General features: G+C 37.9%; 109 protein-coding genes, 1 tRNA gene and 3 pseudogenes (1 of these 113 running past the window's edge). 98 read left to right on the top strand and 15 right to left on the bottom strand.

Features of this window, described 5'->3' with window-relative positions:
- From sdhB to GZH82_RS04265, 4 genes are all read left to right on the top strand, one after another.
- Positions 1-203, top strand: partial view of a succinate dehydrogenase iron-sulfur subunit gene (sdhB, locus tag GZH82_RS04250; RefSeq protein WP_162681457.1) — the 3' portion only. The gene continues 613 nt to the left of window position 1, outside the view; only the last 203 of its 816 coding nucleotides appear in the window; the start codon falls outside the window, past its left edge; the stop codon is at positions 201-203.
- Between the two features lie 251 nt (positions 204-454).
- Positions 455-1,252 (top strand): glutamate racemase, encoded by a 798-nt coding sequence (gene racE, locus GZH82_RS04255; protein ID WP_162681458.1) that lies wholly within the window; start codon positions 455-457, stop codon positions 1,250-1,252.
- A gap of 11 nt (positions 1,253-1,263) precedes the next feature.
- Entirely contained in the window at positions 1,264-1,848 is a 585-nt protein-coding gene (locus GZH82_RS04260; protein ID WP_162681459.1) for an XTP/dITP diphosphatase, read from the top strand.
- Entirely contained in the window at positions 1,845-2,354 is a 510-nt protein-coding gene (locus GZH82_RS04265; RefSeq protein WP_162681460.1) for a YfcE family phosphodiesterase, read from the top strand. The genes GZH82_RS04260 and GZH82_RS04265 overlap by 4 nt, the downstream gene beginning before the upstream one ends.
- A 192-nt stretch (positions 2,355-2,546) precedes the next feature.
- On the opposite strand, the gene GZH82_RS14585 is transcribed toward GZH82_RS04265, so the two are convergent.
- Entirely contained in the window at positions 2,547-2,612 is a 66-nt protein-coding gene (locus GZH82_RS14585; RefSeq protein ID WP_095658924.1) for an epsilon family phenol-soluble modulin, read from the bottom strand.
- A gap of 532 nt (positions 2,613-3,144) precedes the next feature.
- Between GZH82_RS14585 and GZH82_RS04275 the strand changes: the two genes are divergently transcribed.
- Entirely contained in the window at positions 3,145-3,285 is a 141-nt protein-coding gene (locus GZH82_RS04275) for a hypothetical protein (RefSeq protein WP_238989641.1), read from the top strand.
- Between the two features lie 303 nt (positions 3,286-3,588).
- On the opposite strand, the gene GZH82_RS04280 is transcribed toward GZH82_RS04275, so the two are convergent.
- The 5 genes and pseudogenes from GZH82_RS04280 to GZH82_RS04305 all read right to left on the bottom strand — a co-directional run bounded on the left by GZH82_RS04280 (position 3,589) and on the right by GZH82_RS04305 (position 6,092).
- Positions 3,589-3,662: transfer RNA gene (locus GZH82_RS04280), tRNA-Arg, on the bottom strand.
- A 189-nt stretch (positions 3,663-3,851) separates the two neighbouring features.
- On the bottom strand, positions 3,852-4,442 hold the full coding sequence (locus GZH82_RS04285) for a DUF4355 domain-containing protein (RefSeq protein ID WP_162681461.1): 591 nt from the start codon (positions 4,440-4,442) through the stop codon (positions 3,852-3,854).
- A 182-nt stretch (positions 4,443-4,624) separates the two neighbouring features.
- The gene (locus GZH82_RS04290; RefSeq protein ID WP_100002396.1) at positions 4,625-4,864 is read right to left on the bottom strand and encodes a hypothetical protein; all 240 of its coding nucleotides are present in this window, start codon (positions 4,862-4,864) and stop codon (positions 4,625-4,627) included.
- 17 nt (positions 4,865-4,881) lie between these two features.
- Positions 4,882-5,750: pseudogene (locus tag GZH82_RS14190) on the bottom strand (minor capsid protein); the annotation flags it as partial.
- Between the two features lie 105 nt (positions 5,751-5,855).
- Positions 5,856-6,092 (bottom strand): hypothetical protein, encoded by a 237-nt coding sequence (locus tag GZH82_RS04305; RefSeq protein ID WP_162681462.1) that lies wholly within the window; start codon positions 6,090-6,092, stop codon positions 5,856-5,858.
- A gap of 88 nt (positions 6,093-6,180) precedes the next feature.
- On the opposite strand from GZH82_RS04305, the gene GZH82_RS14590 reads away from it, so the two are divergent.
- Together GZH82_RS14590 and GZH82_RS14595 are read left to right on the top strand one after the other, a co-directional pair.
- Complete coding sequence (locus GZH82_RS14590) at positions 6,181-6,327, top strand: hypothetical protein (protein WP_457853107.1); 147 nt, start codon at positions 6,181-6,183, stop codon at positions 6,325-6,327.
- Positions 6,328-6,334: 7 nt separating this feature from the next.
- Positions 6,335-6,439: pseudogene (locus tag GZH82_RS14595) on the top strand (DUF1381 domain-containing protein); the annotation flags it as partial.
- A 235-nt stretch (positions 6,440-6,674) separates the two neighbouring features.
- Here GZH82_RS14595 and GZH82_RS04315 read toward each other — a convergent pair.
- The gene (locus GZH82_RS04315; RefSeq protein ID WP_162681463.1) at positions 6,675-6,986 is read right to left on the bottom strand and encodes a hypothetical protein; all 312 of its coding nucleotides are present in this window, start codon (positions 6,984-6,986) and stop codon (positions 6,675-6,677) included.
- A 98-nt stretch (positions 6,987-7,084) separates the two neighbouring features.
- Between GZH82_RS04315 and rinB the strand changes: the two genes are divergently transcribed.
- The 15 genes from rinB to GZH82_RS04390 all read left to right on the top strand — a co-directional run bounded on the left by rinB (position 7,085) and on the right by GZH82_RS04390 (position 15,732).
- A complete protein-coding gene (gene rinB / locus GZH82_RS04320; RefSeq protein ID WP_162681464.1) occupies positions 7,085-7,261 on the top strand; it encodes a transcriptional activator RinB in 177 nt (58 codons plus the stop codon).
- Positions 7,261-7,680 (top strand): transcriptional regulator, encoded by a 420-nt coding sequence (locus tag GZH82_RS04325; RefSeq protein WP_162681465.1) that lies wholly within the window; start codon positions 7,261-7,263, stop codon positions 7,678-7,680. Before rinB ends, GZH82_RS04325 begins: the two co-directional genes overlap by 1 nt.
- Before the next feature lie 326 nt (positions 7,681-8,006).
- Positions 8,007-8,192, top strand: coding sequence for a type II toxin-antitoxin system HicA family toxin (locus GZH82_RS04330; protein WP_162681466.1), 186 nt, complete (start codon positions 8,007-8,009; stop codon positions 8,190-8,192).
- A gap of 34 nt (positions 8,193-8,226) precedes the next feature.
- A complete protein-coding gene (locus tag GZH82_RS04335) occupies positions 8,227-8,622 on the top strand; it encodes a type II toxin-antitoxin system HicB family antitoxin (RefSeq protein ID WP_162681467.1) in 396 nt (131 codons plus the stop codon).
- 78 nt (positions 8,623-8,700) lie between these two features.
- A complete protein-coding gene (locus tag GZH82_RS04340) occupies positions 8,701-9,180 on the top strand; it encodes a terminase small subunit (RefSeq protein WP_162681468.1) in 480 nt (159 codons plus the stop codon).
- Complete coding sequence (locus GZH82_RS04345) at positions 9,173-9,616, top strand: hypothetical protein (RefSeq protein WP_162681469.1); 444 nt, start codon at positions 9,173-9,175, stop codon at positions 9,614-9,616. The genes GZH82_RS04340 and GZH82_RS04345 overlap by 8 nt, the downstream gene beginning before the upstream one ends.
- An 8-nt stretch (positions 9,617-9,624) precedes the next feature.
- Positions 9,625-11,022, top strand: a complete 1,398-nt coding sequence (locus GZH82_RS04350; protein WP_203232845.1) for a phage portal protein — start codon at positions 9,625-9,627, stop codon at positions 11,020-11,022.
- Entirely contained in the window at positions 11,006-12,358 is a 1,353-nt protein-coding gene (locus GZH82_RS04355) for a polymorphic toxin type 50 domain-containing protein (protein ID WP_162681470.1), read from the top strand. Before GZH82_RS04350 ends, GZH82_RS04355 begins: the two co-directional genes overlap by 17 nt.
- On the top strand, positions 12,358-12,552 hold the full coding sequence (locus GZH82_RS04360) for an LSM domain protein (RefSeq protein ID WP_162681471.1): 195 nt from the start codon (positions 12,358-12,360) through the stop codon (positions 12,550-12,552). The genes GZH82_RS04355 and GZH82_RS04360 overlap by 1 nt, the downstream gene beginning before the upstream one ends.
- A 177-nt stretch (positions 12,553-12,729) precedes the next feature.
- Positions 12,730-13,308 carry a DUF4355 domain-containing protein gene (locus GZH82_RS04365; RefSeq protein WP_162681472.1) on the top strand — a complete coding sequence of 193 codons (579 nt, stop codon included), beginning with the start codon at positions 12,730-12,732 and terminating at the stop codon, positions 13,306-13,308.
- 14 nt (positions 13,309-13,322) lie between these two features.
- The gene (locus GZH82_RS14200) at positions 13,323-13,979 is read left to right on the top strand and encodes a hypothetical protein (RefSeq protein ID WP_238989645.1); all 657 of its coding nucleotides are present in this window, start codon (positions 13,323-13,325) and stop codon (positions 13,977-13,979) included.
- A gap of 6 nt (positions 13,980-13,985) precedes the next feature.
- Complete coding sequence (locus GZH82_RS13880; protein ID WP_203232891.1) at positions 13,986-14,327, top strand: hypothetical protein; 342 nt, start codon at positions 13,986-13,988, stop codon at positions 14,325-14,327.
- Positions 14,328-14,516 (top strand): XRE family transcriptional regulator, encoded by a 189-nt coding sequence (locus tag GZH82_RS04380; RefSeq protein WP_162680745.1) that lies wholly within the window; start codon positions 14,328-14,330, stop codon positions 14,514-14,516.
- A 103-nt stretch (positions 14,517-14,619) separates the two neighbouring features.
- Entirely contained in the window at positions 14,620-14,736 is a 117-nt protein-coding gene (locus GZH82_RS04385) for a hypothetical protein (protein ID WP_162681473.1), read from the top strand.
- Positions 14,737-15,288: 552 nt separating this feature from the next.
- Positions 15,289-15,732 carry a VOC family protein gene (locus GZH82_RS04390; RefSeq protein WP_203232846.1) on the top strand — a complete coding sequence of 148 codons (444 nt, stop codon included), beginning with the start codon at positions 15,289-15,291 and terminating at the stop codon, positions 15,730-15,732.
- Positions 15,733-15,853: 121 nt separating this feature from the next.
- On the opposite strand, the gene GZH82_RS04395 is transcribed toward GZH82_RS04390, so the two are convergent.
- Complete coding sequence (locus GZH82_RS04395; RefSeq protein ID WP_162681475.1) at positions 15,854-17,158, bottom strand: TrkH family potassium uptake protein; 1,305 nt, start codon at positions 17,156-17,158, stop codon at positions 15,854-15,856.
- A gap of 402 nt (positions 17,159-17,560) precedes the next feature.
- A complete protein-coding gene (locus GZH82_RS14600; protein WP_142302254.1) occupies positions 17,561-17,632 on the bottom strand; it encodes an alpha-1/alpha-2 family phenol-soluble modulin in 72 nt (23 codons plus the stop codon).
- Positions 17,633-18,063: 431 nt separating this feature from the next.
- Here GZH82_RS14600 and GZH82_RS04405 point away from each other — a divergent pair, with 431 nt between their 5' ends.
- Together GZH82_RS04405 and GZH82_RS04410 are read left to right on the top strand one after the other, a co-directional pair.
- Positions 18,064-18,195 (top strand): beta-class phenol-soluble modulin, encoded by a 132-nt coding sequence (locus GZH82_RS04405; protein ID WP_014614190.1) that lies wholly within the window; start codon positions 18,064-18,066, stop codon positions 18,193-18,195.
- A 330-nt stretch (positions 18,196-18,525) separates the two neighbouring features.
- Complete coding sequence (locus GZH82_RS04410; protein ID WP_162681476.1) at positions 18,526-19,212, top strand: YjjG family noncanonical pyrimidine nucleotidase; 687 nt, start codon at positions 18,526-18,528, stop codon at positions 19,210-19,212.
- A 199-nt stretch (positions 19,213-19,411) separates the two neighbouring features.
- On the opposite strand, the gene GZH82_RS04415 is transcribed toward GZH82_RS04410, so the two are convergent.
- Complete coding sequence (locus GZH82_RS04415; RefSeq protein WP_162681477.1) at positions 19,412-19,861, bottom strand: N-acetyltransferase; 450 nt, start codon at positions 19,859-19,861, stop codon at positions 19,412-19,414.
- Between the two features lie 131 nt (positions 19,862-19,992).
- Between GZH82_RS04415 and bshC the strand changes: the two genes are divergently transcribed.
- From bshC to GZH82_RS04485, 14 genes are all read left to right on the top strand, one after another.
- Positions 19,993-21,606, top strand: a complete 1,614-nt coding sequence (gene bshC, locus GZH82_RS04420) for a bacillithiol biosynthesis cysteine-adding enzyme BshC (protein ID WP_162681478.1) — start codon at positions 19,993-19,995, stop codon at positions 21,604-21,606.
- Positions 21,607-21,752: 146 nt separating this feature from the next.
- The gene (gene mraZ / locus GZH82_RS04425) at positions 21,753-22,184 is read left to right on the top strand and encodes a division/cell wall cluster transcriptional repressor MraZ (RefSeq protein WP_014614186.1); all 432 of its coding nucleotides are present in this window, start codon (positions 21,753-21,755) and stop codon (positions 22,182-22,184) included.
- A gap of 17 nt (positions 22,185-22,201) precedes the next feature.
- Positions 22,202-23,137, top strand: a complete 936-nt coding sequence (gene rsmH / locus GZH82_RS04430) for a 16S rRNA (cytosine(1402)-N(4))-methyltransferase RsmH (protein WP_162681479.1) — start codon at positions 22,202-22,204, stop codon at positions 23,135-23,137.
- Positions 23,138-23,155: 18 nt separating this feature from the next.
- Entirely contained in the window at positions 23,156-23,542 is a 387-nt protein-coding gene (gene ftsL / locus GZH82_RS04435; protein WP_162681480.1) for a cell division protein FtsL, read from the top strand.
- On the top strand, positions 23,523-25,676 hold the full coding sequence (locus GZH82_RS04440) for a penicillin-binding protein (RefSeq protein WP_162681481.1): 2,154 nt from the start codon (positions 23,523-23,525) through the stop codon (positions 25,674-25,676). The genes ftsL and GZH82_RS04440 overlap by 20 nt, the downstream gene beginning before the upstream one ends.
- Positions 25,677-25,882: 206 nt before the next feature.
- Complete coding sequence (gene mraY, locus GZH82_RS04445; RefSeq protein WP_162681482.1) at positions 25,883-26,848, top strand: phospho-N-acetylmuramoyl-pentapeptide-transferase; 966 nt, start codon at positions 25,883-25,885, stop codon at positions 26,846-26,848.
- Entirely contained in the window at positions 26,849-28,198 is a 1,350-nt protein-coding gene (gene murD / locus GZH82_RS04450; protein WP_162681483.1) for a UDP-N-acetylmuramoyl-L-alanine--D-glutamate ligase, read from the top strand. It abuts the gene before it with no gap.
- 15 nt (positions 28,199-28,213) lie between these two features.
- The gene (locus GZH82_RS04455; protein WP_162681484.1) at positions 28,214-29,104 is read left to right on the top strand and encodes a cell division protein FtsQ/DivIB; all 891 of its coding nucleotides are present in this window, start codon (positions 28,214-28,216) and stop codon (positions 29,102-29,104) included.
- 215 nt (positions 29,105-29,319) lie between these two features.
- Entirely contained in the window at positions 29,320-30,720 is a 1,401-nt protein-coding gene (ftsA, locus tag GZH82_RS04460) for a cell division protein FtsA (protein WP_162681485.1), read from the top strand.
- 29 nt (positions 30,721-30,749) lie between these two features.
- Positions 30,750-31,922 (top strand): cell division protein FtsZ, encoded by a 1,173-nt coding sequence (gene ftsZ / locus GZH82_RS04465; RefSeq protein ID WP_162681486.1) that lies wholly within the window; start codon positions 30,750-30,752, stop codon positions 31,920-31,922.
- A 151-nt stretch (positions 31,923-32,073) separates the two neighbouring features.
- Complete coding sequence (gene pgeF / locus GZH82_RS04470; RefSeq protein ID WP_162681487.1) at positions 32,074-32,886, top strand: peptidoglycan editing factor PgeF; 813 nt, start codon at positions 32,074-32,076, stop codon at positions 32,884-32,886.
- Positions 32,887-33,561 carry a YggS family pyridoxal phosphate-dependent enzyme gene (locus GZH82_RS04475; RefSeq protein ID WP_162681488.1) on the top strand — a complete coding sequence of 225 codons (675 nt, stop codon included), beginning with the start codon at positions 32,887-32,889 and terminating at the stop codon, positions 33,559-33,561. It abuts the gene before it with no gap.
- Between the two features lie 5 nt (positions 33,562-33,566).
- On the top strand, positions 33,567-34,127 hold the full coding sequence (locus GZH82_RS04480) for a cell division protein SepF (RefSeq protein WP_162681489.1): 561 nt from the start codon (positions 33,567-33,569) through the stop codon (positions 34,125-34,127).
- Between the two features lie 11 nt (positions 34,128-34,138).
- Entirely contained in the window at positions 34,139-34,432 is a 294-nt protein-coding gene (locus GZH82_RS04485) for a YggT family protein (RefSeq protein WP_014614173.1), read from the top strand.
- A 229-nt stretch (positions 34,433-34,661) separates the two neighbouring features.
- Here the strand turns inward: GZH82_RS04485 and rbsD are convergent.
- Positions 34,662-35,065: pseudogene (gene rbsD / locus GZH82_RS04490) on the bottom strand (D-ribose pyranase).
- 17 nt (positions 35,066-35,082) lie between these two features.
- Complete coding sequence (gene rbsU / locus GZH82_RS04495) at positions 35,083-35,964, bottom strand: ribose/proton symporter RbsU (RefSeq protein WP_162681490.1); 882 nt, start codon at positions 35,962-35,964, stop codon at positions 35,083-35,085.
- Between the two features lie 357 nt (positions 35,965-36,321).
- Here rbsU and GZH82_RS04500 point away from each other — a divergent pair, with 357 nt between their 5' ends.
- The 22 genes from GZH82_RS04500 to GZH82_RS04605 all read left to right on the top strand — a co-directional run bounded on the left by GZH82_RS04500 (position 36,322) and on the right by GZH82_RS04605 (position 62,802).
- On the top strand, positions 36,322-37,134 hold the full coding sequence (locus GZH82_RS04500) for a MurR/RpiR family transcriptional regulator (protein ID WP_162681491.1): 813 nt from the start codon (positions 36,322-36,324) through the stop codon (positions 37,132-37,134).
- 114 nt (positions 37,135-37,248) lie between these two features.
- Positions 37,249-38,172: a dihydrodipicolinate synthase family protein gene (locus GZH82_RS04505; protein ID WP_162681492.1), complete on the top strand. Its 924-nt coding sequence runs from the start codon at positions 37,249-37,251 to the stop codon at positions 38,170-38,172.
- A gap of 24 nt (positions 38,173-38,196) precedes the next feature.
- On the top strand, positions 38,197-39,741 hold the full coding sequence (locus tag GZH82_RS04510) for a sodium:solute symporter family protein (protein WP_238989646.1): 1,545 nt from the start codon (positions 38,197-38,199) through the stop codon (positions 39,739-39,741).
- 19 nt (positions 39,742-39,760) lie between these two features.
- Positions 39,761-40,210 carry a NanQ anomerase/TabA/YiaL family protein gene (locus tag GZH82_RS04515; RefSeq protein WP_162681493.1) on the top strand — a complete coding sequence of 150 codons (450 nt, stop codon included), beginning with the start codon at positions 39,761-39,763 and terminating at the stop codon, positions 40,208-40,210.
- A 55-nt stretch (positions 40,211-40,265) separates the two neighbouring features.
- Positions 40,266-42,314: a sialidase family protein gene (locus GZH82_RS04520; RefSeq protein ID WP_238989647.1), complete on the top strand. Its 2,049-nt coding sequence runs from the start codon at positions 40,266-40,268 to the stop codon at positions 42,312-42,314.
- Positions 42,315-42,332: 18 nt separating this feature from the next.
- Complete coding sequence (locus tag GZH82_RS04525; protein ID WP_162681494.1) at positions 42,333-43,445, top strand: Gfo/Idh/MocA family protein; 1,113 nt, start codon at positions 42,333-42,335, stop codon at positions 43,443-43,445.
- Positions 43,446-43,729: 284 nt separating this feature from the next.
- Positions 43,730-44,500: a YlmH family RNA-binding protein gene (locus tag GZH82_RS04530; protein ID WP_162681495.1), complete on the top strand. Its 771-nt coding sequence runs from the start codon at positions 43,730-43,732 to the stop codon at positions 44,498-44,500.
- 23 nt (positions 44,501-44,523) lie between these two features.
- The gene (locus GZH82_RS04535) at positions 44,524-45,108 is read left to right on the top strand and encodes a DivIVA domain-containing protein (protein ID WP_162681496.1); all 585 of its coding nucleotides are present in this window, start codon (positions 44,524-44,526) and stop codon (positions 45,106-45,108) included.
- Between the two features lie 201 nt (positions 45,109-45,309).
- On the top strand, positions 45,310-48,057 hold the full coding sequence (gene ileS / locus GZH82_RS04540) for an isoleucine--tRNA ligase (protein WP_162681497.1): 2,748 nt from the start codon (positions 45,310-45,312) through the stop codon (positions 48,055-48,057).
- A 373-nt stretch (positions 48,058-48,430) separates the two neighbouring features.
- Positions 48,431-48,916, top strand: a complete 486-nt coding sequence (gene lspA, locus GZH82_RS04545) for a signal peptidase II (RefSeq protein WP_162681498.1) — start codon at positions 48,431-48,433, stop codon at positions 48,914-48,916.
- A complete protein-coding gene (locus tag GZH82_RS04550) occupies positions 48,916-49,833 on the top strand; it encodes an RluA family pseudouridine synthase (RefSeq protein ID WP_162681499.1) in 918 nt (305 codons plus the stop codon). Before lspA ends, GZH82_RS04550 begins: the two co-directional genes overlap by 1 nt.
- A gap of 292 nt (positions 49,834-50,125) precedes the next feature.
- Entirely contained in the window at positions 50,126-50,650 is a 525-nt protein-coding gene (gene pyrR / locus GZH82_RS04555; RefSeq protein WP_096540622.1) for a bifunctional pyr operon transcriptional regulator/uracil phosphoribosyltransferase PyrR, read from the top strand.
- Between the two features lie 171 nt (positions 50,651-50,821).
- Positions 50,822-52,114 (top strand): uracil-xanthine permease family protein, encoded by a 1,293-nt coding sequence (locus GZH82_RS04560; protein ID WP_162681500.1) that lies wholly within the window; start codon positions 50,822-50,824, stop codon positions 52,112-52,114.
- 21 nt (positions 52,115-52,135) lie between these two features.
- On the top strand, positions 52,136-53,014 hold the full coding sequence (locus GZH82_RS04565; protein WP_162681501.1) for an aspartate carbamoyltransferase catalytic subunit: 879 nt from the start codon (positions 52,136-52,138) through the stop codon (positions 53,012-53,014).
- A 15-nt stretch (positions 53,015-53,029) separates the two neighbouring features.
- Positions 53,030-54,304 carry a dihydroorotase gene (locus tag GZH82_RS04570; protein WP_162682999.1) on the top strand — a complete coding sequence of 425 codons (1,275 nt, stop codon included), beginning with the start codon at positions 53,030-53,032 and terminating at the stop codon, positions 54,302-54,304.
- Between the two features lie 2 nt (positions 54,305-54,306).
- Positions 54,307-55,407, top strand: a complete 1,101-nt coding sequence (locus GZH82_RS04575) for a carbamoyl phosphate synthase small subunit (protein WP_162681502.1) — start codon at positions 54,307-54,309, stop codon at positions 55,405-55,407.
- Positions 55,400-58,573: a carbamoyl-phosphate synthase large subunit gene (carB, locus tag GZH82_RS04580; protein ID WP_162681503.1), complete on the top strand. Its 3,174-nt coding sequence runs from the start codon at positions 55,400-55,402 to the stop codon at positions 58,571-58,573. The genes GZH82_RS04575 and carB overlap by 8 nt, the downstream gene beginning before the upstream one ends.
- A gap of 13 nt (positions 58,574-58,586) precedes the next feature.
- Positions 58,587-59,351 (top strand): dihydroorotate dehydrogenase electron transfer subunit, encoded by a 765-nt coding sequence (locus GZH82_RS04585; RefSeq protein WP_162681504.1) that lies wholly within the window; start codon positions 58,587-58,589, stop codon positions 59,349-59,351.
- On the top strand, positions 59,348-60,268 hold the full coding sequence (locus GZH82_RS04590; protein ID WP_162681505.1) for a dihydroorotate dehydrogenase: 921 nt from the start codon (positions 59,348-59,350) through the stop codon (positions 60,266-60,268). Before GZH82_RS04585 ends, GZH82_RS04590 begins: the two co-directional genes overlap by 4 nt.
- 1 nt (position 60,269) lies before the next feature.
- Positions 60,270-60,974 (top strand): orotidine-5'-phosphate decarboxylase, encoded by a 705-nt coding sequence (gene pyrF / locus GZH82_RS04595; protein ID WP_162681506.1) that lies wholly within the window; start codon positions 60,270-60,272, stop codon positions 60,972-60,974.
- On the top strand, positions 60,962-61,570 hold the full coding sequence (gene pyrE, locus GZH82_RS04600) for an orotate phosphoribosyltransferase (protein ID WP_162681507.1): 609 nt from the start codon (positions 60,962-60,964) through the stop codon (positions 61,568-61,570). The genes pyrF and pyrE overlap by 13 nt, the downstream gene beginning before the upstream one ends.
- Positions 61,571-62,388: 818 nt before the next feature.
- Entirely contained in the window at positions 62,389-62,802 is a 414-nt protein-coding gene (locus tag GZH82_RS04605; RefSeq protein ID WP_162681508.1) for a VOC family protein, read from the top strand.
- 101 nt (positions 62,803-62,903) lie between these two features.
- Here GZH82_RS04605 and GZH82_RS04610 read toward each other — a convergent pair whose 3' ends face one another.
- On the bottom strand, positions 62,904-64,607 hold the full coding sequence (locus GZH82_RS04610; RefSeq protein ID WP_162681509.1) for an Rqc2 family fibronectin-binding protein: 1,704 nt from the start codon (positions 64,605-64,607) through the stop codon (positions 62,904-62,906).
- A 159-nt stretch (positions 64,608-64,766) separates the two neighbouring features.
- Here GZH82_RS04610 and gmk point away from each other — a divergent pair, with 159 nt between their 5' ends.
- Positions 64,767-65,390: a guanylate kinase gene (gene gmk / locus GZH82_RS04615; protein WP_162681510.1), complete on the top strand. Its 624-nt coding sequence runs from the start codon at positions 64,767-64,769 to the stop codon at positions 65,388-65,390.
- The gene (rpoZ, locus tag GZH82_RS04620; RefSeq protein WP_162681511.1) at positions 65,390-65,599 is read left to right on the top strand and encodes a DNA-directed RNA polymerase subunit omega; all 210 of its coding nucleotides are present in this window, start codon (positions 65,390-65,392) and stop codon (positions 65,597-65,599) included. Before gmk ends, rpoZ begins: the two co-directional genes overlap by 1 nt.
- Positions 65,600-65,958: 359 nt before the next feature.
- Here rpoZ and GZH82_RS04625 read toward each other — a convergent pair whose 3' ends face one another.
- Entirely contained in the window at positions 65,959-66,819 is an 861-nt protein-coding gene (locus GZH82_RS04625; RefSeq protein ID WP_162681512.1) for a serine/threonine protein kinase, read from the bottom strand.
- 696 nt (positions 66,820-67,515) lie between these two features.
- Here GZH82_RS04625 and coaBC point away from each other — a divergent pair.
- The 12 genes from coaBC to GZH82_RS04685 all read left to right on the top strand — a co-directional run bounded on the left by coaBC (position 67,516) and on the right by GZH82_RS04685 (position 82,312).
- Positions 67,516-68,721 (top strand): bifunctional phosphopantothenoylcysteine decarboxylase/phosphopantothenate--cysteine ligase CoaBC, encoded by a 1,206-nt coding sequence (gene coaBC, locus GZH82_RS04630; RefSeq protein WP_238989691.1) that lies wholly within the window; start codon positions 67,516-67,518, stop codon positions 68,719-68,721.
- On the top strand, positions 68,718-71,126 hold the full coding sequence (gene priA / locus GZH82_RS04635) for a primosomal protein N' (protein ID WP_162681514.1): 2,409 nt from the start codon (positions 68,718-68,720) through the stop codon (positions 71,124-71,126). Before coaBC ends, priA begins: the two co-directional genes overlap by 4 nt.
- Before the next feature lie 260 nt (positions 71,127-71,386).
- Positions 71,387-71,872 carry a peptide deformylase gene (gene def, locus GZH82_RS04640; protein ID WP_162683000.1) on the top strand — a complete coding sequence of 162 codons (486 nt, stop codon included), beginning with the start codon at positions 71,387-71,389 and terminating at the stop codon, positions 71,870-71,872.
- Entirely contained in the window at positions 71,865-72,797 is a 933-nt protein-coding gene (fmt, locus tag GZH82_RS04645; protein ID WP_162681515.1) for a methionyl-tRNA formyltransferase, read from the top strand. The genes def and fmt overlap by 8 nt, the downstream gene beginning before the upstream one ends.
- Positions 72,798-74,099 (top strand): 16S rRNA (cytosine(967)-C(5))-methyltransferase RsmB, encoded by a 1,302-nt coding sequence (gene rsmB, locus GZH82_RS04650; protein ID WP_162681516.1) that lies wholly within the window; start codon positions 72,798-72,800, stop codon positions 74,097-74,099. It abuts the gene before it with no gap.
- Between the two features lie 5 nt (positions 74,100-74,104).
- Positions 74,105-75,199, top strand: a complete 1,095-nt coding sequence (gene rlmN / locus GZH82_RS04655; RefSeq protein WP_162681517.1) for a dual-specificity RNA methyltransferase RlmN — start codon at positions 74,105-74,107, stop codon at positions 75,197-75,199.
- A 6-nt stretch (positions 75,200-75,205) separates the two neighbouring features.
- Positions 75,206-75,949, top strand: a complete 744-nt coding sequence (locus GZH82_RS04660; RefSeq protein ID WP_162681518.1) for a Stp1/IreP family PP2C-type Ser/Thr phosphatase — start codon at positions 75,206-75,208, stop codon at positions 75,947-75,949.
- Positions 75,946-77,958 (top strand): Stk1 family PASTA domain-containing Ser/Thr kinase, encoded by a 2,013-nt coding sequence (gene pknB, locus GZH82_RS04665; protein ID WP_162681519.1) that lies wholly within the window; start codon positions 75,946-75,948, stop codon positions 77,956-77,958. Before GZH82_RS04660 ends, pknB begins: the two co-directional genes overlap by 4 nt.
- Positions 77,959-78,694: 736 nt before the next feature.
- Complete coding sequence (locus GZH82_RS04670) at positions 78,695-79,963, top strand: cytochrome P450 (RefSeq protein WP_162681520.1); 1,269 nt, start codon at positions 78,695-78,697, stop codon at positions 79,961-79,963.
- 182 nt (positions 79,964-80,145) lie between these two features.
- Positions 80,146-81,021 (top strand): ribosome small subunit-dependent GTPase A, encoded by an 876-nt coding sequence (rsgA, locus tag GZH82_RS04675; RefSeq protein ID WP_162681521.1) that lies wholly within the window; start codon positions 80,146-80,148, stop codon positions 81,019-81,021.
- Complete coding sequence (gene rpe, locus GZH82_RS04680) at positions 81,021-81,671, top strand: ribulose-phosphate 3-epimerase (protein ID WP_162681522.1); 651 nt, start codon at positions 81,021-81,023, stop codon at positions 81,669-81,671. The genes rsgA and rpe overlap by 1 nt, the downstream gene beginning before the upstream one ends.
- Positions 81,671-82,312 carry a thiamine diphosphokinase gene (locus tag GZH82_RS04685; RefSeq protein ID WP_162681523.1) on the top strand — a complete coding sequence of 214 codons (642 nt, stop codon included), beginning with the start codon at positions 81,671-81,673 and terminating at the stop codon, positions 82,310-82,312. The genes rpe and GZH82_RS04685 overlap by 1 nt, the downstream gene beginning before the upstream one ends.
- Positions 82,313-82,415: 103 nt before the next feature.
- On the opposite strand, the gene rpmB is transcribed toward GZH82_RS04685, so the two are convergent.
- Positions 82,416-82,604: a 50S ribosomal protein L28 gene (gene rpmB, locus GZH82_RS04690; RefSeq protein WP_014614133.1), complete on the bottom strand. Its 189-nt coding sequence runs from the start codon at positions 82,602-82,604 to the stop codon at positions 82,416-82,418.
- 333 nt (positions 82,605-82,937) lie between these two features.
- Here rpmB and GZH82_RS04695 point away from each other — a divergent pair, with 333 nt between their 5' ends.
- From GZH82_RS04695 to GZH82_RS04810, 24 genes are all read left to right on the top strand, one after another.
- Positions 82,938-83,312, top strand: a complete 375-nt coding sequence (locus tag GZH82_RS04695) for an Asp23/Gls24 family envelope stress response protein (RefSeq protein WP_014614132.1) — start codon at positions 82,938-82,940, stop codon at positions 83,310-83,312.
- Between the two features lie 12 nt (positions 83,313-83,324).
- Positions 83,325-84,992: a fatty acid kinase catalytic subunit FakA gene (gene fakA / locus GZH82_RS04700; protein ID WP_162681524.1), complete on the top strand. Its 1,668-nt coding sequence runs from the start codon at positions 83,325-83,327 to the stop codon at positions 84,990-84,992.
- Between the two features lie 1,058 nt (positions 84,993-86,050).
- Entirely contained in the window at positions 86,051-86,716 is a 666-nt protein-coding gene (gene sdaAB / locus GZH82_RS04705; RefSeq protein WP_162681525.1) for an L-serine ammonia-lyase, iron-sulfur-dependent subunit beta, read from the top strand.
- A gap of 18 nt (positions 86,717-86,734) precedes the next feature.
- Positions 86,735-87,604 (top strand): L-serine ammonia-lyase, iron-sulfur-dependent, subunit alpha, encoded by an 870-nt coding sequence (gene sdaAA, locus GZH82_RS04710; RefSeq protein WP_162683001.1) that lies wholly within the window; start codon positions 86,735-86,737, stop codon positions 87,602-87,604.
- A gap of 2 nt (positions 87,605-87,606) precedes the next feature.
- Positions 87,607-89,652 (top strand): ATP-dependent DNA helicase RecG, encoded by a 2,046-nt coding sequence (gene recG, locus GZH82_RS04715; RefSeq protein ID WP_162681526.1) that lies wholly within the window; start codon positions 87,607-87,609, stop codon positions 89,650-89,652.
- Positions 89,653-89,777: 125 nt separating this feature from the next.
- Positions 89,778-90,338, top strand: coding sequence for a transcription factor FapR (fapR, locus tag GZH82_RS04720; RefSeq protein WP_203232847.1), 561 nt, complete (start codon positions 89,778-89,780; stop codon positions 90,336-90,338).
- A gap of 1 nt (position 90,339) precedes the next feature.
- Positions 90,340-91,326, top strand: coding sequence for a phosphate acyltransferase PlsX (plsX, locus tag GZH82_RS04725; RefSeq protein ID WP_162681528.1), 987 nt, complete (start codon positions 90,340-90,342; stop codon positions 91,324-91,326).
- Positions 91,319-92,245, top strand: a complete 927-nt coding sequence (gene fabD / locus GZH82_RS04730) for an ACP S-malonyltransferase (RefSeq protein WP_162681529.1) — start codon at positions 91,319-91,321, stop codon at positions 92,243-92,245. Before plsX ends, fabD begins: the two co-directional genes overlap by 8 nt.
- Positions 92,238-92,975, top strand: coding sequence for a 3-oxoacyl-[acyl-carrier-protein] reductase (gene fabG / locus GZH82_RS04735; protein WP_162681530.1), 738 nt, complete (start codon positions 92,238-92,240; stop codon positions 92,973-92,975). Before fabD ends, fabG begins: the two co-directional genes overlap by 8 nt.
- A 228-nt stretch (positions 92,976-93,203) precedes the next feature.
- Positions 93,204-93,437, top strand: a complete 234-nt coding sequence (locus GZH82_RS04740; protein ID WP_019165520.1) for an acyl carrier protein — start codon at positions 93,204-93,206, stop codon at positions 93,435-93,437.
- A gap of 890 nt (positions 93,438-94,327) precedes the next feature.
- Positions 94,328-95,059 carry a ribonuclease III gene (gene rnc / locus GZH82_RS04745; protein WP_162681531.1) on the top strand — a complete coding sequence of 244 codons (732 nt, stop codon included), beginning with the start codon at positions 94,328-94,330 and terminating at the stop codon, positions 95,057-95,059.
- Between the two features lie 3 nt (positions 95,060-95,062).
- Positions 95,063-98,629 carry a chromosome segregation protein SMC gene (gene smc / locus GZH82_RS04750; protein WP_162681532.1) on the top strand — a complete coding sequence of 1,189 codons (3,567 nt, stop codon included), beginning with the start codon at positions 95,063-95,065 and terminating at the stop codon, positions 98,627-98,629.
- Positions 98,630-98,636: 7 nt separating this feature from the next.
- On the top strand, positions 98,637-99,836 hold the full coding sequence (ftsY, locus tag GZH82_RS04755; RefSeq protein WP_162681533.1) for a signal recognition particle-docking protein FtsY: 1,200 nt from the start codon (positions 98,637-98,639) through the stop codon (positions 99,834-99,836).
- A 3-nt stretch (positions 99,837-99,839) separates the two neighbouring features.
- Positions 99,840-100,175: a putative DNA-binding protein gene (locus GZH82_RS04760; RefSeq protein WP_019165649.1), complete on the top strand. Its 336-nt coding sequence runs from the start codon at positions 99,840-99,842 to the stop codon at positions 100,173-100,175.
- Positions 100,176-100,188: 13 nt separating this feature from the next.
- Positions 100,189-101,556, top strand: coding sequence for a signal recognition particle protein (ffh, locus tag GZH82_RS04765; protein WP_162681534.1), 1,368 nt, complete (start codon positions 100,189-100,191; stop codon positions 101,554-101,556).
- 296 nt (positions 101,557-101,852) lie between these two features.
- On the top strand, positions 101,853-102,956 hold the full coding sequence (locus GZH82_RS04770) for a hypothetical protein (protein WP_162681535.1): 1,104 nt from the start codon (positions 101,853-101,855) through the stop codon (positions 102,954-102,956).
- Positions 102,957-103,247: 291 nt separating this feature from the next.
- A complete protein-coding gene (locus tag GZH82_RS04775) occupies positions 103,248-103,892 on the top strand; it encodes a restriction endonuclease (protein WP_162681536.1) in 645 nt (214 codons plus the stop codon).
- A gap of 1,286 nt (positions 103,893-105,178) precedes the next feature.
- On the top strand, positions 105,179-107,971 hold the full coding sequence (locus GZH82_RS04780) for a type I restriction endonuclease subunit R (RefSeq protein ID WP_162681537.1): 2,793 nt from the start codon (positions 105,179-105,181) through the stop codon (positions 107,969-107,971).
- Positions 107,972-108,061: 90 nt separating this feature from the next.
- The gene (locus tag GZH82_RS04785) at positions 108,062-109,627 is read left to right on the top strand and encodes a type I restriction-modification system subunit M (RefSeq protein WP_162681538.1); all 1,566 of its coding nucleotides are present in this window, start codon (positions 108,062-108,064) and stop codon (positions 109,625-109,627) included.
- Positions 109,611-110,837 (top strand): restriction endonuclease subunit S, encoded by a 1,227-nt coding sequence (locus tag GZH82_RS04790; RefSeq protein WP_162681539.1) that lies wholly within the window; start codon positions 109,611-109,613, stop codon positions 110,835-110,837. The genes GZH82_RS04785 and GZH82_RS04790 overlap by 17 nt, the downstream gene beginning before the upstream one ends.
- A gap of 284 nt (positions 110,838-111,121) precedes the next feature.
- Complete coding sequence (locus tag GZH82_RS04795; RefSeq protein ID WP_162681540.1) at positions 111,122-112,054, top strand: diacylglycerol kinase; 933 nt, start codon at positions 111,122-111,124, stop codon at positions 112,052-112,054.
- 171 nt (positions 112,055-112,225) lie between these two features.
- The gene (gene rlmD, locus GZH82_RS04800) at positions 112,226-113,590 is read left to right on the top strand and encodes a 23S rRNA (uracil(1939)-C(5))-methyltransferase RlmD (RefSeq protein WP_162681541.1); all 1,365 of its coding nucleotides are present in this window, start codon (positions 112,226-112,228) and stop codon (positions 113,588-113,590) included.
- Between the two features lie 323 nt (positions 113,591-113,913).
- The gene (locus GZH82_RS04805; RefSeq protein ID WP_162681542.1) at positions 113,914-114,858 is read left to right on the top strand and encodes an MFS transporter; all 945 of its coding nucleotides are present in this window, start codon (positions 113,914-113,916) and stop codon (positions 114,856-114,858) included.
- 142 nt (positions 114,859-115,000) lie between these two features.
- Positions 115,001-115,333, top strand: a complete 333-nt coding sequence (locus GZH82_RS04810; protein WP_162681543.1) for a P-loop NTPase family protein — start codon at positions 115,001-115,003, stop codon at positions 115,331-115,333.
- Positions 115,334-115,343 lie beyond the last annotated feature (10 nt).

The following is a 115,343-nucleotide window of genomic DNA, read 5'->3' on the forward strand; positions in this document are numbered from 1 at the left end:
ATCCGACTGGTGCAATGACAAAAGACGAACGTTTAGATGCGTTAATGGATCAAGGCGGTTTACAAGCTTGTGGTAACTCACAAAACTGTGTACAAGCTTGTCCAAAAGGTATTCCGTTGACAACTTCTATTGCAGCAATGAACCGTGAAACATCATTCCATATGTTCAAATCATTCTTTGGTTCTGATTATGAAGTAGAATAAGTATATTAAAATGGCGCATGTTCTTTATAGAGCATGCGTTATTTTTATGAGAATATGTCTATTTCGTATGTAAGTGCGCATTGAATGGCACAACAATATGTAGATGTATATCATATCATCTGTGCAATGAATATCAATAAATATTTAAAATGGTATCTTTCGGTGTATTTTTACGAAATGCCAGATTGTTCAACTTCATATTAGATGTGATAAAATAAAAAGCAATAATGAACATGAATAGGATGAAAGAGATGGATAGACCAATTGGAGTTATGGATTCAGGAGTAGGGGGACTCACGGTAGCAAAAGAAATCATGAGACAACTCCCCAATGAAACCATTTATTATTTAGGGGATGTCGGTCGTTGCCCATACGGTCCTCGAGATCAAGAAGAAGTTAAAAAATTTACAATCGAAATGGCCAATTATTTAGTACAGTATGATATAAAAATGCTTGTCATCGCATGTAATACGGCAACAGCTGTCGCATTGGAGCCATTACAAGAACAGTTGAAAATTCCAGTAATCGGCGTCATTGAACCCGGTGCGAGAACAGCGATTATGACGACAAAAAATCAAAATGTCCTCGTACTTGGCACAGAAGGAACGATTAAATCAGAAGCTTATCGCACGCATATTAAAAAAATTAACCCGCATGTCGATGTTTACGGTGTGGCATGTCCAGGATTTGTGCCATTAGTAGAAGAAATGAAGTATAAAGATCCGACGATTACAAATATCGTCATTCATCAAACATTGAAAAGTTGGCGTCAAACAGAAGCGGATACGATTATTTTGGGATGTACACATTATCCGTTACTGTATCAACCAATATTTGATTATTTTGGAAAGACCAAAACCGTTATTTCATCAGGGTTAGAAACAGCGAGAGAAGTAAGTGCGCTCCTCACATTTAGTCATGAACATGCCCATTACACACCGCAACCGAAACATCGCTTTTTTGCGAACGGAGAAGTACGACATATGACTTATATTATTCAAGAGTGGCTCAAAATTGACGCTGAAGTTGAAAGAATTCAGTTAGGATAGGAGAGGTATATATGGCAGATATCGTCATTGCATCATCGAATCAGGGGAAAATTAATGATTTTAAAGTCATTTTTTCAGAAGACAATGTCATTGGAATCAACGAGATAATTGAAGATTTTGATGTTGAAGAAACAGGCACGACATTTGAAGAAAATGCCCGCTTGAAATCGGAAGCAGCCGCAAAGCTACTTAATGCAACGGTGATTGCTGATGATAGCGGCTTAGAAGTTGAAGCTTTAAATGGTGAACCGGGTGTCTATTCAGCACGTTATGCAGGATTACAAAAAAGTGATGCAGCGAATATTGAAAAAGTGCTTAAAGGATTAGAAAATGAAGAGAATCGTGCAGCCCGCTTTGTTTGTGTAATTAGTATGACGACAGCAGCTGGAGAAACAACAACGTTTAAAGGGACAGTTGAAGGAGAAATCACGTTAAGTCAGATTGGTGAAAATGGTTTTGGTTATGATCCTATTTTCTTAATTCCTGAACATCAAAAAACAATGGCCCAACTAACTGCCGAAGAAAAATCAGAAATCAGTCATCGTCGTAAAGCCATTGATTTATTAAAAGCATATATTGAGGGTGAGGGGAAATGAAGAAACTTATCGTACTGAGTGACAATCATTCAGAAACCGGCATTTTATATGATGTGTATCAACAACATGAAGACGCTGATGCATTTTTCCATTTAGGTGATTCAGAATTTAAATATAATGATACAGAGTTAAGTCTATTTCAACGTGTAAAAGGGAATATGGACTTTTATCCTGAATTTCCTGACAATAAAGTCGTATCAGTTGGCAATTATCGTATATTTTTCACACATGGGCATCTTTATGGGGTAAACAGTTCACGTCAACAACTTGCACAGGCCGCGATTGCGCATGAGGCGGTCATTGCATTGTATGGCCATACACATGTCGCAAAATATGAACAAATTCACGGCGTGCATGTCATCAATCCAGGGAGTATTTCACAATCACGGAGCGACATTGAAGAAACGTATGCTGAAATCGTATTAGATGGTATGGTCAGTTTTGTGAACTTCCGCAATCGTAACCATGAGATCATTGACACAGTGACATTTCAAACTGAAACATAAATCAATCAGTAGTACAGTGTTAGAACTCAAATCTTTCATTGTACTGCTTTTTAATTGGTGAAAACAAAAAGAAACCCTACTTACTATTCATTTGAAATGAAGAGTAGTAGGGTTATGTTAGAGGTGAGAATCGGAATGAAGATATGTATCTCCATTAGTATGATTCAGCCTCAAACTCAGTCAAACGGTGTCTTATTTGTTACCGAATAAACCTTTCAAGAATTCGATAACTTTTTTAATTAAGTCGATGATAAACATGTCGATTCACCTCCTAATGTTTGATTAATGTCATTATAAATCACGTAAGCGATTAATTTTCGAAAAGTCCTTAAGTTGTTTAAATTCATTCGCAACTGTTCAAATAATAAAAAGTTCAGACAGTTGTGCATGCCGAATTGTCTAGAAAATGAAAGGCTTCCGTTTATTTCGAGTATTGTTGACATGATGAAGACGTGGAAAAACAATAAGGATTCGAAAAAATTTTCGGAAAATGAATTTTTAAATAGCTTCAATGTTCCTTTTTGTGTATTTAACTTTAGAAGCCGCAATATCGAGAAAATAGAGAAGTATAGACTATAAAATATGAATAATAGAGACGTTGAATTATAGTTTGGAACCTTATATATTAAGTATTAAATAGTAAGGTGTGCAAGGTCAGTAGATCTAAAAACACCGTTATACCCACGTTGATAGTTACGTGATATAACGGTGTTTTATCAAACTTAAAAATATTTAGCGTCCTGGAGAGTGGGTACAGTTTGACCAATTTATTAAAGATACAAAAAATAAAATGTGGTGGATACGTTTTAATTATGTTGCTGATGGTGCAAACAAAAAAGATAAATTCTTTATGCCGATTGGAGAAATTACGGATAAAGATGCAAAGTTATTAAAAGAAAAAGCACTGTGGGGTACAATAAAAATTAAATAGAAAGGTTGGTTTTTATTACCATATATTCACATCTTTCTTAAATTAACCCTTTTGAATATTAATTTTATTCTTATGCCTCATCTGTTATTGTTGTAACAATTGGGGCGCTTTTTTTGTTGCTAAGTTCATACTATATTACATTAAGGGTAGTCATTGCGACTGCCCTGTTTTTTTATAATTTCGGGGACGTTTAGCATAAAATACGAGTTTCAACAAAAGCTAACGAAATACAACAAAATACCGTCATATCAACGTTTTGAGTTACGTGATACAACGGTAGAAAAACGAAATATAGCTGATTAGCGTCCTGGGAGGGATTCGAACCCCCGACCGATGGCTTAGAAGGCCATTGCTCTATCCAGCTGAGCTACCAGGACATTTTCAACACAAGGATAATTATAACGAATTGGACATTATAAATCAATATAAGCTTAAGAAAAAAATTAAACATTTAACACCTAAAACAAAATATTACAATAAATAGATATGCAGAGTCATCATTTTTTATTACCACAATTGTCTATCATGAAATTGTAAATTAAATTTCATCATCAAATCAACCTTTCTTAATTTAAAAATGTTTTCCACGCTTCATCAGTTTCAAGCTTCGGTGTCGTCACATGATTCCCAACAACATGGCTTTGTGTCGCTTTACTTTCTAACTGACGCTGTACTTCTTGATTCACCATCGAAACAAAGCTATCTACAGCTTCTTTTGTTGCTTCAGCTGTATCTTGAACGACCATATTCAATAAAGATTCAGGGGCTTGCATGCCTGCCTCACTAAACATCGCCATCGCTTCTTGACGCATCTTGTATGACTCAAGTTGTTGCTTATATGCATCACGTTCTTTTTCAGCCTTTTCAAGCTCGTATTGATGCTTTTGTTCGGCGTTCATCTTACGCAATTTATCAGCTTCTTTTTGCTTCTCAGCTAACTCATCTTGAATCTGTTGACGCATCTCTTTTGTACGACGTGCCATTTCTTCATTCACACGATCATTCACTAACTTAAGTTGCACTTCAGTCAACTGTTCCGTATCTTTCGTTTCCTCAGTCGAATCGCTATTTTCTACAGTATTATCTGTTTCCGTATTTTCTTCAGTACCCGCATCATTAAAAAATTGTAACTTCAACTTGAACCATTGTTCTTTCATATTTTCGCACCTCATTTAAATCTACTCTTGCAAGTTTAATGTCATTGCATGGTTTGGACTACACTTGCATCTTTTAACGCCATAAGCATGGTTTGGGCATAAAAAATAGCCACTGCAGCACAGTCGCTTAAAATTCAGTAAAAAAAGAACACCTTAACCATTTTTATCGGTTAGGTGCATGATTACCATCCAACGAGTTGTTCTATTGGGTAAGTATCTTGCTTGACATTGTCTTTAACTCTATGAAATGCATGTCCTAGATACATATCAAAATTACCCTCTTCATATTCAGACTTTTTTACATAAATCACTTTTTGCGTTTTGATATCCATTGTAATACGTCCTGGTTTTTCTCTATTTTCAGGTGAATAGTCATAAGTAACACTATTACTATCCTTATGGACTAACCTTAGAGTTAACATGTTCATACACCCTTTCTTTATGAATTATTATTTTCTAGTTCTTTAATCGCTTCATTGTAATTGTATTTTTTCTCAACAATATCGTGTGCTTTATCGTAATTATAATTATACTTATTCATCAGATAATGTTCAAGTGCCTCATGTCGTAGCATTAATATATCTATTTTTTTAATATGTTTACCTTCTCTTAATCTCATCCAACTATTCGCCATATAAAAATCTGGATAAAAATTACTATACCCTGATGCTAATTCATATTTATTTTCAAACATATGTTCATACACACGCTTTATTGTTGATTCCCTGAAACCTGTGTTTTTAGCCACTATTTTTATTTCTGAGTTCTTATTTCTATACAACACAGATTTATAATATCTCTCAGCGTGTGCAGTCCTTCTTTCCATATATGGATCATTTATATTATTTAATGCTCCGGACTCTCTTTTAAGACCGTCCTCATCCCTCAATCGATACTTCCCTTGTCTATCTTTGAAGAACTTGTCACGCCAGTTCCCTACATGTGGTACCGTCGTGCTTCGACAATGGGGATGCATCGGCGGGGCATTGACACCAGGCACCATGTCTTTCACTTTAAAAACTTTTTATCATAATGACGACTGATTTTAGACGTCTTTTCATCACGTTTCGCCACAAACTCATATTCCGCATCGTCGCCCATCGTTTCTAAATAGTGCATTTTCTGTGCTTCTGTTTGCACACGTGCAGCTTCGGTAATCAATAGCCTTTTTGTATTAGCGACTGTCTGCTGTTGCTTCTTACGTATCTCCGGCACAAACTCATACGGATGACGCCCACGTAACATCACATGGCTTGCCATCCGCTCAACATCTTTTCTGAGTTCATCTTGATTATTCCAAAGCCTTTCTAATACGTAACTTTCTCAAAGTGTGATTAACAAAGACCGATTCTCTATGGAAACATCATAAAATAAAAAAGTGCACCTTAACCTTTTTATCTGTTAGGTGCAATATTACCATCCTATAAATAGGGCTTCAGGAGATTCATTATTTTTAATGTTTGCCCTTATTTCATAAATCGCATGTCCGATATACAGACTTATGTCTTTATCGTATTCCGTTTTTTCAACACTAAGCACTTTTAAGTTATCAATCCCTATAGTAATTCTCCCTGACACTTTTTGGTTGTTAGGATAATAATCATAAGTCACGCTTTTTTCGTCTTTACTCACTAACTTCAAATCTAACATTGTTCTCTATCTCCTTTTTATTATAATTAAGTACGCTCTGTTTAAATTGTCAGAAAAATATAGAAGAAGTATTAGAGAGTATAAGAGTATGTCACCTGAGGAAAAAAGAAAAATTGAAGACGGGTTTATAGAATACGTGAAAGAAAGGAGTCCGATATTAAGGAATGTTGGTGACGAGGCGTTAAGACATAAATTTAAAATGATGTCGAATTTTATCGATATTAGCGAGGAGTAAATAGTTGATGACGCAATATCTAATCACTACATTCACAGACAGCACAGGACAAACGTTCACTGGAGTAACTAAGGCTAGATACAATCAAACGTTTACTTTTGTACTTGCAGAAATTGAACCTCTCATGACTAAAGTCACGAGATTCTTGGGAATAGAGCATACTTGTATGTATATTTCTTTACTAACAGAGGAAAGTAATTTATTAGAGTATCAACAGTTCGAAAGCTACATTGATGTCGATGATGAAATATTAGGTAATTTACAAGATATTATGTACAACATTGTTTCGGTAGACAACTGGAGAGAAAGCTTTGAGGAGGCTAAAAATAAAAAGCCATAAAGACTTTTTATTTTTCAGCAATAAGCACCTTGATTCCTAAATATAAATTTTTAATCACATAGAAAGCTGCAGCTATAACAAAAATAATACCCAATATAAACATCATATCTGAGTAATTATTGTTATTATATATACCGAAAATTATAGTGGATAATCCAAGAAAAACGATTGGCAGAAAATGATAAAGCAAAGCTCTTTTAGCGTTGTTCGATGTCTCCCCACTAGATAAAATCCAAATTGCAATTGGAAAGATAAATGGCGCAAAAAAGACACTGAAGTAACATAAAGAAGAAAGGATTTTATTTGACGACATATTCATTTCAACACCTCCTAGTTTATATTGCAAACGTATCATGTGAGGTTGAAAAATGCTAATGAAAAGTTAATATCTTACAAAATTGTAAGGTGAAAAAAGGAATGCTGAATAAAATGTTAAAAATATTGTTCTATATCGCAATGTACGAGTTAGGCAAATATATGACTGAACAAATATTAATTAAATGCATATCTAATAATGACGTCGAAGCACTCAAAGACTTTACACAAAATGATCACATCCATTTAAACAACTTTAAAGCAGAGGTGTCGGATTGATGTCTTTAAGAAAGTCAACTGTTAATTATTTAGAAAGTGAATTGCATAATTATCCCTATATCGACAAAGACATTAATAGAGTTAGAGAGGAAGTGCTACATCCCTGGTCTCCGGGAGATGAAAATATAGGTGGTGGACGTTCTGGAGAGAATTTATGCGTAACAGAAATAAAAGCGACACGCGTTGTAAATGATAGACGTTTAGCACAGTTGACTAGATTAAAAGTATCTATAGAGGTTGTATATAACATGACTACTGATGAAGGGTGCAAGTTAATGGATTTATATTATTTTGCGAAGCCTAGAAAACTTAATTTAACAGGGGTCGCTGATACTTTACACATTAGTAAAACCGTTGCGTATGACTTACGTAAAGGTATATTGTCGATGTTAGCTGATGAATTAGGGATTATTCATTGAGTGGAAAAATTCCGGAAAAATAGCATCACTTAACGTGTTATTATGTTAGTGTATAGAAATGTACGACATGATGATTTGTGTTTCTGTCTACGATGAACTTTTGTTGCTTATTCATTGTATTCCTCCTTTTGATAATATAATCGTGAAGGCGTCCTAGAGGCGTCTTTTTTGTGCGTTGTTATGAATTACACAGTGTGTGATTGATATGAGTATATAACTCAAATGAAATATCGAACTAGGGCATCTTAATTGCTGTGTCTTTTTGTCATTAAACCCTTAACACATACTATAACATATGTTATAACATATGTAGGAAATAAATCAAGATGAGCTTATCAAAAGAAGTTATTAAGAAAATTGAGCAAGGCGGATGGTATCTTGTAAGAGTGGTTGGTAGTCATCATCACTTTAAGCATCCAACGCGTAAAGGCAAAGTCACTGTTCCACATCCAAAGAAAGATTTACCTCGTGGAACAGAATGCTCAATCTTAAAGCAAGCAGGACTATTATAGTCTTCTTGCATCTTCTTTAATTGGAGGGATAAATATGAAGTATCATTTCTATGCAGTATTACAACGAGAAGATAACGACTATAACGTATACTTTCCGGATTTACCAGGCGCGATAACGTTTGGTAATGATATTGAAGATGCTGTATTTATGGCACAGGATGCATTAGAGGGTCATTTACTGGTAATGGAAGATGATGGTGATGAGATACCTAAACCATCTGAGTATAAGGAACTTGTCAATGATCTAGAGGCTAATGAGCAATTACAATTAGTGACTGTCGATACTAAACTTGTTAGGATTAAAGAAGAGAATAAGACAGTGAATAAGATGGTGACATTGCCACAGTATATGGTTGTGTTAGGTAAAGAAAAAGGCGTTAACTTTAGTCAGACCTTACAGAGAGCATTAAAAGAAGAATTGAATATTTAAGATTGAGACATCACATTGCGTGGTGTCTTTTTATTATGACTAAAAAAGCTAATAGCGTGAGAGTTGGTGATAGATGAAATGAAATTGACAGAAAAGCAACAGATGTTTGTAGATGAATACATTATAGATTTAAATGCGACACAAGCAGCTATACGTGCAGGTTATAGCGAGAAGTGCGCGAGGCAGGTTGGGAATGCAAATATGTCAAAAGTGTACATGCAACAAGCGATTCAAGCGAGGTTAGCTGAAAAGAAAGACAATCTCGTTATGAAACAGGATGAAATACTTGAGAGATTAACGAGACTTGGGAGGCGTGAGGAGCCAGATTATCAAGTTGTGATTGTTGAGACACCTGTATTCGACAACAATAATAGGGTGCTAGGCGTTGAAAAGAAACCTCAAATCGTTGAAGTACCAACACAAAATAAAGATGTAATTAAAGCACTGGAACTGTTAGGTAAGCGTTATATGATGTGGAATGGCAAACAATCAGAAACGCAAGAATCAAAACTCGAAACGTTGATTAAACAGAACAGGCAAGTGATTGACGATGAATAAACTGAGTCACCAATTTACTGATAAGCAATATGCCATTTATCGTGACGTGATGAAAAAGGACTGGTTTCTATGTATCTTATATGGCGCTAAACGTACAGGTAAAACGATTTTCAACAACTATATGTTTTTAGAAGAAGTGTTAAATGTACGTGAGCGTGCGACAAGGCTTGGTATAAGAAACCCGCAGTACATTTTAGCCGGTTATACATTGGCGCATTACTTTAAAAATGATAAGCTACGGATTTTATATGACGCTTGTCCTCGATTTGCCTCAGAGATTTATAACTATGCGTGGGACACTAAAAAAGATTTACCGATGAAAGAATACGATGACGTGATGGATGCGATGCGTTATGCGTTACTCACGTTTGTAGAAACATTCGAACAAAGAAGTGTTGAAGATGAAATTGATTTAATTCAACAATTAGGAATTTAGGTGATAGAATGCGGTTTAAACCTGACAGTAATTTAATATTTACGTGTAAAGACGTTGATGATTTGTTAGCCAAAAATGGTGAAAAATTGTTAACGTTTTTTAATTTACATCGAGATCAGCAACGTCCTCGATTACAAGAGCTGCTCGATTATTATTTGACGAATAATAAGGGAATCAATCAACGTCCGGGACGTGATGAACCATACGCGGATTATCGTATTGCACACGCGTTTGTGAAGAATGGTACGGACTTTATTCGCGGTTATATCGGTGGGAATGAAATTACATTCCGCGATGAGCAATATGCTGATGAGATTCAACACATTAATGACATTAACGATGCACATGTTGTTAACGTTGAGATTTTAGAAGACTGTATTATTTATGGACGCGCTTATGAGATTGTATATCGTAATACGGACAATCAAGACATCTTTAAGCGTTTAGATCCAAAAAATGTGTTTGTGATTTACAGTAATGACATTGAAGTTGAGCCGATTGCAGCTGTGCGTTATCGTTCAGAAAAGACAAACGGTAAAGATGTGACGTTGATTGATTTCTATACCGCTGATTATCGTGCTTATTTTTATGTAGATGATAACCGTTTAAGAGAACGTGCAGACATGCCACAAGAGCTGAATATGCATCATATGTTACAGATTCACGAATATAATGCGAATCGGTTCAGACAAGGTGTGTTTGAAAATGTACTCGATTTAATCGATGCATATGATTACGCAGAGTCTGATACAGCGAATTATATGACCGATTTGAACGATGCGATGCTAAAAATTGAGGGGCATTTAGACTTAGATATTGAAGAGGCTAGAAAAATGCGTAAGTCCCGTATTATTTTAGCTAAAACAAAACCTGATGCATCCGGCCGTATCGGTAATGCGAATGTCGATTATATTTATAAGCAGTATGACGTTGCTGGCGTTGAAGCATACAAGAAGCGTATTCAAAAAGACATCCACAAGTTTACGAATACGCCTGATTTATCCGATGAACATTTCGGTGGGGTGCAGTCGGGTGAGGCAATGAAATATAAGTTATTCGGACTTGAACAGTTACGCTCAACAATTGAAAGGCAGTTGACGAAAGGCTTTAAACGTCGGTTTGCGATTATTCAAAGTGTGCGGAATCACTTGAATGATCATGTCGATTTTACGAATATGCGTATTGAGTTTAAGCCTAACATCCCGCAATCCTTAGCAGAATATGCAGACATCTTTATTAAGCTTGGCGGTCGTGTCAGTCAAGAAACGTTATTGTCTTGGCTTCCGAATATTGAAAATCCTAAAGAAGAACTTGAAAAAGTGAAACAGGAAGAACAAGAAAGCTCAAGTGCAAATGACTATCAAGACGCGATGAAAGAAGACATGAACGATGTCGAGCTTGAATGATTATTGGTTAGAACGCGCGAAGCAGTTCATCCAGTCTGAAACATTAGAAGATGCTGCAAAGGTGGCTGAAATTGAGCGCATTGTGGCGATGATGTTTGCGGATATCTACAAAAACTTGTTGGCCTATTATGGGAAGCTCGCGACAGCTGAAGGGATTGACTGGCGAGAAGCGAAAAAGATAGTGGATGCGTTCGATATTGAAATGTTTCAAATGCAAGCGAAAGCCTATGTGGAGAATAAAGACTTTAGTGAAAAAGCGAATGAAGAGCTGAAGCGTTATAACACGACCATGTATGTGAATCGTGAGCAGTTGTTAAAACATGAGCTCGGTTTAATTGTAACGAAAGCCTATGCGGAACAAGAGAAAGTGGTGAATCATCACTTACAAGATAGCGTGACACGTACATTGAAACATCAAGCAGGTATTTTAGGTGCGGATGTGCATGTAAAGCAGTCAGATGTTGAAGCGATTGTGTATTCTAACTTTGGCAAGCTGAATTGGTCTGAGCGACTTTGGAATAATCAAGATGAACTCAGAAAAGATGTTGAGCGGATGGCAAGCCATGTGATGTTACGTGGGCGTCATCCGTATGAGTTTGTGCCGGAGATACGTAAGAAGCAGAAGCAGACAGTCGCTAATACAAAAAGGCTATTGATTACCGAAGCTGCACGTGTCCAAACGGAAGCACAGAAAATGCACTATTTAGAAACGATGGGCGACGATGCGGAATATGAGTTTGTGGCGAAACGTGATGAAAAGACGTCTAAAATCTGTCGTCATTATGATAAAAAAGTGTTTAAAGTGAAAGACATGGTGCCTGGTGTTAATGCCCCGCCGATGCATCCCCATTGTCGAAGCACGACGGTACCACATGTAGGAAACTGGCGTGATAAGTTCTTCAAGGATAGACAAGGGAAGTATCGATTGAGGGGTGACGAGGAAACGAAGCAACTTTTAGCTAAAAAAGAAATGACGGATGCTCTGGATAGTGGTAAAATAAAAGTTGAATTAAATGTTGATAAACAGAACCGACACCAATTAGGTCATCAATTGTATGAAGCCTATAAGAAAAAGAATTTACAAAAAGGGCTTCCAATACCAAGTTATACAATATTAGACAATGATGAACTCAATGCATTAATAATTCAAAAAGCTGGTAAGGGCTATTTACTAGTTGATAAAAAAGGGAAATGGCTAAATAAAGAAGTCATCGATTTTGATAAAACTGTCGGGAAAGTATACACTGATGGCCGGTTTATAGAAACGAAATGGGGGAAGGTGCACTACTCAAAAACGGGTAGCCATGTTGTCCCTAAAAAGGAGGAGAATAAGTAATGAAACTATGGACATATGTCGGGAAAAATGTACGAATAGAATTGACTGATGGTCAACTATTCATCGGTAAAGCTACTGATTATGACGATGAAATGGATAATGAAAGCGGAGAAGATTCTATAAATTTATATGATGGTATATGTTTATATGATTTTAATGAAAGCGAAATAAAATCGATTGAAATTATAGATTAGGCACCTAACTGATAATAATGGTTGCGGTGCTCTTTTTATACCTAATTTTAAGCTACTGTATTGCAGTGGCTATTTTTTATGCCCAAACCGTGCTTATGGCGTTAAAAGATGCAAGTGTAGTCCAAACCATGCAATGACATAAAACTTGCAAGAGTAGATTTAAATGAGGTGCGAAATATGAAAGAACAATGGTTAAAGTTAAGCTTACAATTTTTTAATGATGCGGGTACTGAAGAGGCGACAAGTGATGAGAATACCGAAACTGAAGCAGCTGAAGCGACACAAGAAGCTGAAGAACTGTCTGAAGCGCAACTTAAGTTAGTGAATGATCGTGTGAATGAAGAGATGCAACGACGTACGAAAGAGATGCGTCAACAGATTCAAGATGAGTTAGCTGAGAAGCAAAAAGAAGCTGATAAGTTGCGTAAGATGAACGCCGAACAAAAGCATCAATACGAGCTTGAAAAGGCTGAAAAAGAACGTGATGAGTATAAGCAACAACTCGAGTCATACAAGATGCGTCAAGAAGCGATGGCGATGTTCAGTGAGGCAGGCATGCAAGCCCCTGAATCTTTATTGAATATGGTCGTTCAAGATACAGCTGAAGCAACAAAAGAAGCTGTAGATAGCTTTGTTTCGATGGTGAATCAAGAAGTACAGCGTCAGTTAGAAAGTAAGGCGACACAAAGCCGTGTTGTTGGAAATCATGTTGAAGCGCCTAAAACAGATGAAGCTTGGAAAACATTTTTAAATTAAGAAAGGTTGATTTGATGATGAAATTTAATTTACAATTTTTTGCTGATACGGCTACGGGCGGGACTGCAACACCTGCAGCAGCAACACAAACGAAAGTGGCACTAGGTGAAACGAAATTAAAGGACAAACACACTGGCATTGTAAAAACTGTGACAGATGCGAAGTCGTATGTGACACCTGCATTGATTACTGATGATGCGATTTATATGGAGGGGCGTTCATTCACTGTGATGAAAGGTGATGTCGCTGAATTACGTGATTATGACCGTACACAAGCGAACCATATGGACAGCCCGAAAATTACTGAAACAACTTACTTCTTAGATCAAGAGAAGTATTGGGGTCGTTTTATTGATGCGCTTGATAAACGTGATACTGAAGGTAATATTGATGTGAACTATGTGGTTGCACGTCAATCGGCTGAAGTGGTCGCGCCTTACCTTGATAACTTACGCTTTAAGAACATTGCTCAAAATGCGAAAGAGCATATAACTGTGGGTGAGAATCGTGAGTACGATGCGGTTTTATCAGTGACTGAAAAGATGACGGACGATATTGCGCCTGCAAACCGAACATTATTCGTAACGCCTGCTTTCTACACTAAAATTAAACAGCTTGTCATTCAATTGCCACAAGGGGATAACAAGCAACAAACGAATTTGACGAAGTGATTAACGATGAGTCGAATTAATACCTATCCAATCAATAATCACCCAAAATCTACAGATAAAAAAGAGATAAACTCTTCACCGAGATTTTACAATTCGTATAATATCAAAAGTGATGGGAACATCCGTATTTCGGAAGTGGATACAATGTCGTTAGATTATATTACACGTCCTGAATGTGAACAGCATCAAAAGCATATGGACTCAAGGTTTGATAATGTAGAGCTGAGAATTGATAACGCCGTAAAAAATTTGAAAGAAGAAATAAACTTAGAAAAAGTCACATCAAAGCGTTTTTGGATTGGTATATCTGTAGTATTGTTGATATGTATAGTAAAGGCTGTGTTCTAAATGAGGAACGAAATCATAAAACTACTTGATTCTAATATTAGTGCATACAAAATTAGTAAAGACACAGGCGTGAATGAAGCGACTATTAAACAATTAAGATTAGGGAAGTCTAAATTAGATAGGTTAGGTTTGTTGAACGCCGAAAAACTATACAATTATCAAAAACAACTCGAAAAAGATAACGGATAAAAAACCCCCCTGCCTGCAATAGGTGGGGTCACGTGTCAATTTATAAAAAAGTGTTAACTATATTCCGTACGGGTAGTATAATAAATGTTGGAGGTTTTCAAATATGACAGGTCAAATGTATTTATCGTTATTAATATTAAGCCTACCATTATTATTGTTTATAGCAAGAAAGACACATTTATATTACTTAGATAAAAAGAATGTGAAAAGAAATGACTGAGTTTAAAGAAACAATCAAAAAACTATTAGGTAGCGATGTGTCAGGGAACTAGGAGGTATTTCTCTTGATACTGCAGAAAAACTATACAACTACCAAAAACAACTCGAAAAAGATAACGGATAAAAACCCCCCGCCTGCAATAGGTAGGGTCACGTGTCAAACGCGTGTCAATTTATTCTTGTTTTGTCTCGTTTATCCTAAAAGTTAAATTGTTGAAAATCCGATAATCACGCTATTTCAGTGCTAAACACAAGATGAGGTTTTCCCTCCCAGGACGCTAAATATTTTTAAGTTTGATAAAACACCGTTATATCACGTAACTATCAACGTGGGTATAACGGTGTTTTATTATTATACTTATGCATAATGTTGAGGGCATAATTTTTCATATGAATAGAAGTTAGTCCATGAATGATAGAAAAAAGCACAACATTTTTCTTCAATAATCGAATCTTATTTAATAAAAAACGAAGCTTATCATACACTTTGTTTCTTTTGTTTTACTAAAAGGTATATAGTAACGAAGTGAGTTACATGAGAGGGAGATGGACTATGACAAAATTATATCCATATATAGCGTTTGAAAATACAAAAGAAGCGTTAGAATATTATGAGGAAGTTTTCGGAGCGACTGAAATTAATCGTTTGCCAGTAACAAAAGAACAAGCGAGTCATTTTGGTCTTTCACAAGAGGATGCAACTGATGCGACGATGCATGCGGAATTCACTATTGCATCAACTCAAATGTTTGCGTCTGATTCATTTGGCAAAGCGGCGACAATTAACGGTGCGATTTCACTTATGTTAGACTATGATGTCAATGTTGCGGAAGATGCACAAGAAATTGAAGCGTTGTATGACCGCGTAAAAGATCATGACAGTATTACAGTAGAAATGCCTTTAGAAGAACAGTTCTGGGGCGGGAAAATGGGTGTATTTACTGATCGATACGGTATTCGTTGGATGATTCATGGTCAAGATACAACAGCACAGTGATTCAAAGTAGTCGCAAAGGACAGGGCTTTATATTTTGATGTTGTCCGACGTTCAATTTTGAATCATCATTAACTAAAAACACGTCATCACATTTAAAGGAGTGATGGCGTGTTTTTGATTTTTATAAATATAAATGACTTTTCGCGTAATGAAAAGTTTCTCTTGTACGATTGTGTAAGACACCTAATAATGTAAGAACACCTATTTTACCGGCAATCATCGTAATAATAATGAGTGCTTTTGCAAAGGTATCGTATTCTGCAGAAATGCCTGTTGATAAGCCCACTGTCCCAAACGCGGAAATGACTTCGAAAGCGATCGCCTCAAATTGTAAGTTCGGTTGCGCCACTGCAAACCAAAATATAATAAATATAATGAACATCATTGCTGTTAATGTAATCGCAACAGCTTTTTGTGTTTGTTTTTGATCAATCGAACGACGAAAGACTTGTGTATAGCGGTGACCTTTCAATGATGTGATTACGTATAGGAGTACAAGTGTAAATGTTGTGACTTTAATCCCGCCGGCTGCACTAATCGGGCCGGCACCAATAAACATTAAAATCATGGTCAACATGAGCGTGCCGGGTGCGAGATGAGAAAAGTCTATCGTGTTAAAACCGGCTGTACGTGTACTGACGGATTGGAAAAATGAGACTAATATTTGTTGCGGAAATGACATCCCTTTTAATGCGTGACGATGTTCTAATAATAAAAAGCCGAGTGTCCCTACAACGATTAAAATAATTGTGACAAACAATGTGACTTTCGTATGAACGTGAAGACGCTTTAAATGGCGCGTTGTCATAAGGTCGAATAACACGATATAGCCTATACCACCCACAATAATTAATATAGCGATCATCAAATTGACTACGGGATCACTTGCATATGAAACTAAATTGTCACTAAATAAAGAAAAGCCAGCATTATTCAGTGCTGAAATGGAAGTAAAGACACTAATGAACATGCCTTTAGACCACCCATACTCAGGCACGAATACCGTTGCGAGTATCATGGCACCTAGCGCTTCAAATACAATCGTAAAAATGAAAATAAATTTTGCGAAATCAACGACATTGATTGTCTCGTCGATGTTAAGTTCTAATTTGAAGAGTTGATTGTTTTGAAAAGTAATTTTCTTTTGCGAAATCATCAGTGCTAATAAAGACACGGCGACTATCCCCATACCGCCAATTTGAATGAGAAGCATGATGACAGTATGACCTAAAACATTAAACTGTTCTGTAATATCCACGGTTGTCAGGCCGGTCACTGTAAAAGCACTCGTCGCTACATACATGGCATCGATAAAAGAAATCGGCTTCTGACCGGTCCAAGGTAAGTAAAGAAGAAGACTACCAATGAAAGTAGTGCTTAAAAATAAAATAAGATAAAACAAGATAGGTTGTCTTTTACTATACATCTTTGACGCCTCAGTTCTTTTTGAAGTTATAATATCATGATATGTTCCAAAAACAAATCACTATTTTTCAAAAATATATCGAATCAGCTTTGAATTGTACTTCCACGCATAGTTTTTGCGTGTATTTTGTATTGAGAACGCATGCATTGATTTCAATGAAAGATGGCGTGAAGCATCAACTTGAATGAATGTGCATGTGATAGGTGTACAAATGGAACAGTAAGGGTATGCGCTTGAAAAAGAAAAAGTGTTTCTTGCAAGATGTTCAATGCGCAGAGTAGTATATGAGCGTCACGCATGTTGATTTGGATTAGCGTAGGGTGAAAAAGATTGAACGGTTCCTATTTCTCGCTAAACAAAAAAGGCTGGACAATTGAATGTCTCAGCCTTTACCATATTGGATTATTTTTTGAATGTATCGATTAACCCTTTAATCAATTTAACAATGCCTAAAATGATATCTGCCCACATCATAGTGATGACCTCCTCTTTGTTTATCTTGTAACTTCATTTTAAACGATAAAGCGCATTAAAAGGGGGATATGGCCTAACTTGCTCATTTGAATGCTTAAGTGTAAATAAAGAAGCTTTCTTTTTACAGTTAGGAAATAAATCGTTGCCAATATGTAAATAATACTCAAGAGACTACATAAAGTGATAAGTTAAATTTATAAGTTATCTTGATTTAACTTTATAGATGTTTTACAAAAGTAATTATTATATTTTAGAAAACAGTTGGGCATCTTAACTGTGAAAAATGTCGACTTTTTCAGACGGTTAGGAATGCTAACTAATGAGTTGAGAAAGATTGACGGCAATAATTATAAAATGCGTTATAGTTGAATCAACAAAGCAAACAGTTCAATGCTTTGTAATACAAATTATCTAGATGGAGGGGTTCTATTATGACAGAATTATTCGACGCAATTAAAAACACAATCGAGGCAGGTATTAACCATGATTGGGTGACATTAGGTACAAGCATTGCTGACATCGTAGCAAATGGTATTAATGTAATTAGTGGCTTCTTTGGTTAATTTATAGTTTCTAATTTTGACAATTGAACATCAACTTTCCTTAACAATAAATAATTTCAAATGTAGAGTGAGTCTTAGTCGAATACGGTTAAGATGATGAACTCTCTATTGATAGAGATGATATGTTTCGTGCGTGTAGGGTGAACGTGAGCATGGGAATGTATCATCTCTTTTTTACGCTTAATGGCATGTCGAAGTGTGCTACCAACCAGGCCACGCTATCATGATTTTAACGACTCACTGTGCCTCCTCCAGTGAAATCGTATGACAGTTGATGCATATTTTGATACGCTTAGGAAGATTCTTTTGACATTAGGGAGGCGTGAAAGTATGCGTTATAAAGTGATTTTATTCGATTTTGATGACACATTGGTAGATTTTCATGACGCTGAAGTGCAAGCATATGCTCATTTAATGCGTCATTATGAGGTGCCGTCACATATACATGATTATCATCGTTTTAAAGAGATTAATCAAAATCATTGGGAAGCATTTCAACGTGGAGAAATAACGAAAGCGGAAGTGTTGCGCCATCGTTTTATAGAAACATTTGCGACGTATGGCATGGCAGTGAATGGTCAAGAAGCGGATATCGTCTTTCGTGATGGGTTGGCACGCGCACCGATTAAATGGCTCGCAGGTATAATGCCAATGTTAGAAATGCTTCATTCGCAGTATGCTTTAGCGATTGTGACAAACGGTGTAACGGACACGCAAGAGCGACGTATCGCACAAACGGATCTTCATGCTGTGATGGATCACATTTTTATTTCTGATAAAGTAGGGGCACAAAAGCCGAATGTCGCATTTTTTGAAGCGGTCTTTGAAGTGTTTCATCAATATGATAAAAAAGACTTCTTAATTGTAGGAGATTCACTTACTTCTGATATTCAAGGTGGCATCAATGCTGGAATTGATACGTGTTGGTTTAATCATCGACAACTTGAAAATAAGTCGTACATTCAACCGACGTATACGATTGATCGTATTGAAGCGTTAAAAGAGATTTTAATGTAACTGAAGGCATCAACCATCATTGGTATGATTATGACGTAAGTGTAAGGTGATTGGATTTCCAAAAAATAGATCATCATTTTTCAGAAATCGAATCACCCTCAACTTTTTGGAGGTGATTCGTGATTGTTTTAAAGTTGAGGTGTCATGATGTCAGGTGTTTCAATCAAGTATAATAGTACACTGCTATCAACTTTAAAAGTTATTGTTGCGGTTCCCAAACGAGGATATCGTGACCATCATCGTTTTTTGCTTCTAAATCTTTAAAACCATTTTTAATAAAGAAGTCTTTAGATTCATTTCTCGCAATGGCTTTGATAGGGAGGTCGAATGATTTTGCATATGCCACTAATGCAGAACCGTAACCTTTACCTTGATATTTTTTAAGGACTTCGAGTTTCCAAACGACGAGATAATCGTCAAAGTTTGGGAAAAATGTTTCTTCTACTTCACCTTTACGATAAAGTGCCATACGTGCGCCAATTTTTTCCCCCACATAAATACCGTAAAATGGTGATTCAGAACTTGCGTCAATCATCTCACCGTGCAGTTCATTCACCATGTATAAATCTTTGTTGCCAAAATTTTGACGAAAGTCTTCAAAAAGTTTCTCTGTTTTGTAGTTAATGTCAAGGTGTTCAACTTTTGTCATGTGATTACCCCCTTGTCTTTATTAATTTAATTATAGCTTATTTATTTTAAATTTTGAAGCAAGCCGTTAGATTGTCATGTGAGAGTGTAACCTTTATACTGTTATGGAATACTGTTTAAGGAGAAATGAGCATGGATTGTTTAAATATTACAGTCAATGAGTCGGATCAATTTATTAATCGTTTAAAACAACAAGATGAAGATATATTGCAATTTTTTGATTATGATCCGATTGAAGAGGAAAGCTATGCACGCCGTATGCAACAACCTAATAATGGTAGAGAACATGAAATGGCGAAAGTTGTGCGCGCATATATGGCGGATTTAAACCTTTCTGAAGCCCAACAACGTGCACTAGATGCTTTAGAAAATGGAGCGAAAGTCGTCGTAGGAGGTCAACAAGCGGGTTTATTTACTGGACCGCTTTATACTTTCCATAAAATTATTTCAATCATTGTTAAGGCAAATGAGCTAGAATCTACATATGATACGCCTGTCGTTCCACTCTTTTGGATTGCTGGTGAGGACCACGACTTTGATGAAGTCAATCATACGTATGTCATGCAACAACGAACAGGGACATTGCAAAAAGTGAAATATCATACGATGACACCACCAGAATCCAATGTGTCACGTTACGCCCCTGATAAAGAGGCATTGAAACAAGCATTGACTGATTATTTTGCAGCGTTACCTGAAACATCGCATTCGAAAGCATTGTATCAACAAATTGCTCATTTTATCGAACAATCAGATAATTGGACATCATTATTCAAACAAATCGTGCATGAATGTTTTAGTCAATCAGGCTTATTATTGATTGATGCCCAATATGAAGCGTTACGTGAATTAGAAGTGCCGTTGTTCAAACAAATCATTCAACATCACGAGCAGATTGACAACGCTTTTCGATCACAGCAACAACGTACAGGCGCTGCTGGATTAACATCAATGATTCAAACAGATACGAATGTCCACTTGTTTATGCATGAAGATGGACAACGTCAGTTATTAAAGTATGAAGATGGCGTCTATCGTTTAAGTAAATCGGATGTCACGTTCAGTCAGGCAGAGTTATTAGAAAAAATTGAAGCGACACCGGCACTTTTTTCTAATAATGTGGTCACGCGTCCGCTAACTGAAGAATGGTTGTTGAACACTGTCGCATTTATCGGTGGACCGAGTGAAATTAAATACTGGGCAGAGTTGCAAACAGTCTTTCATGAAATGGATATTGAAATGCCGATTGTATTGCCGCGCTTACGTTTCACTTATGTGACTCCTAAAATCGAAAAGTTGTTAGCGTCATATCATCTTGATTTAGCAGATATAATTGCGAATGGGACGGAAGCTGCACGCCAACGTTTTGTACGCGCACAAGCTTCTGATGAGGTGCTTGCGGAAATGCAACAGATGCTCGACCAGCAACATGCCTTTTATGAGCGTTTACAAGCGCAGTTAAATGATACGGAAGACCAGCGCAAGTTACTGAAAAAGAATCATCAAATTCAAACCCATCAATATGAGTATTTACAAGCACGTTACCTTAAAAATATTGAGCGTGAAAATGAAATTAGTATGCGTCATTTCCATTTGTTGTCACAAACATTGCATCCAATGGGGGGATTACAAGAACGTATCTGGAACCCACTCCAGTTATTGAATGAATTTGGGATAGAGATGTACACATCCTCCACTTTCCCTCCACTTCGTTACACTTTTAATCAATATGTCATTAAAACGTGATAATATCAATGGTTTGAGAGCTCTTCTTAATGTGAGAAGGGTTCTTTTTTTGTGTCTATTTTGATAAATATTGGAGATTTTTACAGAATTAGTGGAGCATAGTGGTGAGATGTGGTAAATTAGAATAAAGGTGAGGTGATAATAGAATGTTCATGGGTGAATACGAAAATAAACTCGATGCTAAAGGCCGTATGATAGTTCCATCAAAATTTCGTTATGACTTAAATGAACGTTTTATTCTCACAAGAGGCCTTGATAAATGTTTATTTGGTTACACACTTGAAGAATGGCAAACAATTGAGGAGAAAATGAAATCCTTACCTTTAACTAAACGTGATGCACGTAAGTTTGTGCGCATGTTCTTCTCAGGTGCTATCGAAGTGGAAATCGATAAACAAGGGAGAATTAACATCCCAGCTAAATTAAGAGAGTATGCACATCTTGACAAAGAATGTACGGTGATTGGTGTATCAAATCGAATTGAGATTTGGGACCGCAACACTTGGAATGATTTTTATGATGAATCTGAAGAAAGCTTTGAAGAGATTGCAGAAGACTTAATTGATTTTGATTTTTAAAAAATGGAGGGTTCGCGGTGTTTCATCACATTAGCGTGTTATTAAAAGAAACTGTAGACCAACTGAATATTAAAGAAAATGGCGTCTATGTTGATTGCACGTTAGGTGGCGCGGGGCATTCGCAATATCTTCTGAATCAATTATCGGATGAAGGTCGATTGATTGCGATTGATCAAGATACGACGGCAATCAATCATGCTAAAGAAAAATTGCAACAAGATTTACATAAAGTCACGTTTGTACATAACAACTTTAGAAATTTGGCCAATATATTAGCTGAATTAAACATAGACAAAGTGGATGGCATTTTATACGACTTAGGAGTTTCAAGCCCTCAACTTGATGTACCAGAACGAGGGTTTAGTTACCAACATAATGCCAAGCTAGACATGAGAATGGATCAAACGCAACCTCTTTCCGCTTACGAAGTTGTCAATACGTGGTCTTATGAAGCACTCGTGAAGACTTTTTTTCGATATGGGGAAGAAAAATTTTCGAAACAAATCGCACGAAAAATTGAAGCAAGACGACAGCAACAACCGATTGAAACCACTTTTGATTTAGTGGAGTGTATTAAGGAAGGAATTCCAGCAAAGGCACGACGTAAAGGTGGTCATCCTGCGAAACGCGTATTTCAAGCGATTCGTATTGCAGTGAATGATGAACTTGCTGCATTTGAAGATTCATTAGAACAAGCGATTAACCATGTGAAAGTGAACGGACGTATTTCTGTCATCACGTTCCATTCATTAGAAGATCGTTTATGTAAGCAAATGTTTCAAGAGTATGAAAAAGGGCCAGATGTCCCGAGAGGATTACCAGTACTTCCAGAAGCGTACACACCTAAATTGAAACGTGTGAACCGAAAACCGATCGTAGCGGATGCGACAGACTTAGAAGACAATCATCGTGCGAGAAGTGCAAAACTTCGAGTAGCCGAAATATTAAAATAGAGGGGCGAAAAAGAGACTATGGCTGTAGAAAGAATATATGATACCTATCAACCGCAAGTCGAACCACAGAAAAAGCAATCGACGCAAAAACAAACCATCAAAAAGCAAGTTGTCGTCAAGTTAACACGGTTTGAAAAGATGTTATACATAACGCTAGTTACGATTATTGCTGTAATCAGTATCTATATGCTATCTTTAAAAATGGATGCGTATGATACGAGAGGGAAAATTGCAGATCTAGATCAAAAAATCGAAAAGCAAACAAGTCAAAATAGCGCATTAAAGTCTGAAACAATGGAAAATTCATCGTACAAACGCATTTATAAAAAGGCTGAAGATCAAGGGATGAGCTTGAAGAACGACAATGTAAAGGTAGTGCGTAAAGATGGCGAAACGAAAAATTAAAATTAAAAAAAATAAGCTAGGAGCAGTCCTCCTGATGGGTGTTTTCGGGCTGCTCTTTTTTCTTTTGATTTTAAGATATGGCTATGTGATGTTGACAGGACATTCGTCAGGGGAAGACTTAATCGCCAAAGCAAATGAAAAATATTTATCTCATTTAGATGAAGATGCTGAACGGGGTAAGATTTACGATCGTAATGGCAAAGTTTTGGCAGAAGATGTGGACCGTTTCCGTTTGGCAGCAGTCATAGATCCACAAGCAAGTAAAGATTCGGACAAACCGCGTCACGTCGTTGATAAGAAAAAAACAGCTAAAGTTCTCGCTAAAATTATCGATATGCCTGAAAAGGACATCGAAAAGCGTCTCAACACGAAAAAGGCGTTCCAAGTTGAGTTCGGCAGATCAGGTCAAAATCTTACATATCAAGATAAAGAGAAAATTGAAAAAGCAAATTTACCTGGTATTACACTTTATCCAGAAGTGAAGCGTTTTTATCCGAATGGGAAGTTTGCCTCACACTTGATTGGGATGGCACAAAAAGATCCTGATACCGGTAAGTTAAAAGGGGCTTTAGGGGTTGAAAAGATTTTCGACAGTTATCTCACAGGTAAAGCCGGCCATACATCATTTACGAAAGATATTTGGGGTTATATTATTCCGAATTCGAAAAATGAAGTCGCACCGCAACGTGGAGACGACGTGCATTTAACGATTGATTCTAACATTCAAGTCTTTGTTGAAGAGGCATTAGATAAAATGGTTGAGCATTATGAACCAAAAGACATCTTCGCGGTTGTCATGGATGCGAAAACAGGTGAAATTTTAGCTTATAGTCAACGTCCAACCTTCAATCCAGATACAGGGGAAGACTTCGGTAAAAAATGGGCGAATGATTTATACCAAAATACGTATGAACCAGGTTCGACATTCAAAAGTTTTGGTTTGGCTGCTGCGATTCAAGAAGGAGAATTTAAACCAGACCGTAAATATCAATCGGGTTACAGAGATATTCAAGGTTCACGTATTTATGACTGGAATAAAAAAGGTTGGGGCGAAATTGATATGAGTCTCGGCTTTACGTATTCATCTAACACCTTGATGATGCGCCTTCAAGATCTTGTCGGAGCAGACAAAATGAAATCTTGGTATGAAAAATTCGGTTTTGGCAAGTCAACGGGAAGTTTGTTTGATGGTGAACAATCCGGTAATATTGCTTGGGAAAATGAATTGATGCAAAAGACATCTGCGTTCGGTCAATCGACAACAGTTACGCCGGCACAAATGTTGCAAGCCCAATCGGCATTTTTCAATAAAGGTGAAATGTTACGCCCATACTTTGTTCAATCCATTGTGAATCCTGTGACTAAAAACACGTATTATGAAGGTGAACGCGAAGTTACGGGCAAACCGATTAAAAATGATACAGCGAAGAAAGTGAACAAACAATTGGATGAAGTAGTGAACAGTGAAGATAGCCATGCAAAAAACTATCGTGTCGACGGTTACCGCATTGGTGGTAAAACAGGTACAGCACAGGTGGCTGATCCTGAAAATGGGGGCTACGTGAAAGGACCTAATCCATACTTTGTAAGCTTTATGGGTCATGCGCCAAGTAAAAACCCACGTGTTGTCGTCTATGCAGGTATGAGCTTAGCGCAAAAGAACGATCAAGAAGCATACGAATTGGGTGTCAGCAAAGCATTTAATCCGATTATGAAAAACACTTTACAATATTTAAATGTCGGCGATAATGAAGTAGATGACAGTAAAACGAAAATCAGCAATGTTCCAGATGTTCAAAATCGTAGTGTACAACGTGCTGAAGATGACATCAAAGGTAAAAAGCTGAACCCAATTGTCATCGGTAACGGTAAAAAAGTCGTCAGTCAATCGCCGTCATCAAACGGACAATTATTGCCGAACAGTAATGTCCTCTTGTTAACTGAAGGTGATCTAACAATGCCGGATATGACAGGATGGACAAGAGATGATATTGTGGCTTTCCAATCATTGACAGATATCAAAATAGATGTCAAAGGCAGTGGTTTTGTGAAGTCGCAATCGAAACCACCACAGTCAGCGATAGATAAAAACACTAAACTTGAAGTAACATTGGATTCCCAAAAAACAGAATGAGCAACGTGATAAACAAAAGCTGTACGAAGGGCTTGAATTGACATTATCACAGCACGTTTATGTTTATGACGCTGTGTAAATTGAAATGAACTGCCATAGAAACTATCACTTCAGTCGATGTATGCAAATACGCTCGGTGAAGTGATAGCGTCATGTGCAGAATGAATAAGAATGTGACCAAAAGAAGAGAAGATAAGGAGAATATTATGGGATTGATTAGCGCAATTATCGCATTTGTTATTACAGCAGTTTTAGTACCGATTTTGATTCCAACATTAAAAAGGATGAAATTTGGTCAGAGCATTCGTGAAGAAGGTCCACAAAGCCATATGAAAAAAACAGGTACACCAACGATGGGTGGATTAACATTTTTAATTGGTGCAATTGTTACAACGATAATCGCAAGTATTTTTGTAGAACCAGCAAGTCCATTGCTGTTACTGCTCTTTGTCACAATTGGTTTTGGTTTTATTGGCTTTATTGATGACTATATTATTGTAGTGAAGAAAAATAACCAAGGGCTCACAAGTAAGCAGAAATTTTTAGCACAAATCGCAATCGCAGTCATTTTCTTTATTGTCGCTAAAGGTTTTAACGCAGTTGATTTCTCCACAGATATTCACATTCCGTTTACAGATGTGAGTATTCCGTTATCATTTGCCTATGTGATTTTTATCGTTTTCTGGCAAGTTGGTTTTTCAAATGCAGTTAATTTAACAGACGGTCTTGATGGATTAGCGACAGGATTATCTATTATTGGTTTTACGATGTATGCCATTATGAGTTTTGCGCTCGAACAACCAGCAATTGGCGTATTTTGTATCATTATGGTCGCAGCTTTAGCCGGCTTTCTTCCATACAATATTAACCCAGCGAAAGTGTTCATGGGGGATACAGGAAGTTTAGCGCTTGGTGGTATTTTCGCGACAATTTCAATTATGTTAAACCAAGAAATATCATTGTTATTCATCGGCCTCGTTTTCGTCTTAGAAACATTGTCAGTGATGATTCAAGTGACATCGTTCAAGTTAACAGGAAAGCGTGTCTTTAAGATGAGTCCATTACATCATCATTTTGAATTAGTCGGTTGGAGTGAATGGAAAGTTGTCACTGTATTCTGGTCAGTAGGATTAATTACCGGTTTAATCGGTTTATGGATGGGAGTGAATTAATTGATACATTATACAGGGCTTAGAGGTAAAAAAGTACTCGTTATCGGCATGGCAAAAAGTGGCTATGAAGCAGCGAAATTATTACATCGTTTAGGCGCTGAGGTGACGGTGAACGACGGCAATGATTTATCTAACGATGCCCACGCGAAAGATTTAGAGGACTTGGGCATTAATGTCGTCAGTGGTGCACACCCGCTAGCGTTATTAGATGAAGCACCTATTATTTTCAAAAATCCAGGCATTCCATACACAGTGCCTATTATTCAAGAAGCACAAAAACAAGGGCTGAAAATTTTAACAGAAGTAGAATTAAGTTATTTAATTTCTGAAGCACCGATTATAGGGATTACTGGAACAAATGGTAAAACCACAGTGACGTCATTAATCGGTGACATGTTTAACAAAAGCCGTGAAAATGGGCGTTTGTCGGGAAATATTGGTTTCGTCGCATCAAAAGTCGCACAAGAAGTGAAGGCAGATGAATATTTAGTTACGGAACTGTCTTCGTTCCAATTGCTCGGTATTGAACATTATCGTCCGTACATCGCGATCATTACGAATCTTTATTCAGCGCATTTAGATTACCATGAAAATCTTGAAAACTATCAAAATGCGAAAAGGCGTATTTTCGAAAATCAAACTGAAAGCGACTATTTAATTTTTAATGATAAACAAAGACATCTCATAGATACATCAAAAATTCGCGCTAAAATTTTGTACTTTTCAACGCAACATCGCGTAGACGGTATTTATGTTGAAAAAGAGTATATCGTATATAACGGCGTACGTATCATTCATTTAGATGATATCGTGCTACCGGGTGAACACAATTTAGAAAACATTTTAGCAGCGGTCATAGCGGCGATTTTAGCAGGTGTGTCCATTAGTGCCATCGTCCAATCATTGTCTACGTTTTCAGGCATTGCACATCGTCTGCAATATATCGGCAATAACAAAACGAATAAATACTACAATGATTCTAAAGCAACGAACACATTGGCGACACAATTTGCGTTAAGTTCATTTAAGCAACCTGTCATCTGGTTGTGCGGTGGTTTAGACCGTGGGAATGGTTTTGATGAGCTGATTCCTTATATGATCAATGTGCGCGTTATGGTGACATTTGGTGAAACACAAGATAAATTTGTGAAGCTAGGTGAGAGTCAAGGAAAGTATGTGATTCGAGCGAACGATGTGACAGATGCAGTGGCTAAAGTCCAAGATGTCATCGAACCGAATGATGTCGTATTATTATCGCCTGCTTGTGCAAGTTGGGATCAATATGACACCTTTGAACAACGTGGAGAACGTTTTATTGAAGCTTTCAGAGCACATTTGCCATCACATTAAAGGATGTGACGATTGATGACAAAAGAAATACCCAAGATTAATAACGAATATTTAAAAGAAAAGAGAAAAAAACAGCGTATCCAGCAACGTCGTGTTCAACGTATTATTGTCGGGATACTCGTTGTGATTGTTTTATTGATCCTGGTTTATATGTTTACACCTATCAGTCACATTAAAAGTGCTGACATTAAAGGGAACCATTACGTGTCTAAGCAAGATATTTTGAAAGAGCTTGATATTCAAAACCATCCACGCATTTACGCTTATAGTTCTGATGATGCTGAGGCGCGTTTGAAAAAGAACGAATTGATTGATGAAGTGACGATTGAAAAAGGACTGTTCAATCCGATTGAAGTCAACGTGAAAGAACATGATATCATCGCAATAACGACAGAAAAGTCACGCGTGGTTCCTATGATTGAAAATGGCAAAGTGTTAAAAGATTATAAACAGGAAGTACCGAATGAAGCACCTTACATTGAAGGGTTTAAAGGAGCAGAAAAACGTCATCTCGTGGATGCTTTACAAAAAATGGGTCGAACGACACGTGCACAAATTTCAGAAATTGTGAGTGCACCACAAAAAGATCAGCCGCATTTAATTAAACTTTTCATGCGTGATGGGATTGAAGTCGTTGGGAATACGAATACCATTGCTGAAAAGTTGAAGTATTATCCAAGTATGTCACAAGCGTTAGAAAAAGATGAAACAGGCAAATTAAAAAAATCGGGCTTTATAGATCTATCAGTCGGTGCGACATTTATTCCTTATGATAATGTGAACAATGGACAAACAAGTTCGGCGAGCGCCAAAGAAGTCCAAAGTGGTACAGCGAGTGAAGACAAAGCTAAAGATGATTTACAGAAGGCTTTGAACAAGATTAAAGATGAAGAATCATCGGAATAGCAAGGGTGAGACTCAAAAATATTTTGATATGATAATGATTTTGAGCCTCCATCTTCCTTGCAAATAGATGATTGCGCATTACAAAAAGATTACATTAATATATAAATGTGATAAAAAGTTGAAATTCCACTGTGTTTATAGTTCACATTGATAGTGTGTTATTGTAAACTTAAAATAGCTTAATTATGTAAAGAAATGTCAGGAGGTGCCTATCTATGGAAGAGCATTATTATGTTAGTGTAGATATCGGCTCATCAAGCGTGAAAGCGATTGTTGGTGAAAAATTTCATAACGGAATTAATGTGATAGGTACAGGGCAGACCTATACAAATGGAATCAAGAATGGCTTGATTGATGATTTTGACCTTGCTAAACAGGCCATTAAAGATACGATAAAGAAAGCTTCAATCGCTTCAAGTGTGGATATTAAAGAAGTATTTTTAAAACTACCAATTATTAGTACTGAAGTTTTTGATGAAACAAATAAAATCGAATTTCATCAAGATACAGAAATTAACGGCACACATATTGAAGAGGTGCTTGAAGGGATTCGCGAAAAAAATACGGAACCTGAAACGGAAGTCATTGATACATTTCCTATTCGCTTTATTGTGGATGACAACAATGAAGTTTCAGATCCAAAAGAACTTGTCGCGCGTCACTCCTTACAAGTGGATGCAGGCGTCATTGCGATTAATCAATCGATTTTAATTAATATGATTAAATGTGTAGAAGCTTGTGGTGTGGATGTGTTAGACGTTTATTCTGATGCATTGAATTACCGTTCAGTATTTACTGCGACTGAAAGAGAACTCGGCGCCTGTGTTATTGATATTGGTGAAGATTTAACTCAGATTGCGTTTTATGAACGTGGAGAGCTAGTCGATGCGGATGTAGTCTTTATGGCAGGGCGTCACATCACAGAAGATATTGCACAATTTTTAAATACTACATATGATACAGCAGAAAAGATTAAGCAACAATACGGACATGCATTTTATGATTCAGCTTCAGACCAAGATGTGTTTACTGTAAACCAACTTGACTCTGATGAACCTGCACAATTTACTCAAAAAGAGCTGAGCGATGTCATTGAAGCACGTGTTGAAGACATTCTCATTAAAGTATTCGATGTTTTACAAGAGTTAGGTTTAACGAAAGTCAATGGTGGATTTGTAGTGACAGGGGGTTCCGCTAACTTACTTGGCGTGAAAGAATTACTTCTCGATATGGTGAATGAGAAAGTACGCATTCATACACCTTCACAAATGGGAGTAAGAAAACCAGAATTTTCTTCAGCAATTTCCACAATTTCTAGTAGTATTGCTTTCGATGAGCTATTGGATTATGTTACAATTAGTAATCATGATAATGAAGAAATTGAAGAAGAAATTATTGAAAGCGATTCAAAACGACAAGAACATAAATCAAGTGGTTTTGAGTCATTCTTCAAGAAAAAACCAAAAAAACAACAATCACAAGACACGGCAAATTCTGAATTTGTCGACGATGATACTTCGGAAGAGGTATATGAAGACATTGATGGACATGAAGACGGAGAACCTAAACAAGAAGAAAGTAAGTTCAAGAAGATTATGAAATCACTGTTTGATTGATTGGCTACAAAGATTAGGAGGAAATTTAAATGTTAGAATTTGAACAAGGATTTAATCATTTAGCGACACTTAAAGTCATCGGTGTCGGTGGTGGCGGTAATAATGCTGTTAACCGAATGATTGACCACGGTATGAACAATGTTGAATTTATTGCAATTAACACAGACGGACAAGCTTTAAACTTATCTAAAGCAGAATCTAAAATCCAAATTGGTGAAAAGTTAACACGTGGATTAGGTGCAGGTGCGAACCCTGAAATTGGTAAAAAAGCTGCAGAAGAATCACGTGAACAAATTGAAGATGCGATCCAAGGTGCAGACATGGTATTCGTTACTGCTGGTATGGGTGGCGGTACTGGTACAGGTGCAGCACCTGTTGTAGCCAAAATCGCTAAAGAAATGGGCGCTTTAACAGTGGGTGTTGTGACACGTCCATTCAGTTTCGAAGGTCGTAAACGTCAAACACAAGCTGCTGCGGGTGTTGAAGCAATGAAAGCCGCTGTTGATACTTTAATTGTCATTCCTAACGATCGCTTGTTAGACATTGTAGACAAATCTACACCAATGATGGAAGCATTTAAAGAAGCTGACAACGTATTACGTCAAGGTGTACAAGGTATTTCTGATTTAATTGCAGTATCTGGTGAAGTGAACCTCGACTTTGCTGACGTTAAAACAATCATGTCAAACCAAGGTTCTGCATTAATGGGTATCGGTGTATCATCTGGTGAAAACCGTGCAGTTGAAGCGGCTAAAAAAGCCATTTCTTCTCCTTTACTTGAAACATCAATCGTAGGTGCACAAGGTGTGTTAATGAACATTACTGGTGGCGAATCATTATCTTTATTCGAAGCACAAGAAGCTGCTGACATCGTACAAGATGCTGCAGATGAAGATGTGAACATGATCTTTGGTACAGTGATCAACCCAGAATTACAAGATGAAATTGTTGTCACTGTCATCGCAACAGGTTTTGAAGATAAACCTTCATCACAAGCACGTAAACAAGGTCACTCTGGCTTTGGTACAAGTGCTGCGCCAACAAGCTCAAAAGAATCTAGCTTCGGTGGTGGGCATACAGGTCAAGCTTCAACACAAGATAAAGAAGTTGAAAGTGGACGTAGCCATACTACAGCGGACGACGATATTCCAAGCTTTATTCGTAACAGAGAAGAAAGACGCTCAAGAAGAACACGTCGTTAATCGTGTGATATGTTGAAATATAAAGTACACCTATCAACAGGATAAAGTGTGATATTTATCTTACATAGGATGTCATGAACTGCTAGGACAATTGTCACTTCATCAATGTCCTAGCAGTTTTTAATAGATAAAAGAAAAAGGAGGGGTTAAGATGGAATTATTTACGAAAAAGGCACATCATTTGTCTTATCAGCCGAGTTTAGCACAAGGTGTTCAAATCGGCATCACGACGAGAGGTGATGGTGTGAGTGCGTATCCAACTGAAGCATTCAACATGGCAAGATATATTGATGATCAGCCGGAAAATATTACCCATCATCAGGAAGTATTGGCACAAGAAATCGGTATTCCGAGAGCACAATGGGTCTTTCCAATACAGACGCACGAAGCCCATGTCGTGGAAGTGACTCAAGCAGATCGTGGCAAAAATATCGATGCGCTTGCGAAAGACACACTTTATGGTATTGATGCGATGTTCACATACGATGATGATACGATGTTGACGATGTGTTATGCAGACTGTGTGCCGATTTACTTTTATAGCCCTTCTCATCACTTTATTGCTTTAGCACATGCAGGTTGGCGGGGGACTGTCGCAACCATTGTCCATCGTGTGTTAGATCAATTTACTTATGATTACAACGACTTATACGTGGTTATTGGTCCGGCAACATCCGATAGTTATGAAATCAATGATGATATTTTCAAGCAATTTCAACGACTGCCTATTGATAGTGCAGCATATATAGAGACGCGTGGCAAAGACCGTCATGGTATTGATTTGAAATATGCGAACCAATTATTGTTAGAACAATACGGCGTGCCACGTGACCATATTTATCGTACAGAATATACAACTTCTGAAGAATTGGATTTATTTTTCTCGTATCGTTTAGAAAAAGGTCATACGGGAAGAATGTTAGCATTTATTTCTCAATCATTGAATGAAAGTGGAGATGATTAAATGTCAGTGAAGACAAACTTAGAAGAAATAGAGCAAACCATTACTGAAAATGTGACTTTTCGTGAAGACCCAACAAGACCTCGCGTGATTGCTGTCACAAAATATGTTACAATAAACCGAGCAAAAGAAGCTTATGAAGCAGGCATTCGTCATTTTGGTGAAAACCGCATCGAAGGCTTTTTAGAGAAGAAAGCAGCTTTACCAGACGATGTTCACATGCATTTTATTGGCTCTTTGCAGTCACGTAAAGTGAAAGAAGTTATTAATGACATTGACTATTTACATGCATTAGACCGTCAAAGTTTGGCCAAAGAAATTAGTAAACGTGCAGAACATGAAATCAAATGTTTTGTCCAAGTGAACGTTTCAGGTGAAGCATCTAAACATGGCATTGCTTTAGAAGAGGTCATCCCCTTCATTGAAATGTTAGCGGACTATGACCGTATTCGTGTTGTAGGTCTGATGACGATGGCACCATACACAGATAATGAAGCTGAATTAGAAGACATTTTTGAAAAACTTAAAAATAAACGCGATGAAGTCCAATCATTGAACCTTACATATGCACCTTGTACAGAACTTTCGATGGGCATGAGTAATGATTATCATATTGCCACGAAAAAGGGTGCCACATTTGTTAGAATTGGAACGCGTCTTGTAGGAAAAGAGGAGTGAATCCATTGGCTATAAAAGATTTGTTCAACAATTTTTTCACAATTGAAGAAGATGAAGATGAAGATTTCATTCAAGAAGAAGAACGCCGTCGTGAACGTGAACAACAGCAGACGCAACAACAAGCGAACAAACAACAATCTGAGCGTCCAAGAGCAGTCCAATCCGTACCGAAACGTCAAGCTACACGTTCAAAATCTTCTCAAAATGATAAACAGTTGCAAGTTGCCCAAAAACAAGAGCAAGGGAATGTGGTGAACATGAGCCCAACACAAGATACTTATCAAAATGGCAGTTCTAAAATGTGTTTATTTGAACCACGTGTATTTTCTGATACACAAGATATTGCGGATGAATTGAAAAATCGTCGTGCCACACTTGTGAACCTTCAACGTATTGATCAAGTTTCTGCAAAACGTATTATCGACTTTTTAAGCGGTACCGTTTATGCGATTGGCGGCGATATTCAACGTGTCGGTGCAGATATTTTCTTATGTACACCTGACAATGTTGAGGTTGCGGGTAGTATTACCGATCATATCGAATCTATGGAAAATCATTATAAATAAGGGAGTATGCTATGAACATCGAGTTATTAACATCCATCCTTGAATTTCTATTATTCATTGTTAAAGCTTACACATTTGGAATGATTATTTATATTTTTATGTCGTGGTTACCAGGTGCAAGAGAAAGCGCAGTTGGACGATGGATGTCAAAAATTTATGAGCCATTTTTAGAACCATTTCGACGTATCATTCCGCCATTAGGTCTGGTTGATATTTCACCGATTGTAGCCTTTTTAGTGCTCAATTTGTTTGAACGTGGACTTGTAGCCATTTTTAATCTTATTTTGCATCAAATCTATTCATAAAATACAGTATGATTAATAGACTGTTCAGACGTTGTGATGGCGTGTTTGAACAGTCTATTTTTTTATGTGTGGTGGTGTTAAGAAATGTACGTTCGATTTTAATTTAACGAGGTATAAGTAGGGTGCAAATTTAAGTGCATCAGATCAACAGTAGCAACATCACACTACAAAAAAGCCCCTCCATCACGCAATCATAACGAACGCGTTGGAAGGGTTTTTTAAGATTGATTTAAAATGTCACGTTGGATTCTAAAATAATATTAGAAAACGGGGTGATTTTACCTGTGCGGATATTACCTTTATTCAATGGTTGTCTCAAATATGCTGTCATTTCTGAGTGCGGAATAAACGCAATATCAACATCTTGATCAATCAATGCTTTGATTTGTTTCAATTGTGTCGGGTTATGTGTTTTAATTTCTTCTGCTAGATAGTTTTTTGGATTTTTAATTCTTCTAACACTGTTGCTAATACATCGATAAAGAGCGGCAATTCTTTGGTTACAGCTAAATCGATTCTTCTTTCATCGTTAGAAATAGGTATCCCTGCATCATTGACGGTCAATAATTAGAAATGCTCCATTGTTGCAATGACTTGAGAAACGTGGCTGTTAAGTAAAGCTGCTTTTTTCATTCTCTTCACCCTGTCTATTATCTAATAAATACAGTTACTGTTGCTGCTGCTAAAATCAAAATTAAACCCATGATTGTGATAAACATTTCTTTTGAAGTTTTGCGCTGATTTAAGAAATAAATTCCTGTTAATGTAGCTAAAACAACTGAAGTTTGAGATAAGATGAAACCTGTTGCTAAACCATTCATATCAGGTTGCGCTGAGATTAAATATGTCAATGCCGCAAAAGCAAAGAAGAAACCTGAAATGATTTGTAACCAAGTGACTTTCTTGTTGAATGGATTATCTTTTTTTATTGTCATTAACCCGTAAATGACGGCAGCAAGTACCATTCCAATGGCTTGTGGTAAAAATGCAACTTCACCACCAATGTCAGTCGCTTGTGGTGCAGCAGAGTAGAGCCAATATCCAAATTCACCGATTAATAGGATAATGACTGCTTTTCTCAAGTGACTACTTTTTGTTTCTTGCGCATCTTCACTCCAAACAGTCATCCATGCCCCAATTAAAATTACGACTAAAGCTGCAAAACCAATCAGTTTATTTGTAAGACTTGGCCAGTTACCTAATGCGAATACACCCCAAAGTGATGCACCGAGTAATTGGAAAGCCGTTGTGATAGGCATTGCACGAGAAGAACCGATATATTCAAACGCTTTGAAAGTCATAATTTGGCCAAAACACCAACCGGCTCCTGATAGCAAAGCGAAAAATAAATCCATCCCTGTTGGAAATTGACGCCCTGAAAACATAAAAAATGCAATCGCGAAAATCAGTGTCCCAACAGTAGCGCCGATGATCTGATTGACTGGTTTACCTCCAATTTTTGATGCAATTGTAGGAAAAAGACCCCAACCAATGAGCGGTCCTAAACCAATTAATAGTGCGACCATGTTCATTATTTACACTCCTCTATTTCTATTAAATATTTTGTCTTTCATTAACAAGTTCACGTTTTAAAATATACCATTTCTATATCAATATATAAACTAACATTTACTAAAATTTAAAACTATTATTTGGGAAATTAAAAAATTGAAACAAACTTGTCACACAGATCAGTAAAGCAGAGGGGTTAGGATGGTACAATGAATTAACGTGTTAAAGATGAACCAAAAGTCAATCTAAAGAGTGGTTTCTAAGCGATATTGTCTCCTCTTTGAAACTTGTTTCTAAATTCATAGTATTGCTTGAAAAATAGAACATAACCGCATACAATTATTTGTGTAAACGCTTACAATAGCGAGGTGTGAACAATGAGATTTTATAAAGTACTTGTTCCTATGATTGAATCAAATCTTGAAAATATGACAACGACAGAAAAAGAGGTAGCACATTTTTTTCTGAAACAAGTTACTGTCGAGGATTTATCGTCTGAGATGTTTAGCCACCAACTGCATGTGTCTAAAGCAACATTAACACGATTTGCGAAAAAGTGTGGCTTCACGGGTTTTAGAGAATTTTTGTTCCATTATAGAGAAATGATGCGTGAAAAAGAGGATATTCTTGCATACAAAGACTTAACACAAAAAGTTCTGTTTGATTATGAAGAGATGCTCCGTAAAAATTATTCTATTCTCAATGAAAGTCAGTTAGAACGTATTAAAGAGATGATTAATCAAGCTGAACGTGTGTATCTTTATGGGAAGGGAAGTTCGGCACTGGCATTAAAAGAAATGAAAATGAGATTTATGAGACTCGGTATAATTTGTGAAGTGATTGAAGATAATGACATGTTCGTATGGAATAATTTATTAGTAGATACGTCATGTCTCGTGATTGGTGCTTCAATTTCAGGCAAAACGGAGGCGGTACTTACTGCATTGGCATCAGCTCACAAGAGGGGTGCTAGCACAGTACTTATGACGACAAAAAATTTTACAGAGCATGAGTTAATGTGTGATGAAATATTACTTTTGGCTGCGAACAAAAATTTAGCATACGGAAATATAATTTCACCACAATTTCCAATATTACTCATGACAGATTGTTTGTTTTCCTACTATTTGGAGGACCCTCATAGACGGATGTATTACGATCAAACTATTATAGATAAAGAAGAGCCGTAATCTCGTACATATTGTCCAAAAAAGGGAATTCACACCGTTTTATAAGCGTTGCACAATAATGATATAAATAATGCAATGAGTTTTGCATCAATGATTGAGAAGAGGAGAATGAATATGAGAGATTTAAGTCGATATCAAGGCATTATTCCGGCATTTTACGCATGCTACGACGAAAAAGGAGAAGTTAGTCAAGAACGTGTACGCCAACAAGTGCAATATTTGATTGATAAAGGCGTAAAAGGACTTTATGTGAATGGTTCTTCTGGGGAATGTATTTACTTAACTACTGAAGAGCGTAAACAGATTATTGAGGCAGTGATGGATGTCGCGAAAGGTAAAATAACAGTGATTAACCATGTTGCTTGTAACAACACAAAAGAGAGTACGATTTTAGCAGCACATTCTGAACAATTGGGTGTCGATGCGATTGCGGCCATTCCACCGATTTACTTTAAATTACCAGAATATTCAATCGAAAAATATTGGAATACGATCAGTGAAGCGGCACCGAATACCGATTTTGTGATATACAATATTCCACAATTAGCGGGTGTCGCGTTGACGAATAAGTTGTATGCGGCGATGCGTAAAAACCCACGTGTGATTGGTGTGAAAAACTCTTCTATGCCTGTACAAGATATTCAAACATTTGCGGCGGCAGCGGGTGAAGACTATATCGTATTCAACGGTCCAGATGAACAATTTGTCGGTGGTCGAACGATGGGAGCGCAAGCAGGCATTGGTGGTACATATGGTGTGATGCCAGACTTGTTTGTGAAATTGAACCAACTCATTATTGATCTAGATATGGCGCAAGCACAAGCACTTCAGTTTGCTATTAATGACATCATTTCAAAATTAGTATCTGGACATGGCAATATGTACGCAGTCGCGAAAGAGGTGCTCAGAATCAACGAAAATGTAGATTTAGGATCAGTACGTGCACCGTTAGAACCATTGACAGAGGAAGATAAAGTTATTGCACAACAAACAGCTGACATGATTGTTGCGACAAGAAAACAATTTCTCGTGTCTTAGTGAACGCATAATAAAGGAGTGTTGATGATGAAGACAACTGGTTTTACTTTAGTTGATTTATTGGTGTTAATTGTTTACTTACTCGCTGTTTTAGTAGCGGGGCTCTACTTCTCGAAAAAAGAAATGTCAGGGAAAGAATTCTTTAAAGGGGATGGGTCGGTCCCTTGGTATGTCACGTCAGTATCAATTTTTGCGACGATGTTAAGTCCGATTTCGTTTTTAGGGCTTGCAGGGAACTCTTATGCAGGCAGTTGGATTTTATGGTTTGCGCAATTAGGGATGGTCATTGCGATTCCATTAGCGATTAAATATGTATTGCCAATCTTTGCACGTATGGACATTGATACAGCTTACGATTATCTTGAACGCCGTTTCGAAGCGAAATCGTTACGTGTCATTTCCGCTTTACTGTTTATCGTGTATCAACTCGGTCGTATGTCGATTATCATGTATTTACCATCAGTAGGTTTAGCGAAATTAACAGGCATCGATATTAATATTTTAATTATTTTAATGGGTGTAATCGCGATTGTTTACTCTTATACAGGTGGTTTGAAATCTGTACTTTGGACGGACTTTATTCAAGGTGTCATCTTATCTGGTGGGGCATTGATCGCATTGTTCGTATTGATTAAAGATATCGATGGTGGTATGGGCGCGATTGCAGAACAATTGGCTCACGGAAAGTTTATTGCACCAACAGAAAAATGGTTTGATCCGAACATTTTATCAGGCTCGATTTTCTTAATTATTTTCGGTTCTGGTTTAACCATTTTCTCATCTTATGCCTCTTCTCAAGACTTAGTACAACGTTTTACAACGACACAAAATATTAAAAAGTTAAATAAAATGTTGTTTACAAATGGTGTCCTATCATTAGGTGTAGCAACAGTATTCTATTTAATTGGAACAGGCTTATATGTGTTTTATCAACTTCAAAATGTGAGTGAAGCAACAAAAGCGATTCCGCGTGACCAAATTTTTATTTACTTTATCGCATATCAGTTACCGGTTGGGGTGACAGGCATTATTTTAGCCGCGATTTATGCAGCAGCACAGTCAACAATTTCGACAGGTTTAAACTCAGTTGCGACATCATGGACTTTAGATATTCAAGAAGTTGTAGCGAAAGAAATGTCTGATAAAGTGCGTACACGAATTGCTCAAATCGTATCGTTACTTGTCGGTATTTTCTCAATTGTCGTTGCGATCGTGATGGCACATTCTGATATTAAATCAGCATACGAATGGTTTAACGGCTTTATGGGTCTCGTACTTGGTTTACTTGGTGGTATTTTCATTTTAGGATTTGTCACTAAAAAAGCGAATAAACAAGGGGCTTATGCGGCATTAATTGTTGCGACAATTGTGATGGTGTGCATTAAATACGTGTTACCTCCAGAAGCGGTGAACTACTGGGCATATTCATTCATTTCAATCAGTGTGTCTTTAGTGGTGGGCTACGTTGTGTCATTATTAACTGGAAATAAAGCATCAGCACCACAATTTACAACGATTCATGATATCCCAGAAATTCTTGCTGATAAGAGTTGGGAAAAACGTCATTAATTAAGGAGAGGTGTTCGGAATGATTGTTGCAGAACGCGAAGATTTGAAAAGATATATTGCAGTGAATCCTCATTTTAGTAAAGTAGTTGATTTTCTTCAGAATACGGATTTGACAAAGCTTGAACTCGGCAAAGTGGAGATTGATGGCGACAATGTGTTTGCGAATTGTATGTCCTATGTGGCAGATGGTGTTCCAGGACAACAATTTGAAAATCATCAAAAGTACATCGATATTCATTTAGTGCTTGAAAATACGGAAAAAATTGCGGTAACCTCACCACAATTTGTTGAACAGACGGCAGCTTATGATGAGGCGGATGATTTTGCGTTATTTAAAGGTGAACAATATCAATTAGTGGATATGACACCGTCGAATGTGTTGATTACATTTGAAGAAGATTTGCATCAACCGAAAATAAGCAATAACGATCAAACTGTCAAAAAACTTGTCATTAAAGTTTTGAACTAAAGAGGAGGAAAATATTATTAAAGCATTCAAACTATGTATTTATATACTGTCGTTATTGTTAATAATTGGACTCGTTACTCCAAATGCTTTCGCTCAAGTTATCGGACAGGAAAATGAAAATGGATCAAATGCGCTAGTTTTCGAAAGAGATAATATTCAGTTAACAGGTAATGGTATGAATGTAACATCTAGTGTCTTAAATAAATTAACTGGACCTGATTTTACAGTGATTATCAAATATCATCAATTGAACACTGATGGGATTCAAGCTTTATTTGGTATTTCGAATTCAAAAAAAGGTAATCAAAATAGTTATTTAGATATGTATGTAAGAGAAAATGGAGAACTAGGTATGGAAGCGCGTGACTCTTATACAAAAACAAATCATTTGGTATCAAGACCTGCTTCTGTATGGGGGAAATACAAAAATAAACCGGCAACAAATACAGTTGCATTTGTATCAAATCATCATAACAAAACTTATTCTTTATTTTCTAATGGGTATAAAATAGAAGAAAAGCAGATAAATCATTTTTTACAGTTTTCAGATATCAAGGGGTTAGACACATTTGTAATTGGTGGAGTGAATAGAGAAGGAAAAAATAGTTTTGGATTTAACGGTACAATTGAAAATATTAAAATCTTCAGTAATGCACTAGATGAAAATACAATAAAAAGCATGACAAAAAATGACATCACTCAACGGTTGGTTTATCAAGCAGATGATGAAACGCACTCAAATTATTTTAGAATACCATCTTTATATACATTGAGTAATGGTAGAGTTTTATCAAGTATTGACGCACGCTACGGCGGTACTCATGACTTTTTGAATAAAATTAATATTGCAACAAGTTATAGTGATGATGATGGTAACACATGGACTAAACCAAAGCTTACTTTATCTTTTGATGATTTTGCATCTGTATCTATGGAGTGGCCTCGTGATCCGGATAAACGTGATTGGCAAATTAGTGGCGGTGCGATATATATAGATTCGGTTTTATTGGAAAAAAGCAATAAACAGGTTATGCTTTTTGCTGATGTTATGCCTGCAGCGGTTAGTTTTAGGGATGCTGTAAGAAATGATTCAGGATTTAAAAAGATTAACGGAAAATACTATCTTAAATTGAAAAAAAGTGGAGAAAATGAGTATCAATATTCAGTTCGTGAAAATGGAATAATTTATGATGATAGAACGAATAAACCTACTGAGTATGCTTTAGATAAAAACTTTGCAATAAGTAAAAACAATGAAAAATTAAAGGTAGAGCAATATTCAGCAAAAGTTATGAATGGACAAAAGACTGAATTTAAAAATGGTAAGTTTGTTGATATGAATGTTTTTTATAAAGACGCTATATTCAAAGTAGAACCTACCAATTTTATAGCCTATTCTGTTAGCGATAACTTTGGAACAACTTGGTCTAAACCTACACTTATTCCACCATTACTTGGGGAAAAACATAATTTTCCATATTTAGGGCCTGGTCGAGGAATTGTAGAGCATAGTAAGGGGAGGATTCTAATTCCTTCTTATACTGGTAAGGATTCTGTGTTCATCTATAGTGATGATAATGGAAGAACTTGGAATACTAAAGTTATTCCTCTTCCTTCTAACTGGTCAGCAGAGGCACAATTAATAGAATTGAAACCAGGTGTTTTACAAGCTTATATGAGAACGAATAATGGGAAAATTGCATTCATTACTAGTAAAGATGCGGGTAATAATTGGAGTGATCCGGAGTATTTAGATTTTATTTCTAATCCTAATTACGGAACAGAACTATCTATTATTAATTATAGTCAGAAAATAGATGGTAAAAACGCCGTAATTCTTAGTACACCAAATTCAAAAAAAGGTAGAAGAAATGGTCAAATTTGGATTGGTTTAATAGGAGAAAATAACAAGATAGAGTGGCGCTATCACCATGATGTCGACTATAGTAAATACGGCTTTTCATACTCAACGTTAACAGAACTGCCTAATCATGATGTAGGATTGATGTATGAAAAATTCGACTCTTGGTCAAGAAATGAATTGCATATTAAAAATGTAGTTCCATACGTCAGTTATAAAATTGAAGATTTGAAAAATAATTAGAAAGAAAGTGAAAAAATAATGATTAGATATGGTATTGTTGGCACAGGATATTTTGGGGCGGATTTAGCAAGATCTATTAATAATATAGATGATGCAAAGGTTACTGCAGTTTTTGATCCACATAATGCAGAAGCAGTCGCAAATGAATTAAATGCAGAAGTTTCCGATAGTCTAAATGCGCTAGTTAGTAGGAAAGATGTGGACTGTGTCATTGTAGCATCACCGAGCTATTTACATCGTGAACCTGTTGTCAAGGCTGCTGAACATGGCAAACATGTTTTTTGTGAAAAACCAATTGCATTAAATTTTGAAGATTGTAAAGCTATGGTTGATGCATGTAAAGAACATAACGTTACATTTATGGCAGGACATATTATGAACTTCTTTAATGGGGTTCATCATGCAAAGAACTTGATAAATGAAGGTAAAATTGGAGAAGTTTTGTATTGTCACGCTGCACGTACTGGTTGGGAAGAGTCGCAGCCGACTGTCTCATGGAAAAAATTACGCGATCAGTCTGGTGGTCATCTGTATCATCACATTCATGAACTGGATTGCATTCAATTTATTATGGGCGGTCTACCCGAAAAAGTAACAATGGTGGGTGGCAATGTGTATCATCAAGGGGAACAGTTTGGTGATGAAGATGATATGTTACTCATCAATTTAGAATACGAAGATCAACGTTATGCAGTTTTAGAATATGGCAATGCGTTTCGTTGGGGCGAGCATTATGTTTTGATTGAAGGGACATTAGGTGCCATCAAATTAGACCTCTATCATACAGGTGGAACATTACGTGTGAAAGGTGAAGGCGAGTCTCATTTCCTCATTCATGAAACACAACAAGAAGATCACGAACGGACAGCCATTTACACAGGACGAGGTATGGATGGTGCAATCGCATATGGTAAACCCGGTGTGAGAACGCCACAATGGCTACAAACGTGTATTGATAAAGAAATGGCTTATTTGCACCGTATATTACAGGGTGGTGCAATAGATGAATCTTATGTGAAGTTAACGAATGGTGTGGCAGCGCTTGAATCGATTGCGACAGCTGATGCGTGTACGTTATCACTGAAAGAAGATCGCAAAGTCAAACTTTCAGAAATTGTAGCTCCAAAATAATGATGTGAAAAAAGCATGACACGCCATTAATTTTACATGTCAATATGCTCATTTGCTATATTCGTAAGGGAAAAGGCTGGGATGATATCTGTCTCAGTCTTTTCCTATTTGTGCGTGAACATTGTTATCGTGTCGTGCTTTAAAGTTTTTTCAAAGGCGTGTATACTGAAAGCGTTATCGTGTTTGTATTGCGTATTATCTCGCTATTCAATGATAATGTGGAGAAGGACGTCCAATGAATGCTTGCTTTTATTTTGAAGTTTGAGCCAATAAGGAGTTTATACATGGATATTTATCAACATTTTAGACCTGAAGAGTATGAACAAATTGATTATTTATTAGATAAAGTGCGCCAGGCTGAAACACAATATGCGCCTGTACTGACGCATTTTTTAGATCCTCGTGGACAATATATGTTGGAAGTGATTGTAGGCAGTTTCAACGATTTGCACGTCACATTTGATGGGGGACGTGACGCGGAGAGATGTCGTGCGGTCATTGCGCCAAGTTATTATGAACCGACGCGGGATGACTTTGAATTAACATTAATTGAAATCGATTATCCGGTAAAGTTTGTCACACTTCAACATCAACATGTACTTGGCACATTGATGTCACTAGGGATTGAACGTGAACAAGTCGGTGATATTATCGTAGCTGAACGCATTCAATTTGTTTTGACAAAGCAACTTGAATCATATATTATGTTAGAATTAACACGTATTAAAGGGGCAACAATTAAACTTAATGTTATCCCGTTTGAAGATATGATACAATCAGAAGAGTATTGGGAGACGCATGAAGCAACAGTGAGTGCAACCCGACTTGATGTGGTGTTAAAGGAAATGATTCGTAAGTCACGAACAATTGCGAAGACCCATATTCAACGTAAGCGCGTCAAGGTGAATCATACGCTCATTGAGGCAGCGGATTTCCAACTTGAAGCAGGCGATTTGTTGTCTATTCAAGGCTATGGTCGTGCTAAAATCACTGCTATTGGCGAGCGTACTAAGAAAGATAAATTAAGAATCACCTATCAAACTTTATTTAAATAGTGTATGATGGAGGAGGGCAAGGAATGGCTTTTACACCTAGCGAGATTAAAAACAAATCATTTACACGTATTAAAAATGGCTTTGAACCAACAGAAGTAGAACAGTATTTAGAACAGTTAAGCCATGAAATTGAGCGTTTAAAAGAAGATAAAAAGCAATTAGAAAAAGTGTTAGAAGAACGTGATGCACATATTCAATCCTTCAAAGATGTTGAAAAATCAGTTGGTGAAGCGATTGTCAGTGCCCAACGTGCTGCCGATGAAACAAAAGCAGCAGCACAAAAAGAGCGAGATGCGATTATTCAAAAAGCACAAGCAGAAGCGAGTCAAATTGTGAATGACGGTTTAGAAAAGGCACGTCGTTTATCATTCCAAACAGAAGATATGAAGCGTCAATCTAAAGTGTTCCGTTCACGTTTTAGAATGCTTGTAGAAGCTCAGCTCGACCTGTTGAAAAGTGATGACTGGGAATACTTGTTGAATTATGATTTAGATTCACAACAAGTGACAGAAGAAAACTTTCAACATTTAAATGAACAAGACATTACAGCACAAGAAAAACAACAAGCTGAGCAAGCGAACCAACAATCAAACGAAACAGACAAGTAAAAGAGATAATCATCCATACAGCGAGTTAGGGGACGGTGAGAGCCTAACAGATGACCTTGTTTTATATCACTGATTCGCCGTGTCATATTAAAATCAATGAGAGAACTCTAAGCTGAGTTAAGCAGGGTGGTACCGCGGCACGTCCGTCCCTGAATATCTGAGCTTAGAGTTCTTTTTTTAGTTAAAGGAGTGTAGTTTAAAATGGATTACAAAGATACGTTATTAATGCCAAAGACAAAATTCCCAATGCGCGGAGGACTTCCGAATAAGGAACCGCAAATTCAACAAGAGTGGAAAGAGAAAGATTTATATCGCAAAATGTTAGAAAAAAATGAAGGACAGCCTTCTTTTATCTTGCATGATGGTCCGCCATATGCAAACGGTAGCTTACATATGGGACATGCGTTGAATAAAATTTTAAAAGACTTTATCAACCGTTACAAAACGATGCAAGGGTTTTATACACCTTATGTTCCAGGTTGGGATACGCATGGGTTACCGATTGAGCAAGCGTTAACGAAAAAAGGTGTCAAACGTAAAGAAATGACAACTGCTGAATTTCGTGACAAATGTCAGGCATTTGCGATGGAACAAATCGACATTCAGAAAAAAGACTTCCTACGTTTAGGGGTCAATGGTGATTTTGACAACCCATACATTACGTTAAAACCTGAATACGAAGCAGCACAAATTCGCTTATTTGGTGAAATGGCCGACAAAGGTTTAATTTATAAAGGGAAAAAGCCGGTTTACTGGTCGCCTTCAAGTGAATCGTCATTAGCAGAAGCAGAAATCGAATACCACGACAAACGTTCAGCTTCAATTTATGTCGCATTTGACGTTAAAGACAGTAAAGGTATCGTTGCGGATGATGCGAAGTTTATCATTTGGACAACAACACCTTGGACATTACCGTCAAACGTAGCCATTACAGTACATCCTGAATTAACTTACGTTCAAATGAATGTGGACGGTACACGTTACATTATCGCTGAAGCGTTAGTCGATGCAGTTGCTGAACAATTAGGTTGGGATAAAGAAGCCGTTGTTCGTGAAAAAGATTTCAAAGGTTCAGAATTAGAGTATATCGAAGCACAGCATCCATTTATTGATCGTATTTCATTAATCATCAATGGTGAGCACGTAACAACAGATGCCGGTACAGGTTGTGTTCATACAGCGCCTGGACACGGTGAAGATGACTTTATCGTAGGTCAAAAATACGGTTTAGAAGTCATTAGCCCATTAGATGATAAAGGGGTCTTCACTGCTGAAGGTGGCCCATTTGAAGGTATGTTTTACGATAAAGCCAATCAAGCCGTTACGGAATTGTTAACTGAAAAAGGTGCTTTATTAAAATTAGACTTTATTACGCATAGTTATCCACATGACTGGCGTACGAAAAAACCAGTTATTTTCCGAGCGACACCACAATGGTTTGCGTCGATTTCTAAAGTGAGACAAGACATTTTAGATGCGATTGAAGATACAAAATTCAAAGTCGACTGGGGTAAAACACGTATTTACAACATGATTCGTGACCGTGGCGAATGGGTCATTTCTCGTCAACGTGTATGGGGTGTGCCATTACCAGTATTCTATGCTGAAAACGGCGACATCATTATGACGAAAGAAACAGTTTACCATGTAGCAGATTTATTCGAACAACATGGCTCTAACATTTGGTTCGAACGTGACGCGAAAGACTTATTACCAGAAGGCTTTACACACCCAGGTAGCCCGAACGGTGAATTTACAAAAGAACAAGACATTATGGACGTATGGTTCGACTCAGGTTCATCACATCGCGGTGTCCTTGAAACACGTCCAGAGCTAAGTTTCCCAGCAGATATGTATCTTGAAGGTAGTGACCAATATCGTGGTTGGTTCAACTCTTCAATTACAACATCAGTTGCGACGCGCGGCCGTTCACCATACAAAATGTTATTGTCACACGGCTTTGTCATGGATGGAGAAGGTAAGAAAATGAGTAAATCGTTAGGTAACGTCATCGTGCCAGATACGATTGTAAAACAAAAAGGTGCAGACATTGCGCGTTTATGGGTGAGCTCAGTAGACTATCTTGCTGACGTGCGTATCTCGGATGAAATTTTAAAACAAGTCGCTGACGTTTACCGTAAAATCCGTAACACTTTACGTTTCTTATTAGGTAACATCAACGACTACAATCCAGCAACAGACCGAATTGCTGAAGCGGATTTGTTAGAAGTAGACCGCTACATTTTAAACCGTTTACGCGAGTTCACAGCAAGCACGTTAGATCATTATGAGTCATTTGATTATTTAGATATTTACCAAGAAGTTCAAAACTTTATCAACGTTGAATTAAGTAACTTCTATTTAGATTACGGTAAAGACATTCTTTATATTGAAGAAAAAAATGCACATAAACGTCATAGTATGCAAACGGTATTGTTCGAAATTTTAGTGAACATGACTAAATTACTCGCACCAATCATTCCACATACTGCTGAAGAAGTTTGGTCACATATCGAACAAGTTGAAGAAGAAAGTGTTCATTTAACAAATATGCCGGTTAAAGAAGTAGTCGACCAAGCGTTATTAGACAAATGGAACACATTCATGGCTTTACGTGATGATGTCAACCGTGCATTAGAAGCGGCAAGAAACGAAAAAGTCATCGGTAAATCTTTAGAAGCCAAAGTGAAAATCGGTAAAAGCTCTTCATTTGATACCCTTGCATTTTTAGAAGGCTTTAACGATTTACATCAATTGTTTATCGTATCTCAAGTTGAATTAGTTGAAGATGCACAAGGTGAAGCATATCAACACGGTACAATCGAAATCGCAAAAGCAGATGGAGAGAAATGTGCCCGTTGTTGGAATTACAGCGAATCATTAGGCAGTGTTGGTGAATTAGATGATTTATGTCCACGCTGTCAAGAAGTAGTGAAAACGTTAGTATAATAGAATAAATGAAATGTTGAAGAAGGCAACGTTTACGCGTGATAAGTGCTAACGTTGCCTTTTTTGGTGTGATTTAAGCTGAGATTGCTGAACCGTGCGGCGCTTTCCCAGGAGCCAAAAGGGAAGTCCATACAATAAGCATACTTCGGCAAGGTGTTACCCAATCCCGAAATGTCCTCCCCAAAAATCTGCAATATTTCATACAATCAAAAGTTACAAATTACACCATATAAACAAATCCTTTCTAAACAGTCCAACACTGTATTATTAACAATCCTAGTATGTATTTCAAATGTAGTTATCATGAAATAATTACATAATCAAAATATATCGTGTTATAATGTAGCGGTGACTAACAGAAAGGACAAAAAGTATGAAACAACAATATTACATCGGCCTATCGCTCTTTATCGCACTCATCATCTTGATAGGCGACCAACTGACCAAATTCATCATCCGTACACAAATGACGATTGGTGAGTCATTTGCAGTACTTCCCAATTTTTTATATATTACTTCTCATCGCAATAATGGGGCCGCTTGGGGTATACTAAGTGGGAAGATGACATTCTTCTACATTATTACGGTGATCATTTTAGTTGCGCTCATCGTCTTTTATATTAAAGAAGCAAAAAATCACATGCTGATGCAAATTGCGATTAGTCTGTTATTTTCGGGGGCATTAGGTAACTTTATTGATCGTGTTAGTAGCGGTGAAGTGGTAGACTTTATAGATACAGTCATTTTCGGTTATGATTTTCCTATTTTTAATATTGCAGATGCGAGTTTGACAATAGGTGTGATCTTGTTGATTATTGTATTATTAAAAGATCAGAATCAAAAAGGTAAGGTGTCGTAATGGAAAAACATATATTTAATATTGAAGACGCAACGCATCATTTACAGCGTATTGATAAAATATTGCCTGAGTTCAATTCGGAGTGGTCGCGCAGCCAATTACAAGAGTGGATTAAAGAAGGATTAATTGAAGTCAATGGTAAAGCAGTCAAGTCGAACTATAAATTAAAATTAGGTGACCGTATAGAAATCACTGAAAAAGAAGTTGTAGAAGCAGATATTCAAGCAGAGAACTTAAATTTAGACATTTACTATGAAGATGACGATGTGGCGATTGTTTATAAACCTAAAGGCATGGTTGTTCATCCATCGCCTGGGCATTATACTGGAACGCTCGTGAATGGATTGATGTATCAAATCAAAAACTTATCAGGCATTAACGGTGAAATTCGTCCAGGTATCGTGCACCGTATTGATAAAGATACGTCAGGGTTACTGATGGTCGCGAAAAATGACGTGGCACATCGGAGTTTAGTTGAACAATTGATGGAAAAAACAGTGAAAAGAAAGTATATTGCGTTAGTTCATGGCCATATTCCACATGAGTTTGGAACGATTGATGCACCAATTGGACGAAATAAAAATGATCGTCAATCTATGGCTGTCGTTGATGATGGTAAAGAAGCTGTGACGCATTTTAATGTTATTGAAACGTTTAAAAAGCATACACTTGTTGAATGTGAATTAGAAACAGGGCGTACGCACCAAATTCGTGTGCATATGAAATATATCGGCTATCCGCTTGTAGGTGATTCGAAATATGGTCCGAAAAAGACGTTAGAAATTGGTGGACAAGCTTTACATGCGGGGCTTATCGGTTTTGAACATCCAAAGACAGGTGAATACATTGAACGTACTGCGCCGCTTCCTGCAGAATTTGAAGCTGTTATTGAACAAGTGCGCAAAGAAGATATTTAATTTAAACCAAAGTTTTTGAAAGAATGATCAGATTTGCTTTGACTTTTGGTGCTAAAAACGTTACCATAAGAACAAGTTAAAAAAGAATAAAAACGGAATCGTCTTTAAGAGGGAGTCCCGTGAGGCTCAAAAGACATGATATCAATCATTCAATTTAGAGAACTATCACACAGATACCGCACAGTGCGTACGAGAGACGTAATGGTACAGTTGTTGATAGTCTATACTGATAAATTGGCTAAAACTCATGTCTACTTAAAGGCATGAGTTTTTTGCTTAAGGAGTGAAATGATTGGCTGAACGTGTTGTATTAGACGAATCTGCAATTAAACGAACAGTAACACGCATCGCTCATGAAATTTTGGAATATAACAAAGGCACAGAAAATCTTGTATTACTTGGCATTAAAACACGTGGTGAGTATTTAGCGCAACGTATTCAACAAAAGATTCAACAAATTGAAGAAGTCGAAGTGCCAACGGGTGCGATTGATATTACAAGTTTTAGAGATGATATTGATTCACGTCAACCGCTTGAGACACCTGGCTTTGATATTGATACAGATTTGAATCATCAAGTGGTCATTATTGTAGATGATGTGCTATACACAGGACGTACCGTGCGTGCTTCCCTTGATGCGATTTTACTACATGCGAGACCGAAAAAGATTGGTTTAGCAACACTTGTGGATCGTGGTCACCGAGAGTTACCGATTCGCGCAGATTTTGTAGGGAAAAATATTCCCACATCACATGAAGAATCTGTCAATGTTTACTTAGAAGAAATAGATGATCGCAATGCGGTTGTCATCACATAATCACACCTTTTAATTCAGTACGAGAGACTGACAAAGGTACGATTTCAAACAGTATCCATGCATCCGATGCCGCTTTTAAGGCTAGCGTCTATGTGTATCGCTATTTGGAACCACCTCAGTCTCTTACCTTAATCGGTGAAGAGACTTTTTTTATGCGAAAGGAAGAAAATAATGGAAAATGAACAAATGTTTACGAGAACGGTTCAACCGGTACTCGATGTGAATGAAAAACCGAAAGCAGGCCAATGGGTATTTTTAAGTATTCAACATTTATTTGCGATGTTTGGCGCAACAGTATTAGTCCCCTTCTTAACAGGCTTACCTGTATCATCAGCGTTACTCGCATCAGGAGTAGGGACATTACTCTACATCTTGATTACAAAAGGAAAAATTCCAGCGTATCTCGGTTCAAGTTTTGCGTTTATTACACCGATTATTACCGGATTAAGTACGAATAGCTTAGGCGATATGCTCGTCGCGTTATTGATGAGTGGTGTCATGTACGTCATCATCGGGATTGCGATAAAAGTGAGTGGCACAAACTGGCTCATGCATTTACTCCCACCTGTCGTTGTCGGTCCAGTCATTATGGTTATCGGTTTAAGCTTAGCACCTACTGCTGTCAACATGGCGATGTTTGAAAGTTCAGCTGAGATGAAAGGATACAACTTAAGCTTTGTAGCAGTGGCAGGGATTACATTACTTGTGACATTGATTGTTCAAGGGTTTGCGAAAGGCTTTTTCTCGCTCATTCCAGTTTTAGTCGGTATTATCGTCGGCTACATTACAGCGATATTGTTTGGCATTGTAGATTTTAAACCTGTCTCAGAGGCAGCTTGGTTTCAGTTCCCAGACATTTACATTCCATTTGCAGATTATCAACCTTCTGTGCATCTCGGATTAATCGCAGTGATGCTCCCAATCGTGTTTGTAACGGTGAGTGAACATATCGGACACCAAATGGTTATCAATAAAATTGTCGGACGTAACTTCTTTAAAGATCCGGGACTACACCGTTCAATCATTGGTGACGGGGTATCGACAATGTTCTCAAGTATCATCGGGGGACCACCAAGTACGACTTACGGTGAAAATATCGGTGTGCTAGCAATTACGAAAATTTACAGTATTTACGTCATTGGTGGCGCGGCAGTTCTCGCGATTATGCTCGGCTTTGTCGGAAAGTTCACAGCACTGATTTCATCAATACCAACACCAGTTATGGGTGGCGTGTCAATCTTATTATTCGGAACCATCGCCGCAAGTGGTTTACGTATGATTGTCGAAAGTCAAGTCAACTTTGCGCAAAACCGTAACTTAGTCATAGCGTCAGTCATTCTCGTCATCGGTATCGGCAACATGATGTTAAATTTATCTGATTTAGGTGTACACCTTACAATCGAAGGGATGGCATTATCAGCAACAGCAGGGATTTTACTGAACTTAATTTTACCAAAAAGTTAATTATAGGAGGCCTTGATTATCATGCAACATGTCGTATCAATGGAACATTTATCTGTAGAAGAAATTGAAAACTTAATTCAAAAAGCGATGCAGTATAAAGCAGGAGAAACGGTACCGAATTTGCACGGACGCTACATTGCGAACTTATTTTTCGAAAATTCGACACGCACGAAATGTAGTTTTGAAATGGCAGAACACCGTTTGGATATAAAGCAAATCAACTTTGAATCAAGTGCCTCTTCTGTACAAAAAGGGGAATCACTGTATGACACGTGCCGAACGTTACAAACCATTGGCTGTGATGCACTCGTCATTCGCCACGAACAAAATCATTACTACGAAGCTCTGTTGAATATGGGCATTCCGATTATTAATGCAGGCGATGGCAGTGGTCAACATCCGACGCAAAGCTTACTGGATCTAATGACGATTTACGAAACATATGGTCGTTTTGAAGGATTAAAAGTGGTCATTTGCGGTGACATTAAAAATTCACGGGTGGCACGCAGTAATTATCATAGTTTAACTGCACTTGGCGCAAATGTCGTTTTCTCAAGTCCAGATGTTTGGAAAGACGACAGTATGGCCGCAGACTATGTCGAATTAGATGATGTCATTGATGAGGTCGACATTGTGATGCTGTTACGTGTCCAACATGAACGACATGATGGCAGTTCACAAGGTTTTGAAAAAGCAGATTATCACCGTCGTTATGGTTTGACTGAAGAACGATATGCCAAACTTCAAGATCATGCGATTGTGATGCACCCCGCACCAGTGAATCGAGATGTAGAAATTGCAGATGCATTAGTAGAAGCACCGAAGTCACGTATTTTTGAACAGATGTCGAACGGTGTGTACATAAGAATGGCAGTGTTGACTGAAATTTTAAAAGGTTAAGGAGCGATTACGATGATGAAATTAATTCAAAATGCAAAGATGTTAGAAGCAGGTACGTTGAAAAAGGTAGATGTATTAATCGAAGGTAAGACAGTGAAACAGATTGCAGAAACGATTGAACCAACTGAAAAAATGACGGTCATTGATGCAAAAGGTCATTTTTTAGCGCCAGGTTTCATCGATGTCCATGTGCATTTAAGAGAACCAGGTGGCGAATATAAAGAAACGATCGAAACAGGGACAAAAGCAGCGGCACGCGGGGGGTTCACTACGGTTTGTCCTATGCCGAATACGAAACCTGTTCCTGATTCATTGGAACATTTAACACGGCTAAATGAATTAATTGAGAAAAATGCACAAGTTCGTGTCCTTCCTTATGCCTCTATTACAGTACGACAAGCAGGAAAAGAACATGTGGATTTCAAAGCGTTAGCCGAAAATGGCGCATTTGCTTTTACAGATGATGGTGTCGGTGTTCAAGAAGCGGCGATGATGTATGAAGCGATGCAACAAGCAAAGGCACAAAATAAAGCAGTCGTCGCACACTGTGAAGATAACAGCCTCATTTATGGTGGTGCAATGCATGAAGGCCGTCGCAGTCAAGAACTCGGCATCCCAGGTATTCCAAATATTTGTGAATCCGTACAAATCGCGCGTGACGTGTTACTCAGTGAAGCAACAGGGTGTCATTATCATGTGTGCCACGTATCAACGAAAGAAAGTGTTCGCGTGATCCGTGATGCGAAAAGAGCGGGCATTTCAGTAACAGCGGAAGTGACGCCACACCATTTATTGCTCACAGAAGATGATGTGCCAGGAGATCATGCGATTTATAAAATGAATCCGCCTTTAAGAAGTCAAGAAGATAGAGCGGCGTTATTAGAAGGCTTACTTGACGGTACGATTGACTGTATTGCGACAGACCACGCGCCACATGCAGCAGACGAAAAAGCACAACCGATGACACGTGCACCATTCGGCATTGTCGGCAGTGAAACAGCTTTCCCATTACTTTATACACACTTTGTTAAAAATGGGGATTGGTCATTACAACAACTTGTTGATTACTTAACGACAAAACCAGCAGAAGTGTTCGGTCTCCCTTATGGCAAATTAGCAGAGGGTACGCTTGCAGATTTAACATTAATCAACTTAGACGATGCATACGAAATTAAAGCAGAAGATTTCTTATCAAAAGCGTCTAACACACCGTTCTTAGGTGAAAAAGTATTCGGCAATCCCATTTTAACCATGGTTGAAGGCGACATTCGTTATGAGGAGGCAAAATAAACATGTTTGAGAAACGTTACCTTGTTTTAGAAGATGGTTCCCATTATACAGGCTTTAAATTAGGGTCTGACAAATTAACACGCGGTGAAATTGTGTTCAATACTGCGATGACAGGTTATCAAGAAACAATTTCAGACCCGTCATACACAGGCCAAATTATTACATTTACGTATCCTTTAATCGGCAATTATGGCATTAACCGCGACGACTTTGAATCACTTACACCGAGCCTCAATGGTGTGGTCGTGAAAGAAGCATGCACGATGCCGAGTAACTTTAGAGCACAGAAATCATTTGATGACGTATTGAAAGAATATGATATTCCAGGTATTAGTGGTGTCGATACGCGCAGCATTACGAAAAAAATTCGTCAACATGGCGTGCTCAAAGCGGCATTTGTTGATGATCCATCTGAAATTGAAACAACCGTGACAGCGCTCAAAACAGCAGAGTTTCCAAGAACTGAAGTGCCAACCGTCTCTACCAAAACACCTTACGTCTCAACAGGCTTTGACTTGCATGTTGTACTTGTGGACTTTGGAAAGAAACAAAATATCGTCCGTGAGTTGAATTCACGTGGCTGTGAAGTGACTGTCGTACCGTATAATACCTCAGCAGATGCGATTATTAAAATGGCGCCAGACGGTGTAATGTTATCGAACGGCCCGGGTGATCCGGATGATGTGACAGTCGCACTCGATATGATTAACGGTATTTTAGGGCGCATTCCGTTTTTCGGAATTTGCCTCGGTCATCAACTTTTTGCACTCAGTCAAGGTGCGAAATCGTTCAAGATGAAATTTGGACATCGTGGTGCGAACCATCCTGTTAAAGATTTGGCAACAGGTAAAATCGCATTGACAAGTCAAAACCACGGCTATGCGATTGACGCAGATTCTGTTGCTGAAACAGATTTAGAAATTACGCACATCGCCTTAAATGATGGCACAGTTGAAGGATTGAAACACCGTAAGTTGCCAGCGTTTTCGGTACAATACCATCCAGAAGCTTGCCCAGGTCCGACAGATTCTAATTACTTATTTGATCAATTTGTAGAAATGATGCAACAAAATAAGCAAAAGGAGCGCGTTACACATGCCTAAAAGAAATGATATTCAAACGATTTTAGTGATTGGCTCAGGTCCTATCATCATTGGTCAAGCAGCAGAATTTGACTATGCAGGGACACAAGCATGTCTCGCACTCAAAGAAGAAGGTTACCGTGTCATTTTAGTCAACTCAAATCCTGCAACGATTATGACGGATAAAGAAATTGCTGACAAAGTTTACATCGAACCGCTCACGCACGATTTTATTGCACGCATTATCCGTAAAGAACAACCTGATGCGCTCTTACCGACACTCGGTGGACAAACAGGGCTCAACATGGCAATTGAACTGCATAACAGCGGTGTCTTAGCTGAAAATAACGTCACACTCCTCGGTACGAAACTGTCATCCATTGAACAAGCAGAAGACCGTGAATTGTTCCGCTCGTTAATGAATGACTTGAATGTGCCAGTACCTGAAAGTGACATCGTGAACACACTTGAACAAGCGTTTGCATTTAAAGAAGCAGTGGGTTATCCGTTAATTGTACGTCCGGCATTTACGATGGGCGGTACAGGAGGCGGCATCTGTCATAATGATGAAGAGCTCCGTGAAGTGGTATCTAACGGATTGAAATATAGTCCGGCCACGCAATGTTTAATTGAAAAATCTATCGCAGGCTTTAAAGAAATTGAATATGAAGTGATGCGTGACAAAAATGATAACGCGATTGTCGTATGTAACATGGAAAACATTGATCCGGTCGGTATCCATACGGGTGACTCAATCGTTGTTGCACCAAGCCAAACATTGTCAGACGTGGAATATCAAATGTTGCGTGACGTTTCATTAAAAGTCATTCGTGCGCTAGAAATTGAAGGGGGCTGTAACGTGCAGCTCGCGTTAGATCCACATTCGATGCAGTTTTACATTATCGAAGTGAATCCGCGTGTGTCCCGCTCGTCTGCACTCGCTTCAAAAGCAACAGGATATCCAATTGCGAAACTCGCGGCGAAAATTGCGGTAGGCCTCACGTTAGATGAGATGAAAAATCCAGTCACAGGTACGTCTTATGCGGCATTCGAACCAAGTTTAGACTATATCGTATCGAAAATTCCACGTTTCCCATTTGATAAGTTCGAAAAAGGCGAACGTGAACTTGGCACACAAATGAAAGCAACAGGGGAAGTGATGTCGATCGGTCGCACATACGAAGAATCTTTATTAAAAGCGATTCGTTCATTAGAATACGGCGTGCATCATCTTGGCTTACCAAAAGGTGAATCATTCGACTTAGACTACATTAAGTCACGTATTAAAGCGCAAGACGACGAAAGATTGTTCTTCATTGGTGAAGCGATTCGTCGTGGCACAACGCTCGAAGAATTACATGAAATGACGAAAATCGATTATTTTTTCTTAAATAAATTCAAAAATATTATCGATATGGAACATGCATTAAAGGCACATCCAGGTGATATTGATTACTTAAGATTTGCGAAACGGTTCGGCTTTAGCGACCGCGTCATTGCGCATCGTTTCGAAATGACAGAAGCAGAAGTGTATGATTTACGTCAACAGCACAACATTTGTCCTGTGTATAAAATGGTCGACACGTGTGCAGCAGAATTTGAATCAACAACACCATACTTTTATGGCACGTATGAAGAAGAAAATGAATCGCTCGTTACTGAAAAAGAGAAAATTATCGTACTCGGTTCAGGACCAATTCGTATCGGTCAAGGAGTAGAATTCGACTATGCGACAGTGCATGCTGTATGGGCAATTCAAAATGCCGGTTATGAAGCGATTATTATTAATAACAACCCTGAAACGGTATCGACAGACTTTTCAATTTCAGATAAGTTGTATTTCGAGCCACTCACAGAAGAAGATGTGATGAACATCATTAATCTGGAACAACCTAAAGGCGTCGTCGTACAATTCGGAGGCCAAACAGCGATCAACTTAGCGGACAAATTAGCGAAATACGGGGTGAAAATTTTAGGTACATCCCTTGAAGATTTAAATCGTGCTGAAGACCGTAAAGAATTTGAAGCGTTACTGAACAAGATTGACGTGCCTCAGCCGAAAGGAAAAACAGCGACATCGGCTCAAGAAGCACTCGACAATGCACGCGATATCGGTTATCCCGTAGTGGTCCGTCCATCATATGTCCTCGGTGGTCGTGCAATGGAAATTGTGTACAACGATGCAGAACTTGAAAACTATATGAATGAAGCGGTGAAAGCCAGTCCAGAACATCCCGTATTAGTTGACCGTTACTTAACAGGTAAAGAAATTGAAGTCGACGCGATTTCTGACGGAGAAACAGTCATTATTCCAGGTATTATGGAACATATTGAGCGTGCGGGTGTCCACTCAGGTGACTCTATCGCAGTGTACCCGCCACAAACGTTAAGTCAAGACGTCATTGATACGTTGGAAGCTTATACAATCAAATTGGCGAAAGGCCTCAACGTTATCGGCTTAATCAATATCCAATTCGTCCTCGCACATGATGGGGTTTATGTGCTAGAAGTGAATCCGCGAGCAAGCCGTACTGTGCCGTTTTTAAGTAAAATTACAGAAATTCAAATGGCACAACTCGCAATGCAAGCGATTATGGGTCAAAAACTGACAGATTTGGGCTATCAACCAGGCATTCAACCGTACAAAGAAGGGGTGTTTGTTAAAGCCCCTGTATTCAGCTTTAATAAATTGAAAAATGTCGACATTACACTTGGACCTGAAATGAAATCAACAGGAGAAGTGATGGGTCGCGACATTACGTTAGAAAAGGCGCTATACAAAGGGTTAACAGCAGCAGGGATGGAAGTGAAAGATTACGGTACAGCATTGATTACTGTCAGCGATAAAGATAAAGAAGAAATGGTCAAAATTGGGAAACGTTTAAGTGAAGTCGGCTACAAAATCGTGGCAACAGCAGGAACAGCCGCTACGTTGAAAGACAATGGCATCAACGTTGAAACGGTAGAAAAAATCGGGGGTCACGATGATTTAATTACAAAAATTCAAGACGGTTCAGTACAGCTTGTCATTAACACGATGACAAAAGGTAAAACCATTGAGCGTGACGGATTCCAAATTCGTCGTGCATCAGTTGAAAATGGGGTCCCTTGTCTCACTTCACTCGATACAGCGAACGCATTAACGAATGTCATTGAAAGCATGACATTTTCAATGAGAAATATGTAGGAGGTCAAAAGCGGTGGAAAAATTAACGGTGGTTTCAAATGCACCTATTGCAGAGCGCATTTATGAATTAACAGTCAAAGGACCGGTTGTTGAAAAACTTCAGCAACCTGGTCAGTTCGTGCATATTAAAACTGGAGAAGGCTCATTACACATGTTGCGTCGACCGATTTCGATTTGTCATATCGATCAAGCACAACAACAATTCACAATGCTATTTCGTGCTGAAGGAGAAGGCACAAAGCGTATTGCTGCCTTAAATGAAGGCGACGAAATTGATATTTTAGCACCACTGGGTAATGGTTTTCCAGTAGACAAAGCGAAGAAAAAAGCTTTACTTGTCGGAGGAGGCATTGGTGTTCCGCCGCTTTATGAACTTTCGAAACAACTCAATGAACGTGGCATTGAAACGGTACATGTACTCGGTTTCCGTTCAGCTAAAGATGTGTTTTATCAACAACAATTTGAAGCATTAGGAGAAACGCACATTGTGACAGAAGATGGCTCATTAGGTACAACAGGTTTTGTCACAACAGTCATTGATGCACTACCAGTCGATTATGACATTTTCTACACGTGTGGACCGCTACCCATGTTAAAGGCGTTAACACAGTTAGAAACGTTGAAAGATGTGCCGGGTTACATTTCTTTAGAGGAACGCATGGGCTGCGGAGTCGGTGCATGTTTTGCGTGTGTTTGTCACGTACCAGAAAGTCCGACAGATTATGTAAAAGTTTGTACAGATGGACCAGTATTCGAAAGAGGGGCGGTTGTACTATGAGTCGATTAGCAGTAGAAATTCCAGGATTATCGTTAAAAAATCCGATTATGCCGGCAAGTGGTTGTTTCGCTTTCGGTGCGGAATACGGTCAGTTTTACGATTTGTCTGAGTTAGGGGCGATGATGATTAAAGCCGCAACGAAAGAAGCACGTTTTGGTAACGAAACGCCACGTGTCGCGGAAACAGATAGTGGGATGTTGAATGCGATAGGACTGCAAAATCCAGGCGTCCATCACATTATTGATCATGAACTCAAAGCATTAGCGCAACACGATGTCCCAATTATTGCGAATGTGGCCGGTTCGATGGAAGAAGACTATGTATATGTGGCTGAACATATTTCAAAAGCCCCGAATGTGAAAGCGTTAGAACTGAACATCTCATGTCCAAACGTTAAAGAAGGCGGCATGCAGTTCGGTGTAGACCCGATAATTGCCTCTGAACTGACACGCAAAGTAAAAGCAGCGTCTGAAGTACCGGTTTATGTGAAATTGTCGCCTAATGTGACTAACATTGTAGAAATGGCTGAAGCAATCGCACAATATGCAGACGGTTTAACGATGATTAATACACTCGTCGGCATGAGAATTGACGCACGCACAGGCAAACCGATTATTTATAATGTCACGGGTGGCTTAAGTGGGCCAGCGATTAAACCGGTCGCTTTAAGAATGGTGCATGACGTCCGCAAAGCTTTACCTAATATTCCAATTATCGCAATGGGTGGCGTCCAAAATGCGCAAGACGTCATTGATTACGTGTCAGTTGGTGCAGATGCAGTGGCAGTCGGAACAGCAAACTTCCAAAATCCAATGGTCTGCAAGGAAATTATCGATACTTTACCTGAATATTTAGATGTACTAAATGTTCAACATATTTCAGAACTTAAAGGTCGTACTTTGAAAGGATTGCTGTAATATGAGACAAGATCCGATTATCGCCTTAGATTTTGCAACTGAAGCAGAAGTGATGTCATTTTTAGCGCAATTTGATGAACCGTTGTTCGTCAAAATAGGTATGGAATTGTTTTATCAGACAGGCCCAGCACTCATTGATCAAATTAAAGCACTTGGCCATGACATCTTTTTAGACTTAAAATTGCACGACATTCCGAATACGGTGGGGAAAGCGATGGAAGGTCTCGCAAAACTGAACGTGGATCTCGTCAATGTTCATGCGGCTGGCGGCACAATCATGATGCAACGTGCAGTAGAAGGGTTACGTCGACATAACAAAGACATTAAAATCATCGCCGTGACACAATTAACATCCACATCTGAACAACAGTTGCATGAGGAACAAAACATCCAAACATCGATGGAAACAGCCGTCTTAAACTATGCCAACCTTGCGCAACAAGCAGGATTAGACGGGGTCGTATGCTCGCCGTTAGAAACGACAATGATTCGCGAACATTGTGGCAACGATTTCTTAAAAGTAACACCAGGCATTCGTCTAGCCCACAGTGCAAAAGACGATCAGCAACGGATCACGACGCCAGAAAAAGCACGTCAACTCGGTTCGACACATATCGTTGTGGGTCGCCCGATTACACAAAGCGACAATCCAGTACAAAGTTATCATCAAATTAAAGAAAGTTGGTTAAATGCATGTCAAAATTAATCGCTAAAGCATTATTAGATATCGAAGCCGTATCATTATCACCGAATGAAATGTATACATGGAGTTCCGGCATTAAATCACCTATTTATTGTGATAACCGTGTCACACTCGGATATCCAGAAGTACGTACCGCGATTCGTGACGGCTTAATTGAATTGATTCAACAACATTTTGCTGATGTAGCAATCGTATCAGGAACAGCAACAGCCGGCATTCCACATGCGGCGTATATTTCAGATAAAATGAACTTGCCAATGAATTACGTACGTTCAAAAAGTAAAAGTCACGGCAAGCAAAACCAAATCGAAGGCGCGCGCAGTGAAGGCAAAAAAGTAGTGGTCATTGAAGATTTAATTTCAACAGGTGGCTCTTCTATCACAGCAGTCGAAGCATTACAAGAAACGGGTGCCGAAGTGTTAGGTGTCGTTGCGATTTTCACTTACGGTTTAAATAAAGCAGACGAGACGTTTAAAGTAGCAGGTGTTCCTTTTTATACGTTAAGCAACTATGATGAACTGATTGAAGTGGCACGTGAAGAAAGCAAAATTTCAGAAGATGACATTCAAACATTAGTCGAATGGCGTAATCAATTATAAGCAGAAAAAGAAGGTGGAGACGTAAAAAATTTTTGATGGCTATTGATGTAGTTTTTTACTTAACTTGCTCTTCCCTATGATTTGTGGTTTTGATTGCCCTCATGGCTTCGCGTTCCTAGGGGCTGGCCCTTCAACTAACTAACGCTTGATTTAACTGTTACATTTGTTGAGGCGTTAGTGGATTTTCCGGACTAGCTGATCCCTCAGGAGTCTCAGCCTTCTGGGCAATTTTACATCAAATGTAGACAACTAAGAGCAAGTTTACAAAATCAAGAAAATCAATAGCATCCAATTTTTTACGTCAAACTCATCTCCATTTTCAACTATTTTATCATCAATAATGGATAATAAGTCCATGTAGGATAGAGGATGGAAAAACTGAATGTTCCAGCTTCTTTTTCTACATATGCTTACTTTAGAATATTTTTAATTACCCCAAAAAGCATGTCATACACTTTGAAACACACTACTGTTTAGATTCATTAGGCATTTAAAATTAACTTCGATGTTTTAAAATAAATATATGACTTCTTTTAAACGAGTAAACGGTTATCTTAAATACCAGCGTAAAAAGAGCCAACCGCCAATTAAGATGAATAAAAATACTAGAAGAGGGATTAATAAATTGATACTAATCATAAAATAACCTCCAAAAATGATTTAACACTATTGTAACCGGTTATAATATAGAGTGAAAGCAAAAACAACAGAAAATCAAACAGTAACGGAAATAAATATTTCACATTATGATGCAACTGTATCTGTTAATTGTGAATTTCAAAATGAAAGCATCTCTTAACTTTTGAGGAGGACCAGTTATGAAAATACCTAAAATCACAACGTTTTTAATGTTTAATGGCGACGCTGAAGAAGCGATCCAACGTTATACATCATTATTTGAAGATAGCGAAATGATTACAATGGTGAAATACGATGACACCATTCCCGAACAGGCAGGGAAAGTGCAACATTCCATTTTTACATTAAACGGCCAAGTATTTATGGCGATTGATAATATGAATGGCACAGAGATTGAAATGAACCCAGCGATGTCATTATATGTGACAGTGAAAGACCAATTTGAAATGGATCAACTCTACAATGGGTTAAAAGAAGATGGCGCGATTTTAATGCCGAAAACTGATATGCCACCTCAATTTCGTGAATTCGCCTGGATTCAAGATAAATTCGGTGTGAACTTCCAACTCGCATTACCAGAATCAAAGAAATAACAATAGAATCATATGAGCTATACTTTTAGACCATTAAAAATCCGAAACTTTCGCTAAGCATTACGCAAAAGTCTCGGATTTTTATGTTGATATTTAATCTTTTACACTTCTTCAGCTTTCAACTGACGAATCATGTCATAATCCGGCGTCGCGTAAAGTGTTTTCTGGTTATCGTACGTTACAAATCCTGGTTTACTGCCACTCGGTTTATGTACATTACGAATTGTTGTATAATCCACTGGAATTTGTCCCGATTGTCCCGCTTTTGAAAAGTACGCTGCAATCATCGCCGCTTCTTCAATTGTTTTCTCACTCGGCGTATCATTTAAAATGACGACATGACTTCCTGGAATATCTTTCGTATGGAACCATAAATGCGATTTTTGTGCACGTTTATTCGTTAAATAATCATTTTGTTTATTATTTTTACCGACTAAAATCGTATCGCCATCCGTTGAAACATAGGACTGTAACTGAATTTTTTGTGTTTTCTTCTTTTTCTGCTGTTTCTTTTGCTTGATAAAGCCTTGTTCTGCCAATTCTTCACGAATATCGTCAATTTCATGGACTTGAATGTGTGACAACTGTTGCTCGATATTTTCAAAATAAGCGATATTTTCTTTTGTTAAAGTAATTTGGTGTGTCAATTCTCGCTCACGTGTTTTCATTCGGTTGTATTGTTTGTAATAGTATTGCGCATTTTCAGCGGGTGACTTTTGTGGATTTAACGGAATGGTCACTGTTTCGCCTGTGTAATAGTTCACTGTTTCTAATTGGCGGTCTCCAGGTTTCAATTGGTAAATATTTGCGGTGATTAATTCACCGTACAATTGTTGATTCTCTTTTTCTTCTGTTCCTGCTTGTTCATCGACGAGCTTACTCAATTTATTTTGATATTTTTGAAGCAATTGTTGGACGAGTTTGACTAAATCGTTCGCACGTTGCTTTACACGTTCACGTTCACCACGCGCATCATAAAAACGATCGAGCAGTTCATGCAGTGAATCGTACGTGACGCAATCATCGTAAAACTGATGCAACTTCATAAAGTAAAAGTCTTCTTTACCCGTTTCGTGATTTTTATGGAATACCGGTTGGGGTGCGGCTTTCGTTTCGGCCATCACTTCGTCAAATGCTTCAGGTAGAGTTTGCGTGGTCATAAAATGGCGTCTTGATGTGATTTCTTTTGTGATTAACGGTGAAAATCCTTCAAACGTTTGGAGCAGTTGACGATCAATTTTCCCCGCATTGAAATCAATATGTTGGAGTACTTGCGCGCCAGTGTATTCATAAGGATTGTGTTTATGTTGTGTTGGCGGCGCTTCATATTGAAAGCCTGGCATCACGGTTCTAAATTGATTTGTATTCGGTGTAAGGTGTTTAAAACCTTCTAAAATTTTCCGTTCTTCATTAACGAGAATGAGGTTACTATGTTTACCCATAATTTCTAAAATCACTGAACGATGAATCGTGTCGCCAATTTCATCTTTACTTTCCACGTCCATTTCGATGCGACGGTCATTTCCGATTTGGCGAATGGCAAGGATACGTCCGCCCTCTAAGTGCTTACGAAAGACGCGCGCAAACATCGGTGGTTCGAATGGATTATCATATTTTTTTGTAGTGAGATGAATTCGTGCAAAATTGGGGTGAATCGACAACAACAATTGATGGTTTTGGCGTTGCTGTCTTACAACCATGATGATCGTATCGTTTTCCGGTTGATTGATTTTATGAATACGTCCAGAAACGAGAAATTGTAAATCTTCTACCATTTTTCTTGTAAATACACCATCAAATGCCATAATTATCTGCCACCTTTAAAAATTTTCATTACATTATTATAACATGCCTATCCATGCACGTCAGAACTAAAGTTTTCGCTTGGCCCTCTATGCAATTCAATAAAAATTGTGGTAAGATATGTTAATAAATAGAAGAATAGCGAAGAAAGGTCGTAAGGCATGGATACTGAAAAAGGCTTACTAATAGTACTCTCAGGCCCTTCTGGTGTTGGCAAGGGCACAGTTAGAAAACGTATTTTTGATGATCCACACACATCTTATAAATATTCTATCTCGATGACAACGCGTCAAATGCGAGAAGGGGAACAAGATGGCGTTGATTATTTTTTCAAAACGAGAGATGAATTTGAAAAACTCATTGAAGCAGATGAGTTTATTGAATACGCAGAGTATGTAGGAAATTATTACGGCACACCCGTGCAATATGTTAAAGATACGATGAATGCAGGTCACGATGTATTTTTAGAGATTGAAGTTGAAGGGGCCAAGCAAGTGCGCAAAAAATTTCCAGATGCGCTATTTATCTTTTTAGCACCACCAAGCCTAGACCATTTAACAGAGCGTTTAATCGGTCGTGGTACAGAATCAAAAGAAAAAATTGAAAGTCGCGTAAAAGAAGCGAAAAAAGAAGTTGAGATGATGAATCTTTACGATTATGTTGTCGTAAACGATGAAGTGGATCTAGCGAAAGACCGCATTCAGTCCATTGTTGAAGCTGAACATTTAAAGCGAGAACGCATTGAAGCGAAATACAGAAAAATGTTATTGGAGGCCAAAAAATAATGTTATACCCACCGTTACACCAATTACAAGATAAAATTAACTCTAAATATTTAATTGCGACAACAGCCGCTAAACGTGCACGTGAGTTACAAGATGACCCTGATCATTTATTATTAGATCGTTATGAAAGCAAAAAAACAGTAGGCCGTGCGTTAGAAGAAATCGCAGCAAGCAAAATTCATCCACACGTTGATGAATCACACTTTTAATTCAATACCATCAATAAATGCATATGACATTTAAAATGCGCTTTTCAAAGTTGTCTCTATCCATTGAGATGATTTTGAAAGGCGCTTTTTAACATTGATTGTATATTTTGGTTCTTTATCAAACGTCGGTGAATGAGACGATAAAATGACATAGTCTATATCTATTATTAGTAGTTTCTAACGCATGATTTATTCTTACTATAATTCTATTTTAGTTTCATAATCCATAGATGTTTTAAGCCCGTTCCAAATTTGAACTATTCGATCATCTTTAACTATGATGATGTTTGCTCCAACACCTGATTTGTTGTTTGTATCAATTTTCCATTTTCCGTTACTATAAACTGGTTCTTGGAATTCTAATAAATCAGCATTGTCAATAGAGTTTTATACGTTTTATATGTAATAACTCCTAATTTTTCAACTCTTCTCAAATGATACTTTATTAAATTGGTATTGGAAGTTACTTTCTCTCTATCTTTAAAAAACATTGAGGCAAATGTTAAAGCTAAACTTTGAATATCCTGTTCAAAAACATTTAATTTATCTGATTTTACTTTGAAACCAGGAGTGTTGTTTTCAGTATAAGTAGTACTTTCACCAAAACCTGAATATTCTAAGTCTATAAAGTAAAGTTTATTGTCATTTTTATTGTACATAATATTAACTGACGAAATATCACCAATATAAAAGTTGATTTTATGAACGGATTTTACTTGCTCTATTAATTTAAATAGAAATTCTTCTTTTTTTTCTTTAGTTGGTAGATAGTGGTTTAAAAGATTATTATTTTCAAAGATATCAAATAAGGTATATCCATTTATATATTCAACTACAGTAAAAAAATGACCAGAATCAAAAAAGCTCTCTTTTGTTTTAGGTACGTTCAACAAATTTGACATATTATTAAAGTTGTTGAATTCATTCTTTCTATAAACAACACTATCATCTTTTAAATTTGCAGAATATCCAACATATGGTCTAGCTTCTTTAATAATATATTTTTCATTATTCTTATTTACTCCTAAATATACTCCTCCAGTATTTGATAGATGTATGCACTTTTCAATTTTATATGTTTTTAATAGATAATTACTCTCTTGATTATCAACAACTGGAAAAGGTTCTTCAATCCAATCAGGCAATTCATATAAAGAACGATTATTGTCTATATAAAATTTACCATTTTTAGTTATTTTATATGGTGCTTCTTCTTTCATGCGTCCATAGCTATAATATAAAGTGCTAGAACTAAATTTAATGTATTTAAATATTATCACACAAAAAAAGGAAGTCAATGAATTTTCAGATAATTATGAATGTAGGAATTTTAGAATTAATCTAACAATTTCCTATATACAATTAAATTCGTTTTTTTTTACTTATTTAACTTTTTCAACTTTGCAACAGAACCATCAAAATCAATTCAGTGTTTGGCTAAAAGAATATAATGTAAAATACAAGCATATTTCATGATTAGTATGGTGACAGAAATTTCTGGAATTTTAATGATTTCTAGGGTGTTTGTAAGTGAATATAAAAAACACACTAAACAACAAAAAACGTTGCTTAATGTGTTATCGTCTCACTAACCGATGTTGACACAGAACCTTGCGAAATCTTTGTTACATATGAGATTTCTGTACTGCTTAAACATCCAATTCGACTTCCATCAAATGTATATTTGAATCGAACCAAATTGAGTTGAGATAAGTCCCTAGAGCGTGATTTTATAATGACAATTGTGTAGAATTCAGAACAGTAATCAATGAAGCGTATCTGATTTAAAATATAATAATTTAAATCGCTGAAATTTTTATGTCTAAGCTGCGTATATTTGAAAAGCAACGTCATATGAAACAAAACGATAAATATATTATAATGCTTTTAAGAGTGAAAAAACAGGAGTGGAAATGATGAAAAATATTTTGCTAGCTGTAACGGGCGGTATCGCTGCATATAAAGCCATAGATTTAACAAGTAAACTGACACAAGGGGGTTATGATGTGCGCGTCATGTTGACAGAACATGCGCAACAATTTGTAACACCATTATCATTTCAAGCGATTAGTCGTAACGCGGTTTATACGAATACGTTTTTAGAAGAAAATCCAGCTGAAATCCAACATATTGCTTTAGGAGATTGGGCGGATGCGATTGTCGTTGTACCCGCGACAGCGAACATCATTTCAAAATTAAGTCACGGTATTGCGGACGATATGGTGACGACGACGTTACTAGCGACGACGACACCTAAATTTATGGCACCTGCAATGAATGTCCATATGTTTGAAAATCCACGAATTCAAGCTAATATTCAAACGTTAATAGACGATGGATATCATTTTATCGAACCTGGAGAAGGCTTTTTAGCATGTGGCTACGTGGCGAAAGGACGTATGGCGGAACCACTTGAAATTAAAGCGGTGATCGATCGACAAGGCCAGGAAAATACTGAGAAGTCACAATCAGCGTATTTTCACCATAAAAAAGTGCTCGTTACTGCAGGGCCCACTGTTGAAACGATTGACCCTGTCCGATTTGTATCGAATAGAGCGTCAGGGAAAATGGGATACGCCATAGCAGAGGCACTTCAAAAAGTCGGCGCGGATGTGACATTAGTGACAGGGCCTACGTCAATCGAGCCACCAAGTCAAGTCGAAGTTGTACAAGTGACAACGGCTGAAGAGATGTTTCAAGCGGTAAAGCAGCGTTTCGAGCAACAAGATATTATTTTCAAAACTGCTGCAGTATCGGATTACACACCGGTCGAGCCGTTGCCGCATAAAATGAAAAAACAAGACGGTGATGTGACTGTGACGTTCAAACGTACACAAGACATTCTGAAATATTTAGGTGAACACAAAACGACACAAAAACTTGTAGGCTTTGCGGCAGAAACACAAAATATGGAAAGTTACGCACAAGACAAACTCGCGCGTAAAAATGCAGATGTCATTATTGCGAACAATGTGGGAGATACGTCTATTGGTTTTAGTTCAGACAATAATGAAGTGTCGCTTTATTTTAAAGACGGGACATTTGAAACGCTTCAAAAAGACCCTAAAAAGAAATTAGCTTTCCAAATCTTATCAATTTTAGAAAGTAGATGGGATGTATGATCGCGCAAGTTATTGTAGGCGTTGCCTCGAAAAGTGTGGATAAAACGTTCGATTACGCAATACCTGCTGATTTAGAAAACGTCATTCAGCCAGGTATTCGTGTCATTGTGCCATTCGGTCCGCGTAAAATTCAAGGGTACGTCATGCGATGTGTACCGGATGAAGAAGCGGAATACGATTTAGATAAGTTGAGACCGATTATGGAAGTGAAAGATATTCAGCCAGAACTGACGGCAGAACTCGTCCAATTAAGTGAATGGTACAGTCGCTATTTTTTATCAAAACGTATTTCTATTCTTGAAGCGATGTTGCCCAGTGCGATTAAAGCGAAATATTCGAAAGCGTTCAAGTTAAAAGAGGATGCGGATTTACCTGATGAAGTGGTCGCGCATTTTAATAAAGAAGGGCTGTACTATTATAAAGAAGCGCAACAAGATGAAAATATTGAACAGCTCATGCCTTATTTGAAAGAAGGACACATTGAAGCCGTTACGATATTATCCCAAAATACGACGAAAAAAAAGCGACGTGCAGTCAGAGTTGTGTCTACAGAACTGGCTGAAGCGTATTTGGAAACCGCCCAAAAGAAACAAAAGCAGTATGAGGTACTCGCATTTTTGCTTGATGAACGCCACCGTGATGTATTGTTACAAGAATTATTAGAAATGGCATTTTCTACTTCAGCAATCAATACGTTAGAAAGACAAGGTGTGATCGAAAAATATGATGCGATTGTGGAACGAAATCCATACGAAGGACGTGTTTTTGAACAAGAACAAAAACGTGAACTTACGCCAGAACAACAAGTCGCGTATGATACTTTATGGCATTCGGTCCGTAAACAACAAGCTGAAACGTTTTTACTACACGGTGTAACGGGGTCTGGTAAAACGGAAGTGTATCTCCAAATTATTGAAGATGTCCTCGCACAAGGTAAAGAGGCGATGATGCTCGTGCCAGAAATCGCATTAACACCGCAAATGGTATTGCGATTTAAAAGACGCTTTGGTGATGAAGTGGCTGTCTTACATTCTGCTTTGTCGAACGGCGAACGTTATGATGAATGGCAAAAGATTCGTGATGGCCGTGCACGTGTCAGTGTTGGTGCACGTTCAAGTGTATTTGCGCCATTTAAAAATCTCGGCATGATTATTATTGATGAAGAGCACGAATCGACGTATAAGCAAGAAGATTATCCGCGATATCATGCGAAAGATATTGCAGAGTGGCGCAGTCGATATCATCAATGCCCACTCGTGTTAGGGAGTGCGACGCCAAGTTTGGAAAGTTATGCGCGTGCTGAAAAGGGCGTTTATACGTTGTTGTCTATGCCGTCACGTGTCAACCAACAGCCATTACCTGATGTTGAAATTTTAGATATGCGGGAAGAACTCGCAAATGGCAACCGTTCAATGTTTTCGGCACGTCTCGTTAAAGCGATTGAACAACGACTCGCGCGTAAAGAACAAGTCGTCCTCTTTTTAAACCGCCGAGGGTATGCATCATTTATGTTATGTCGCGACTGTGGGCATGTGCCACAATGTCCGAATTGTGATATTTCATTGACGTATCACAAATCGAGTGATCAACTGAAATGTCACTATTGTGGTTATCAAGAACAAGCGCCATTTCAATGTCCGAACTGCGAAAGTGAACATATTCGTCAAATGGGGACAGGGACGCAACGTGTAGAAGAGTTGCTGCAACAACAATTCCCTAACGCGCGAACGATTCGAATGGATGTTGATACAACGACCAAAAAAGGTAGTCATGAAAAATTTTTGAAACAGTTTGGTGAAGGCAATGGCGACATTTTGTTAGGCACACAGATGATTGCGAAAGGATTGGACTTTCCGAACATTACACTCGTCGGCGTACTCAATGCAGATACGATGTTGAATTTGCCTGATTTTCGCTCGAGTGAACGAACTTACCAAATTTTGACGCAAGTAGCAGGGCGTGCGGGACGTCATGAGAAAAAAGGTGAAGTCATCATTCAAACATATCATCCGGATCATTACGCGATTAAAGACGTTCAACAAAATGATTATTTGAACTTTTACCAAAAAGAAATGCAGTTTCGTAAGTTAGGCCAATATCCGCCTTACTATTATTTAATTAACTTTACAATCACGCATGAAAAAACGAAAGAAGTGTTACAAGCGGCAACACATATTCATCAAATTTTGTTGCAACATTTGACAGAAAAAGCGTTCGTGTTGGGGCCGTCACCGTCAGTCATCCCGCGTATTAACAATGAGTATCGCTTCCAAGTATTAGTGAAATACAAGAGTGAACCGTCACTCATCCATGCGTTGACGTATTTAGATGATTATTATCATGAAATGTTTTTGAAAAATAAGCTAGGACTCAAAATAGATATCAACCCTTACATGATGATGTGAAAAGTTCGGCTAAATATTAATATGCCACTGTTTCCAAAATGTTTGAATGTTAATCGAATACCATCGAGGGCAACAAAAGGGCAAATGGTTCAACGTGATAGATTTTTTAATTTATCAGTGAGCGATTTGGCCTTCTTTTTTGTGTATGAATAATGATGAATGACGACTTTTTTGTTATGATGACGATGATAGACTATCGCAATTTCGTTGAGAATAAGCTATAATGTAATGATAAATTTTCGTGAGGGGCGATGAAGGCGATGATCAGAAAAATTAAAACGCATGTGCATCCGATTTTGAGGAAAAAAGCAACGCCAGTAACAGCATTTGATGCGCATTTAAAAGACATCATTCAAGATTTGGAAGATACGTTATATGATGCAGAAGGTCAAGCGTTAGCGGCATCGCAAATTGGTGTGAGTGAGCGTGTCGCAATTGTCGATATGGAACAAGACGGCTTGTTACAGCTGATCAATCCTGAAGTCATTGCCCAATCAGATGAAACAGCGACGGAACTTGAAGGGTGCTTGAGTGTGCCAGGGCGTTTTGGTGAAGTGACGCGCAGTCGTATGATTACGGTTCGAAGTTATGATTTAAATGGCAATGAAGTTGAAATGACGGCTTATGATGATATTGCACGTATGATTTTACATGTCATTGATAATTTAAATGGCGTTTTATTTGTAGATATTATGGATCGAGAAATCTCAAATGCAGAATTGGAGGCTTATTTAGAAGATGAGTAAAATTATTTTTATGGGGACACCTGATTTTTCAACCGCAATTTTAGAAATGTTAATCGACACTGAAGAGGTGATGGCAGTTGTCACTCAACCCGACAGACCTGTAGGACGTAAACGGGTACTCACACCGCCTCCAGTGAAAAAGGTTGCTGTTGCACACGATATTCCTGTGTATCAACCTGAAAAGTTAAGTGGCTCAGCAGAACTTGAAACATTACTTCAAATGGAATGTGACTTGATTGTTACAGCGGCGTTTGGTCAATTATTACCTGAATCATTACTTGAACATCCAAAATTTGGCGCGGTCAATGTACATGCGTCATTATTGCCAAAATATCGTGGAGGTGCACCAATTCATCAAGCGATTATTGATGGTGAACCGGAAACAGGTGTGACGATTATGTACATGGTGAAGAAGTTAGATGCGGGTGATATCATTTCACAACGTGCGATTCCAATTGAAGATACTGATAATGTTGGGACAATGCATGATAAGTTAAGTGCACTCGGTACGGACTTATTAAAAGAAACGCTTCCTGCTATTTTAATTGGCACGAACGATCGCACGCCTCAAGATGAAGCACTAGTGAGCTTTGCATCAAATATTCAACGCGAAGATGAACGTATTGATTGGACACAAGATGCACGTACGATTTTCAACCATATTCGTGGTTTATCTCCATGGCCAGTTGCTTATACGACGTTTGAAGATAAAAATATGAAATTATATGAAGCACAATTCGTCTCAGGTCAATCTGGGCGTCCGGGTGAGATTATCGAAGTGACGAAAAAGGAAATCATTGTAGGAACGGGCTCTGATGATGCGATTGCACTGACAGAAATTCAATTAGCGGGTAAGAAAAGAATGCCTGTTGCACAATTTTTAAGTGGTTTCCAAACATCTCTAGTTGGAAAGGAACTCATCTAAATGGTCACAGTTCGTGAATTAAGTTTAATGACAATTGAAGCGGTGTTGAAAGACGGGGCTTACAGTAATTTAAAAATGAATGAGATGTTACAGATGTATCCATTAAATCCAGCTGACCGCCGTTTATATACGGAGCTCGTGTACGGGACGATTAAGCGTAAACTGACTTTAGATTATTATTTAAAGCCGTTCATTAAAACGAAAATCAAAGGTTGGGTTCGACGTTTATTATGGATGAGTCTTTATCAGTATCTGTATTTAGATAAAATCCCAACACACGCTTTAATTAACGAAGCCGTGAATATCGCAAAAAAACGTAGTGGTGCACAAACAGGAAATACGGTCAATGCGATTTTACGGCAAATGACTTCGCAGCCGCTTCCAGACATTACATCTATCCAAAAGCAACCTGAGCGCCTTTCTATTCAATATAGTATGCCGACTTGGATTATCAAACATTGGTTAACACATTTCGGGGCAGAAACGACAGAAGCGATTGCTGCGAACTTACTACGCCCTGCTACACAAACTGTGCGTGTGAACCGTACACAAATCACAGTAGATGATGCGATGGCACGTTTGATTTCTGAAGGATTCGATGTACAACGTGATGCGGCTATTGATGTTTGTCTACACGTATCAGGACATGGCGTGATGACTTCTGAACTGTTCCAAAATGGATTGATCAGTATTCAAGATAAAAGTTCTATGTTTGTAGCGGAATATATGGGATTACAACCTGGTGACAACGTGTTAGATAGTTGTAGTGCGCCTGGAGGTAAAGCTTGCCACATGGCTGAAATTTTAAACGGTCAAGGTACAGTGCTTGCAACAGATGTGCATGCGCATAAAATTCAACTGATTGACCATAATATCCGGAAATTACATCTTACAGGTATTCGTGCGACACAACATGATGCGACACAACCGTACGACCAGCAGTTTGACAAAATTTTACTTGATGCGCCGTGTAGTGGGCTAGGCGTCTTGAGACATAAACCAGAAATTAAATATATGATAACGCCACAAGATGTAGAGGGCTTAGTAGACTTACAATTACGCATTATCGACAATGTTTCAAAGCATCTTAAAGTAGGTGGGACATTGGTTTATTCGACATGTACGATTGAACAGCTTGAAAATGACAATGTGATTTATACTTTTTTGAAGTCACATCCTGATTTCGAATTTGATCCTATTGAAGACCCACGTACACATGAACCAGTAAAAACATTGCAACTATTGCCACAAGATATGCATGCAGATGGCTTTTTTATAACGAGAGTAAGGAAGAAAGGGTAGACGATATGATTACTGCAGAAAAGAAAAAGAAGAATAAATTTTTGCCAGACTTTGAGAAACAATCGATTTATTCACTCAGATTTGATGAATTGCAAGGTTGGTTGAAAGAGAATGGCCAACAAAGTTTCCGGGCTAAACAAATTTACGAATGGCTTTATGATAAACGTGTAGATACTTTTGAAGAAATGACGAATTTATCGAAAGAATTACGTCAACTTCTCGCTGACCACTTTACAATGACGACTTTGGAAACGGTCGTACGCCAAGAAAGTCGTGATGGCACAATCAAGTTTTTATTTGAATTACAAGATGGGTACACGATTGAAACGGTTTTAATGCGTCATGACTATGGGAATTCTGTATGTGTGACGACACAAGTGGGTTGTCGTATCGGTTGTACGTTTTGTGCGTCGACATTAGGTGGGCTTAAGCGTAACTTAGAAGCGGGTGAAATCGTATCACAAGTATTAACTGTTCAAAAAGCGTTAGATGAAACAGACGAACGTGTCTCTTCTATCGTCATCATGGGTATTGGTGAACCGTTTGAAAATTACGATGAAATGATGGACTTTTTGAAAATAGTGAACGATGATAACAGCTTAAATATTGGTGCACGTCATATTACTGTTTCAACGTCAGGTATTGTACCGAGAATTTATGATTTTGCGGACGAATCACTTCAAATTAACTTTGCGGTGAGCTTACACGCAGCGAATAATGAAATTCGTTCAAAATTAATGCCGATTAACAGAGCATATGATGTGGATAAATTGATGGAAGCGATTCAATATTATCAAGAAAAAACAAATCGTCGTATCACGTTTGAATATGGTTTGTTTGGTGGTGTAAACGATCAACTTGAACACGCGCGAGAACTGGCAAAATTGATTAAACCATTGAACTGTCATGTGAATTTAATTCCAGTGAACCATGTTCCAGAGCGTAATTATGTTAAAACGCCTAAAGATGACATTTTTAAATTTGAAAAAGAATTAAAAAAATTAGGCATTAATGCTACAATTAGACGTGAACAAGGCGCAGATATCGATGCAGCGTGTGGACAACTTAGAGCAAAGGAACGTCAAGCAGAAACGAGGTAGAACATAATGTTAAATGCAGAATTTTTTTCAGTAGCAGGAAATTTTCGTGAAAACAATGAAGATGCAGGTGGCGTGTTTTACAATAAAACAGATCAACAATTTTTAGTATTATGTGACGGTATGGGCGGTCATCAAGCAGGTGAAGTCGCATCTCGATTTGTTGTAGATGCTTTACAAGAAAGGTTTGAAGCGGAAAATTATATTGAACCTGAACAGGCAGAAGCTTGGTTGAAACATCAACTTCAAATCGTCAACCGTGATTTATACGATCAAGCACAACAAAATCCTGAGTACCATGGTATGGGGACGACGTGTGTATGTGTATTAGTATTTGATCATCATATTGTTGTCGCAAATGTAGGCGATTCACGTGCGTATTTAACGAATGGCAGAACGATGGACCAAATTACGATTGACCATACATTCGTCAATCAGCTCGTGATGTTAGGTGAAATTACTGAAGAAGAAGCTTTCGTACATCCGAGAAGACACATTATTACGAAAGTGATGGGCACAAATCGTTTTGTGACACCTGACATTTTCACTAAACGTACGCAATTTTACCAATATCTGATTTTAAATTCTGATGGTTTAACAGATTATGTGAAGCCGCATCAATTGCATGAACTGTTGAATGAAAGCAAGACAATTCAAGAGATTGGTGACAACATGCTCGCCGTCGCTGAAGAACAAGAAGCGAAAGATAATGTTTCATTTATACTCGCTGAAATTGCAGGTGAACCTGTATGATTGGGCGTTTAATAGATGATCGCTACGAGTTAAAGCAAATTCTTGGTGGCGGTGGCATGTCGAATGTTTATGTCGCAATGGATACCATTTTAAATCGCCAAGTCGCTGTGAAGCTCATTCATATTCCACCTAACGAAAAGCAAGCGACGATTCAACGCTTTGAAAGAGAAGTTCAAAATACCACGATACTGACACATCCAAACATTGTCAGTGTTTTAGACGTGGGTGAAGAAGTCGACTTTTTCTTTCTCGTGATGGAATATATTGAAGGGCCGACCTTAGCCGATTATATTAAAGCGAATGGGCCGTTAAAGCCTGAAAAAGCACTTTTTTTTATCGAGCAAATTTTAAGTGGAATTCGTCATGCGCATGAACGTGGCATTGTTCATCGTGATATTAAGCCGCAAAACGTAATGATCGACCGGAATCAAACGCTGAAAATTGTAGACTTTGGTATTGCGAAAGCGCTCAGCGAAACGACGATGACGCAAACGAATCACGTTGTCGGCACTGTCCAATACTTATCCCCTGAACAAGCAAAAGGTGAAAAAACAGGCGAACGTTCTGACATTTATTCAATCGGTATTGTATTGTATGAAATGTTGACGGGGCATCCGCCTTTTAGTGGCGAAACAGCAGTGAGTATTGCGATTAAACAAATACAAGAGTCTGTGCCGAATGTGACAGATACGAGAAGAGATGTGCCACAAGCGTTAAGTAATGTCATTTTAAAAGCGACAGAAAAAGATCAAAGTCATCGTTATCGTTCAGTATCTGAAATGGCGCATGATGTCATGTCCACTTTAGATTTGAGTCGTCAAAATGAAGCAATATACGAAGTGGACGGTACAGCAACGAAAACTGTGCCAATCAATAAAAATGCATTAAAAGCTGAACAAGCAAAACAAGGTCAAGCTGTTCAGGAAACGGCACAAATTCCAATTGTCACACCTGAGAAGCAACGTGAGGCACAACCTAAGCCTAAGCCGAAATCACAACCTGCTTATTATAGTCCACCACCGAAACGTTCGGGACGCAAAAAATGGATTTTCGGTGTGATTTTATTACTTTTGTTAGGAAGCTTGTTTATTTTTATGGGTGCAGCGATGACTGGAGATAAATATAGCCAAGTGCCTGAAGTACTCGGTAAATCGAAAGCTCAAGCTGAAAAACTATTAAAAGATAATAAATTGACTGTAGGTGACGTCACGTATGATTACAGTGACCGTTACAGTAAAGACCAAGTGATGACAGTCGATCCAGAAGAGGGCACTAAAGTGGAACAAGAAAGCAGTGTGGACCTTGTCATTTCGAAGGGGCAACATGTGGAAGCTATGCCAAACTTGGTAGGTATGACGAAACAAGATGCCGAACAAAGATTGAAGGAATTAGGTTTCACGCATGTGACATTCACGACGGCCTATACTGAAAATAATATTGAAAAAGGTCATATTGAGGGACAAAGTATTCCGGCAGGTCAAAACGTGGCAGTGACGCAAGATAAAGTTGAAGTCACAGAATCACTCGGCAAACGTCAAGTGTATGTCGGCGATTATACGAACAAAGACATAGATGACGTGAAAGCAGAATTAGAAGAAAAAGGACTTGTCGTCGAAATTGAAAAAGAACGTTCAGACCGTCGTGTGAAAAAACATCACATTATCAATCACTCGCCTAAAAAGACAAATGTAGAAGAGGGCGATACGGTGAGCTTTATCGTGTCAACAGGCGAGAAAGAAGATGATGAGGATAGTGATTCAGCAGTCAAGACGTACAGTGAGACGGTTAACATTCCTTATACAGGTACAAATGATAAGCCTCAAAAAGTAGAAGTTTTTATTACAGACAAAAATGATAATGGTCAAAGCCCTGCTGAAACGTTTAATATTACGAGAGATACGCCGCAAACGATGCAATTTGTGATTGAGAAAGATAAGTCGGCGAAGTATGTGATTAAAGTGGATGGTAAAACAGTGGCGAGAAAGACGATTGATTTTGATGATTTTTAAAAGATGAATGATTTAGTTTTGTTTTTGATTGATTTTCGGCATTTCGGTAACATGTGTGTGTTTCAATCTTACTAATTGTTGAACGATTCTTCGTTGTTAAATTGATTTAGCCTTATTGTTGCAATCTAGGGCTCGCGTTCCTAGGGGATGGTCCTCCAACTCACTAACGCTTGATTAAACTGTGACATTTGTTGAGGCGTTAGTGGATTTTGGGAGCAGTACAGAAATCTCATGTGTCACAAAGATTTCGTCGTACTGTCCCCGCAAGTCAGACAGCTACTGCGATAAACAGCAACCACTATTAAAGTAAAGAAGTGACTGTTAGCAGTATGCACTCATTCCCTCAGGAGTCTCGCTCAGATTGCGGTTCAATAAGGCTTTTTGTGTTTTTATGAAGAATCTTCTGGCAATCATTTTTTGTTTGGAGAAACGAAAGCGTCATTGTACTTTAACAAAAAACAAAAAATTATCTTTTCGCCACTTGTTTGTGCGGGTAAAGGGTGTTGGAGATTGTTAAACGTTTAACGGAATATAATTTATCAACTGTGAAAGTGGACGTGAGGTTCGTTTTGACGGTTGTTTTTTGTGTTGAACATCCATATCTTTTAGTTGAGGGAATGAAAACAGACTGATTTGCTAGGAAACCTTTTGAAAGTTTAGTTTTTGGATTACAATTCGCTTTTAACCACGTATAATGGTGGTTGAAGATTTAATTTTGTTTTCGGGGGGACTTACAGTGGCAAAGAAACTACCAAAAGATACGGGATTAGACAATACGCTTAAAATTATTAACGAAGCATATACTTATGTGCCTAAGCGTCTAGAAAAGTTTGGAACAAAAGCTTTTGAAACGCGTGCATTAGGGATGAAACCTGTTGTTGTGATCAGTGGTAAAGCAGCAGCAGAATTATTTTATGACAACGATAAGATTTCAAGAAAAGGGACATTGCCGAAACGTATTGTACATACTTTATTTGGAAAAGGTGCGATTCATACGACAGAAGGTAAAGTGCATGTCGATCGTAAAGCACTATTTATGTCTTTGATGACTGAGAAAAATTTGAAATATTTACGTGAATTGACACGAAATTATTGGTTTATGCATACAGAACGCATGCAAAATAGAGATGAAGTCAACGTCTATAAAGAAGCGGGATTGATTTTAACACAAGTCGGTTTTCGCTGGGCAGGTATAAAACAAACGGATGAACAAGCCGCGAAAAATGCGGAAGATATGAATATTATGATTGATTCGTTTAGCGGGCTCGGTCAATCTTTGAAAGGGTATCGTCAAGCGAAAAAGGCGCGCGCACGTGTTGAACAATTTTTACAAGATCAAATCGAAGCGGTGCGTACGGGTAAACAATATGCAGAACCGGGAACTGCTTTATACGAGTTTGCGCATTGGAAAGATTTGAATGACCAACCGATGGACCCTCACTTATGTGCAGTGGATTTAATGAATATTGTGCGTCCACTTGTTGCGGTGAATCGATTTGTGAGCTACGGTGTGAAAGCGTTGATTGAATTTGATCAAGAACGTAAAAAGTTACAAGTGACTCATGATCCGAATTATGCCTATAAATTCGCTCAAGAAGTGCGTCGTATTTTCCCATTTGTACCGTTTTTACCAGGTAGATTAAAGAAAACGGTTGAATTTGACGGTTTCAAACTTAAAAAAGGCACATTAACGGTATTGGATATTTTTGGAACGACACATGACCCTGAATTATTCGAAAACCCATATCAATTTAACCCAGACCGTTTCGACAACTGGGATGGCAGTCCGTTTGATTTAATTCCTCAAGGCGGTGGAGATTTCTATACGAACCATCGTTGTGCGGGTGAATGGATGACAGTGATTGTGATGGAAGAAACGATTCAATATTTTGCGAATAAAATTGATTTCGAAGCTTCTGCACAAGACTTGTCTGTAAAGTTAGATCAATTCCCTGGTAAAGTGACGAGTGGGACGATGATTAAAAATGTATATCCAAGAATTTAATTTGCGTGCATCAATAGGCTGAAATAAAACGAGATGAGATAATATTCTTCACGAGTATTATCTCTTTTTTAATTGGCATGGCATCAATTGAGATCAAAAGTTGTTGCAAGTATTAAATCATATCATTGTGTATAAGGCTTTGATATAATAATTGAGGATATTAACGAAAAAGAGGTGTGAATTTGAAAACAGGTCGAATTATTAAATCAATCAGCGGTGTCTATCGCGTTGATGTCAACGGTGAAATGTTTGATGCAAAACCACGCGGACTCTTCAGAAAAAAGCAAATTACGCCTATCGTTGGAGATATTGTGGATATTGATGTGGAAACGCACGCATCGGGCTATATTCAACATGTATATGAACGTCGTAATGAATTAAAAAGGCCGCCAGTGAGCAACATCGATTTACTCATTGTCGTGATGAGTGCGGTGTCTCCTGATTTTTCAACACAATTGTTAGATCGTTTTCTCGTGATTGGTCATTCATACGGATTGCAGCCGAGCATACTCATTACAAAAAAGGATCTTGCATCAAAAGAAGAACAAGCAACAATTGAAGAAGTTCTCAAATATTACGAAAAAATCGGTTATCAAACACAATTTATCGGTAAAGATGACGATGTTGCAGAAGTTTTTCAACAGTGGGCACCTGGACTTGCTGTATTGAGTGGACAGTCTGGTGTAGGAAAATCGACATTGCTTAATCGTTATGCGCCGAGTCTTGATTTGGAGACGAATGAAATTTCACAATCACTCAACCGAGGCAAGCACACGACACGCCATGTAGAACTTTATTCGCGTGAACATGGTCATATCGCTGACACACCTGGTTTTAGCGCGCTCGATTTTGATCATATTGAAAAAGAAGATTTGCGAAACTATTTTATTGATATTGCAGAATTAGGCGCGTACTGTAAATTTAGAGATTGTTATCATATCAATGAACCACGTTGTCACATCAAAGCGATGTTAGATGTAGGAGAATTGCCGGCATTTCGTTATGACCATTACGTACAACTATATAATGAAATATCAAATCGAAAGGTAAGATACTAATGACAAAAGTGTTTCCTTCTTTATTATCAGCTGATTTTTTAAACTTAAAACAAGAGTTATCAAAATTAGAAGAAAGTGGCATTGATGCGTTACATTTTGATGTGATGGATGGCCAATTCGTACCTAACATTTCAATTGGTTTTCCAGTGCTTGAAGCGATTCGTGCAGCAACGGATTTGCCAATTGATGCGCACTTGATGATTGAAACGCCGAATGACTATGTAGAAGTGTTTGCGGAAAAAGGTGTGAACAAAATTTCAGTGCATATGGAAGGCAATCCGCATATTCATAGAGTTATTCAAAATATTAAAAAACACGGTGTTGAAGCGGGTGTAGTCATCAATCCGGGCACACCTGTGCATGCGCTAGATGCGATTATTGAAGATGTAGATTTCGTTTTAGTCATGTCCGTGAATCCAGGTTTTGGTGGGCAAGCATTCCTTCCAGCTGCTGTAGATAAAATTAAACAATTAGATGAAATACGAAAAAATCGTCAACTTGACTTTAAAATCGAAGTCGACGGCGGTATTAATGATCAAACAGCGAAACAAGTCGTTGAAGCAGGCGCAGATTGGTTAGTCGCAGGTTCATATTTCTTTAGCCAAGCAGACTATAAAGAAGCGAACCAACGTTTAAAAGGTGAACTGTAATGAATGATAAAGTCATTGGCTTGCTCTGTAGTGAACGCGAATTACCAGAAGCATTGTTCGATATCAAACGTCATCAAACATGGGGTGGCGTAGATAGAGGCACGATGATTTTATTACAACAAAATATCACGCCGATCTTTGCTGTAGGCGATTTTGATTCAATTTCTCAAAGTGAACGCGAATGGGTGCAATCACGTATTGACATTGCCCCCGTACCAGCCGAAAAAGCCGATACAGACTTAGCGCTTGCTGTGCGCACTGCAGTGGAACAAGGGTATCGTCATATTCAAATATTTGGAGCAACAGGTGGGCGTTTAGATCATTTTATGGGCGCCATGCAACTCCTGCAACACCCTGATTTTGAAGCGGTTCGTATTCAACTCATTGATCAACAAAACGAAATCGAGTATTTAACTAAAGGTCAGCATTTCATACAAAATGATACAGCTTATCGCTATGTTTCGTTTATGCAAGGAACGGATCAAGTCGTACTTTCGTTAAAAGGATTTAAATATGAATTGTGCGAGCAGCAGTTGAATCGAGGCGAAACTTTAACAGTCTCAAACGAATTTGATGCAGAACAAGGAAAGGTCATCATTCATCAAGGTGGTGTCTATCTCATGAGAAGTCGAGATAAGTAAAAAGAAAAATAAAGGTTGGGGCATCGCGTAAACCCGAACCTTAAATAAAAAAACAGGTCTCCCACATAAAGACCTGTTTTTTTATTTTGATATATGTTGTTAATTATACACGAGTAACTTTACCTGATTTTAAAGCACGAGTTGAAACCCAAACTTTTTTAGGTTTACCATCAACAAGGATTCTAACTTTTTGTAAGTTAGCATTCCAACGACGTTTAGTTGAGTTTAACGCGTGTGAACGTCTGTTACCTGTTGAAGCTTTACGTCCTGTTACGAAACATTCTTTACCCATCATCGTACCTCCTTTAAGAAATACAAATACACTTTTCTACTACATACTAACGTAATATACCACATTAACAATTGACATGCAATAAAAAGTTGGGTTATATTTTCATAAATCACTTTTTGTATTATGCACTTTCTGATATAATTTGAAACTGTGATTAACTGAAATATGAGGAAAAGTAATCGTGCACAATGCGTTTATTGGCAACGACTTGTCAGATATAGTAATATAATATTATTAGAAATCAGAATGTTTTTAAATGATTGGCAATCAATTTTAACAAATATAAAGATAGATGATATAAAAGAGTGAATTTGTAAATAGGAGGCGAAAAGGATGGCTTTAGAAATTACAAATGATTACGGAAGTATCGATATCTCAAATGAAGTAATCGCGTCAATTGTAGGCGGTAAAGCTGTAGAATGTTATGGCATTGTTGGGATGGCTTCACGTCAACAAGTGAGAGACGGTATTGCTGAAATTTTAGGACATGAAAACTATGCGAAAGGGATCGTAGTGAGGGAAGATAATGGTGTGTTAGATGTAGATATGCACATTATTGTAAGTTACGGTGTGAAAATTTCAGAAGTTGCGCAAAATGTGCAATCGACTGTGAAATATACTTTAGAAAATACATTAAAACTTAAAGTCAACTCTGTGAATATTTTTGTTCAGGGCGTGCGCTTTAATAATGACGGGAAAGACAAATAGGAGGATATTTGCATGATAACGAAGATCAACGGTAATCTATTTGCCGACATGATTATACAAGGGGCACAAAATTTATCAAATAATGCTGACATGGTGGATGCATTAAATGTTTACCCTGTGCCTGACGGGGATACAGGTACAAACATGAATTTGTCAATGACTTCTGGACGTGAAGAAGTACAGGCGCATTTGACTGCTCATATTGGGAACTTAGGTAAAGCTTTTTCTAAAGGATTATTGATGGGCGCACGAGGCAATTCTGGTGTCATTCTATCTCAAATTTTCCGCGGATTTTCAAAAGCGTTAGAAGATAAACAAGAAATTGATGCCAAACAATTTGCGGAAAGTTTTGAAGCAGGTGTTAAAACAGCTTATAAAGCAGTCATGAAACCAGTGGAAGGTACGATTTTGACTGTCGCTAAAGATGCGGGTAAAGCAGCGGTTAAAAAAGCACAAGAAACAGACGATTGTTTGGAAGTAATGACGTACGTTTATGAAGAAGCGCAAAAGTCACTCGAAAACACGCCAAATTTATTGCCAGTACTTAAAGAAGTCGGCGTCGTGGATAGTGGTGGTAAAGGCCTTACATTAGTTTATGAAGGTTTTCTCAAAGCGATGAAAGGTGAAAAAATTGTCGCAGAAGCACCGAAAGTCGATCGTGAAGCTTTCTTTAATGATGTACATGATTTCCATGGTGTCATTGATACAGAAGATATCGTCTATGGTTATTGTACAGAAATGATGGTGCGTTTCGAAGTAGATAAAGCACCGTTTGATGAGGCGGATTTTAGACAAGAAATGAGCCAATTTGGAGATTCGCTATTGGTGATTAGTGACGACGAAATTGTGAAAGTTCATGTCCATACAGAAACACCAGGTGAAGTCTTCACATTCGGTCAAAAGTATGGTGAATTGATTAAAGTTAAAGCTGAAAATATGCGTGAACAACATCGTGAAGTATTACGTAAAGAAGCAGCACATCAATCTAAAACAAAAAATACAAATGATACAACAACACAAACTGTAGAAAAAGCAGTCATTACAATTTCAATGGGTGACGGCATTACAAAGCTGTTCAAATCAATGGGCGCGACACATGTCATTAGTGGCGGCCAAACGATGAACCCTTCAACTGAAGACATTGTCAAAGTGATTAACGACAGTGGTTGTAAGCGTGCCATTATTTTACCGAATAATAAAAATATTCAAATGGCAAGTCAGCAGGCGGCAAACATTGTTGAAGCTGAAACAATCATTATTCCAACACGTACTGTCCCACAAGGTATCGCAGCAATGTTCCATTATGACGAAAGTGCAGATCTAGCGACAAACGAAGAAGCTATGACTGCAGCCATCGACGACGTACAATCAGGTGCAATGACTTATGCGGTTAGAGATACGAAATTTGACGGTATCGAAATTGAAAAAGGTGCTTTCATGGGACTTGTAGAAGATAAAATCATCGCAAGTGACCGCGACAAGCAAACCGTATTAAAAGATACTTTAAATCACATGTTAAGTGAAGATAGTGAAATTTTAACGATTATCACAGGTGAAGAAGCGGATAGCGCGTTAACAGACTGGATTGAAACATTTGTAGGTGAGCACTATGAAGACGTTGAAGTTGAAGTTCAAGACGGTCAACAGCCAATTTATCCATACTTATTTGCAGTAGAATAGTTTGATTGATAGAACTTAAAAAGCATCAGACGACGTATCATCGTTGTTTGATGCTTTTTGATGGTCGTTGGATTTTTCATTTTACATATTGTTTTCGTTAGTAGATTGACGCACTTAGCCTTTGCTTTCATAGGGGCTGAAGTCGGAGTGCTTTTTCGTCTTCAGCTGCTGTCTTGGCAGCCTTGCACGGTTCATGCAATCTGAGGTGAAGAAAACACACAGTAGCAACGTGGGAAATTAACTTTCCAAAACTTGATATGATACGTCTCCTTGATAATCGAAAATCAAAAGGTAAGTATTGTTTTTTACTTTGCATCAGGTGTTTTTTTTAATCTAGTGAATGGTATCGGTACCGCAGATTTAGGTTTTTGAAACGATGATGATTGAAACATGGTGTTTTTGATTTTTTGATTTGTATCGGGTGTTTGTTTAATTTTAGTAATTGGTATAGACGCTGTAGATGTGACTTTTTGAAACTGTGATGTTAAATAGTACTTTTAGTTTTCTTCGGTGCTTTTTAATACAGAAGTGTACTTGTCTAGGAATTGAGTCTTATGAAAGGTTCTTAGACAACAAGTGGACATGCTGGTGATGTATCATGACAGTTAAAACCTATGACAGAGATTGCCAAAACCATCCGAGACTCCTGAGGCATAGAGGCGAAACTGAAAATCCAATTCGGCATCCACCGCATGTACACCACAATCAAGCCGAATTGAGTTGAAGTGAGCCACCTAGAACGCGAGGGTGATCAAGCAATCAAAACAACTGAAATGTCAAAAAGATTCATATCTCATGAGTCGGAATGTCTAAAGCAACGTATCTGATGTATTGAAATGTCAAAATCAATGTATCCAATGCACTGAAATGTATCAAACCCACATGCACCAAAACCATACATATCAAACCCACACATCAAAAACACCAAATGTTCAAAACCACAAAGGCAAAACACCACAATCAAACACAAAAATAAAAAATCAACAAAATGACATTATACAAAGAACATTGATATAATAAAGAGACACATTTGATGGTCAAAAACAGGGGGAGCAAAAATGAAATATAAAAGCGTATTTGATATTATCGGACCAACCATGGTAGGCCCGTCATCTTCACATACAGCAGGTGCTGTCAGAATCGGACTTGTCGCAAGAGATCTATTCGGCAAACAACCAGAACGCGCAGACATCTACCTATATGGCTCATTTATGGAAACATACAAAGGACATGGTACAGATGTCGCATTAGTCGGGGGATTACTCGGCTATGATACGGATGACGATCGCATTGAAACGAGTCTCGAAACTGCAAAAGAGGCCGGAATGCGCGTACACTTTATTGAAATGAGTGAAGAACGTTCACATCCGAACACAGCGATTATCGATATGACAGATGGAGAGAAAAATATTTCTGTCGAAGGTGTATCGATTGGTGGCGGTAAAATAGAAATTGTCGCGATAAACGGTTTTCCATTGGCAATTAGTGGTAACTATCCGACACTACTTGTATTTCACCAAGATACATTTGGCACGATTGGTAAAGTTGCCAATATTTTAGGTGATGACGGTATTAACGTCGGGAGTATGCAAGTGTCACGAAAAGAAAAAGGTGACCAAGCGTTAATGACATGTGAACTGGACGATGAAGTGAATGACAAGATTTTAGATTCAATTCGACAAGTTCCAGGTGTCGTAACAGTTTCGTTGATGGGGGATAATTAAATGATGACAGACGTGAAAATGTTTAAAAGTGTAAAAGAATTAATTGAGAGATGTGAAGCGGAGAATAAAGCGATCTATGAAGTGATGCTAGAACAAGAAATGGCTGTAACGGGCATGACAGCTGAAGAAGTGTATACGCACATGGATCACAATTTACAAACGATGGAGAATGCACTTGAAGAAGGATTGGCAGGTGTCACTTCAAAAACAGGATTAACGGGTGGCGATGCGGTCTTAATGAAACAATATATCGAAAGTGGTAACGCATTAGCAGGTAATTTGGTGTTAGATGCAGTAAGTAAAGCTGTTGCGACGAATGAAGTGAATGCGGCGATGGGTAAAATCTGTGCAACACCTACTGCGGGTTCTGCTGGCGTTGTTCCTGGCGTTTTATTTTCGCTTAAAAATAGATTACAATTAAACCGACAAGATATGTTGAACTTTTTACTGACGTCGGGTGCTTTTGGTTTCGTTGTTGCGAACAATGCGTCTATTTCTGGTGCGGCAGGTGGCTGTCAAGCAGAAGTCGGTTCAGCAAGCGCAATGGCAACAGCGGCAATCGTGGAAGCAGCTGGCGGGACACCGCAACAATCTGCGGAAGGTTTTGCGATTTGTCTTAAAAATATGTTAGGTCTCGTATGTGATCCAGTGGCAGGCTTAGTTGAAGTACCTTGTGTGAAACGTAATGCAGCTGGGGCGTCCAATGCGATTGTGTCAGCAGATATGGCGTTGGCAGGCATTACATCTCGCATTCCAACAGATGAAGTCATTGATGCGATGTATAAAATTGGTCAAACGATGCCGTCTGCTTTGCGTGAAACAGGTCGTGGTGGCTTAGCAGGTACACCAACAGGTCAGCGATTAAAACAACAGATTTTTGGTGATTAATAATGACAAAATTAAACCTCATTGAAAATCCTTATGCGCTTAAGGACATCAAAGGGTTAGGCCCAAAGCGGTTGGCCATTTTAAACGAAATGAATATTCATACCATTCAAGATTTGGTGCTCTATTTACCGACGCGTTATGAAGATAATACGTTGGTTGATTTGACGACGGCTGAAGATGAATCCAATGTGACAGTTCGCGGGGAAGTGTATTCGACCCCCACTGTCGCTTTTTTTGGAAGAAATCGTTCAAAATTGACAGTCCATTTAATGATTAATGGGATTGCGGTAAAAGTGGTGTTCTTCAATCAACCGTATTTGAAAAATAAAATTCAGTTGCATGAAACGGTCGGCATTAAAGGGAAATGGTCTCGCCGTAAACAAGAAATCAATGGTCAGAAAATGTTTTTTGATTTATCACAGTTAGCGGATGCGCAGTTTACACCCGTGTACCGTGTGAAAGAAGGGTTAAAACAAAAAACGTTACGAGATATGATAAAACAAACGCTGCAAGACATTACAATTCATGAATGGTTGCCGCCATCGATGCGCGAACAATACAAGTTAGAAACGTTACATGATACACTACATGCCCTTCATGAAGCGAAAGATCAGCAGTCATTATTGCGTGCACGTCGGACGTTTGCTTTTACAGAGTTTTTTATGTTTGAGCTTCGTATGCAGTGGCTCAATCGTATGGAAAAAATGTCAGAAGAAGCGATAGAAGTGCATTACGACATTCAGCAAGTTAAAGCGTTTATAGAGATGTTGCCCTTTGAACTAACAGAGGGCCAAAAACAAAGTGTGAATGAGATCTTTCGTGATTTGAAAGCACCGATACGTATGCACCGTTTATTACAAGGGGATGTGGGCTCTGGTAAAACGGTAGTAGCGGCAATTTGTATGTATGCGATGAAAACAGCTGGGTATCAGTCTGCATTAATGGTGCCGACAGAGATTTTAGCGGAACAACATGCGGAAAGTTTAGTCGAATTATTTGGACCGTTTATGAACGTAGCGCTGTTAACAGGCTCTGTCAAAGGGAAAAAACGTCAACTCCTACTTGAACAGTTAGCGAATGGTGAAATTGATTGTTTAATTGGCACACATGCGCTCATTCAAGATGATGTGGCGTTTCACAATGTCGGGCTTGTGATTACGGATGAACAGCATCGTTTTGGGGTGCAACAACGTCAAAAATTACGTGAAAAAGGCGCACTAAGCAATGTCCTCTTTATGACCGCAACACCTATTCCGAGAACGCTCGCCATTTCAGTATTTGGTGAGATGGATGTGTCATCAATTAAAAGTTTACCAAAAGGACGTAAACCGATTGAAACATACTGGGTAAAGCATGAGCAATATGTCCAAGTCATTGAACATATGGAACGCGAATTGCGACAAGGGAGACAGGCGTATGTGATTTCACCACTGATCGAAAGCTCGGAACATTTAGAAGACGTCCAAAATGCGATTGCACTGTATGAAAACTTACAAGCGGCGTTACCACAGCGTCGTATCGGCTTATTGCATGGGAAAATGAATGCAGATGAAAAAGATGACGTGATGCATCGGTATAGTGCACATAAACTCGATGTCCTTGTCGCAACGACCGTCGTCGAAGTAGGTGTGAACGTGCCAAATGCGACCTTTATGATGATTTATGATGCGGATCGTTTCGGTTTGTCGACGTTGCATCAATTGCGTGGTCGTGTTGGCCGTAGTGATTTTCAAAGTTATTGTGTGCTGATTGCTTCTCCTAAGACAGAAACAGGGATTGAGCGCATGCAAATTATGACACAAACGACGGATGGGTTTGAATTGAGTGAGAAAGATTTAGAAATGCGGGGCCCTGGTGATTTCTTTGGTGTAAAACAAAGTGGCTTGCCTGACTTTTTAGTGGGGAATTTGGTCGAGGATTATCGCATGTTAGAAGTAGCGAGAGATGAAGCGGCCCAACTAATGCAATCGGGGGCGTTTTTTACGGATGAATTTGAACGGTTGCGGACGTTTATTGAAGATAAAGTGTTGTACCAAAGCTTTGATTAATTGGTGGAAAATGTTATGACCCCCGCGTGTTGATGTGACATGAAATCATTTTGAACTGCGCTGTAAACATGTTAAAATGAAATGGAGTCAATTAAGACTTGGTACTAAATTTGGGTGGCGATGATGTGAAAAAGACGAAAGATGAAAGACGTACACTAATTGAAACTACCATCCAGCAAAATCCATTTATCACTGATCAAGCTTTGAGTGACATGTTTGAAGTGAGTATACAGACGATACGCCTTGATCGGAGTCAGTTACAAATTCCTGAACTTCGAGAGCGCGTTAAAAATGTAGCAAAAGATCAATATCAAAATATTAGTGCCCTTGAAGATCAAGACATTATAGGGGATATCGTATCTTTAGAACCTAATTTATCAGGGAAGTCGATTATGACGATTTCGAAAAAAGATGTCTTTACGAGAAATGCGATTGCACGTGGACATGTGTTGTTTGCACAAGCGAATTCATTATGTGTCGCAATAGTTAAACATGCATCCGTATTGACGAAAGAAAGTCATATCCACTTTGTCAAACCTGTACAATTAGGCGATGTCGTTGTTGCAGAAGCGGAAGTCCAATTTCATGATGATAAATATTATGAAATGTGTGTGACGTCATTCGTTGCGCAAGAAAAAGTCTTTGAAGGTCTATTTAAAATGTATTACATAAGCGAGGATGAATAAGATGGTAAAACTAGCTGTAGATATGATGGGTGGCGACGATGCCCCTCACATCGTACTTGAAGCTGTTGAAAAAGCGATTCAAGATTTCGATGATTTGGAGATTATTCTTTTCGGTGATGAAAAGCAATGTCATTTAAACCATCCAAGAGTCGAAATACGTCATACGACTGAAGAGATTTCAATGGAAGATGAGCCAGTACGTGCCATTAAACGTAAAAAAGATAGCTCGATGGTTCGTATGGCTGAAGCAGTGAAAAATGGAGAAGCAGACGGATGTGTCTCAGCAGGTAACACAGGTGCACTCATGTCGGTAGGCCTGTTTATTGTAGGTCGTTTGCCGGGGGTTGCGCGACCAGCGTTGGTCGTTACTTTGCCAACAGTGAGCGGTAATGGTGTCGTATTTTTAGATGTCGGTGCAAATGCCGATGCGAAAGCGGATCATTTGTATCAAAATGCGGTACTCGGTCATATTTATGCGCAAAAGTTAAGAGGCATTGCAGAACCGAGAGTGGCATTACTTAATATTGGGACAGAGGATAAAAAAGGAAATAGCTTAACAAAAGAAGCATTTCGCTTAATGTCTGAAACGGACCAATTCAAATTTACGGGCAATATTGAAGCAAAATCGATTATGGAAGATGAAGCTGACGTTATTGTGACAGATGGTTTTACAGGTAATATCGTGTTGAAAAACTTAGAAGGTACAGCCAAATCATTCGGTAAAATTTTGAAAAATGATTTGTTATCGAGCCTTAAAAATAAATTAGCAGCACTAGTCGTGAAAGATGACATTAAACGTATCGCAAAACAATTGGACTATTCCGAATATGGCGGTTCAGTGTTGTTAGGATTGGACGGTATCGTGGTCAAAGCGCACGGCAGTTCAAATGCAAAGGCGTTTTATTCAGCGATTCGTCAAGCGAAAATTGCTGGTGAAACGAAAATTGTCGAAAATATGAGAGCAAAGGTGGGCGACACTGATGAGTAAAACCGTGTTGATGTTCCCTGGACAAGGGGCACAAAAGGTAGGCATGGCACAAGATTTGTATCAACAAGATGAAGCAGCGACGAAAATTTTAGAAGCAGCTGCTGAACAAATGCCATTTAACATACTTGAGACGATGTTTGAAGACCCAAACCAAGTGTTAGGGCAAACTGAAAATACACAACCTGCACTGTTAACACATAGCATGGCACTTTATGCTGCGATGGGTCAACCGACTGCGGATTATACGATTGGTCACAGTTTAGGCGAGTATTCAAGCCTTGTGATGAGCGGTGTTTTAAAGTTTGAAGCTGCCGTAAAAATCGTTCGTAAACGTGGGGAATTGATGGCACAAGCATTTCCTAATGGTGTCGGCGGTATGGCTGCAGTATTAGGTTTATCATTTGATGAAGTGAAGGCCATTTGTGATCAAATCTCAATAGAAGATGCCGTCGTCGAGCCTGCCAATATTAATGCGCCAGGACAAATCGTTGTGTCAGGTCATAAAGTTGCTGTGGATCGTTTAGTGAGTGAAGGTAAATCACTTGGTGCGAAAAGAGTGATGCCATTAGACGTTTCTGGACCGTTTCATTCGTCTATGATGCAAGTGATTGAAGATGAATTTAAAACGTATATCGATCAATTTGAATGGCATGATGCGACAACGCCAGTCGTACAAAATGTTCATGCAAGACCTGAAACAGATGCAGAAACGATTAAACAACATATGGTGAAACAATTGTATTCGCCTGTGCAATTTATCGACTCTGTTCAATGGTTAATCAATCAAGGTGTGGATCATTTCATTGAAGTCGGTCCGAACAAAGTATTATCAGGTTTAGTTAAAAAAATGAGTAGAGATGTGAAAATAACTTCGATTCAAACGCTCGAAGATGTAAAGGAATGGATTGGAAATGAGTAAAGTTGCATTAGTTACAGGAGCTTCACGTGGGATTGGCCGTAGTATTGCATTACAACTTGCTGAAGAAGGTTACAATGTTGTCGTTAACTACGCTGGTAACCAAGAAAAAGCGGAGGCCGTCGTTGAAGAAATTAAAAATAAAGGTGTCGAAAGTGTTGCCATGCAAGCCAATGTCGCAAATGGCGATGAAGTGAAAGCGATGATTAAAGAAATCGTCAAAACTTTAGGTTCACTCGACGTTCTTGTCAACAACGCAGGTATTACGAGAGACAACTTGCTAATGAGAATGAAAGAACATGAGTGGGATGATGTGATTGATACAAACTTAAAAGGTGTCTTTAACTGTATCCAAAAAGCAACACCACAAATGTTGAAACAACGTGCTGGACGCATTATCAACTTAACAAGTGTTGTCGGTGCAGTGGGTAACCCAGGTCAAATTAACTATGTGGCCTCTAAAGCAGGTGTCATTGGGATGACAAAAACTGCAGCGCGCGAATTGGCGTCACGTAACATTACTGTCAATGCCGTCGCTCCAGGCTTTATCGTTTCAGATATGACTGACGCGTTAAACGATGACTTGAAAGAGACGATGAAGACACAAATTCCATTAGGTCGTTTCGGTCAAGATACAGACATCGCGCATACAGTAGCATTTTTAGCTTCAGATAAAGCGGCTTATATTACAGGCCAAACGATTCATGTCAATGGCGGTATGCATATGGAATAATCATGGCTGCGTTTTGAACATGAAATCCTGAGTTGAAACTAAGAATTTTGTTCACTGCGCATTTGATGTTAATGAAATGTATGTAGAACGCGGTGAACTTCATTGAAATGGGTTGTATTTAAGCCGATAAAATGGCAAAATATAACAGTCGAGTATTTCAATTCGATAAAAAAACGCGCAACATGCGTTACATAAACAGAGCATTTTTTTATAAGGAGGTGAAACAACGTGGAAAACTTCGATAAAGTCAAAGACATCATCGTTGACCGTTTAGGCGTAGACGCTGACAAAGTCACTGAAGATGCATCTTTCAAAGACGATCTAGGCGCTGATTCACTTGATATCGCTGAGTTAGTAATGGAATTAGAAGATGAATTCGGTACTGAAATTCCAGATGAAGAAGCCGAAAAAATCAACACAGTGGGAGACGCTGTTAATTACATTAATACACTTGAAAAATAATGATTATCGGAGCTGGGACATTAAGTTTCCTCAGCTCCTTTACTATATTTTGTTGTGTATGCCAAGGAATTGGGATGGGACATAAAAAATTTTGATGCTATTGATGCAATATTTTTGTTAAACTTGCCCTCCCTATGATTTGTGGCTTTAGATTGCCTTCATGGCTTCGCGTTCCTAGGGGCTGGCCCTTCAACTCACTAACGCTTGATTAAATTGTTACATTTGTTGATGCGTTAGTGGGTTTTGGGAGCAGTACAGAAATCTCATGTGCAACAAAGATTTCGTAGTACTGCCCCCGCAAGGCTGACTAGACTTCTCAAAAGCATGCGTATTGAGAAGTCAGACAGCTACTGCGATAAACAGCAACCACTATTAAAGTAAAGAAGTGGCACTCATTCCCTCAGGAGTCTCAGCCTTCTGGGGAATCTTATATCAAATACAGCGGAACTGAGGTCAAGTTTTTGAAATCAAGAAACAATAGTATCAAATTTTCTATCCCATTCACCCTCATTTTTCGACTACTTTAAAATCATTAATCAGTCAAAAATATATGAATGGATTGAGGCTTAAAATTTTTAAGTCCCAATCCCATCTCCATATGAACTTTAGAGTATGAGAAGTTTTAATGAATGGATAGGCTTCGGTTTTGATATCACGTATAATAGAAACAGGTATGGATTTTGGAAAGAAGGGTCTCACTTTTATTGAACACGATGACAATGTGATGTGCTCACTAAAAGTTTGGGAGCGTATACGAAAATATAGGTCGTCACAGCTTGTAGTATCAAATGCGAGTGTTAAAAATATGATGTACAACTGATGATGGCTGGATTATCAAATAAAAAATGTCCATGCATCTGATTGAAAGAAATAAAGGAGGAAATAATGGCATGACGAAAGTGCGTAAGGAAACGCTCGTCGCTGAGTTTCGAGAGAATTTTGCGAAAAAAATGAAAGCATTGAATTTGGCATATGAAAATATGTCACTTTATCAACAAGCTTTTTCACATTCTAGTTTTATTAATGACTTTAATATGGACCGTACTGAACATAATGAACGGTTAGAGTTTTTAGGAGATGCTGTACTCGAATTAACTGTATCACGTTATTTATTCGATGCATTTCCGAAATTGCCTGAAGGAGATTTGACGAAAATGCGTGCCAATATCGTTTGTGAACCATCGCTCGTTGTTTTCGCGCAACATATTGATTTAATGCCGCTCATCTTGCTCGGTAAAGGTGAAGAAAAAACAGGCGGTAGAACACGTCCGTCATTAGTCGCGGATGTCTTTGAAGCATTTGTAGGTGCACTGTATTTAGACCAAGGGCTTGAAGCGGTGTGGCACTTTGCAGAAGCTGTCATTTTTCCACACGTTAAAGGACGCCAACTGATTGGTGTTGTCGATTTTAAAACAAAATTTCAAGAATATGTTCATCAAAACTATTTAGGTGCTATCAAATATCGAATTGCGAAAGAAGAGGGACCTGCGCATAACAAAACGTTCACTTCCGAAATTTTATTAAATGGGGAAGCTGTCTCTCAAGGTGAAGGTCGTACGAAAAAAGAGTCTGAACAAAAAGCAGCCGAACAAGCATACTTATTGATGACACATAAGGAGTAGAATATGGTTTATTTAAAGTCAATTGATGCATATGGATTTAAATCATTTGCGGAAGCCACTCAAATTCAATTTGACAAAGGTGTCACAGCCATCGTTGGTCCGAATGGTAGTGGGAAGAGTAATATTACTGACGCAATTAAATGGGTGCTCGGTGAACAATCTGCGCGTTCATTGCGTGGCAGTAAAATGGAAGACATTATCTTTTCTGGTGCACAACATCGCAGTGCCCAAAACTTTGCTGAAGTGCAGTTGAAACTCGATAATAGTCGAGGCTTGTTGAATTTTGATGCGACAGAAGTCATTGTGACGAGACGACTTTATCGTAATGGTGACAGTGAGTTTTATGTCAATAATGAGCGCCGGCGTTTGAAAGATATACACGAGCTCTTTTTAGATTCAGGTCTTGGTAAAGAAGCGTTCAGTATTATTTCACAAGGACGCGTCGATGAAGTGCTTAACGCGAAACCGACTGATCGCCGTCAAATTATTGAAGAGTCTGCAGGGGTATTGAAGTATAAAAAACGTAAAGAAGCGTCGTTAGAAAAGCTGTCACATACTGAAGACAATTTAACGCGTGTGGAAGACATTTTGTACGATTTAGAAGGTCGCGTGGAACCGTTAAAAGAAGAAGCGGCGATTGCGAAAGAGTATTTGCAGTTGAGTGACATTTTAAAAGAAAGTGATATTCGTGTAACGGTGCATGACATCGCGTCGTATCAAACGCAAATTGAGGATCATGACACGTCATTGAATGAATTAAAGAGTCAGCAAGTCGATACGCATCATAAAAAGTCTCAAATTGCACATACGATGCAAAAGGCAAAAGGTGAACGTTTTGAAGTCGATCAGCAATTAGAAAAAGTCAACCAGCAACTGATTGAAACGACAGAACAAGTTGAGAAGTTGACAGGGCAATATCAATTAATTGAAGAACGTCAAAAGAACCAATCGCAATCTAATGCACGTATTGAAGAGGAACAGGCGTCTATTGCACAACATCAGCAACAATTAGATCAAGATGTGGCAGAAACTGAAAAAACGCTGAGTCAATTAAAAGAGAAGCGTCAACAATTAAATCAACACATTCAAACGCTCGAAGGACAATTGTATCAGTCTGACGAAACGATGGAAGAAGATGTTGAAACGTTAAAAGATACGTATTATCAATTAATGACTGAACAAGCGGATATTAACAATGACATTCGATTTTTGACGAAAACGATTGAAGAACATAAAGCGAAACAATCTCGTATCGATTCTAGATTGACTGAGGCTTATGCGCAGTTAAAAGATGCCCAACAACATATGCATGACATCGAGCAACGTCAACAACAAAAAAAGCGTCAAATGACGAAAGTCGAAAATGATTGTAAACAAATTAAAGCGTCATTATCAAAAGTGAAGTCTGAACAAACAGAGGCAGAATCACAACTGTATCAAGCGTACCGTTACAATGATAAGTTGAAGGCACGTATTGAAACGATGAAAATGCGTGAAGACGGTTTGAGTAGCTTCTATCAAGGTGTTAAAGCTGTCTTAAAAGCTAAAGATCAACAATTACAAGGCATTCACGGCGCAGTAGCCCAACAAATTGATGTCCCTTCAAAATATACGACAGCGATAGAAACGGCTTTAGGTGCGAGTATGCAACATGTCATCGTATCTGACGAAGCTGCAGCCCGCCAAGCGATTCAATTTTTGAAAACGAAAAAATTAGGACGCGCCACATTTTTACCACTGAACGTTATTAAAGGAAAAACATTAGATACACGCGTCGTTCAAACAGCTCAACAAATGGCGGGATTTGTTACTGTCGCAAGTGAAGCGGTACAAGTTGATGCGACATACAAAGCGATTATCGACAATTTATTAGGACGTACATTAATTGTAGACGGTTTGAAAAATGCGAATGAAATGGCCCGTGCGATTCAATACCAAACGCGCATCGTTACATTAGAAGGTGATGTCGTTAATCCAGGAGGTTCAATGACTGGGGGCGGTACACAACAACGTCAAAGTTTACTCGGACAAAAAGATGAACTGCAACAGTTACAAGCTCAGTTAGAGACGTATCTTGAAAAGACGAAGCAATTGGAAGTGTTTTGTCAAAATCAAAAGTCACAACAAGATACGTTGAGTGAACAATATGTTACAGCACAACAAGACTTCAATACGTATAAACAAGAACTTCACGATTTGTCATTAGAACATGATCGCTATCGTGAAATCGAACAACGCTTAAAAAATGAACATGAAGAGTTTGAGTTCGAAAAAAATGATGGGTATCAAAGTGATAAAAGTGAAGCGACATTAAAAGATAAACAAGCGCGCCAAGCTGAAATCGCTGAACAACTCGAACAAATGGACAAACAAATTAAAGCGATGACAGAACAACGAAAAGTGTCTCAAGCACAAGCATCACAATTACAACAACAACTCCATCAATACAAGTCTGATTTTGCGGTTGTCGTTGAACGTATTAAGACACAACAACAACAATTCAAACGTTTGGAAAAAGAACAACAACAAATCGATGCCCAACAACAAAAACTAACAGATCAATTGGCACTGATTAATTCAGATGAAGTGAATGATCGTTCGACACTTGAAAAGATTCAAGCACAAATTACAGAATATCAAGACGCCAAAATTCGTCATCTCGAAGAACAGCAACAATTACGACAACAGCGTCAAGATATTGAAGATTTGATTGAATCGAATGAACAAGCGTTAGAGTCCATTCATCAAAAATTGTTGGAAATTGAAAACCAGTATCAAAATATCAAGTCTGCACAATCAAGATTAGATGTACTCATTGATCAAGCGTTGAAACATTTGAATGAAAAATATCATATGACATTCGAACATGCGAAATCGTCTTATCCGTTAGCAGATGCGAACATTGATGCATTACGTCAAAAAGTGAAGCTCACACAAATGTCGATTGATGAATTAGGACATGTGAATTTGAATGCGATTGAGCAATATGAAGAAGTGTCTGCACGTTATACATTCTTATCTGAGCAGCGCAATGATTTAAGAGAAGCAAAAGCAACGTTAGAACAAATCATTCAAGAAATGGACGCAGAAGTGGCGGAACGTTTCAGTACGACATTCCATGCGATTCAAGACCATTTTGCGAGTGTGTTCAAAAACTTGTTCGGTGGCGGTCAAGCGGAACTCATATTGACGGAAAAAGACTACTTAACAGCAGGCGTCGATATTAAAGTACAGCCACCAGGAAAAAAATTACAACATTTGTCGCTATTAAGTGGGGGTGAACGTGCATTAAGTGCCATTGCGTTACTATTTGCGATATTGAAGGTGAGATCTGCACCATTTGTCATATTGGATGAAGTAGAAGCGGCATTGGACGAAGCAAATGTCATTCGATATGCGACATACTTAAAAACATTGTCTAAAGATACACAATTTATTGTCATTACCCACCGAAAAGGTACGATGGAAATGTGTGATTGTCTTTATGGCGTGACAATGCAAGAAATGGGCGTGTCGCGTCTCGTAAGCGTAAATTTAAATACAATAGATGAAGTATTGAAGGAGGAATAAGCGTAAAATGAGCTTTTTTAAACGATTAAAGGATAAATTTGCGAAACCTGATAAAGAACAACAACTAGAACAAGATTTACAACAAGATGCCGTTGAACACCAGGAGCCTGAACTAGCACAACAAGCAGCGCCGGGCGAAACAGTGCATCAAGACAATGATCTCACATCTGTAGAAGATGAATTTGATGACGGCTTAATGTCGATTGAAGAATTTGAAGAGCTCGAATCACAAAAAATCGGTGCGAAATTCCGTGAAGGTCTTGAAAAATCTCGCGAAAACTTTCAAAATCAACTAAACAATTTATTAGCCCATTACCGTAAAGTGGATGAAGATTTCTTTGAAGCATTAGAGGAAATGTTAATTCAAGCTGACGTCGGTTTCAACACAGTGATGGAACTTGTGGATGAATTACGTATGGAAGCGAAACGCCGTAATATTACTGAAACAGAAGATTTACGTGAAGCGATTGTTGAAAAAATTGTAGAAATATATCAACAAGACGATGAAAAATCAGAAGAGATGAATATTGAAGATGGCCGCTTGAATGTCATTTTAATGGTCGGCGTTAACGGTGTAGGTAAAACGACGACAATCGGTAAACTCGCGTACCGTTATCAAGCACAAGGTAAAAAAGTGATGTTAGCTGCAGGAGATACATTCCGTGCAGGTGCAATCGAACAACTTGAAGTTTGGGGACAACGTGTAGGTGTCGATGTCATTCGCCAAGGTGAAGGATCTGACCCAGCTGCTGTCATGTATGATGCGATTAACGCTGCGAAAAATAAAGGCGTTGACATTTTAATTTGTGATACAGCGGGTCGTTTACAAAACAAGCAAAACTTAATGAATGAACTTGAAAAAGTGAAACGTGTCATTAGCCGTTCAGTTCCAGATGCACCTCACGAAGTGTTACTCGCACTCGACGCAACAACAGGACAAAATGCATTGGCACAAGCGAAAGCATTTAAAGAAGTGACAGACGTGACAGGTATCGTCTTAACGAAACTTGATGGAACAGCTAAAGGTGGTATCGTCCTTGCCATCCGAAACGAATTGCACATTCCAGTGAAATATGTTGGCTTAGGTGAAAAACTGGATGATTTACAACCGTTCAACGCAGAAAGTTATGTTTACGGCTTATTTGCAGATATGATTGAACAAAATGTACCAGAAGCAGAGGAAAATCAACCGGAAAACGAGGGATAGCCCATGCACCATGACGATGATTTAATTAAAACGGTCCGAATGAATTATCTCTTTGACTTTTATCAGTCATTACTCACCGAAAAACAGCGCAACTATTTACGACTCTTTTACTTAGAAGACTATGCGCTTAGTGAAATTGCAGAGACATTTGAAGTGAGTCGTCAAGCAGTGTATGATAACATAAGAAGAACTGGCGATTTAGTGGAAGATTACGAACAAAAATTAGGGCTCTATCGCCGTTTTACCCGTAGACAAGAGATTTTTCAACAAATACGAGACCATATTCATGAACCAGAACACATTCAACAATATATCCAAGAACTTGAAGAACTAGAATAAGGAGGGTCACTTTATGGCTTTTGAAGGATTATCCGATCGACTGCAGGCAACGATGCAGAAAATAAAAGGTAAAGGTAAAGTGACTGAAGCTGATATCAAAGCAATGATGCGTGAAGTACGTCTTGCTTTACTCGAAGCGGACGTTAACTTTAAAGTCGTTAAAAACTTTGTCAAAACAGTTTCAGAACGTGCATTAGGTTCTGATGTGATGAAGTCATTGACACCTGGACAACAAGTCATCAAAATCGTACAAGAAGAACTGACAACATTAATGGGTGGGGACAACACGTCGATTACAATGTCTAAAAAACCACCAACTGTTGTCATGATGGTCGGCTTACAAGGTGCCGGTAAAACGACAACAGCAGGGAAACTTGCCTTATTAATGCGCAAAAAGTATAACAAAAAGCCGTTACTTGTAGCCGGCGACATTTACCGTCCAGCAGCGATTAACCAATTGCAAACGGTAGGGAAACAAATCGACATTCCTGTATATAGCGAAGGCGATCAAGTCCCACCTCAACAAATCGTCCAAAATGCGTTACAACATGCAAAAGATGAACATTTAGATTTCGTGATTATTGATACAGCCGGTCGTTTACACATTGACGAAGCATTGATGAACGAATTACAAGAAGTAAAAGAAATTTCTAAACCTAATGAAATCATGCTCGTTGTCGATGCGATGACAGGTCAAGATGCGGTTAACGTCGCAGAATCATTTGACCAACAGCTCGATGTAACTGGGGTGACATTGACGAAATTAGATGGGGATACACGTGGGGGTGCTGCACTTTCTATCCGCGCAGTCACAGACAAACCTATTAAATTTATCGGGATGAGCGAGAAGCTAGATGGACTAGAGTTATTCCATCCTGAACGTATGGCGTCACGTATTTTAGGCATGGGCGATGTGTTAAGCCTGATTGAAAAAGCACAACAAGATGTCGATGAAGAAAAAGCAAGAGATTTAGAGAAAAAAATGCGTACGTCTTCATTTACATTAGAAGATTTTTTAGAACAACTCGATCAAGTGAAAAATCTTGGACCACTGGATGACATTATGAAAATGATTCCAGGTATGAACAAGATGAAAGGGCTCGACAAACTGAATATGAGCGATAAACAAATCGATCATATTAAGGCAATCATTCAGTCCATGACACCTGAAGAACGTGAAAACCCAGATAAATTGAATGTTTCAAGAAAGCGTCGTATTGCCGCAGGTTCAGGGCGTACATTGCAAGAAGTGAACCGTTTATTGAAGCAGTTTAATGACATGAAGAAAATGATGAAGCAGTTTACAGGCGGCGGTAAAGGTAAAAAAGGGAAGCAAGCGCAATTGCAAAATATGTTAAAAGGTATGAATTTGCCATTTTAATTTTTGAGAACACTGGGATGTGTGGAGCATCTCGGTGTTTTTTTGCGGTTTTTTTGGGTTTTTGACATTTCAGTTGCATTGATTTTAGTGGGGAGATTTCAGATTGTGAACTTTAAGGATCACGTTCTTAGGGGCTTTGCTACAGCCCAGTTTTTTGTGTAATAATATATAATTAAGTTCAAAGTATACAAACAACCATTTTATGTTGGGCAAGTAAATTTTTAGTGTTAAAAAGTATTTTCATGCATTTGGAATGTGTGTATAATTAATTAACTAAGCAATATGGGGGATGAAAAATGGATCAAGAATATATCAATGAAATGATTGAGTCATTTAAAACAAGAGATGTTTCATCTATAATTAAGCAGATGAAAGCGACAAAAAGAGAAGGTAAATCTCTTTATGAATTAGTTGAAGAAAATGAAGGCCCTATTGGAAAGAAGGATAGAATACTTAAGGGTCTTGAAATGTTCAAAGAAGAACTGACTGCAATAATCTTTGAATACGATTATTTAAAGCCTTATAAATATTGCGCGTTATTCAATAGTATTGACGGTGAATATGAACAGGGCATTGAAAACCTAAGACAAAAAGTATCTGATAAAGAAGAAATTAGCAATATTAATGATGATTTAGCTAATCCCAAACTATATGAGCATGATGAATTTTCGATTTTAAAATTTAATTATTATTGCAAAGGTGCTACCCTCATCGATGGAAAAGCAAAAGAAATTACTAGTATTCTTCCTATGGTGGTTGTCATACATAAGGAATCTAAAATAATAGAATTTAGAGTAGCAAGAATCAACTCTAATCTAAAAAATAATGATCCTAACTTTTATGAAAAAAGAATCGATGAATTGATTGATTGGATTAACGATAATACAATTTTTAATATTAAAGAAATAAACGTTAAAGAAATCAACACATTAGCTAAACAAACCAATAGTATTGAAAATGGATTGATTAAATATAAAGATGGGAGTCATATAAAAGTATATGGTCAAAAAATGGAATTAAAAAGAGGTTCAAGTGCTACATTAGAGGCTGGGATTTCAGAGGATATTGTACTTCCAATATTGGGTGATTTAAAGCTATTAATTAAAGATAATGAAGATATTTTTGATCATACTCATAAATTTTACGATATTCTTATGGAGTTCATTGAGAATACAGAGGAAGAATCAACGTATCCATGGGTGCAATTAATCTGGTTGAATGAAGTTAAAGCTAAACAATTTACAGTAAAATTTCGATTTGACGTTTTGACTGAAAGAGGATATTCTATTATTGAATTTCATAAAAATACTGCTGAAAATAAGGAGATGATGAAAGTTGCAAAGTTTATTGACGATAAATGTAGAGAAAAACAAGAACTTTCAGAATCTGGATCAGCATAAAAAAAACAAATTTTTAAAAAAGATTACTAGATATAAAAAGAATGACTTTATACAATATTCGAATTTTTATGAAATTGATTTATCTACAACTGAGTTTTATACTATAATGCTAGATCTAGAAGAGAATCATTTAGTTGAAAAGATATTTGAAATATATTCCCCATATTCTCATCATAGCACCGGGTATACTCTTGATGAAATTAATATAAAGGATGAAATATACTGCGAAGAAACAGATGAAGCATTTACAATTAATCCTGATAATATCAAAGTTAAGTTTAAGGTGATAGTATGATTAAAGAAGGGGAAAGTCTAAGTGATTACTTGAAAGCGTTACCTAAAGATTTTATTCGTAAAGAGAAAAATTTAAAAGAAGAAGAGTTAAAAACACTTAGTGAATTGCTAAATGTAATTGAAACTACAACTGATAAATCTGGAAAAGCATTAGAAAAATTTGTGTCGCAACTTTTCGAGTATTTGAATTTACACTATATATATCTTAATAAAAGGACTAGTACCAATGAAATAGATTTATTTTTAAAAACTAATGATGTTTCAAGAACTTATTACAATAATACATTGCCAATATTATCAGAAGATTTTATTGTAGAATGTAAACAGTATCACCAAAAGGTTAAAGTAACTTGGGTTAATAAATTTTATTCTTTGTTAAGGTTTGGGAACTATAAATTAGGTATTATTTTTAGTGTAGAACCACTTACAGGCAAAAATGACTGGGATAGTTCTAAAGGTGTATGTAGCAAAGTGGCTCTAAAAGATAATATTTATATTATAAACTTACATTTGGAAGACATGAAAAATATTGTAGATGGGTATAATGTTATCGATATTATTGATGAAAAATATACTAAGCTAAAAGACAATATAGCTATTGATTTAATACCACATCCTCACCAAAAATATTTAAATCCGTAGAAATAGAAAGTCGACAAAAATATGATTTAACTAAGTTGACTTTTGGATATAATCACCACACCTCTAATGAGTGTGGTGTTTTTTTGGTGCGCCCAGCATGGATAACATCTTGACGGTGAAAGTTCGTTACAGGCTTGGTAGTAGGAACTGTTATCGAAAGAAAAGGGTGTCCACTGCGAAGAGGAATCTGAAGGAAGTCGGACGCAAACACTCACACTGACGAATAGAAACATCATACTAGGTCTATGTAGTATGGATGCATCTGCCAAACAAGATGAAGTCCTATACTACTCGAATTCTATATGGTAAATGATGCGGAGTATTTAACAAAGCTCGACGAAGAGGATGCGACCTTCTTGACGAACTAATAGCTCTTTCTAAGGGTATGACTCACGGACGCGGCAGAGGAATAATAGGATATAGATAAAGCTATAATGAAAAATTTACTACGGCAGTAAATAATTCGAAGGACACAAGGGAAAAGATTGAATCAACTAAGCATTTCACATAGCCAAGTATTAGCAACAATATATAGAATGTAAAATTTCTTCCCTCAAAAAATTTGATATTAAATAGTGTTGAGCGAAAAGACTCACGCTGCGTACTTTTGAGAATGATGAAAGAGTCAAGTTAATCGATAAACATACGATTAAGAATAAAATAGTTAGAGCTAATTTGAAGGTACTCACGCACGCAGTTAATGATACATACAATAGCATTATTAATAAAAAGAAGGGTCAGAAATAACCAATAAAAAATTGAAGAACATACAGAACTCATAACTGACTATTTGCTAATTGAGTGTAAGGGAGGTGAACGTTCCAATATACGAAATAATAAAAGCACTAACTAGTAGAGATGTACAAGTTGCGATTGTACTTATTCTACCATTAGTGCTAAGACATTAAATATATTGATTAATGATTTCGAGAGTCATTCGTGGCTCCCTCCGCTTATACTCACATTATATCTCGAAATAGGGAGGATTCCAAATGGGTTGAGTCAAGTGAGTCATGATAGTGTTCATTTTTCTAATCGCGCAAATCATTAAGTTAGCGAGAATCTTGCATATGCGAAAATTAGGCTATCGATATGAAGGTGAGAATATTGTCAGAATACAAAAAGACGATTGAACGTTTGATTAAACTTACCATCATGTTTAAAAATGTCCTAAACACAATATATCGTTTTCTAATGATTAAACCGCTAATAAATATAAAAATCCCACCACACAAATGCATAATATATTATAATAAGTTGTAAGAGAAACAAAGGTAGGGGATGTTATGGTTTACCAAAGTGAATACGCGTTAGAAAAAGAAATGATGGCACAATTAAAATCCAATGGCTATGAAATTGTAACCATTCGAGATGAACAGCAGTTATTGGATAATTTTCGTCAAATTTTAAACGAACGTCATGAAGATAAATTAGAAGGCAAACCGCTGTCAGATAAAGAGTTCCAACGCTTATTAACGATGATCAATGGTAAAGGTATTTTTGAAAGTGCGCGTATTTTACGTGATAAATTACCGTTAAAGCGTGATGATGAGTCTGAGGTGTATTTGTCATTTTTAGATACGCGCCACTGGTGTAAAAATACGTTTCAGATTACGAATCAAGTGTCAGTACAAGATACATATAAAGCGAGATATGATGTGACGATTTTGATTAATGGGTTGCCGCTCGTACAAATTGAGTTGAAGCGACGTGGTATTGATATCAACGAAGCGTTTAACCAAGTGATGCGTTATCGAAAACAAAATTACACAGGTTTGTTCCGTTATATTCAACTTTTTATTATTAGTAACGGTATTGAAACACGCTATATGTCGAATAATGATGGCGAAATTTTAAAAAGTCATATGTTTTATTGGAGTGACAAAGAAAATCACCGTATCAATACGTTAGGTGACTTTACGGATACATTTTTAAGACCGTGTCATTTAGCTAAAATGATTTCACGCTATATGATTTTAAATGAAACGGATCATGTTTTAATGGCGATGCGTCCCTACCAAGTGCATGCTGTGGAAGCTTTGATCCATCAAGCGACTGAAACGAATAGTAATGGTTATATTTGGCATACGACAGGGAGTGGTAAAACGTTAACTTCCTTTAAAGCGAGTCAAGTCCTGTCAGAACAAGAAAATATTAAAAAAGTGATTTTCCTTGTTGACCGAAAAGACTTAGATAGCCAAACTGAAGAAGAGTTTAATAAGTTTTCTAAAGGTTCGGTGGATAAAACGAACAATACGTCCCAGCTTGTGAAACAGTTGAATGATAAAAGTTTGCCGCTCATTGTGACGACGATTCAAAAGATGTCTAAAGCGGTAGCTAATAATGCGCAGGCGTTAGATCAATATAAGACGGATAAAGTCGTGTTTATTATAGATGAGTGTCACCGCAGTCAATTTGGCGACATGCATCGAATTGTGCGTCAACATTTTAACAATGCGCAATATTTTGGTTTTACAGGAACGCCACGTTTTGAAGAAAATAAAAGTATCGATGGTCGGAGTACGGCAGACATTTTTGGTAGAAACTTGCATTCTTATTTAATCAAAAATGCGATTCACGATGGTAATGTTTTAGGCTTTTCTGTCGATTACATTAATACGATTAAAGCGCAAAATATGAGAACAGATTCTGAAGATATGGTCGAAGGTATTAATAAAGATGAAGTGTGGTTGTCGGATAAGCGAATTGAATTAATCGTGCGCCATATTACAGATAATCACGATAAATATACGAGAAATAGACAGTATTCGGCTATTTTAACAGTACAAAGTATTCCAGCACTCATAAAATATTACGAAGCTTTTAAAAACGTTGGCAATAAATATAATCATCCATTAAAAGTTGCTGGTATTTATACGTACGCGGCCAATGAAAAGCAAAAAGAAGGGCAAGTGGATGACGTTCATTCAAGAGATAAATTAGAAAGTATCATGCAAGATTACAATGCGCACTTTGGGACAAACTTTACGACTGATACGTTCCAGGAATATTTTAATCACGTCTCGAAAAATGTGAAAAAAGGCGTAAAGGATAATAAAATTGACGTGCTTATCGTCGTGAATATGTTTTTAACGGGATTTGACAGTAAAGTATTGAACACGCTTTACGTCGATAAAAACTTGAAATATCATGATCTCATCCAAGCATACTCTCGTACGAACCGTGTTGAGAAAGAGACGAAGCCATTCGGCAAAATTGTGAATTACCGCAACTTAAAACGCAATACGGATAAAGCATTAAAACTGTTCTCGCAAACGGATGATACAGATCGTGTGCTCATGAAAAGTTATGAAGCATACAAAGCAGAATTTATCGAAGCGTTGGCAGCGTTAAAAGCCATTGCGCCAACACCTCAAGCGATGGATGAAGTGTTTGATGAAGAAGGAAAAAAGGCGTTTGTCGAAGCATTCCGTCTCGTATCAAAACTTGTGCTACGACTTAAAGCATTTGAAGAGTTCGAGTTTACAGTCGAAAATGTTGGCATGGATGGCCAAGAGTTTGAAGATTATAAGAGTAAATACTATGCCATTTATGATGAAGTGAAGTCCAAACGAGGCAATGTGGAACAAGTGTCTATTTTGGATGACATCGATTTTGAAATTGAAATTTTACGTAATGATCTGATTAATGTGTCTTATATTATGCATCTCATTCGTCAAATCGACTTGAAAGATACCGGCGAACAACAACGTAACCGTGAACAGATTCGACGTATTTTAGACAATGCGGACGACCCGGTATTACGTCTGAAGCGGGACTTAATTCGGGAATTTATTGATGAAGTGGTTCCTCAGTTAACAGAAGATGACAACATAGATGAAGCGTATATTTTATTTGAAAATGCGAAACGAGAAGCAGAATTTAATCAATTTGCACATCAACAAGCGGTCGACGAAGACATTTTGAAATCAATGACAGGCGAATTTGAATATAGTGGTATCGTGAACCAAGCGGACCTAAAAGATTTAGTCAGTGATAAAAAGTTGAGAGAAAAGCGTCAAACGAAAAAGGCAATTATTTCATTTATTGAAGAAGTCACAGAAAAATATAGTAGCTAGCACCCATCAAACCTTTGTGATTCCATTCGTTACAAAGGTTTTGATATTTCAGTGCGCGCATACACTTATTGAACTAACGGAGGAAAAGCAATGTCAATTACTGAAAAACAGCGTCAACAACAAGCGGAATTACATAAAAAATTGTGGTCTATCGCGAATGACTTAAGAGGGAACATGGATGCGAGCGAGTTCCGTAATTATATTTTAGGGCTCATTTTTTATCGTTTCTTATCCGAAAAAACAGAGGCGGAAGTGGCGGATGCGTTATCAGGCGAAGATAAAACATACGAAGAAGCTTGGGCAGATCCAGAATATCGAGAAGACTTAAAAGGTGAATTATTAGATACAGTCGGCTACTACATCGAACCACAAGATTTGTTTAGCACAATGGTGAAGGAAATTGAAAATCAACGTTTTGATATCGAACATTTAGCGAAAGCCATTCGCAAAGTCGAAACGTCAACGCTTGGTCAAGACAGCGAAGAAGACTTTATCGGGCTATTTAGTGATATGGATTTAAGTTCGACGCGCCTTGGTAATACAGTGAAAGATCGTACGGCGTTATTAAGCAAGGTGATGGTGAACTTAGCGGACTTGCCATTTGTACATAGCGACATGGAAATTGACATGTTAGGCGACGCATACGAATATTTAATCGGACGTTTCGCGGCGAGTGCAGGTAAAAAAGCAGGCGAATTCTATACGCCACAACAAGTATCGAAAATTTTAGCGCAAATCGTCACATTAGGAAAAGATAAGTTACGCAACGTGTACGACCCGACATGCGGTTCAGGTTCCTTACTGCTTCGTGTCGGTAAAGAAACGAAAGTGTACCGTTATAATGGACAAGAACGTAACAACACAACGTACAACTTAGCACGCATGAATATGTTGTTGCATGACGTCCGTTATGAAAACTTTGACATTCAAAATGACGATACACTTGAAAATCCAGCCTTTTTAGGTGAGAAATTCGACGCCGTGGTAGCCAATCCCCCATACAGTGCGAAATGGTCAGCCGACAGTAAATTCAATGACGATGACCGTTTCAGTGGTTACGGCAAACTTGCGCCGAAATCAAAAGCCGACTTCGCTTTTATCCAACATATGGTGCACTATTTAGATGATGAAGGAACGATGGCAGTCGTATTACCACATGGCGTCCTGTTCCGTGGTGCAGCAGAGGGTGTCATTCGACAATATCTTATTGAAGAGAAAAATTATTTAGACGCGGTTATTGGCTTACCGGCAAATATTTTCTATGGCACAAGCATTCCGACGTGTATTTTAGTGTTCAAAAAATGTCGTAAATCAGACCACGACGTGTTATTCATCGACGCATCTAACGCATTCGAAAAAGGTAAAAATCAAAACCACTTAAACGACGAACACGTTGAAAAAATCATCGACACATACAAAAACAGAGCAACCATCGATAAATACAGCTATGCCGCAACATTACAAGAAATTGAAGACAATGACTACAACCTCAATATTCCGAGATATGTCGACACTTTTGAAGAGGAAGCACCCATCGACCTCGACCAAATTCAACAAGACATCGTGAATATCGACAATGAAATCGCGCAAGTCGAACAAGAAATTAACAGCTATTTGAAAGAACTGGGAGTGTTGAAGCATGACTCATCCAAATAAAAATGTGCCGGAGTTAAGATTTCCTGAGTTTGAAGGTGAGTGGGAAGAGAATAGACTAGAGACACTTGTAAATTTTAGTAAAGGAAAATTATTAGGTAAGAAAGATTTAAGTGAAGATGGGAGCTATCCGTGCATTCTTTATGGAGAACTGTATACAAAATATGGAGCGATTATTAATACTATTCAAAGTAGAACAAATGTAAATCCAAATAAGTTGAAAAAAGCTGGAAATAACCAGGTTTTAATTCCATCTTCTGGAGAAACAGTAGAGGATATTGCTACGGCATCAGCCATAAATGTAAATGATGATGTTTATATCGGTGGAGATTTAAATATTCTAACTCCTAAAAAAGATGATGGTAGATTCATTTCTTTGTCTTTAAACAGTGTGAACAAATGGAATGTATCTAGATTTGCACAAGGTAAAACAGTGGTTCACCTTTATAATAGTGATTTAAAGAATTTGAAAATTAATATACCTGTTCAATTTGAAGAACAACAAAAAACAGGTGATTTCTTCAGTAAACTCGACCATCAAATTGAATTAGAAGAACAAAAATTAGCCTTGTTGGAAGAACAGAAAGAAGGTTATATGCAAAAGATTTTCTCTCAAGAACTTCGATTTAAAGATGACAATGGAAATGACTATCCGGAGTGGGCTATAAAAAGTTTTCAATTCTTTATGAATAAACCAAAAGAATTAGAAAAAGGAATGAATTTGAATAAAAACCAACTTCTTACTGTTAAATTAAATGTCAATGGAGTTAGTAATGCTAATACTAATAGAGCTCTTAAGATGGGGGCGACTGTTTATTATAAAAGATTTGCTTCTCAGTTTATTTACGGTAAACAGAACTTTTTTAATGGTGCATTTAGTATCATACCAAATGAATTTAATGGATTTTATTCATCAGGGGATGTTCCAGCTTTAGACATTGATTATTCAAAAATCAACGCCGATTATTTTATAAACTATATTTCAAGAAAAAATTATTATGAAAGAATGGAGTCTTTTTCATCTGGTACAGGTAGCAAACGAATTCATGAAGACACATTGTTAAGTTTCAAAATTAAATTACCTGTATTAGTAGAGCAACAGAAAATTGGTGAATTCTTCAATAAACTCGACCAACAAATTGAGGTACAATGCAAAAAAATTGGACTTTTAAAACAACGTAAACACGGCTTACTCCAAAAGATGTTTGTGTAATGTTGGATGTGTTTAGTCGAAGTGCTGGGGTGTTTGTGTTTCAATAACTTGTAAGCTGTAATAGCAATATGGAATGTCGAAATTTTACATTGGCGTATTCCATCGTATAAAACATGAAGCATTGATTAGAAACGGGATAAACCTATAAGTGAGTAGTTTACACATATGAATACGAGTTTTCTCGGTTTCGTACTATTTTTGTCGCTTTCGGGAGTTTCTAGCTTTCATTACATCTTTGTTTACTATAATATAAGTTGTGAGTACTGAAAAATTGAGGGATACAAATGAGAAAACGTGCGAGAATAATCTATAATCCTACGTCGGGTAAGGAAGTGTTTAAACGTGCATTACCTGATGTACTAATCAAAATGGAACAAGCTGGTTATGAGACGAGTGCCTATGCGACCCAAAAAGTTGGCGATGCGACAGAAGAAGCGGCGCGTGCAATTGAAGCTCAATACGATTTGTTAATTGTAGCTGGTGGGGACGGGACATTGAATGAAGTCGTGAATGGCATTGCTGAAAAACCGAATCGTCCTAAGTTAGGTTTAATACCTATGGGGACTGTGAATGATTTTGGTAGAGCACTTCATCTCCCAACTGATATTTTTGAAGCCCTGGATGTCATTTTAGATGGCAAAACAGTCCAGGTTGATATTGGTAAAATGAATAGTCGTTATTTTATTAACTTGGCTGGCGGTGGTAAAATTACTGAAGTTTCGTATGAAGCACCGAGCAAGTTAAAATCAATTGTCGGACCTTTTGCCTACTATATTAAAGGTTTTGAAATGTTGCCACAAATGCATGCGGTCGATGTGCGTATTGAGTTTGATTCGCAAGTCTTTGAAGGTGAAATCATGTTGTTCTTACTCGGATTAACCAATTCAATGGCTGGTTTTGAGAAATTAGTACCGGATGCGAAATTGGATGACGGTATGTTTACGCTTCTAATTGTTGAAAAGGCAAATATTGCAGAATTGGGGCACATTATGACGCTTGCCTCACGTGGTGAACATATTAAGCATCCGAAAGTGCATTATCATAAAGCGCAATCGGTGAATATTTCATCGTTTAGTGATATGCCTTTAAATGTAGATGGCGAGTACGGCGGGCAGTTACCAGCCAACTTTTTAAATTTAGTCCGTCATATTGAAGTTTTTTCTCCGGCACAAGAAGATAATGCGTTATTAATTGATGCGCCTACACAATCTGAGTAACGATGAATAGGTGTGCTGAAAATAAATAGGTAGTGTACGCGAAACCGCATGATGTAATGACGTTACTCTCGTGGGAGCGGGACGATGAAATCTGACTCATATGTTAAGTTTTCGGTCCTGCTCCTTTCCCTTTGAAGTAGATTCTGTTTATAAAAAAGTGAGATGAAATTGATGGTTTTAGTAAAGAAAAATGAAGTGTATGAGGGAAAAGTTGTAGATTTGACACATGAAGGTCATGGTGTGATTAAACAGGAGCGTTATCCGATATTTATCCCTCAAACATTGATTGATGAAGAAGTGCAATATAAAGTGATTAAAGTGAAAAAGAATTTTGCGATTGGTAAGCTGATGAATGTGAAAACTGCGAGCCCAGATCGTGTTACGCCGCCATGTGACTATTATCAACAATGTGGGGGATGCCAACTTCAACATTTGTCGTATCGTGCGCAATTAGAGATGAAGCGTAAACAAGTCATTAATTTGTTTCATCATAAAGGGAAAATGACAGAAGTGCCGATTCATGACACGATAGGTATGGATGATCCTTGGCGTTATCGAAACAAGTCTCAAATTCCGGTTGGGGTGAATCGGGAGGGTCAATTGCAGATGGGATTTTATCGTCAACGTAGCCACGATATTATTGATATGGACCATTGCTTGATTCAAAATGATGATCAAAATGGTATCATGAATGCGACGAAAAAAATATTCGCACAGTATCAAATTCCAGCTTATAACGAACAAAAACATCAAGGTCTCGTCCGTCATGTCGTGATTCGTAAAGGCTATTATACGAATGAACTGATGGTTATTTTTGTGCTTAACGGTAAAAAGTTACCCCATGAACATGAAATTGTGCATGCTTTAACGACTCAGTTTCCGCAAATTGTCAGTATCAAGTTGAATTTCCAAACGCATAAAACGAATGTCATTATGGGGCAGACGTCCAAAACGATTTACGGTGAAGATGTGATTCAAGATACCTTGGACGAATTAACATTTGACATCGGTGACTTATCATTTTATCAGATCAATGTAACGCAAACGCAAAAATTGTATCGTCAAGCTTTACAGTATGCGAATTTAACGGGCAATGAAGTGGTATTAGATGCCTATTGTGGGATTGGGACGATCAGTTTATTTATGGCGCCACACGCACAACATGTTTATGGTGTCGAAGTTGTACCGGAAGCGATAGAAGATGCGAAAAGCAATGCCCGCAACAATCATTTGAACAATACAACATTTGTGGCTGGCGCGGCTGAAGATGTCATATTACAATGGCAACAAGAGGGGATTCAGCCTGATGTCGTGACAGTTGACCCACCGCGTAAAGGCTGTGACGCGACATTTATTGAGACGTTGAATGCTTTAGCACCGAAACGTATCGTCTATGTATCATGTAATCCAAGTACACAATTACGCGATATTGAAATGTTGAAACCAGCTTATACACTTAAAGAAATCACACCTGTCGATATGTTCCCGCATACGACACATGTCGAAACAATCGCGTTGTTAGAAAGAAAATATTGATATGGGTTAATCACTTAAGGGTTTCTAGGAACATTTGTTTTAGAATGTGACTAGTGCCCTTTTTGTTTAGGTGATATTTAGGGAAGTGCATACTGGAATTGATTTGAAATATAGGTTTGTCGTTAATAGATCACTAGTGGTTTAAAAGTGTTGTTTAGACGGTCAGTTGTGAAATTGTAAAAATTATGAGATACATCATATATTTTTGCGTTTATTATCATTTCTTTAGGAATAATATTCAGAAAATTTAGAATAAAGCATTTAAATTTGTCTGCTTATCTGTTATATTAAGGGTGTAATATTAAGAGGGGGTGCCATTATGGGTGGCATTAGAGAAGGTTGTGAACATGGAAGTTTTGTTACCACTGTTTATGTTTGCTTCAACAGTTATAAGAGGTTTACTGTCACCTACGTTAGAATCATTGGTTCCATTTTTAGCCAGCAGTGATGAGGAACTTTTTCGTATTAACTCTGTCGTTTCGAGTTCAACACAGGTTGCATCGATTATGGCGATTGTTTTATCTGCAGTCTATATTTCATTTCTGTCTTTTACAACGATTGTTTTTGTGACATTTCTTATCACTGCCACCGCAACAATTTTACTTGTGGGACTGACGGTGGAAACGCTGTTGCAGTCTACTTCAGTCCTTAATAACATGAAGCAGGGGGCGAGTTATATCTTTAAAACGCCTTATACTCGTAACCTTATACCAGTCGCACTGGTCATGAATTTCTCGTTTTGGAGTATCTTTTTGCTCTTACCTAAAATCGCCAATGACAGTTTTTCATTTTTAAAAACCTCTTATAGTGGCATGGAGCTCTCCTTTGCCTTAGGTGGTGTCTTAGGTGGCATCATATTTGCGAAGTACTTCTATGATGTTAAAGATAAGTATCGTTTATTTAAGAGAACATTGTTTACACAGAGTTATGTCTTGTTGTTATTAGGCCTTGTTTTACTCATTCCTAATAGTGTACTTGCCTATGCGGGGATGCTATTGTGCTGGTTTTTGTATGCTTTGATCAACACGATTTTCTCTATTCTCTATTTTGGAAAGATTCAATTGAAAGTTCCAAGAGAAATGATTGGCAGTGTTTTTGGAGCAATCTTAACTCTCTTTTCATTAGTCAATCCCCTGGCAGCCATCATGTCAGGATTTCTCGTTTCGCTTTTTAAAATACCTCTGTTAATTGTATTGTTGTCTTCACTCATGTTGTTAGCTGCCTGGAGTATTCGCTTCCTAACAGATGTTGAAACGGTATTTGATTAAAGAGGGTGAATGATTTGTCAGTATTAACACGTAAAGACATCAGATGTGAGGTGTGGGGATTATGATTTGAAGCGGATGATTTAACGATTGAGGAAGGCGATGTCATTGGCCTCATTGGAAAGAACGGGCCGGAAAGACGTGTTTGTTAAAAATATTAGCAGGACAGTTGAGCAATGATTCAGGTCACAACTCAGGCAATCCTCTAACCTATTATAGTGAATGGTGTATAGATGAGTACTTCAGAATATCGCATTGCTGGTGTCAAAACGAAGATGGATGTGAAACAAAAGAAGCTCCAGAAGGGAATGGTATAACAAGAGTATTAGTGAGAACTATTAAAACACGCTATGTAAATTTAAATAGTGGTGATAAATTAGGAATTATCGGGAGAAATGGTGCAGTCAAAACAACTTATTTGAATGACATAGTTTCAGTTTTACCCTCTACCTATAAAGTATATTACTTTCATCAATAATCCTCCATTT

The sequence above is a fragment of the Staphylococcus sp. MI 10-1553 genome (assembly GCF_010365305.1).
GTDB lineage: Bacteria > Bacillota > Bacilli > Staphylococcales > Staphylococcaceae > Staphylococcus.

What these genes read in the sequence shown, in the direction of transcription:
- GZH82_RS04275 (WP_238989641.1), top strand. Translation starts at nt 3,145, where the DNA reads ATGTGGTGGATACGTTTTAATTATGTTGCTGATGGTGCAAACAAAAAA.
- rsmB (WP_162681516.1), top strand. Translation starts at nt 72,798, where the DNA reads ATGGTCACAGTTCGTGAATTAAGTTTAATGACAATTGAAGCGGTGTTG.
- fabG (WP_162681530.1), top strand. Translation starts at nt 92,238, where the DNA reads ATGAGTAAAGTTGCATTAGTTACAGGAGCTTCACGTGGGATTGGCCGT.
- ileS (WP_162681497.1), top strand. Translation starts at nt 45,310, where the DNA reads ATGGATTACAAAGATACGTTATTAATGCCAAAGACAAAATTCCCAATG.
- GZH82_RS04575 (WP_162681502.1), top strand. Translation starts at nt 54,307, where the DNA reads ATGTTTGAGAAACGTTACCTTGTTTTAGAAGATGGTTCCCATTATACA.
- ftsA (WP_162681485.1), top strand. Translation starts at nt 29,320, where the DNA reads ATGGAAGAGCATTATTATGTTAGTGTAGATATCGGCTCATCAAGCGTG.
- pyrF (WP_162681506.1), top strand. Translation starts at nt 60,270, where the DNA reads ATGAGACAAGATCCGATTATCGCCTTAGATTTTGCAACTGAAGCAGAA.
- GZH82_RS04760 (WP_019165649.1), top strand. Translation starts at nt 99,840, where the DNA reads ATGCACCATGACGATGATTTAATTAAAACGGTCCGAATGAATTATCTC.
- recG (WP_162681526.1), top strand. Translation starts at nt 87,607, where the DNA reads ATGACAAAATTAAACCTCATTGAAAATCCTTATGCGCTTAAGGACATC.
- rnc (WP_162681531.1), top strand. Translation starts at nt 94,328, where the DNA reads ATGACGAAAGTGCGTAAGGAAACGCTCGTCGCTGAGTTTCGAGAGAAT.
- GZH82_RS04795 (WP_162681540.1), top strand. Translation starts at nt 111,122, where the DNA reads ATGAGAAAACGTGCGAGAATAATCTATAATCCTACGTCGGGTAAGGAA.
- sdaAA (WP_162683001.1), top strand. Translation starts at nt 86,735, where the DNA reads ATGTTTAAAAGTGTAAAAGAATTAATTGAGAGATGTGAAGCGGAGAAT.
- GZH82_RS04485 (WP_014614173.1), top strand. Translation starts at nt 34,139, where the DNA reads ATGAACATCGAGTTATTAACATCCATCCTTGAATTTCTATTATTCATT.
- GZH82_RS04350 (WP_203232845.1), top strand. Translation starts at nt 9,625, where the DNA reads ATGCGGTTTAAACCTGACAGTAATTTAATATTTACGTGTAAAGACGTT.
- GZH82_RS04475 (WP_162681488.1), top strand. Translation starts at nt 32,887, where the DNA reads ATGTCAGTGAAGACAAACTTAGAAGAAATAGAGCAAACCATTACTGAA.
- GZH82_RS04440 (WP_162681481.1), top strand. Translation starts at nt 23,523, where the DNA reads ATGGCGAAACGAAAAATTAAAATTAAAAAAAATAAGCTAGGAGCAGTC.
- GZH82_RS04265 (WP_162681460.1), top strand. Translation starts at nt 1,845, where the DNA reads ATGAAGAAACTTATCGTACTGAGTGACAATCATTCAGAAACCGGCATT.
- GZH82_RS04550 (WP_162681499.1), top strand. Translation starts at nt 48,916, where the DNA reads ATGGAAAAACATATATTTAATATTGAAGACGCAACGCATCATTTACAG.
- smc (WP_162681532.1), top strand. Translation starts at nt 95,063, where the DNA reads ATGGTTTATTTAAAGTCAATTGATGCATATGGATTTAAATCATTTGCG.
- GZH82_RS14590 (WP_457853107.1), top strand. Translation starts at nt 6,181, where the DNA reads ATGTCACCTGAGGAAAAAAGAAAAATTGAAGACGGGTTTATAGAATAC.
- rpoZ (WP_162681511.1), top strand. Translation starts at nt 65,390, where the DNA reads ATGTTATACCCACCGTTACACCAATTACAAGATAAAATTAACTCTAAA.
- GZH82_RS04355 (WP_162681470.1), top strand. Translation starts at nt 11,006, where the DNA reads ATGTCGAGCTTGAATGATTATTGGTTAGAACGCGCGAAGCAGTTCATC.
- ffh (WP_162681534.1), top strand. Translation starts at nt 100,189, where the DNA reads ATGGCTTTTGAAGGATTATCCGATCGACTGCAGGCAACGATGCAGAAA.
- GZH82_RS04570 (WP_162682999.1), top strand. Translation starts at nt 53,030, where the DNA reads ATGAAATTAATTCAAAATGCAAAGATGTTAGAAGCAGGTACGTTGAAA.
- plsX (WP_162681528.1), top strand. Translation starts at nt 90,340, where the DNA reads ATGGTAAAACTAGCTGTAGATATGATGGGTGGCGACGATGCCCCTCAC.
- GZH82_RS04535 (WP_162681496.1), top strand. Translation starts at nt 44,524, where the DNA reads ATGGCTTTTACACCTAGCGAGATTAAAAACAAATCATTTACACGTATT.
- GZH82_RS04315 (WP_162681463.1), bottom strand. Translation starts at nt 6,986, where the DNA reads ATGAATATGTCGTCAAATAAAATCCTTTCTTCTTTATGTTACTTCAGT.
- mraY (WP_162681482.1), top strand. Translation starts at nt 25,883, where the DNA reads ATGGGATTGATTAGCGCAATTATCGCATTTGTTATTACAGCAGTTTTA.
- GZH82_RS04415 (WP_162681477.1), bottom strand. Translation starts at nt 19,861, where the DNA reads ATGACAAAAGTTGAACACCTTGACATTAACTACAAAACAGAGAAACTT.
- GZH82_RS04610 (WP_162681509.1), bottom strand. Translation starts at nt 64,607, where the DNA reads ATGGCATTTGATGGTGTATTTACAAGAAAAATGGTAGAAGATTTACAA.
- GZH82_RS04260 (WP_162681459.1), top strand. Translation starts at nt 1,264, where the DNA reads ATGGCAGATATCGTCATTGCATCATCGAATCAGGGGAAAATTAATGAT.
- pyrE (WP_162681507.1), top strand. Translation starts at nt 60,962, where the DNA reads ATGTCAAAATTAATCGCTAAAGCATTATTAGATATCGAAGCCGTATCA.
- pgeF (WP_162681487.1), top strand. Translation starts at nt 32,074, where the DNA reads ATGGAATTATTTACGAAAAAGGCACATCATTTGTCTTATCAGCCGAGT.
- GZH82_RS04515 (WP_162681493.1), top strand. Translation starts at nt 39,761, where the DNA reads ATGATTGTTGCAGAACGCGAAGATTTGAAAAGATATATTGCAGTGAAT.
- GZH82_RS04785 (WP_162681538.1), top strand. Translation starts at nt 108,062, where the DNA reads ATGTCAATTACTGAAAAACAGCGTCAACAACAAGCGGAATTACATAAA.
- GZH82_RS04325 (WP_162681465.1), top strand. Translation starts at nt 7,261, where the DNA reads ATGTCTTTAAGAAAGTCAACTGTTAATTATTTAGAAAGTGAATTGCAT.
- GZH82_RS04285 (WP_162681461.1), bottom strand. Translation starts at nt 4,442, where the DNA reads ATGAAAGAACAATGGTTCAAGTTGAAGTTACAATTTTTTAATGATGCG.
- priA (WP_162681514.1), top strand. Translation starts at nt 68,718, where the DNA reads ATGATCGCGCAAGTTATTGTAGGCGTTGCCTCGAAAAGTGTGGATAAA.
- rbsU (WP_162681490.1), bottom strand. Translation starts at nt 35,964, where the DNA reads ATGAACATGGTCGCACTATTAATTGGTTTAGGACCGCTCATTGGTTGG.
- GZH82_RS04390 (WP_203232846.1), top strand. Translation starts at nt 15,289, where the DNA reads ATGACAAAATTATATCCATATATAGCGTTTGAAAATACAAAAGAAGCG.
- GZH82_RS04790 (WP_162681539.1), top strand. Translation starts at nt 109,611, where the DNA reads ATGACTCATCCAAATAAAAATGTGCCGGAGTTAAGATTTCCTGAGTTT.
- ftsL (WP_162681480.1), top strand. Translation starts at nt 23,156, where the DNA reads ATGGCTGTAGAAAGAATATATGATACCTATCAACCGCAAGTCGAACCA.
- ftsZ (WP_162681486.1), top strand. Translation starts at nt 30,750, where the DNA reads ATGTTAGAATTTGAACAAGGATTTAATCATTTAGCGACACTTAAAGTC.
- GZH82_RS04405 (WP_014614190.1), top strand. Translation starts at nt 18,064, where the DNA reads ATGACAGAATTATTCGACGCAATTAAAAACACAATCGAGGCAGGTATT.
- gmk (WP_162681510.1), top strand. Translation starts at nt 64,767, where the DNA reads ATGGATACTGAAAAAGGCTTACTAATAGTACTCTCAGGCCCTTCTGGT.
- GZH82_RS04360 (WP_162681471.1), top strand. Translation starts at nt 12,358, where the DNA reads ATGAAACTATGGACATATGTCGGGAAAAATGTACGAATAGAATTGACT.
- rlmD (WP_162681541.1), top strand. Translation starts at nt 112,226, where the DNA reads ATGGTTTTAGTAAAGAAAAATGAAGTGTATGAGGGAAAAGTTGTAGAT.
- GZH82_RS04525 (WP_162681494.1), top strand. Translation starts at nt 42,333, where the DNA reads ATGATTAGATATGGTATTGTTGGCACAGGATATTTTGGGGCGGATTTA.
- GZH82_RS04305 (WP_162681462.1), bottom strand. Translation starts at nt 6,092, where the DNA reads ATGTTAGATTTGAAGTTAGTGAGTAAAGACGAAAAAAGCGTGACTTAT.
- GZH82_RS04340 (WP_162681468.1), top strand. Translation starts at nt 8,701, where the DNA reads ATGAAATTGACAGAAAAGCAACAGATGTTTGTAGATGAATACATTATA.
- GZH82_RS14200 (WP_238989645.1), top strand. Translation starts at nt 13,323, where the DNA reads ATGATGAAATTTAATTTACAATTTTTTGCTGATACGGCTACGGGCGGG.
- GZH82_RS04685 (WP_162681523.1), top strand. Translation starts at nt 81,671, where the DNA reads ATGAATGATAAAGTCATTGGCTTGCTCTGTAGTGAACGCGAATTACCA.
- GZH82_RS04330 (WP_162681466.1), top strand. Translation starts at nt 8,007, where the DNA reads ATGAGCTTATCAAAAGAAGTTATTAAGAAAATTGAGCAAGGCGGATGG.
- rpe (WP_162681522.1), top strand. Translation starts at nt 81,021, where the DNA reads ATGACAAAAGTGTTTCCTTCTTTATTATCAGCTGATTTTTTAAACTTA.
- GZH82_RS04385 (WP_162681473.1), top strand. Translation starts at nt 14,620, where the DNA reads ATGACAGGTCAAATGTATTTATCGTTATTAATATTAAGCCTACCATTA.
- GZH82_RS04380 (WP_162680745.1), top strand. Translation starts at nt 14,328, where the DNA reads ATGAGGAACGAAATCATAAAACTACTTGATTCTAATATTAGTGCATAC.
- mraZ (WP_014614186.1), top strand. Translation starts at nt 21,753, where the DNA reads ATGTTCATGGGTGAATACGAAAATAAACTCGATGCTAAAGGCCGTATG.
- carB (WP_162681503.1), top strand. Translation starts at nt 55,400, where the DNA reads ATGCCTAAAAGAAATGATATTCAAACGATTTTAGTGATTGGCTCAGGT.
- def (WP_162683000.1), top strand. Translation starts at nt 71,387, where the DNA reads ATGATCAGAAAAATTAAAACGCATGTGCATCCGATTTTGAGGAAAAAA.
- lspA (WP_162681498.1), top strand. Translation starts at nt 48,431, where the DNA reads ATGAAACAACAATATTACATCGGCCTATCGCTCTTTATCGCACTCATC.
- GZH82_RS04605 (WP_162681508.1), top strand. Translation starts at nt 62,389, where the DNA reads ATGAAAATACCTAAAATCACAACGTTTTTAATGTTTAATGGCGACGCT.
- pknB (WP_162681519.1), top strand. Translation starts at nt 75,946, where the DNA reads ATGATTGGGCGTTTAATAGATGATCGCTACGAGTTAAAGCAAATTCTT.
- GZH82_RS04775 (WP_162681536.1), top strand. Translation starts at nt 103,248, where the DNA reads ATGATTAAAGAAGGGGAAAGTCTAAGTGATTACTTGAAAGCGTTACCT.
- GZH82_RS13880 (WP_203232891.1), top strand. Translation starts at nt 13,986, where the DNA reads ATGAGTCGAATTAATACCTATCCAATCAATAATCACCCAAAATCTACA.
- GZH82_RS04780 (WP_162681537.1), top strand. Translation starts at nt 105,179, where the DNA reads ATGGTTTACCAAAGTGAATACGCGTTAGAAAAAGAAATGATGGCACAA.
- GZH82_RS04770 (WP_162681535.1), top strand. Translation starts at nt 101,853, where the DNA reads ATGGATCAAGAATATATCAATGAAATGATTGAGTCATTTAAAACAAGA.
- GZH82_RS04335 (WP_162681467.1), top strand. Translation starts at nt 8,227, where the DNA reads ATGAAGTATCATTTCTATGCAGTATTACAACGAGAAGATAACGACTAT.
- fmt (WP_162681515.1), top strand. Translation starts at nt 71,865, where the DNA reads ATGAGTAAAATTATTTTTATGGGGACACCTGATTTTTCAACCGCAATT.
- GZH82_RS04500 (WP_162681491.1), top strand. Translation starts at nt 36,322, where the DNA reads ATGAGATTTTATAAAGTACTTGTTCCTATGATTGAATCAAATCTTGAA.
- GZH82_RS04625 (WP_162681512.1), bottom strand. Translation starts at nt 66,819, where the DNA reads ATGAAAGAAGAAGCACCATATAAAATAACTAAAAATGGTAAATTTTAT.
- ftsY (WP_162681533.1), top strand. Translation starts at nt 98,637, where the DNA reads ATGAGCTTTTTTAAACGATTAAAGGATAAATTTGCGAAACCTGATAAA.
- rpmB (WP_014614133.1), bottom strand. Translation starts at nt 82,604, where the DNA reads ATGGGTAAAGAATGTTTCGTAACAGGACGTAAAGCTTCAACAGGTAAC.
- GZH82_RS04345 (WP_162681469.1), top strand. Translation starts at nt 9,173, where the DNA reads ATGAATAAACTGAGTCACCAATTTACTGATAAGCAATATGCCATTTAT.
- GZH82_RS04530 (WP_162681495.1), top strand. Translation starts at nt 43,730, where the DNA reads ATGGATATTTATCAACATTTTAGACCTGAAGAGTATGAACAAATTGAT.
- GZH82_RS04395 (WP_162681475.1), bottom strand. Translation starts at nt 17,158, where the DNA reads ATGTATAGTAAAAGACAACCTATCTTGTTTTATCTTATTTTATTTTTA.
- rinB (WP_162681464.1), top strand. Translation starts at nt 7,085, where the DNA reads ATGCTGAATAAAATGTTAAAAATATTGTTCTATATCGCAATGTACGAG.
- rlmN (WP_162681517.1), top strand. Translation starts at nt 74,105, where the DNA reads ATGATTACTGCAGAAAAGAAAAAGAAGAATAAATTTTTGCCAGACTTT.
- GZH82_RS04695 (WP_014614132.1), top strand. Translation starts at nt 82,938, where the DNA reads ATGGCTTTAGAAATTACAAATGATTACGGAAGTATCGATATCTCAAAT.
- GZH82_RS04590 (WP_162681505.1), top strand. Translation starts at nt 59,348, where the DNA reads ATGAGTCGATTAGCAGTAGAAATTCCAGGATTATCGTTAAAAAATCCG.
- GZH82_RS04290 (WP_100002396.1), bottom strand. Translation starts at nt 4,864, where the DNA reads ATGTTAACTCTAAGGTTAGTCCATAAGGATAGTAATAGTGTTACTTAT.
- coaBC (WP_238989691.1), top strand. Translation starts at nt 67,516, where the DNA reads ATGAAAAATATTTTGCTAGCTGTAACGGGCGGTATCGCTGCATATAAA.
- GZH82_RS04410 (WP_162681476.1), top strand. Translation starts at nt 18,526, where the DNA reads ATGCGTTATAAAGTGATTTTATTCGATTTTGATGACACATTGGTAGAT.
- GZH82_RS04660 (WP_162681518.1), top strand. Translation starts at nt 75,206, where the DNA reads ATGTTAAATGCAGAATTTTTTTCAGTAGCAGGAAATTTTCGTGAAAAC.
- GZH82_RS04365 (WP_162681472.1), top strand. Translation starts at nt 12,730, where the DNA reads ATGAAAGAACAATGGTTAAAGTTAAGCTTACAATTTTTTAATGATGCG.
- fakA (WP_162681524.1), top strand. Translation starts at nt 83,325, where the DNA reads ATGATAACGAAGATCAACGGTAATCTATTTGCCGACATGATTATACAA.
- GZH82_RS04560 (WP_162681500.1), top strand. Translation starts at nt 50,822, where the DNA reads ATGGAAAATGAACAAATGTTTACGAGAACGGTTCAACCGGTACTCGAT.
- sdaAB (WP_162681525.1), top strand. Translation starts at nt 86,051, where the DNA reads ATGAAATATAAAAGCGTATTTGATATTATCGGACCAACCATGGTAGGC.
- GZH82_RS04510 (WP_238989646.1), top strand. Translation starts at nt 38,197, where the DNA reads ATGATGAAGACAACTGGTTTTACTTTAGTTGATTTATTGGTGTTAATT.
- GZH82_RS04565 (WP_162681501.1), top strand. Translation starts at nt 52,136, where the DNA reads ATGCAACATGTCGTATCAATGGAACATTTATCTGTAGAAGAAATTGAA.
- bshC (WP_162681478.1), top strand. Translation starts at nt 19,993, where the DNA reads ATGGATTGTTTAAATATTACAGTCAATGAGTCGGATCAATTTATTAAT.
- GZH82_RS04455 (WP_162681484.1), top strand. Translation starts at nt 28,214, where the DNA reads ATGACAAAAGAAATACCCAAGATTAATAACGAATATTTAAAAGAAAAG.
- GZH82_RS04505 (WP_162681492.1), top strand. Translation starts at nt 37,249, where the DNA reads ATGAGAGATTTAAGTCGATATCAAGGCATTATTCCGGCATTTTACGCA.
- fabD (WP_162681529.1), top strand. Translation starts at nt 91,319, where the DNA reads ATGAGTAAAACCGTGTTGATGTTCCCTGGACAAGGGGCACAAAAGGTA.
- racE (WP_162681458.1), top strand. Translation starts at nt 455, where the DNA reads ATGGATAGACCAATTGGAGTTATGGATTCAGGAGTAGGGGGACTCACG.